This is a genomic window from Koromonas soli (assembly GCF_059726265.1).
In genome coordinates, this window is sequence record NZ_AP040872.1 from 4325384 (window position 1) to 4439733 (window position 114350).

Annotated in this window: 111 protein-coding genes, 1 tRNA gene and 2 pseudogenes (1 of these 114 cut by a window edge); 50 read left to right on the forward strand and 64 right to left on the reverse strand. The window is 55.3% G+C overall.

What is annotated here, in order from left to right:
• Positions 1–11: 11 nt before the first annotated feature.
• Positions 12–338, forward strand: a complete 327-nt coding sequence (locus AC6IY8_RS18830; protein ID WP_497776354.1) for a PilZ domain-containing protein — start codon at positions 12–14, stop codon at positions 336–338.
• Positions 339–1013 (forward strand): response regulator transcription factor, encoded by a 675-nt coding sequence (locus AC6IY8_RS18835; protein ID WP_497776355.1) that lies wholly within the window; start codon positions 339–341, stop codon positions 1011–1013. It begins immediately after the preceding gene.
• Positions 1014–1077: 64 nt separating this feature from the next.
• On the opposite strand, the gene AC6IY8_RS18840 is transcribed toward AC6IY8_RS18835, so the two are convergent.
• Together AC6IY8_RS18840 and pruA are read right to left on the reverse strand one after the other, a co-directional pair.
• Entirely contained in the window at positions 1078–1449 is a 372-nt protein-coding gene (locus AC6IY8_RS18840) for a response regulator (protein ID WP_497776356.1), read from the reverse strand.
• 147 nt (positions 1450–1596) lie between these two features.
• Positions 1597–3195, reverse strand: coding sequence for an L-glutamate gamma-semialdehyde dehydrogenase (gene pruA, locus AC6IY8_RS18845; RefSeq protein ID WP_497776358.1), 1599 nt, complete (start codon positions 3193–3195; stop codon positions 1597–1599).
• Positions 3196–3459: 264 nt separating this feature from the next.
• Here pruA and AC6IY8_RS18850 point away from each other — a divergent pair, with 264 nt between their 5' ends.
• The 4 genes from AC6IY8_RS18850 (at position 3460) to AC6IY8_RS18865 (ending at position 6963) form a co-directional block, all read left to right on the forward strand.
• Positions 3460–4629, forward strand: coding sequence for a flagellin N-terminal helical domain-containing protein (locus AC6IY8_RS18850; RefSeq protein ID WP_497776360.1), 1170 nt, complete (start codon positions 3460–3462; stop codon positions 4627–4629).
• Positions 4630–4691: 62 nt separating this feature from the next.
• Positions 4692–5072 (forward strand): hypothetical protein, encoded by a 381-nt coding sequence (locus tag AC6IY8_RS18855; RefSeq protein WP_497776362.1) that lies wholly within the window; start codon positions 4692–4694, stop codon positions 5070–5072.
• A gap of 6 nt (positions 5073–5078) precedes the next feature.
• The gene (gene fliD / locus AC6IY8_RS18860; protein ID WP_497776363.1) at positions 5079–6500 is read left to right on the forward strand and encodes a flagellar filament capping protein FliD; all 1422 of its coding nucleotides are present in this window, start codon (positions 5079–5081) and stop codon (positions 6498–6500) included.
• 10 nt (positions 6501–6510) lie between these two features.
• Positions 6511–6963 (forward strand): flagellar export chaperone FliS, encoded by a 453-nt coding sequence (locus tag AC6IY8_RS18865; protein WP_497776364.1) that lies wholly within the window; start codon positions 6511–6513, stop codon positions 6961–6963.
• A 59-nt stretch (positions 6964–7022) separates the two neighbouring features.
• On the opposite strand, the gene flgL is transcribed toward AC6IY8_RS18865, so the two are convergent.
• From flgL to AC6IY8_RS19060, 39 genes are all read right to left on the reverse strand, one after another.
• The gene (gene flgL / locus AC6IY8_RS18870) at positions 7023–7916 is read right to left on the reverse strand and encodes a flagellar hook-associated protein FlgL (protein ID WP_497776365.1); all 894 of its coding nucleotides are present in this window, start codon (positions 7914–7916) and stop codon (positions 7023–7025) included.
• A gap of 3 nt (positions 7917–7919) precedes the next feature.
• The gene (flgK, locus tag AC6IY8_RS18875; RefSeq protein WP_497776366.1) at positions 7920–9311 is read right to left on the reverse strand and encodes a flagellar hook-associated protein FlgK; all 1392 of its coding nucleotides are present in this window, start codon (positions 9309–9311) and stop codon (positions 7920–7922) included.
• 3 nt (positions 9312–9314) lie between these two features.
• On the reverse strand, positions 9315–9656 hold the full coding sequence (locus AC6IY8_RS18880; protein ID WP_497776367.1) for a hypothetical protein: 342 nt from the start codon (positions 9654–9656) through the stop codon (positions 9315–9317).
• 24 nt (positions 9657–9680) lie between these two features.
• Entirely contained in the window at positions 9681–9980 is a 300-nt protein-coding gene (gene flgM, locus AC6IY8_RS18885; protein WP_497776368.1) for a flagellar biosynthesis anti-sigma factor FlgM, read from the reverse strand.
• A 77-nt stretch (positions 9981–10057) separates the two neighbouring features.
• Entirely contained in the window at positions 10058–10411 is a 354-nt protein-coding gene (locus tag AC6IY8_RS18890; RefSeq protein ID WP_497776369.1) for a hypothetical protein, read from the reverse strand.
• Positions 10408–11520 (reverse strand): flagellar basal body P-ring protein FlgI, encoded by a 1113-nt coding sequence (locus tag AC6IY8_RS18895; protein WP_497776370.1) that lies wholly within the window; start codon positions 11518–11520, stop codon positions 10408–10410. Before AC6IY8_RS18895 ends, AC6IY8_RS18890 begins: the two co-directional genes overlap by 4 nt.
• Before the next feature lie 10 nt (positions 11521–11530).
• The gene (locus AC6IY8_RS18900; protein ID WP_497776372.1) at positions 11531–12223 is read right to left on the reverse strand and encodes a flagellar basal body L-ring protein FlgH; all 693 of its coding nucleotides are present in this window, start codon (positions 12221–12223) and stop codon (positions 11531–11533) included.
• Between the two features lie 2 nt (positions 12224–12225).
• Positions 12226–12768, reverse strand: coding sequence for a flagella basal body P-ring formation protein FlgA (locus tag AC6IY8_RS18905; RefSeq protein ID WP_497776373.1), 543 nt, complete (start codon positions 12766–12768; stop codon positions 12226–12228).
• A gap of 2 nt (positions 12769–12770) precedes the next feature.
• Positions 12771–13559 carry a flagellar basal-body rod protein FlgG gene (gene flgG, locus AC6IY8_RS18910; RefSeq protein WP_497776374.1) on the reverse strand — a complete coding sequence of 263 codons (789 nt, stop codon included), beginning with the start codon at positions 13557–13559 and terminating at the stop codon, positions 12771–12773.
• Positions 13560–13567: 8 nt separating this feature from the next.
• Positions 13568–14293 carry a flagellar basal-body rod protein FlgF gene (gene flgF, locus AC6IY8_RS18915; protein ID WP_497776375.1) on the reverse strand — a complete coding sequence of 242 codons (726 nt, stop codon included), beginning with the start codon at positions 14291–14293 and terminating at the stop codon, positions 13568–13570.
• Positions 14294–14350: 57 nt separating this feature from the next.
• Positions 14351–14860, reverse strand: a complete 510-nt coding sequence (locus AC6IY8_RS18920; RefSeq protein ID WP_497776376.1) for a chemotaxis protein CheX — start codon at positions 14858–14860, stop codon at positions 14351–14353.
• A 2-nt stretch (positions 14861–14862) separates the two neighbouring features.
• On the reverse strand, positions 14863–15243 hold the full coding sequence (locus tag AC6IY8_RS18925) for a response regulator (RefSeq protein WP_497776377.1): 381 nt from the start codon (positions 15241–15243) through the stop codon (positions 14863–14865).
• The gene (locus AC6IY8_RS18930; RefSeq protein WP_497776378.1) at positions 15240–15614 is read right to left on the reverse strand and encodes an HDOD domain-containing protein; all 375 of its coding nucleotides are present in this window, start codon (positions 15612–15614) and stop codon (positions 15240–15242) included. Before AC6IY8_RS18930 ends, AC6IY8_RS18925 begins: the two co-directional genes overlap by 4 nt.
• A gap of 55 nt (positions 15615–15669) precedes the next feature.
• Positions 15670–16512, reverse strand: a complete 843-nt coding sequence (locus AC6IY8_RS18935) for a cyclic di-GMP-binding domain-containing protein, MshE-related (RefSeq protein ID WP_497776379.1) — start codon at positions 16510–16512, stop codon at positions 15670–15672.
• Positions 16513–16533: 21 nt separating this feature from the next.
• A complete protein-coding gene (gene fliN, locus AC6IY8_RS18940; protein WP_497776381.1) occupies positions 16534–17292 on the reverse strand; it encodes a flagellar motor switch protein FliN in 759 nt (252 codons plus the stop codon).
• A 77-nt stretch (positions 17293–17369) separates the two neighbouring features.
• Positions 17370–18374 (reverse strand): flagellar motor switch protein FliM, encoded by a 1005-nt coding sequence (locus AC6IY8_RS18945; RefSeq protein ID WP_497776383.1) that lies wholly within the window; start codon positions 18372–18374, stop codon positions 17370–17372.
• Positions 18359–19177, reverse strand: a complete 819-nt coding sequence (locus AC6IY8_RS18950) for a FliA/WhiG family RNA polymerase sigma factor (protein ID WP_497776384.1) — start codon at positions 19175–19177, stop codon at positions 18359–18361. Before AC6IY8_RS18950 ends, AC6IY8_RS18945 begins: the two co-directional genes overlap by 16 nt.
• Before the next feature lie 30 nt (positions 19178–19207).
• The gene (gene flhA, locus AC6IY8_RS18955) at positions 19208–21289 is read right to left on the reverse strand and encodes a flagellar biosynthesis protein FlhA (RefSeq protein WP_497776386.1); all 2082 of its coding nucleotides are present in this window, start codon (positions 21287–21289) and stop codon (positions 19208–19210) included.
• Positions 21289–22353: an EscU/YscU/HrcU family type III secretion system export apparatus switch protein gene (locus AC6IY8_RS18960; RefSeq protein WP_497776387.1), complete on the reverse strand. Its 1065-nt coding sequence runs from the start codon at positions 22351–22353 to the stop codon at positions 21289–21291. Before AC6IY8_RS18960 ends, flhA begins: the two co-directional genes overlap by 1 nt.
• Before the next feature lie 12 nt (positions 22354–22365).
• Positions 22366–23118, reverse strand: coding sequence for a flagellar biosynthetic protein FliR (fliR, locus tag AC6IY8_RS18965; RefSeq protein WP_497776389.1), 753 nt, complete (start codon positions 23116–23118; stop codon positions 22366–22368).
• Positions 23119–23132: 14 nt separating this feature from the next.
• The gene (locus AC6IY8_RS18970; RefSeq protein WP_497776391.1) at positions 23133–23447 is read right to left on the reverse strand and encodes a flagellar biosynthetic protein FliQ; all 315 of its coding nucleotides are present in this window, start codon (positions 23445–23447) and stop codon (positions 23133–23135) included.
• Positions 23405–24151, reverse strand: coding sequence for a flagellar type III secretion system pore protein FliP (gene fliP / locus AC6IY8_RS18975; protein WP_497776392.1), 747 nt, complete (start codon positions 24149–24151; stop codon positions 23405–23407). Before fliP ends, AC6IY8_RS18970 begins: the two co-directional genes overlap by 43 nt.
• Positions 24148–24537, reverse strand: coding sequence for a flagellar biosynthetic protein FliO (locus AC6IY8_RS18980; RefSeq protein WP_497776393.1), 390 nt, complete (start codon positions 24535–24537; stop codon positions 24148–24150). Before AC6IY8_RS18980 ends, fliP begins: the two co-directional genes overlap by 4 nt.
• Positions 24534–24830, reverse strand: coding sequence for a FliM/FliN family flagellar motor switch protein (locus AC6IY8_RS18985; protein ID WP_497776395.1), 297 nt, complete (start codon positions 24828–24830; stop codon positions 24534–24536). The genes AC6IY8_RS18980 and AC6IY8_RS18985 overlap by 4 nt, the downstream gene beginning before the upstream one ends.
• A 142-nt stretch (positions 24831–24972) precedes the next feature.
• Positions 24973–26202, reverse strand: coding sequence for a flagellar hook protein FlgE (locus AC6IY8_RS18990; RefSeq protein ID WP_497776396.1), 1230 nt, complete (start codon positions 26200–26202; stop codon positions 24973–24975).
• Positions 26203–26490: a flagellar hook capping FlgD N-terminal domain-containing protein gene (locus tag AC6IY8_RS18995; protein WP_497776397.1), complete on the reverse strand. Its 288-nt coding sequence runs from the start codon at positions 26488–26490 to the stop codon at positions 26203–26205.
• 17 nt (positions 26491–26507) lie between these two features.
• Positions 26508–27188, reverse strand: a complete 681-nt coding sequence (gene fliK / locus AC6IY8_RS19000) for a flagellar hook-length control protein FliK (protein WP_497776399.1) — start codon at positions 27186–27188, stop codon at positions 26508–26510.
• A 930-nt stretch (positions 27189–28118) separates the two neighbouring features.
• Positions 28119–28610 carry a flagellar export protein FliJ gene (locus AC6IY8_RS19005; protein ID WP_497776400.1) on the reverse strand — a complete coding sequence of 164 codons (492 nt, stop codon included), beginning with the start codon at positions 28608–28610 and terminating at the stop codon, positions 28119–28121.
• Positions 28610–29911 (reverse strand): FliI/YscN family ATPase, encoded by a 1302-nt coding sequence (locus tag AC6IY8_RS19010; protein WP_497776402.1) that lies wholly within the window; start codon positions 29909–29911, stop codon positions 28610–28612. Before AC6IY8_RS19010 ends, AC6IY8_RS19005 begins: the two co-directional genes overlap by 1 nt.
• A complete protein-coding gene (locus tag AC6IY8_RS19015; RefSeq protein ID WP_497776403.1) occupies positions 29908–30609 on the reverse strand; it encodes a FliH/SctL family protein in 702 nt (233 codons plus the stop codon). The genes AC6IY8_RS19010 and AC6IY8_RS19015 overlap by 4 nt, the downstream gene beginning before the upstream one ends.
• On the reverse strand, positions 30593–31618 hold the full coding sequence (gene fliG, locus AC6IY8_RS19020) for a flagellar motor switch protein FliG (protein ID WP_497776404.1): 1026 nt from the start codon (positions 31616–31618) through the stop codon (positions 30593–30595). Before fliG ends, AC6IY8_RS19015 begins: the two co-directional genes overlap by 17 nt.
• Complete coding sequence (fliF, locus tag AC6IY8_RS19025) at positions 31615–33216, reverse strand: flagellar basal-body MS-ring/collar protein FliF (RefSeq protein WP_497776405.1); 1602 nt, start codon at positions 33214–33216, stop codon at positions 31615–31617. The genes fliG and fliF overlap by 4 nt, the downstream gene beginning before the upstream one ends.
• 9 nt (positions 33217–33225) lie before the next feature.
• Positions 33226–33519, reverse strand: a complete 294-nt coding sequence (fliE, locus tag AC6IY8_RS19030; RefSeq protein WP_497776406.1) for a flagellar hook-basal body complex protein FliE — start codon at positions 33517–33519, stop codon at positions 33226–33228.
• Positions 33520–33533: 14 nt separating this feature from the next.
• On the reverse strand, positions 33534–33983 hold the full coding sequence (gene flgC, locus AC6IY8_RS19035) for a flagellar basal body rod protein FlgC (protein ID WP_497776407.1): 450 nt from the start codon (positions 33981–33983) through the stop codon (positions 33534–33536).
• Positions 33980–34339: a flagellar basal body rod protein FlgB gene (locus AC6IY8_RS19040; RefSeq protein ID WP_497776408.1), complete on the reverse strand. Its 360-nt coding sequence runs from the start codon at positions 34337–34339 to the stop codon at positions 33980–33982. The genes flgC and AC6IY8_RS19040 overlap by 4 nt, the downstream gene beginning before the upstream one ends.
• Positions 34336–35166, reverse strand: coding sequence for an AAA-type ATPase lid domain-containing protein (locus AC6IY8_RS19045; RefSeq protein ID WP_497776409.1), 831 nt, complete (start codon positions 35164–35166; stop codon positions 34336–34338). Before AC6IY8_RS19045 ends, AC6IY8_RS19040 begins: the two co-directional genes overlap by 4 nt.
• Positions 35167–35242: 76 nt before the next feature.
• Positions 35243–36451, reverse strand: coding sequence for a sigma-54-dependent transcriptional regulator (locus AC6IY8_RS19050; protein WP_497776411.1), 1209 nt, complete (start codon positions 36449–36451; stop codon positions 35243–35245).
• Positions 36452–36472: 21 nt separating this feature from the next.
• Positions 36473–37102, reverse strand: a complete 630-nt coding sequence (locus tag AC6IY8_RS19055; protein WP_497776413.1) for an ATP-binding protein — start codon at positions 37100–37102, stop codon at positions 36473–36475.
• A complete protein-coding gene (locus AC6IY8_RS19060; protein WP_497776414.1) occupies positions 37099–37785 on the reverse strand; it encodes a winged helix-turn-helix domain-containing protein in 687 nt (228 codons plus the stop codon). Before AC6IY8_RS19060 ends, AC6IY8_RS19055 begins: the two co-directional genes overlap by 4 nt.
• Before the next feature lie 427 nt (positions 37786–38212).
• Here AC6IY8_RS19060 and AC6IY8_RS19065 point away from each other — a divergent pair, with 427 nt between their 5' ends.
• The 4 genes from AC6IY8_RS19065 (at position 38213) to AC6IY8_RS19080 (ending at position 42252) form a co-directional block, all read left to right on the forward strand.
• Entirely contained in the window at positions 38213–39976 is a 1764-nt protein-coding gene (locus AC6IY8_RS19065; protein WP_497776416.1) for an ABC transporter ATP-binding protein, read from the forward strand.
• Between the two features lie 42 nt (positions 39977–40018).
• Positions 40019–40720 (forward strand): dipeptidase PepE, encoded by a 702-nt coding sequence (pepE, locus tag AC6IY8_RS19070; protein WP_497776417.1) that lies wholly within the window; start codon positions 40019–40021, stop codon positions 40718–40720.
• Positions 40721–40786: 66 nt separating this feature from the next.
• Complete coding sequence (locus AC6IY8_RS19075; RefSeq protein WP_497776420.1) at positions 40787–42085, forward strand: APC family permease; 1299 nt, start codon at positions 40787–40789, stop codon at positions 42083–42085.
• Positions 42086–42175: 90 nt separating this feature from the next.
• A tRNA-Val gene (locus AC6IY8_RS19080) sits at positions 42176–42252 on the forward strand.
• 66 nt (positions 42253–42318) lie between these two features.
• Here AC6IY8_RS19080 and AC6IY8_RS19085 read toward each other — a convergent pair.
• Both AC6IY8_RS19085 and AC6IY8_RS19090 read right to left on the reverse strand, forming a co-directional pair.
• Entirely contained in the window at positions 42319–43554 is a 1236-nt protein-coding gene (locus AC6IY8_RS19085; RefSeq protein WP_497776421.1) for a tyrosine-type recombinase/integrase, read from the reverse strand.
• Positions 43555–43887 (reverse strand): helix-turn-helix domain-containing protein, encoded by a 333-nt coding sequence (locus AC6IY8_RS19090; protein WP_497776423.1) that lies wholly within the window; start codon positions 43885–43887, stop codon positions 43555–43557.
• A gap of 581 nt (positions 43888–44468) precedes the next feature.
• Here AC6IY8_RS19090 and AC6IY8_RS19095 point away from each other — a divergent pair.
• Both AC6IY8_RS19095 and AC6IY8_RS19100 read left to right on the forward strand, forming a co-directional pair.
• Positions 44469–45416: an ArdC family protein gene (locus tag AC6IY8_RS19095; RefSeq protein WP_497776424.1), complete on the forward strand. Its 948-nt coding sequence runs from the start codon at positions 44469–44471 to the stop codon at positions 45414–45416.
• Positions 45417–45494: 78 nt separating this feature from the next.
• On the forward strand, positions 45495–47081 hold the full coding sequence (locus tag AC6IY8_RS19100; protein WP_497776426.1) for a ParB/RepB/Spo0J family partition protein: 1587 nt from the start codon (positions 45495–45497) through the stop codon (positions 47079–47081).
• A 259-nt stretch (positions 47082–47340) separates the two neighbouring features.
• On the opposite strand, the gene AC6IY8_RS19105 is transcribed toward AC6IY8_RS19100, so the two are convergent.
• Positions 47341–47583 (reverse strand): hypothetical protein, encoded by a 243-nt coding sequence (locus AC6IY8_RS19105; RefSeq protein ID WP_497776427.1) that lies wholly within the window; start codon positions 47581–47583, stop codon positions 47341–47343.
• 373 nt (positions 47584–47956) lie between these two features.
• Between AC6IY8_RS19105 and AC6IY8_RS19110 the strand changes: the two genes are divergently transcribed.
• The 17 genes from AC6IY8_RS19110 (at position 47957) to AC6IY8_RS19190 (ending at position 63582) form a co-directional block, all read left to right on the forward strand.
• Positions 47957–48286, forward strand: a complete 330-nt coding sequence (locus AC6IY8_RS19110) for a TrbC/VirB2 family type IV secretion system protein (RefSeq protein WP_497776429.1) — start codon at positions 47957–47959, stop codon at positions 48284–48286.
• Positions 48287–48314: 28 nt separating this feature from the next.
• Positions 48315–48632, forward strand: coding sequence for a VirB3 family type IV secretion system protein (locus AC6IY8_RS19115; RefSeq protein ID WP_497776430.1), 318 nt, complete (start codon positions 48315–48317; stop codon positions 48630–48632).
• Positions 48625–51093 carry a VirB4 family type IV secretion system protein gene (locus AC6IY8_RS19120; protein ID WP_497776432.1) on the forward strand — a complete coding sequence of 823 codons (2469 nt, stop codon included), beginning with the start codon at positions 48625–48627 and terminating at the stop codon, positions 51091–51093. The genes AC6IY8_RS19115 and AC6IY8_RS19120 overlap by 8 nt, the downstream gene beginning before the upstream one ends.
• Positions 51090–51842: a TrbG/VirB9 family P-type conjugative transfer protein gene (locus AC6IY8_RS19125; RefSeq protein ID WP_497776433.1), complete on the forward strand. Its 753-nt coding sequence runs from the start codon at positions 51090–51092 to the stop codon at positions 51840–51842. Before AC6IY8_RS19120 ends, AC6IY8_RS19125 begins: the two co-directional genes overlap by 4 nt.
• 9 nt (positions 51843–51851) lie before the next feature.
• Positions 51852–53096: a TraB/TrbI/VirB10 family type IV secretion system protein gene (locus AC6IY8_RS19130; protein WP_497776434.1), complete on the forward strand. Its 1245-nt coding sequence runs from the start codon at positions 51852–51854 to the stop codon at positions 53094–53096.
• A gap of 62 nt (positions 53097–53158) precedes the next feature.
• Positions 53159–53989: a hypothetical protein gene (locus tag AC6IY8_RS19135; RefSeq protein WP_497776435.1), complete on the forward strand. Its 831-nt coding sequence runs from the start codon at positions 53159–53161 to the stop codon at positions 53987–53989.
• 3 nt (positions 53990–53992) lie between these two features.
• Positions 53993–54811 (forward strand): type IV secretion system protein, encoded by an 819-nt coding sequence (locus AC6IY8_RS19140; RefSeq protein WP_497776436.1) that lies wholly within the window; start codon positions 53993–53995, stop codon positions 54809–54811.
• 6 nt (positions 54812–54817) lie between these two features.
• On the forward strand, positions 54818–55501 hold the full coding sequence (locus AC6IY8_RS19145) for a VirB8/TrbF family protein (protein ID WP_497776437.1): 684 nt from the start codon (positions 54818–54820) through the stop codon (positions 55499–55501).
• A 492-nt stretch (positions 55502–55993) separates the two neighbouring features.
• Positions 55994–56383, forward strand: a complete 390-nt coding sequence (locus AC6IY8_RS19150) for a single-stranded DNA-binding protein (RefSeq protein WP_497776439.1) — start codon at positions 55994–55996, stop codon at positions 56381–56383.
• An 84-nt stretch (positions 56384–56467) separates the two neighbouring features.
• On the forward strand, positions 56468–56764 hold the full coding sequence (locus tag AC6IY8_RS19155) for a hypothetical protein (protein ID WP_497776440.1): 297 nt from the start codon (positions 56468–56470) through the stop codon (positions 56762–56764).
• 16 nt (positions 56765–56780) lie between these two features.
• Positions 56781–57143 (forward strand): hypothetical protein, encoded by a 363-nt coding sequence (locus tag AC6IY8_RS19160; protein ID WP_497776441.1) that lies wholly within the window; start codon positions 56781–56783, stop codon positions 57141–57143.
• A complete protein-coding gene (locus tag AC6IY8_RS19165; RefSeq protein ID WP_497776442.1) occupies positions 57143–58147 on the forward strand; it encodes a hypothetical protein in 1005 nt (334 codons plus the stop codon). The genes AC6IY8_RS19160 and AC6IY8_RS19165 overlap by 1 nt, the downstream gene beginning before the upstream one ends.
• Positions 58148–58149: 2 nt before the next feature.
• The gene (locus AC6IY8_RS19170) at positions 58150–59058 is read left to right on the forward strand and encodes a hypothetical protein (RefSeq protein ID WP_497776444.1); all 909 of its coding nucleotides are present in this window, start codon (positions 58150–58152) and stop codon (positions 59056–59058) included.
• A 226-nt stretch (positions 59059–59284) separates the two neighbouring features.
• A complete protein-coding gene (locus AC6IY8_RS19175; RefSeq protein WP_497776445.1) occupies positions 59285–59602 on the forward strand; it encodes a hypothetical protein in 318 nt (105 codons plus the stop codon).
• Positions 59603–59614: 12 nt separating this feature from the next.
• A complete protein-coding gene (locus AC6IY8_RS19180) occupies positions 59615–61651 on the forward strand; it encodes a type IV secretory system conjugative DNA transfer family protein (RefSeq protein ID WP_497776446.1) in 2037 nt (678 codons plus the stop codon).
• Positions 61648–62550 carry a TadA family conjugal transfer-associated ATPase gene (locus AC6IY8_RS19185; protein WP_497776447.1) on the forward strand — a complete coding sequence of 301 codons (903 nt, stop codon included), beginning with the start codon at positions 61648–61650 and terminating at the stop codon, positions 62548–62550. Before AC6IY8_RS19180 ends, AC6IY8_RS19185 begins: the two co-directional genes overlap by 4 nt.
• A 240-nt stretch (positions 62551–62790) precedes the next feature.
• On the forward strand, positions 62791–63582 hold the full coding sequence (locus AC6IY8_RS19190) for a hypothetical protein (RefSeq protein WP_497776448.1): 792 nt from the start codon (positions 62791–62793) through the stop codon (positions 63580–63582).
• 358 nt (positions 63583–63940) lie between these two features.
• Here AC6IY8_RS19190 and AC6IY8_RS19195 read toward each other — a convergent pair whose 3' ends face one another.
• From AC6IY8_RS19195 to AC6IY8_RS19215, 5 genes and pseudogenes are all read right to left on the reverse strand, one after another.
• Positions 63941–64882: a LysR family transcriptional regulator gene (locus AC6IY8_RS19195; protein ID WP_497776449.1), complete on the reverse strand. Its 942-nt coding sequence runs from the start codon at positions 64880–64882 to the stop codon at positions 63941–63943.
• 435 nt (positions 64883–65317) lie between these two features.
• A complete protein-coding gene (locus AC6IY8_RS19200) occupies positions 65318–66292 on the reverse strand; it encodes a PAS domain S-box protein (RefSeq protein WP_497778648.1) in 975 nt (324 codons plus the stop codon).
• A 30-nt stretch (positions 66293–66322) separates the two neighbouring features.
• Positions 66323–66922, reverse strand: a pseudogene (locus AC6IY8_RS19205) (PAS domain-containing protein); the annotation flags it as partial.
• 175 nt (positions 66923–67097) lie between these two features.
• The gene (locus tag AC6IY8_RS19210) at positions 67098–67421 is read right to left on the reverse strand and encodes a helix-turn-helix domain-containing protein (RefSeq protein WP_497776451.1); all 324 of its coding nucleotides are present in this window, start codon (positions 67419–67421) and stop codon (positions 67098–67100) included.
• 99 nt (positions 67422–67520) lie between these two features.
• Entirely contained in the window at positions 67521–67898 is a 378-nt protein-coding gene (locus AC6IY8_RS19215; RefSeq protein ID WP_497776452.1) for a helix-turn-helix domain-containing protein, read from the reverse strand.
• Positions 67899–68017: 119 nt separating this feature from the next.
• Here AC6IY8_RS19215 and AC6IY8_RS19220 point away from each other — a divergent pair, with 119 nt between their 5' ends.
• The 4 genes from AC6IY8_RS19220 (at position 68018) to AC6IY8_RS19235 (ending at position 75663) form a co-directional block, all read left to right on the forward strand.
• Positions 68018–68773, forward strand: coding sequence for an RNA polymerase sigma factor (locus tag AC6IY8_RS19220; RefSeq protein WP_497776453.1), 756 nt, complete (start codon positions 68018–68020; stop codon positions 68771–68773).
• Between the two features lie 32 nt (positions 68774–68805).
• Entirely contained in the window at positions 68806–70125 is a 1320-nt protein-coding gene (locus AC6IY8_RS19225) for a zf-HC2 domain-containing protein (protein WP_497776455.1), read from the forward strand.
• A 125-nt stretch (positions 70126–70250) separates the two neighbouring features.
• Positions 70251–73334, forward strand: a complete 3084-nt coding sequence (locus AC6IY8_RS19230) for a TonB-dependent receptor (protein WP_497776457.1) — start codon at positions 70251–70253, stop codon at positions 73332–73334.
• A gap of 139 nt (positions 73335–73473) precedes the next feature.
• A complete protein-coding gene (locus AC6IY8_RS19235) occupies positions 73474–75663 on the forward strand; it encodes a hypothetical protein (RefSeq protein ID WP_497776458.1) in 2190 nt (729 codons plus the stop codon).
• Between the two features lie 91 nt (positions 75664–75754).
• Here AC6IY8_RS19235 and AC6IY8_RS19240 read toward each other — a convergent pair whose 3' ends face one another.
• The 8 genes from AC6IY8_RS19240 to AC6IY8_RS19275 all read right to left on the reverse strand — a co-directional run bounded on the left by AC6IY8_RS19240 (position 75755) and on the right by AC6IY8_RS19275 (position 83957).
• Positions 75755–75895, reverse strand: coding sequence for a hypothetical protein (locus AC6IY8_RS19240; RefSeq protein WP_497776460.1), 141 nt, complete (start codon positions 75893–75895; stop codon positions 75755–75757).
• Between the two features lie 94 nt (positions 75896–75989).
• Positions 75990–76130: a hypothetical protein gene (locus tag AC6IY8_RS19245; RefSeq protein ID WP_497776462.1), complete on the reverse strand. Its 141-nt coding sequence runs from the start codon at positions 76128–76130 to the stop codon at positions 75990–75992.
• Between the two features lie 5 nt (positions 76131–76135).
• Positions 76136–78082, reverse strand: coding sequence for an asparagine synthase-related protein (locus tag AC6IY8_RS19250; RefSeq protein ID WP_497776463.1), 1947 nt, complete (start codon positions 78080–78082; stop codon positions 76136–76138).
• A 27-nt stretch (positions 78083–78109) separates the two neighbouring features.
• Entirely contained in the window at positions 78110–78478 is a 369-nt protein-coding gene (locus AC6IY8_RS19255) for a lasso peptide biosynthesis B2 protein (RefSeq protein WP_497776464.1), read from the reverse strand.
• 50 nt (positions 78479–78528) lie between these two features.
• Positions 78529–79953, reverse strand: coding sequence for a phosphotransferase (locus AC6IY8_RS19260; protein ID WP_497776465.1), 1425 nt, complete (start codon positions 79951–79953; stop codon positions 78529–78531).
• The gene (locus AC6IY8_RS19265) at positions 79950–80225 is read right to left on the reverse strand and encodes a PqqD family protein (protein WP_497776467.1); all 276 of its coding nucleotides are present in this window, start codon (positions 80223–80225) and stop codon (positions 79950–79952) included. The genes AC6IY8_RS19260 and AC6IY8_RS19265 overlap by 4 nt, the downstream gene beginning before the upstream one ends.
• 230 nt (positions 80226–80455) lie before the next feature.
• Complete coding sequence (locus tag AC6IY8_RS19270; protein ID WP_497776469.1) at positions 80456–82213, reverse strand: ABC transporter ATP-binding protein; 1758 nt, start codon at positions 82211–82213, stop codon at positions 80456–80458.
• 193 nt (positions 82214–82406) lie between these two features.
• Entirely contained in the window at positions 82407–83957 is a 1551-nt protein-coding gene (locus AC6IY8_RS19275) for a hypothetical protein (RefSeq protein WP_497776470.1), read from the reverse strand.
• Positions 83958–84442: 485 nt separating this feature from the next.
• Here AC6IY8_RS19275 and AC6IY8_RS19280 point away from each other — a divergent pair, with 485 nt between their 5' ends.
• A complete protein-coding gene (locus AC6IY8_RS19280; protein ID WP_497776472.1) occupies positions 84443–85165 on the forward strand; it encodes a hypothetical protein in 723 nt (240 codons plus the stop codon).
• Between the two features lie 1067 nt (positions 85166–86232).
• On the opposite strand, the gene AC6IY8_RS19285 is transcribed toward AC6IY8_RS19280, so the two are convergent.
• Positions 86233–87552: an RES family NAD+ phosphorylase gene (locus tag AC6IY8_RS19285; protein ID WP_497776473.1), complete on the reverse strand. Its 1320-nt coding sequence runs from the start codon at positions 87550–87552 to the stop codon at positions 86233–86235.
• A 1553-nt stretch (positions 87553–89105) separates the two neighbouring features.
• Between AC6IY8_RS19285 and AC6IY8_RS19290 the strand changes: the two genes are divergently transcribed.
• From AC6IY8_RS19290 to AC6IY8_RS19340, 11 genes are all read left to right on the forward strand, one after another.
• Entirely contained in the window at positions 89106–90431 is a 1326-nt protein-coding gene (locus tag AC6IY8_RS19290; RefSeq protein ID WP_497776474.1) for a hypothetical protein, read from the forward strand.
• Positions 90432–90503: 72 nt separating this feature from the next.
• A protein-coding gene (locus AC6IY8_RS19295) for an IS3 family transposase (RefSeq protein WP_497776476.1) occupies positions 90504–91663 on the forward strand; the annotation gives its coding sequence in 2 pieces (ribosomal slippage) (positions 90504–90756 and positions 90756–91663; 1161 coding nt in all).
• Positions 91664–91683: 20 nt separating this feature from the next.
• Complete coding sequence (locus tag AC6IY8_RS19300; protein ID WP_497776478.1) at positions 91684–96171, forward strand: RHS repeat-associated core domain-containing protein; 4488 nt, start codon at positions 91684–91686, stop codon at positions 96169–96171.
• Positions 96168–96662: a hypothetical protein gene (locus tag AC6IY8_RS19305; protein WP_497776479.1), complete on the forward strand. Its 495-nt coding sequence runs from the start codon at positions 96168–96170 to the stop codon at positions 96660–96662. Before AC6IY8_RS19300 ends, AC6IY8_RS19305 begins: the two co-directional genes overlap by 4 nt.
• Before the next feature lie 894 nt (positions 96663–97556).
• Positions 97557–98165, forward strand: a complete 609-nt coding sequence (locus AC6IY8_RS19310; protein ID WP_497776480.1) for a hypothetical protein — start codon at positions 97557–97559, stop codon at positions 98163–98165.
• Between the two features lie 365 nt (positions 98166–98530).
• A complete protein-coding gene (locus AC6IY8_RS19315) occupies positions 98531–98698 on the forward strand; it encodes an Arm DNA-binding domain-containing protein (RefSeq protein WP_497776481.1) in 168 nt (55 codons plus the stop codon).
• Positions 98699–98712: 14 nt separating this feature from the next.
• Complete coding sequence (locus AC6IY8_RS19320; protein WP_497776483.1) at positions 98713–99123, forward strand: phage integrase central domain-containing protein; 411 nt, start codon at positions 98713–98715, stop codon at positions 99121–99123.
• 56 nt (positions 99124–99179) lie between these two features.
• Positions 99180–99455 carry a tyrosine-type recombinase/integrase gene (locus tag AC6IY8_RS19325; protein ID WP_497776485.1) on the forward strand — a complete coding sequence of 92 codons (276 nt, stop codon included), beginning with the start codon at positions 99180–99182 and terminating at the stop codon, positions 99453–99455.
• A 5-nt stretch (positions 99456–99460) separates the two neighbouring features.
• Positions 99461–99709 carry a tyrosine-type recombinase/integrase gene (locus AC6IY8_RS19330; RefSeq protein WP_497776486.1) on the forward strand — a complete coding sequence of 83 codons (249 nt, stop codon included), beginning with the start codon at positions 99461–99463 and terminating at the stop codon, positions 99707–99709.
• Between the two features lie 171 nt (positions 99710–99880).
• Positions 99881–100633 carry an AAA family ATPase gene (locus AC6IY8_RS19335; RefSeq protein WP_497776487.1) on the forward strand — a complete coding sequence of 251 codons (753 nt, stop codon included), beginning with the start codon at positions 99881–99883 and terminating at the stop codon, positions 100631–100633.
• A gap of 356 nt (positions 100634–100989) precedes the next feature.
• Positions 100990–101505, forward strand: a complete 516-nt coding sequence (locus AC6IY8_RS19340) for a hypothetical protein (RefSeq protein WP_497776488.1) — start codon at positions 100990–100992, stop codon at positions 101503–101505.
• A gap of 459 nt (positions 101506–101964) precedes the next feature.
• Here AC6IY8_RS19340 and AC6IY8_RS19345 read toward each other — a convergent pair whose 3' ends face one another.
• The 6 genes and pseudogenes from AC6IY8_RS19345 to AC6IY8_RS19370 form a co-directional block, all read right to left on the reverse strand.
• A complete protein-coding gene (locus AC6IY8_RS19345; RefSeq protein WP_497776489.1) occupies positions 101965–103563 on the reverse strand; it encodes an asparagine synthase-related protein in 1599 nt (532 codons plus the stop codon).
• Positions 103564–103589: 26 nt separating this feature from the next.
• Positions 103590–103958: a lasso peptide biosynthesis B2 protein gene (locus AC6IY8_RS19350; RefSeq protein ID WP_497776490.1), complete on the reverse strand. Its 369-nt coding sequence runs from the start codon at positions 103956–103958 to the stop codon at positions 103590–103592.
• Between the two features lie 48 nt (positions 103959–104006).
• Positions 104007–105053 (reverse strand): phosphotransferase, encoded by a 1047-nt coding sequence (locus tag AC6IY8_RS19355; RefSeq protein ID WP_497776491.1) that lies wholly within the window; start codon positions 105051–105053, stop codon positions 104007–104009.
• Positions 105054–105427: 374 nt separating this feature from the next.
• Positions 105428–105703 (reverse strand): PqqD family protein, encoded by a 276-nt coding sequence (locus AC6IY8_RS19360; protein WP_497776492.1) that lies wholly within the window; start codon positions 105701–105703, stop codon positions 105428–105430.
• A gap of 487 nt (positions 105704–106190) precedes the next feature.
• A pseudogene (locus tag AC6IY8_RS19365) lies at positions 106191–106427 on the reverse strand (ATP-binding cassette domain-containing protein); the annotation flags it as partial.
• Positions 106428–106733: 306 nt separating this feature from the next.
• On the reverse strand, positions 106734–107021 hold the full coding sequence (locus tag AC6IY8_RS19370; protein WP_497776493.1) for a hypothetical protein: 288 nt from the start codon (positions 107019–107021) through the stop codon (positions 106734–106736).
• A gap of 340 nt (positions 107022–107361) precedes the next feature.
• On the opposite strand from AC6IY8_RS19370, the gene AC6IY8_RS19375 reads away from it, so the two are divergent.
• The 5 genes from AC6IY8_RS19375 to mobF form a co-directional block, all read left to right on the forward strand.
• Positions 107362–108521, forward strand: a protein-coding gene (locus AC6IY8_RS19375) for an IS3 family transposase (RefSeq protein WP_497776476.1) whose coding sequence is annotated in 2 segments (ribosomal slippage) — positions 107362–107614 and positions 107614–108521 — 1161 coding nt in all. Because the reading frame shifts where the segments join, the coding sequence is not laid out codon by codon here.
• Positions 108522–108622: 101 nt separating this feature from the next.
• Positions 108623–109669 (forward strand): hypothetical protein, encoded by a 1047-nt coding sequence (locus AC6IY8_RS19380; protein WP_497776494.1) that lies wholly within the window; start codon positions 108623–108625, stop codon positions 109667–109669.
• Positions 109669–110019, forward strand: a complete 351-nt coding sequence (locus AC6IY8_RS19385) for a plasmid mobilization protein (RefSeq protein ID WP_497776495.1) — start codon at positions 109669–109671, stop codon at positions 110017–110019. The genes AC6IY8_RS19380 and AC6IY8_RS19385 overlap by 1 nt, the downstream gene beginning before the upstream one ends.
• Entirely contained in the window at positions 110016–111959 is a 1944-nt protein-coding gene (locus tag AC6IY8_RS19390; RefSeq protein WP_497776497.1) for a type IV secretion system DNA-binding domain-containing protein, read from the forward strand. The genes AC6IY8_RS19385 and AC6IY8_RS19390 overlap by 4 nt, the downstream gene beginning before the upstream one ends.
• 11 nt (positions 111960–111970) lie before the next feature.
• Positions 111971–114350, forward strand: partial view of a MobF family relaxase gene (mobF, locus tag AC6IY8_RS19395; RefSeq protein ID WP_497776499.1) — the 5' portion only. 377 nt of this gene lie beyond the right edge of the window; the window shows 2380 of its 2757 coding nt (coding positions 1–2380); it begins with the start codon at positions 111971–111973; its stop codon lies beyond the right edge, outside the window.

Below are 114350 nucleotides of genomic sequence, written 5' to 3' on the forward strand. Positions count from 1 at the left end.
GGAGGGCGGACGTGTCCGATATCCGTACGAGTAAACGGTTTCCTGTGCAACTGCCCCTGAAGGTACTCGGGAACCAGAAGACGTCGAGCGGAGAGACCTCAAACATAAGTGCGGCAGGTGTTTATCTGCTGGTGGATGGGGTCATGGCTGTGGACGACTCGATTGAGTTTGAGATCAGGATCCCCGGCGAGACGATAGGGTCCAGCAATGATGTCCGTCTGCACTGCCAAGGACGTGTAGTGCGGCGCGACTTGGATCAGGAGTCCGGACGAACAGGCGTGGCCTGTGTCATTGAAGGTTATGAATTAGTGCGCGATGCGGAAGTTGGGAGCGAATGAATGCTTAAAGTGATTCTGGCTGACAATCAAGCGATCTTTCGGGCGGGGATTGCCAAGGTTCTGGCCGTTGAGGACGATGTTCGCATAGTCGCCCAGGCCCAGACTGTGGAACAGGCCCGAGTGGCAATCGAAAAGTTCCGCGGGTCGGTCATGATCTACGCGTCTGGATTCCTGCCAGATACTGCCAGCCTGGTTGCACAGGCTCGGGAGTCCGGAATCCAGTTGGTTGTGATTGCCGAGGCCAACGAAATGCCAGAACGCTATCTGAACGCGGGCGTTCTAGGGTTGATCTTCCGCTCTGTGGATGGCGCCGAACTACTCCGATGCGTCCGGAAAGTGAGCGCGGGTGAAGTTTACGTTCAGGATCTGCGAACGGTTGCCAATAACGCGGATTCGGATGACTACGTTGGAGCACGTGTCCGCGATCGCCTGACACCAAAAGAATTGAAGATCGTCGCGCTCATCGTTCAAGGTTTTAAGAATAAGGAAATCGCGAATCTGCTTGGGACGACCGAGCAGGTGGTGAAGAACTATCTTCGAAACGTTTACGACAAGATCGGCGTTTCGGATCGCTTAGAATTGGCGTTGTTCACGATCCACCATCGTATTCTTGCGGAAGCAGCGGCCGCAAGCGCGGCAGGAATGTGCACTGCTCCTCCGGTGGACGCTAACTAGTTCGGCATTCTATACACAAAAACGCGGCTCAGATGAGCCGCGTTTGCCATAGCAAAGACTGAGCTTAGTGACGGGAAGCCCGCTCGCTCGCTTTTAGCAACTCATTCACAATTGTCACGAGCTCTTCGGGATTCACTGGTTTTTCAAGATACAGGTCGGCAAGCGGTTCGGCTGATTGGTAAGCCTCTGCGACGTAACCGGACACAACCACAACCGGCATGGTGGAGTGGTTCTTGGCAGCCTGCACCACACCTCTTCCATTGCCGTCGCCAAGTCGCCAATCGGTAACGACAGCGTCGTACTCATTAGACGTCATCAACTCGATCGCGTCGTGTGCCGATGTGGCAGGTGTCACTTCGTGTCCTGCTTGTTCGAGAATCGCGCACTTCAGCTTTACGACGTGCGGTTCATCATCAATGCATAGAATTCGCGCCATGAAATCCTTTAGATGCTGCGGGCTCAATGCGATTACGCCATCGGAAGGCGTAATACTGAAGTAATTGTCTGCAGGGGATGCCTGCTTGTCAAATAAAAGCCTCACTTTCAACAGCCGAAAATAGCTTAGAAAGTGAGGCCTCCAACTTTACATTTTGCGTGCGATCGACTTGGCCTGAGTGAACAGCAGCAGGTAGTCCGGGCCGCCAGCTTTGGAGTCGGTTCCAGACATGTTGAATCCGCCGAATGGATGCGCTCCCACCATGGCTCCCGTGCACTTTCTGTTGAAGTAGAGATTGCCTACGTGGAACTCCTGTTTTGCCTGAGCGATTCTGTCCTCCGAGTTTGTGTAAACCGCGCCTGTGAGGCCGAACTCAGTATCGTTCACGATGCGTAGTCCGTCGTCGAAGTTCTTGCAGCGAATGACGGCCAGTACTGGGCCAAAAATTTCCTGCTGCTCAATGGTGTCGCCTGGCTTCACTTCGGAGATGATCGTTGGCTCGAGGAAGTAGCCGTTTTTGCCCTCCACCGCATGTCCACCGGTAATGAGGCGTCCACCTTCCGCAATCGCCTTCTCAATGAACTTCAGCATGGAGTTCCGGGCTCCTTCATTGATGACCGGACCCATGTTGGGGTTCTCTTCCGCAGGGCCAACCGTGAGTTTTTCAGCTTTGTCCTTCAGGCGCTCCACAAATTTGTCGTACACGCGCTCATCAACGATGGCGCGGGAGCAAGCAGAACACTTCTGGCCGCTGAAGCCGAAGGCCGAAGCCATCACGCCGTTAATAGCTGCATCCAGATCCGAATCGGCATCGACAAGAATTGCGTCTTTTCCACCCATTTCGAGGATGGTGCGCTTGATCCAAATCTGGCCAGGCTGTGCTTTCGCGGCGAGTTCATTGATATGCAGCCCGACTTCTTTAGATCCAGTGAAGGCGACGAAGCGAGTCTTGGGATGTTTGACCAATTCGTTGCCGAAGCTGCTTCCGCTGCCAGTGACGAAGTTCACGACACCTGCGGGCATACCACACTGTTCCAGCACCTCAAAGAACTTCGCTGCGATGGTCATGGCATCGCCGCTGGGCTTTAACACCACCGTGTTGCCCGTGACAATGGCAGCCATGGTCATGCCAGCCATGATGGCCGAGGGGAAGTTCCAAGGTGGAATCACCGCGCCAGCACCGAGCGGAATGTAACGCAGTTCGTCCTGCTCACCGGGGAGCTGAATCGGAGTCTGAGCCTTGTCGAGGCGCAGAGCTTCACGTGCGTAGAACTCGGCGAAATCGATAGTTTCGCCCACGTCGGCATCTGCTTCGGCCCAGTTCTTGCCAACTTCGTACACCATCCAGGCAGCCCACTCGAACTTGCGTTCCCGGATTGTGTGAGCGACGCGGAACAGCAACTCGGCGCGCTCCTGGACCGGGGTGCGGCTCCAGGTCTCAAATGCCTTGAGCGCGGCGTCGATGGCCGTGGGGACCTGCTCGGCTCCGGCTTTCTGGAACACGCCTACGACTTGTTCAGGGTGAGACGGATTGATGGACTGAATCTTGGCTTCGGTGCGCATTCGATGCCCGCCGATCACATTCTCGTACTCGCGTCCGAGTTGCCGATGCACTTTGTCGAGCGCCTCACGCATGGCTCGAACGTTCTCCATTCGAGTGAAATCCAGGAAAGGTTCGTTCTTAAACGGCGTGACTGCGGCGGTTTCAACGGTAGTTGGTGCAACAGTGCTTTGTACGGTGGCCATGCATTCCTCTCAGATCCTGCGCTGCGGACCATGATGATCCGCACGGTTGGTGTAACGGACGATTCTAGCATTTCAGAATGAGGTAGGTAGGTTTTGCCCGAAAGAGAGTAGTTGAAGAGATTTTCTGACTTCAGGTTCAAAAACATTCAATCAGGCTAAAGCCAATCGAAAAGCAGCCGATAACTCTGGTGTATGTAGCAATGGCCTCGGCGGAAAGATTCGGCAATAGGGCCGGCGTCGCACGGAGGCAAGAAGGAGATCACCATGTCACTAGGCGTCCTGAATAATGTTTCGTCCCTCTCTGCTCAGAATCAGTTGTCGATGACCAATGCCTCGTTGCAGAAGACTTTGTACCGCCTGTCCTCTGGTTCAAAGCTGAATTCTGGTGCAGATGATGCCGCTGGTCTGTCGATCGCGAATGGATTGTCTGCCAACATCACTGCTCTGACGCAGTCGTCGGCAAACGCGACCAACGGTGTCGGAAAGCTGCAGGTCGCCGATGGTGCCCTCTCACAGATCACGAGCCTTCTGAATCGCGCCGTGACCCTGGCAACCGAATCGGCCAACGGCACCGTAACTGATGGCCAGCGCACCGCGTTGAATACCGAATTCAAGGCAATCAAGAACGAAATCGACAACATCGGCTCGCAGACCACGTACAACGGTTCGGCCGTGTTCTCCGGCACCGGAGCGAACTACTCTCAGGTGAAGTTCACAGCAACGAACGCATCCGGCATGGCGACGGCGATTACTGCCGGTCAGGTCAAATTGAAGTGGGGCGCGTCGGGCGCATCGACCTTCACTTCATCGGCTTCGGATGCCACTGTCGGTGATTTGATCAACGACATCAACACCAACAGCAATGGCGCTTTGGTCGCCTCGCTGGACGGCCAGGGCAATCTGCAGGTCGCCGTCACGGATGGCACGGCGAAGGACAGCACCACCAATCTTCAGGACAACACGAGCACGCTCAAAATCGGCTCTGATTCGTCGGCTGAAACCGCTGCGCAGGTCAACAATTCGAGCACGTTCAGCGTTTATCTGAGTGACGCGACCAGCACTGGCAGCGGCAGTATCAGCGTAGATATGAACTCTCTGAGCTCGAGCAATATGAACGGCGTGAGCATTGCGAGCAACGACCTCACCTCGGCCGCGAACGCGCAAACCGCACTAACCTCCATCAACACGGCAATCGCCCAGGTTGCTGCGCTGCGCGGCAACATCGGCGCCGGCATCAACCAGCTCAATGCGGCGGTAAACGTCGAAAACGCCCAGATCCAGAACCTCACCTCGGCACAGGACAGCATCAGTTCCGCCGACATCTCGACCGAAGTGAGCAACATGACCAAGTACAACGTTTTGACCCAGACCGGTATCTCGGCTCTTTCGCAGTCGAACCAAATGCAGCAGGCACTGTTGAAGCTGTTGCAGTAAGCTAGCCACGAAACTGGGTGAAGCCTTGGATGGGCTTCACCCTTTTTCGTTAGGAGAGACTGTTGGCCATCGATTCCGTCAACCCGGTGTGTCGCGAGATCCCGCCAGCCAGCGCCGTTCCTCAGCATTCTCTAACCAAAAGGGATCGAGAATTGCTCACCGAAGAAGGACGTCCTCCGATGGAAGTTGCTTCGGCAGAGCAGGAAGCTTTGCGCTGGCGAAAGCGAGAGGACTTCGAAGAGAAGTGGAAGAGGAGGCGTGGCGCGCAACTTCGGAGTACTTCAGCCGATGCCGATGATGACGACCTCAAAGTAGTCAACGAGGTAATTGGCGGTTCCCGGACATGCGTGCAGGAATTAGAAGCCCGAGAACCCAAGGTTGGCGTTGACGATCAAGAATCAGAGGAAAATTCGACCGGAACCTTATTTGACGAGCGTTCCTGAATAGGCATGAGCACAATGTCAACCAGCGGCACAGCACTGATACAGGGAACAAGCTATACGAGCGGCGCGGGCATTGACGTCACTTCCACCGTTGAAGCAATCATCGAGAGTAAGCAGACTCCCGAGACGACGTGGAAGAATGACCAGACCACCATCACCAATCAAGAAGCAGCGCTGGCGACGTTGCAGACAGAAGTTGCCGCCATTCAAAATTCGTTCCAGAGTTTGACTGAGTTCGACGGTGTGTTTGCCACCTTGAGTGCCTCGTCCTCCAACAGCTCAGTAATGTCAGCAACCACGGCCAGCAACGCTGCGGCAGGAAGCCACAGAATCACGATCTCAAACGTGGCCACGACCGGCGTGAGCTATTCGAATGCACTCCAATCCTCCAGTTCACCCATCACCGCCGGGGATCTTGTGTTTACCGTAGCAGGAAAACAGCAAACACTCAGCATTCCGGGCGACAGCGTGACCGACGCGGATGGCAACATTACGACCTCTTCAACCACTACGCTGTCGGCAGCTGCCGATTACATCAACAAGCAGAATGCTGGTGTTACAGCTTCCATCATTGCGGATGCGACTGGATCGCGCTTGGCTTTGATGTCCACTGCATCGGGCGCGGCGGCAAGCGTCACGGTTACCTCGGCTCCTCAGGAGCTCAGCTTTACAAATATGGCAGGAGTGGATGCCAGCCTCACGATTGACGGAGTGCCGGTTACGTCATCGACTAACAAAATCACGTCTGCGATTCCAGATGTCACGCTCGATTTGACAGGGACGTCGGCGCAGGAAATCACACTCGACATAGCGCCGGATAAAGACAAGATCACGGCCGCAGTGAACAGTTTCATCTCCGCCTTTAACGCGGCGGTCACCGACCTGAATAATCAATTTCAGTATGCCGCTGGCACATCCACCGCCTCGGCGTCTTCTACCTCGGGCGTGTTGGAAACTGATTCCGCGGCGCGCGATGTCCAGTCGTTGTTGCTTTCTGCCGTTTCGGTTGTCACCAGCGCCAATGCGAGCTTCAAGACCCTAGGCTCGCTCGGAATCACGATGGCGAATGACGGCACGCTCTCACTCAATAGCACGATTTTGGCAAGCGCGCTCGACAACAACTATGACGATGTGAAGGACTTCTTTCAGAACGCCGATACATCCAGCTTCGCACAGCGATTTTCATCCACTCTGACGGACTTGACTGATCCAATGGACAGCCCGATCGTTCTGGACATCAACAGCCTGAAAAACAACTATCAGCAGGATCAGGACAGCATCGACCATCTCGAAGCGAACCTGGTCACTATGCGACAGACGCTCATAGCAAAGTACAGCGCACTAGATGCATTACTGAAAACCTTTCCGTCGACGATGGACCAGATCAATACCGAGTTGGGGTTCAAGAACACGAACAGCAATAGCTAGGAAGAATGGAATGACACAGTCGGAAGTCAGCAGGAGCTATCGAGAGGCAGCCATTCGCGGCGCCAGCAGCGTGGAGTGCACCATTATGCTTTACGACATCGTCATCGGCGACATCCGTAAGGCGATTCATCACCTCGGAGCCGGCGAAATCGAAGCGCGTTCGAATGCGCTCATGCATGCACTGAGCGCATTGGAGCAATTGCAGGGAACATTGCAGATGGAGACGGGTGGAGATGCTGCGCAACACCTCTATCGCTTTTACTCGCTTGCACGCGCCAAGATACTCGAGGCGCAGATCAAGCGTCGCGCACGATTGTTCGAAGAAATTCTCGAATCGATGCAGCAGGTGAGAGAGCTGTGGGTTAAGGTAAAAGAACAGTCGCAGCCTTCCGAAGCTGTCCCGGAGCCGTGGGCAATAGGGACGGGCGAAACAGGCATTCAGAGCGGAGCCTGGAGCGCGTAGCAATTCAGTAATCAAATTGAAAAGGCCGCCATCAAGGCGGCCTTCACAGTTTGCGGAGTTTATCGAAGGTAATCGAGAAGACTGACCTGATTCATCTTGGCCGCTGCGGCAACCGTGGCGTTCCGCGCATACTCGGCTTGCGTCACATTGGTGGTTGCAGTGGCAACATCGCTTGCCACCAGAGTGTTCTGATAACCCGCAATGTTAACCTTCTCCTGGTTCAGGAATGATTCGTTCGACGTCAGCTCGTTGACCGTGTTGCCGTAGAAAACACGCGATGTGTTCACAGCGTTCAGCGCCGTGCTGATGGCCGTTCCAGCGGAGGCGATGTTATCTGAATCGCCTGATTGTAAAGCGTCGACCATCGATTGCAAGGCATCGAAGACATTTGCGTTCTGCTGTGAAAAGATGCTGCTGCCAGGTAGATTCGCGGCGATCGAAAGCCCGGTGCTGATCTGAACCCTATTCTGTTGATCGTTGCCGACATAGCTGATCTGATCGGGATTGTTCGCATCCTTAAGATAAGGAGGGGTGCCGGTAGCGGTGCCGCCGAAGACATATTGCCCAGCATACGCCGTATTCGCGAGCGATAGCATTTGGTCTTTGATGCCCGAAATCTCGGAAGCAATGGCAGTGAGATTCGTCTGGTTCATCGTTCCGTTCGCTCCCTCAACCCCGAGGGTGACAGCGCGTTGCAGCATCGTGATCGCTGAACTTAGAGTACTGTCCGCTGTGTTGAGTACTTGCTTTAGCGACTCGGAGTTTGCTGTGTACTGATCGGCGGCAGAGGACTTGGAGACCTCGTTAATCATCGAAGCCTCAGCGGCGGGGCCATCGGAGGGCTTGTTCACTCGACGCCCAGTGCTTAGCGCCTGCAGGGCAGTGGTTTCGTCCTGCTGTGACCTGTTAAGCAGGGACACCATATCGGCGGTGTAGTTCGGATTGACTCTCATTGATTAATATCCCGGATTATTGACACCCATATCGAGCAGATTGCCCATTAGAGTGTCAATGGTCGTAATGATCTTGGCTGCCGCCTGGAAGCTGCGCTGGTACATAAGCAGGTTGGCGGATTCTTCGTCGAGCGACACGCCCGAGATCGCTCCTTGCTGATTCTGCAGTTGCAAGACAATGTTGCCCATGGCGGTTGCGTCGGTGTTCGCCTGTGAGATCGTGTTGCCAATCGTGAAAGCCATGTTGGCGTACGTCGTGCCCGGGGTGCTTCCGTTGATGATGCCCTGGTTTTGCAGATCGAGCATCTTGGCCAAATTGGAGTTGTCTCCTGACGCGCCGCCCGAAGCCGCTGCCGCGAGCTGCGAGGCATTCGAGAGTGCAACTTTGATGGAAGATGCTGCGCCGTTCGCGTTTCCGCTCGTGGTGTCAGGAGGGTTGAACATCCCCACACCCGCGTTGCCGCTGAGATCGGACCCAGATGCTTGCACATCGTTTACAGCTTGAGCGAACTGAAATGCGAACTGATCGAGTTCGCTCGCCATGGAGGCAAGCGTCTGATCGCGACTCTGAAGATAGCCGCCCACGTTGCCGCCGTGAATCGAATCAGTGATATCCACCCCTCCGGAGTAGATGTTGTTCATGCCAGCGGCGTTGAGCGAATTGGAAAGCGCGTAAGCCCTACTTCCTACAACCAATGGTGTTCCATCTGCGGTCGTCAAAGTGAGACCGTCATCGCTGTTGACGGTCTTGAAATCTATCAACTGCGAGAGTTGTGACAGGAGAGCGGAGCGCTGGTCCTCGGCCGTGTTCGAACTCTGACCTGTATTTTGCGCCGTGGCGATGGAATGATTGGTGACGGAGATCTGCTGAAGCAGGGAATTGATGTCGTCGACACCCTGCACCACCGATCGATCCAGCTGATGCTGCGACTCGCTGATCACCGATGCTGTGCTCTGAAATGCGGAGGCAAGATTGCCGGCGGCTGTCAGTACGTTCGAACGGAGTGAAGTGCTCGTCGGGGAGGTGGATAGCGACTGGAGAGAATTGAAAAAAGCATCCAGAGTCGATCCGATGGAGCCCGACGCTGAATCGGTGAAACAGAGTTCGATTGTTGACAGTGACGCGGAAACACTGCTGCTCAGGTTCTGTTGTGAAGTAGCGGAGTTGATCCGTAGCTCCAGCACGTTGTCGCGTAGGCTCTCGATGCCTTTGACATCCACTCCGGTCGTGGCCCCATCGGTGCCGGTTGGACTTGACTCCTCAAGAATCACACGACGACGCGCATACCCTGGCGTGTTCATGTTGGAGATGTTCGTTGTAGTTACATCCATCGACTCGGTGGCGGCAAGAAGGGATGACATGGAGACGGACAGATCAGCGCTGAGACCAGACATGTTTCAACCTCGGAAATGGACGGAAGCATGGGTGCGCAGCGCGCCTCCGGATTGCAGAATTGATTGCTGCGTATGCGTCCAGGAGAGAGACTGCTGCACGAGTCGTTCGTACACGCGATTGAGTAGGAGTACCTTTCGCACAATCTCGGACGATTTCCAGCGCGACAGTTCTCGATTCCGTGCGGGAGAGGATGACAATCTGCCGCACAACTCGCGCTGGCGCTCGACAGCTGCTTCGAACATCGCAAGGTCCCACGAAACCAGCGCCTCTGTTGCATCCGATATGGCAGATGAGAGCGAAAGCAGGGTGTTTGCTACCTCGTGATTTTCAGGTGCGCAGGTCATTGCTGTCGTCCGCGATAGCATGCTTTAGCTACGGAATAGATTCTGGAACATGGCATTGGCAACGGCATGCGCGTTCACCTTGTACGTTCCGCCCTCGATCTGCGCGCGCAAAGCATCGACGCGATCCTGACGGATGGGGATATCGCCAGAGAGTTGAACAGTGGCGCCGCTGATGGATGCCTTATCCTGGGCGGTCTCGACCGGATGAAGACTCGAATCGCACTGCCCGGTGCCATGTGCGGGAATTGCCTGCGAGTTCGCGCCCTTAAGATTGGTGGCCGGTTCGATATCGGGTTGAACTTGACTTTGAATTCGGAGATCCATGGTACTGTTTTGCTCCTTCTGAAGAACCTATCGACAAATCAACTGGAAACTTCAGTCTCTTAAGTGCGAAAGCTGATTTATTTCTGTTTCGCGCTCAACTTGGTCCGCTGTTCCGTTACGGGAGTGCCGGGAGAATCAGTGATGCTGAGTGAGCGCTCGATCATGTCTGCGATTCCAAGCATGTGGCGCTGTGCGAGACATTGAGAAATGGCTTGAACACCCATTGCTGCCCAGGTGTCGTGTCCGGCATCATTGTTCTCCTCGTCTTCAATCGAGAGACTCTTCTCCATCTTTTCGAGAACCGAGCTGAATAGCGACGCTTCAAACTCCTGAGCTCCCTTAGTAGCGCGCTCGTTCCGTAGCTGAATTTGCAACTGCTTTGGATCGCGCAACAGTGACGTGGGTATCGGGAGACCTTGTGGCGAACTCATAGCACCTCCAAATCAGCTTGCAGGGCTCCGGCAGCCTTGAGCGCCTGCAAGATCGAAACGACGTCGCGCGCACTAGCACCGATGGCCTGCAATCCATTCACGAGTTGCTCGACCGTCGCTCCCTCGTTCAGTTCAATCCTTTTTGCCGGAGCGTCTTTAGCATTCACTGTTGTTTGCGGAACTACGGTTGTTTCACCGTTTTTGCTAAGCGGATTGGGTTGAGACACTTGATAGGTTGTGGCGATCTCAATCGAGAGAGAGCCCTGCAAGATCGAGACAGCGCTGAGCCGCGCGTCGTGCCCCATGACAATGGTTCCGGTTTTCTCGTTGACGACCACGCGAGTGGGTGCAAGCACCTCAACGGAAAGTGACTGGATGCGAGCCACGAGAGCGGGAACATCCTGGCCCGCAGACGCAATTTCGATTCGCCGGCTATCGATCACAGAAGCTACTTTGCGATTGAACTCCGCATTGATGCTGTTTGCTACAAGCTGGGCATTTGTGAAATCAGCCTCGCGTAAGAGCAGGGCCACCGAGAATACGTTGCTTAGATCCGGCGCTGCATCGCGCTCGGCAACTCCTCCATTGGCGATGCGTCCGACTGTTGGATGATTTACTTGCTTGCTGACACTGCCTCCGCCCGCACTGTAGCCGCCGATCGTGATCGGACCCTGCGCAGTCGCATAGATCGTGCCATCGGACGCATGCAATGACGTGAAAAGCAATGTTCCACCCTCAAGCGACTTAGCATCACCGATGGAAGAGACGACCACATCCATCTGCGTGCCCGGTCGTGCGAAGGGTGGGAGCGATGAAGTGACGAATACTGCGGCCACGTTCTTAACTGTGATTGCAGTTGGTGGAACCTGCATACCCATGCGTAACATTACATTGCTCAACATCTGAGTAGTGAAGACTGTTTGTTTCTGATCGCCCGTGCCGCGCAACCCGACAACAAGGCCATAGCCCATCAGAGAATTCTCGCGAACACCTTCCACGCTCGTGATCTCGCGTATGCGAACTTTCCGCGAGGGAGAAACGTCTGACGTGAACGCTAGCGCAGCGAATGCGGGGACGAGAACTAAGCAGAGCAGGAATGTTCGTCTCATACGTGAACCGTTAAAAACCGATCACCCGCAACAGGGTGCGCATGACGATATTGGGCTGGCGGACAGAGTCGCTGATCACGCCTTTGCCTTTCACCTCGAGTTGCAGGTTTGAGAGCTGGTAAGAGTACACGGAGTTATTCGGAGCGATGTCAGCGGTGCGCACCACGCCTCGTAACACCAGGCTCTCATGCTGCTGATTGGCGAGCACCTGGCGTCGAGCCTCGATAACAAGGGATCCGTTCGGAAGCAGGGCCACCACTTGCGCGGTGAGCACGGTGTTCAAGGAACTCTTCGAGTCGGAGGATCCAGCTCCGGTCAGTTTGGTGTTTGAGTTCGCCGTGAGCAATGGATTGAGAAATGAGGGTGCCTGGCCCCCTACGCCAGTCACCGCGCTTGAATGATCAAAGGTTCTTTGGCTGGCGAGGGTTCCACTTTGCGAGATCGTTGTGGACTCCACGATGTGTATGGAAATCGTGTCGCCAATCGCATGTGCCTTTACGTCTGCATATGGTTGGGAAAGCACTCCAGTATTTGTGAAGAGGCTTCCGCGAGTGCTTGTGGGCTGCACGGGGATCGATGAGGGCAGAGTCTTGAGGTACCCATCGAGCGAATTGAGCTGTTTTTCCTTTTTGTTTCCGGCGCTAACCGGAGACGAGCATATCGCTATCATTAGGAGGGCGGCGAAAACATCGACGGGTCTCATCGTTAGCTCTCTCCTCTGCGTCTCTCATCCACCACGACAACCGTGTGCGCGTCGACGACCCGCGCATGAAGAATTCGGTTGCTTTGGCTAATGCGTACTCGAATCTCGGCACCGACTGCTCCTGCCTCAAGGGCGATCACAGTAAGCTTCGCTCGCATGTTATTCGTGTGCCAGTCAGCACGGAGCAACGAACCCGGGTGCACTACCGCAGGCGTTTTTGCCGGCAAAACATCTGTTTGGACCGCGGGTCTCCCTGTTGTAGTAGTTGCGGCAAGGAGAACTATCGCGGGGATGCGATTTGGGCAATGTACCGAGAGAGATGTTGCTCTGGTGCTAGTTGTTCGGATGCGCACGACGCGACAGCCATCCAGCGACTCTGAAAGAGAGGAAGAGATGATCTGCGAGGCTTCGATTTGCTCCCCCAATTCGCGCGAAAGCCAGCGTGCAGTGATCTGCCGCTCACCGCCCCCTTCAGAGGCGTGCGCCGCAACGCTGGCCATCAGCAACGCGCATGTGATCCTAGGAACTTGTCGCGTGGAGTTCATCGTTACTTCCCTAACTGATTCACTTCCTGGAACATCTGGTCGGCAGCTTTTGCTACCTGAGAGTTCGCCTCATAGGAGCGCTGGGCAAGAATCATCTGAATGAACTCTTCGACCGTATTCACATTCGATTGCTCCAGCGATCCCTGTACGAGAGTGCCGATTCCTTCCGAGCCGCCAGGATTGCCGACAATTGGATCGCCCGAAGAACTGGTCGGCATCAGCAGGTTTCCGCCAATGCTGTTCAGGCCACCCGGATTCGGAAACGTGGCCAATTGGATCTGCCCAATCTGTTGCGATTGCGTTTGTCCGGGCTGTGTTACGGACACGGTTCCGTCCGAGCCGATCGTGATCGCCGTGGCATCGGCGGGGATCGTGATGGCCGGTTGCAGGGCGTCCCCATCCGCGGTGATGATGTTGCCTTGTGAGTCGAGATGGAGGCTGCCGCTGCGCGTGTACGCGATCTGCCCCGATGGCGTGAGCACCTGAAAGTATCCAAGGCCCTGAATCCCCAAATCCAAGGGGTTTCCGGTCTGCTGGAAATCACCCTGAGATTGCAAGATCTCTGTAGCCGCGGCGCGAGTGCCGAGCCCAATCTGCAATCCCGCGGAAACAGTTTGTTGCGTCGCAGCCGCGCCGGGCGTGACCATGTTCTGATACATCATGTCCTGGAACTGAACTCGACGTTTGCGGAAGCCCGCCGTGTTGGCGTTCGACAGATTATTCGCAATGTTATCCAGATTGGTCTGCTGTGCAGTCATTCCGCTGGCAGCGGTGTAGAGCGAACGAAACATGGATACTCCTAAACTTTCGGCAGCTCTTCGGCTGCGATTCGATTGAACTCGGTATGGAAGGTGCTCAGAGCGCGTTGCATCATCTCAGCGTTACGCTGAATTTCAATGAGGCCGACCGCCGAAGCAACGGCACTTACATTTGAATTCTCAAGAGCGCCCTGCCGCACCGTCAGCTGGGCGGGTGCGGTGGCTGCAGCAGTCGGCGCGGAGTAGTAGGAATCACCAAGCGATGTGAGTGGAACGCTCGTGTCGAAGTCCACGAGTCTCAGTTGTCCGGCGATCTCGCCATGGATTGAGAGAACGCCATTTGCGCTAACTTCGGCATCCCCGGATGGCAACGTGATAGGGCCATTCTCCCCGAGCACCAGGAAGCCTTGTGACGTTACCAGCGCGCCAGTGCGCGTGATATGGAAAGTCCCGTTTCGCGTGTACTGAATGCCCGTAGGCGCTTGCACTGCAAAATAGCCGGAGCCTTCAAGTGCGAGGTCGAGTGGATTGCCCGTCTGCTCGATCGTGCCCTGAGAGATGTCCGTGCGGCGCGAGCCGAGCACTCCAAATGAGTTGACGGCCCGCGCCGACGCACTCATAGACGCAGTCATCATTTGCGTCTTGAAACTGACACGTTCTCCGCGAAAGCCGCTGGTGTTTGCGTTGGCGAGATTGTTAGCAGCCAGGTCGAGTTCCTGTGTGCGTGCAAGGAGCCCGGAGCTGGCAGTATAGATGCCGTTGTTCATGGGCAAAACTCCGCCCAAGAACACAGCAAGCGAAGTGCCACGTGTGTTGAAGAATTCTTAGGAATGGCTTAAGGGGCTGTCGTGAATCTCCAGTGTGACGGATACGGGCAAGTTTTGAAACATGCACAGCACTTCGATCCTCTCGCCGGCAGCCAGCGAATGAGCCGTGTAGTCACGACCGACAATGATCGTGGGAACTGAGAGCATGCAGAGATTTCCGATTCCGGTAAGCTTGGCCTTGAAGTTGCCCGCAACCATATTGGCGATCTCGCCAAGCGCATCGAGGCTGTCATCATCAACCTCATCCGCAGCGACGTCGAGCATCTTGCTCGCCATGTAGCGGGCGGCGGCATCGCAGCAAGTAATGCTGAGTACGCCGCGCAAACTTCCGGCTAGCCCGATCAACGCGGTGAAGTCGCCGCTGCTATTTGCCGTATGCGCGTCTCCGCACGTGCGCAATGAAGTGCCAAGCATGATCTCGAAGACCTCATGCAACGAAAGTTCCAGCAGGGACCTCCATTCACTCCTGTCCGCACGAAAGAGCGACTGATTTGCCGTCATAGTCATGGTCATAATCCCAGCACTGGGAGGACGTGCTCTTTCACTTGGTCCGGTGTGAATGGTTTGCGAATATAGCCTTTTGCCCCATACGAGAGGGCCTGCATCACATTCGTCTCGCTTCCTTCCGTCGTGATCATGACCACGGGAATGCCGCGAAGTGTTTCGACTGCTTGCAACTGCCGGACAAATTCCAGTCCGTCCATTACAGGCATGTTGATGTCACTTAAGATCAGATCGACGGATTGTGAAGCGAGCAGCGCCAAAGCGTCTGCGCCATTTCCGGCCTCTACGACGGGTGCCAAATCAACTCCAGCCTGGCGCAGAGAGCGCTCTACGATCTTACGCATGACGGAAGAATCATCCACGATTAAAGCTCTAATCTGACTCATGATGTAACCTCTGTAGAACTGTCGAACAGGAGTGGTCGAGGGAGAGATAGGGCGGAGCGCTTTCTGCGGTTGCGCACTTGCTTGTTGCGAAAGGGAACTGGGGAGGAGAGCAGTGAACGCAAGCGCTTGCTGCCAAGCAGCACAACCGCGTCCTCAAGCCGCGAGCAAGGTCGCCGGAATTCGTTGGCGACGCTACGCATGATCCTGGCTGCCAGCGCTCCATTGTTTCGGATTGCGCAGGATAACACGGTCAAGTCAATCGCACCCGAATGCGGAGCGATGAGTTCCGCACCGAATCGCGTACCTCTGAAGCCGGTGGCGGATGTGATAGGGATGACATTGTGCTTTCGAGTTTTCCGGGGTTCAATCATCTGTGCCGCTCAACACATATATCGGCTTCGAGAGCGGTGCACTTGAGCAAGACGATCAGGAAGCTTCAAACACCAGATCGAGATGCAGACGACGCCACAGAAAGCGTACCCAGATATTTCCGTCGATGGCGCATGTCCTGAGTGCCTGTGTGCCGGTCTGCTGCGCGTAGCTGCAGACTATGCGCGCGGTTTCGGCAGCGGTCTTAGGTCGAGACACGAAAACCTCGCCGGTGGTATCGCGTTTGCGATATTCGAGCACCTGGGCAAGCTTGGCTTCGGAAATGACGCAGGCTTCAGTGTTGCAACGCAGTATATGCTCCGCTGAGATGAGCACAGTATGGTTGACCTCGTCGCAGAAGCCCATGAACAGGCGATTTCCCTGGGCGACCAGGTGAACGGGCAGCACGCGATAACGTTCGATAAGACTGAGCGGAAGCAGCATTGAAAACGCGGGCTGAACTCTCTCCGATGGAAATACGGGACATCCCCATTGCGTAGCCACAACGGATGCGATGTCGTCGAATGTGATTGCACCGAATTGTTGCAGGCAGGCACCCATCTTTTCGCCGGAATGGCGCTGCTTTGCCAAAGCTTCGTGCAGTTGCGCGTCGGAGATCACGCCACGGGCAAGCATCATCAGTCCCATCGGCATGTTGGTGCGAACGGGGGCGGGGCGATGGTCCTCAAAGAAGCAGTGCAGCAGGCGCTCCTCCATTGCTCGTTCAAGACAACGAGAGCTGCACAGCCAATCCTGGTCGTTAACCCAGAATCCACTGGGACGATGCAGTACGCCGATCCAACTCGCTCCGGTGTTGCACTCAGGACGACTGCACCGCGGAAGGATCTGCCGCAACGTATTCTGGATGTTCCATTTCTTTCCAACAACCCCGTACATCATTTCCTCCTTGATTGCAGAGTCTTAGGAAAGGCAGGCGATTTTCTCGCCGGCGGTAGCCACTTGCAATATGCGAAGACCGTAATTTCCGTCCACGACTACAACCTCGCCTCGCGCAATCACACGCCCGTCGATAAGAAGTTCCACAGGATCCTGCACATGGCGGTCGAGTTCGACTACTGATCCGGAACAAAGCTCCATGATGTCTTTGAGCAGCATTTCGCGGGTGCCAAACCGCAAGGTGGCGGTTAATTCGATATCCAGCAGCAGGTCAAGATTCTGATTGCCAGTATGCGTTGAGAGCAACGGCGCGGATGAAAGTGAGTGCGCGTGCTGAGTCGTCTCGCTTTCCGCGGCATGCTCCGTTGCAGGGGAGCTCTGCCCAGTGAGATGAACAATGTGCAGTTCCAACTCGATCGCGCCTGCATCAAGTGGCAGCTTGATCATGTGACATTCGCCACCTTCTTCTGCGCGACTCGTGAGTTGGGCCTTCAATTCCAATGGCCCGAAATTTCGTCGAAGGCGGTCCGCCGCGTTACCACAGATTTGCTGGAGGAGTTCGACAGCCGCTTCCCGTACCTCGCTGGAAATCTTCGACGCGGACTTGACCGTATCACCAGTGAGCAGCGCGGCCAATGCCGCACACGCGGGTGCAGCAACTGAAATCTCACATAACCCAGTGAGTGCACCGGTGACATCAAGCCGCAGTGTGAGATCCGCGTCAGTAACTCGATCGACTGATGTCGATGCAGCAACCGTCGCGGCTGCTGTAATCTGTGACACTACCTCGGAGCTGGCTTCCACGAAACACTGAACCATCGTGGAACGTGTGGGCAATACTTCTGGGCAAAGGGTGTTGGTCATGACGGATTCAGGATTTGCTCAGTAGAATGGCTGGGCTGAGTTTGCGACGGAGTTGGCAGCATTTGCACAAGTTTGGCAGCACGTAGATTTCCACTGCGGATTGGAAATGCTTCATACAAGGAGTTTCCTGCTACAGTCGCCTGAATTGGCGCGTCGGTTCGACGTGGAAATGGAATCACATCCCCCGGACATAACGTGCTCAGCGCACGGATTGAGAGCCTTGCCGGTTCCATCCGCAGTGCGAATTCAAAGGGAAAACTGAGTGCGTGACGCATCATGCGCTCGCGCGTAGCGCTGGGACCGCGATGTCGGCTGTATCCACCTTCCTGATCGAGTCTTCGCAGCAGGGCATTGGATGCGACCGCCGGAAATGCCACATTCATCACGCCGTGCGACTCCGGCATATGTATTTCAAAGCTGAGGCAAAGGGTTTTATCACCGGGAGGCATCAGTCTTTGTAACTGTGTAGGCTGCAGGCGCTCATCGAATTCAAAGGTGCATTCCAGCGATGACCACGCCCGTTGGAGCTCTCCGCACAGGATGCGCACGATCCCTTCCATGATGCCTTCTTCGATTTCCGTGATCTCGCGCTCCTGCTCGTTCATTCTCCCCACTCCGCCGAGCAGTAAATCGATGATAGGAAACACGAGCGAAGGTTCAAGGTTCATGGTGGCTGTAGCGCCCATTGGCTTCACCTGGAAGGTCGCAAGATATGCATGGTCGGGAATCCGCTGGAGAAATTCGCGGTAGGTGAGTTGCTCGACCGAAACCAGATTGACCTCAAAAATGACGCGAAGGTATGCGCCTAGTGCATTTGTAAGGTTACGCGCAAAACCTTCGTGGAGATTGCTGATCGCGCGCACCTGGTCCTTCTTAATCTGGCCAGCACGTTTGAAATCGCATGCCTGGTACGTCGGCGCTGGTGCAGATGAGGCTGATCCTCGTCCGAGTGCTGCCCGAAACATTGCATCGATTTCGTCCTGATTCAGTACCTTCTCCATGCTCCCTCCATCGCATTCCGGATGGCGTTCTCCGCGAGATTTGGTGATATTTGCTTACCTGAGAGCAGGCTTTGGAGCTGACTGCGCAAACGAAGAAGTGCAAGGGAATGAATTTGAGAGATTCGAGACTCGCCGACGCCCAGTGTCACACCGATCTCCTTCATCGTGAGTTCTTCGTAGTAGTACAGAGACAACACTTGTTGCTCTTTCTCACTGAGTTCTTTAATGGCGCGGGCCAGTAACTGCCGCAGCTCCGATTTCATGGTGAGAAAGTAAGGGCTCTCCTCAGGATTGCCGGGCAGGTACTCGCATATGTCTTCACCTGACTCCCGTTCGCCGCTCTCGACGTGGAAGCTGCCTAGATCCAATCCCTCCAGGTCGCCAAGAAGGTGATGAAAAGACTCAAGCGTTAGCCCCAGTTCGGTTGCAATCTCCTGCTCTGTAGGTGCGCGGCCCAGTTGGTGGCTGAGTTGCGCGGTCGTGGACTCGATCAGGCGGGCTTTGCGACGCAGATCGCGAGGACTCCAATCGAGTTCGCGCAGGCTGTCGAGGATTGCGCCCCGTATGCGGAATTTCGCGTAGGTCTTGAACTGCACCTGGCGCGCTTCGTCATACTTGGAAAGAGCATCGATCAATCCGAGCACACCGGCATGAATAAGATCTTCGATCGGTACGTGCTGCGGCAAGCGGTCGTGTATATGGCGCGCGATATAGCGAACCTGTGGCATCTGTTCCATCAGGACGCGGTTTCGCTCATGTTCATCGAGCGGCGGCGGAGCATATTGGTTATGCGGGCTGGTCATGGTGGACCTCGGTAAGTGATGTGATCAGGGTCATGCGTTCAGGCTTCCAATGGATTGCACGGGAGTGAGAGCGGGAATCTCGCCGTGAGAAATGACAACGATCTTCGGAAGAAACGGCTCGAGCAATCGGCGCAGATGAAATCGGGTGTTTGCCGAGCAGAGGATTACGGGCGTGGCAACATCGACGTTCTCTCCTACGAGCTTTCGGAGACCTTCGAGCAATCGCCGGATAAACGTAGGCTGCAGCGCGAGCGATCCGCTCCCGGGGAGTTGTGGTGTGAATGCCTGAGTGAGTTCCTCTTCGGTGCGCGGATCAAGCGTGACAACGCGCAACGCGCCGCTTTCGTTGAGCAGAGGCTTGATAAGCGATCGACCAAGCGCCTGACGGCAGGCTTCCACGAGTGCGACAGGATTCTTCTGTGAAGCAGCGGTTTCGACGAGGGTCTCGAGTATCGTGCCGAGATCGCGGATCGATACCTGCTCGCGCAACAATTGCTGGAGAACCTTTTGGACCTCACCGAGCGTCATGAGTTTCGGCACGAGCTCGTCGAGCAGCTTGGGATGCGAATCATTGAGTCGCTCGAGCAGGCGCTTGGTTTCAGCTCTGGTAAGCAATTCGTACGCGTACTGGCGAATCAGTTCCGAAATATGCGTTGCCAGGACAGACGTCTGATCGACGACCGAGTAGCCGGCAGCAATCGCCTGTTCCTGTAGCGACGGCGAGATCCAGCGCGCCGGAACGCCAAACGCTGGTTCTTTTGTTTCGATCCCCGGCAGTCGCGGCGGTTGAGGATCGGAACTGATGGCCAGCATCTGTCCCTCCAGCATTTCCCAACGGGCAATCTCAACGCCACGCAGTGATACCGTGTATTCGCGCGGTTTCAGCCTGAGGTTGTCAGTGATGTGAACGCTTGGGATGATGAACCCGAGCTGAGTTGCCAGGTGCTTTCGCAGCGCGCGCACGCGCGGCAGGAGTTGCCCTCCCTGATTGGCATCCACCAGCGACACTAGCGCGTAACCGACTTGGAGTGACAAATCGTCGAGCGCTAGCAATGCTTCGAGGGAATCTGCTTGGATAGTGCCAGGCTTATTTCCTGTGGGAGCACCTGTCTTGTCCGCCGCCTTTGCACCTGTCGGAGGCAGTTTTTGCAAGCGCCACGCCATTGCCCAAAGCACGGCAACCATAAGCAGGAAGCTGAACTTCGGCATGCCCGGAATCATGGCCATGGCCAACATGGCGCCGCCTGCGATCCAGAGGACTCGTGGTTGTGCAAACAGTTGGGAGCCTAGATCGCCACCAAGAGATTTGTTCGAAGATGCGCGAGTGACGACTAAGCCCCCAGCGATGGAAACCAGTAAGGAGGGAATCATCGTGACAAGGCCATCGCCAACGGTGAGGACCGTGTAGGTCTTAAGCGCATCGCGGAACGGAATGTCGAGTTGAAACACGCCGATCAGAAATCCGGCAACTATGTTGATGGCCGTAAGTAGGATGGTGGCGAGTGAATCCCGCTGACTGAAGCGTGCCGCGCCATCCATCGCTCCGTAAAATTCGGCTTCTTGTGCGACGGATTCACGTCGCGCCCTAGCTTGATGTTCATCGATGAGACCGGCGTTTAGATCGGCATCAATTGCCATCTGCTTGCCGGGCATTGCATCAAGCGTGAATCGCGCGGTGACCTCCGCAGTGCGAACCGCTCCATGGCTGACGACGAGAAACTGTATCGCTATGAGCGCGATGAACAGAACGAAGCCCACAACGTAATTTCCGCCGACTACAAACTGACCAAATGCTGCGATCACGCTGCCGGCGGCCGCCGTGCCCTCATTTCCGTGGAGCAGGATGCGCCGCGAACTGGCGATGTTTAGTGAAAGTCGAAAGAGCGTGAGCAACAGTAACAGACTGGGGAAAACAGAGAACTGCACTGGACGCAAGATATAGACAGCAGACAACAGCACGATTACCGAACCCGTGATGCTGATTGCCAGCAGCAGATCGAGCAGGAAGCCCGGAAGCGGCACCATCATTACAAACACAACAGCGACAGCCGCTGCAGGCACGATCCAATCGAAATTGACGTTCTTAAAGAATGGCTTCTTTGCTTCCGCCATCAGGATCTCCTTCGGGCTTGTTGCTGTGCGTTCATGCGGAAGATGTAGGCAAGAATCTCGGCCACAGCGGCGTAGAGTTTTTCAGGTATGGCCTGCCCGACTTCAACCGTGCGATACAGGCTTTGCGCGAGTGGCGGGTTCTCGATAACGGGAATTCCTTCCCAGCGCGCAATTTCCTTGATGTGCTGCGCAAGCAGGTTCTGCCCCTTCGCGACTACGGTGGGAGCGGCCATGTCATCGCGATACTCGAGCGCCACGGCATAGTGGGTCGGGTTTGTGACGACCACGGTTGCTTTCTTTGCCGCCTGAATCATGCGAGTCCGTCGTACCTGTCGCTGCAGGCGCCGAATGCGCCCCTTGGTCGCCGGATTGCCGTCCATCTGTTTCGCTTCTTCGCGGATTTCTTCTTTGCTCATGCGAAGATCACCTTCAAACTTCTGGCGCATGGCAATGTAATCGACCACGGCCCACGCGAGTAACACGAGTGCGCACTTCCAGAAGATTTCGAAGAGTACGTTAAACAGGTGGGCCGAGAGTTGGCGCGGGGAGGCCCACAATCCAAGCCCTAGGCCAGTCCACTCGCGTCGAAGAATATCCACAGCGATATAGACAATTGCGGTCGTGGGGACCAGCGCTTTAAGGAGTTGGACCAGCGTCGTAATCCCAAACAGCTGCCCCAACCTCTTTGCCGGATTGAGTTTGCCAATGTCGGGCGCAAGAAGCTTCGGAGCGAATACGAGGCCCCCCTGAGCGAGTGAAACGAGCGTGGCCACACCCCACGCTGCGGCAAGGGGCTTCCAAGACCAGTTCAGTACGAGCTGTGCTGTCCACAGGATTAGTGGCGAGACAATTGTGAGATCTCGCGTAACGCTCTGTTCGAGTACAGCGTTGCAATACTGTCTCCAATGCAGCATGTCGCTAGACCCTTGCGCAACCAGGACCGAAATGCCGGCAAGCATTGCCGCCGCTGAACTTAACTCACGCGAGCGTACAACCTGGCCTTCTTCGCGAGCTTTCTGCCTGCGGTGCTCTGTTGCTTTTTCGGTCTTGTTGTCTTTTGCCAACGTAAATTCCTGCTACGTCAAATGAAGTACTTGCTCGGTCCAGCGGATTGCGTTCGCAAACTGCAGTGAGAAGTACCGGGGCCAAGCGCCCATGGTCGCGATTAACACCAGCATTCCTAAAACCGACTTAATGGAAATGCCGACAAAAAGCACTGGAAGTTGCGGCGAAGCTTTCCCAATAAAGGCGAGTACAAAATCTGCAATCACGGTTGCGATCAGGGCAGGGCCAGCGATCTGTAACCCGAGAATCCAAATGGCGGAAGCTGTATGAAGAACTGCATTCACGCGTCCCCACGTAAGCACACTTTGTCCGGCGGGGAGATAGTAGAAACTTGAAACAAGCGCGCGAAGAATCCAATGATGAACATCAAGAGCGAAGAAGATGAACAGCACGATCGTCTGATAGAAGACCGACAGCACGGGTGAGTCGGCCTGCGATTGTGGATCTATCATCGTCGCGAGCGAAAACCCCATCTGCATGCCCAGCACCTGACCTGCAAATTGCGCAGCGTCAAAGATGAAGCTGAGAAGCAAGCCAAGGATGACGCCAAGAAGTAACTCGCTGACCACGACGGTTGACCATTGCATCGGCGATAAGCGCAACACTGGAATCGGGACCACGGGCCAGAGCAGAAAGACAACAGTCATTACAAACATGGCTTTCGTGCGCGCCGGCAGGGCAGTGTTGCTGAACCCGGGAGCGAAAAGCATCAGTCCCGACACACGCAGGCCAACGAACACGGCTGCGGCCAACAAACTTTGCATATCTGGCAGCCGGTTCATTGCAACAGGGGACGGAAGTCGGAAAAAAGGTGAATAGTAAAGGCAGCCAGGTGACGCAACATCCATGGCAGGAGAAACATTGCACTGATCGCCGTTGCCAGAAGACGGGGAACGGTTGAAACGGTCTGGTCCTGAATACTGGTGAGAACCTGCAGGATGTTAATCACCACCGAGACGATGGTTGCGACAGCAAGCATTGGCAGCGCAGCGAGGATCGCGTATTGCAACGTCATTCGGCCGAGTTGGATCACCTGTTCTAACGGCATAGTCAATTGAAGCTGCGCATGAGCGAGCCGATAAGTAGATTCCATCCATCCACCATGACAAAGAGCAGAAGCTTAAGGGGTGTGGAGATGACCACCGGCGGCAACTGCATCATGCCAACCGATGTGGTGATGGAAGCCACGACCATGTCGATAACAAGAAAGGGCAGAAACAACACAGCCCCAATCTGAAACCCCGCGCGCAACTCAGAGAGAATGTAGGAGGGCATTACTACCCGCATCGAGAGCTCTTCCGAACTCTTCGGCCGCGCTTCCTTTGCAAGCTCGAGGAATAGCGCGACATCCTTCTGACGCACGTAGTGGAGCATGAAGGCTTTCACAGGCCGAGCGCCCAGTTCGATGGCGGCCAACGGAGTAATTCGACCCTGTTCGAGTGGAACAATCGCCTGTTGTTGAATAGCCACGCCAACAGGTTGCATCAGAAAGAACGTGAGCACGAGAGCCAAGCCGATCAAGGTTTGATTTGTCGGCGTGGTCTGCGTTCCCAGTGCCTGCCGCAAGAAGTGAAACACGATGAGCAATCTTACAAATGGCGTCATCGATAGCAGCAGAGCCGGAATCAGACTTAGAAATGTAAGTACAACAACGATGGTCCATGGTGTTTGTCCGCTGCCAAGATTGATCAGCGGAGCGCCGCTCGTAACCGGCACAGAAGATGCTGGGACGGGGCCCGCGAATGCCGCGCACGAGGCGAACAGTATCCCCCCGAGCAAAAAGCGTCCTCGCTTCATGCAGTTTCCTGTGTGAATGGACGTGGAGCAATTGCCGTGGTTCGTTGAGAGTGCACCTCGGCCAACAGCGAGATGGAACTTGGCGCGCCACCAATCAAGAACTTCTGTTTTCCGACCCGCACGACTGCAACAAAACGCTTCTCTCCAAGTTGCTGCATCTCGAGCAATGCAAGGTTGCGTCGATGGGATCCATGTTTGCGAACTGCTTTTAAGAACGATCGAAGAGAGCCGAGAACAACACGCTGTATCTCACTGAGGAGCGCGAAATGAATTCCAGATTTAAGAACCGCGGCGCCCTTGAGGTGATCTGTGAACGCGATGGCGTCTTTGTTGGTGGCCTTACATCCGCTGGAATGTTGTGCTTTGAATGTCCGGTTACGTTTCATGCAATCTGTGTCAGGCGCGCGGCCAGTCCTTCATCAATCACTTCAAATTCTGTCCAGCCGATCAATTGACCATTCACACGCAGTGGTACGTCCGATCCTTGCAGCCAGTGCGTATCGATGACGTCATTCGGCGAGAGTTTCAGGAGACGGAGGACGGTAAATCGCGGAACAGGAATCTCCAAGGAAAGTTGGCAGGACAGGAACTGAAAGGCCTCCCAGTTTTTCGGCTCTGGATGTGTCGCAGTGGCGCTGACGAGGGCAAGTGTAGTCGTGTTTTGCAATGCTTCATTCATGACGGTCGCTGATTGAGATGGTGCATCACCTAGCAGTGCAATCTGCTGACCGAATTGGGATGAAGATGGTGAGAAACTTCTCAGAATCGAAGATTGAGAAGCGGGCCTGCACCACAACAATGCGGCCCGCATGGGGGGAGGACTAGCGGATAAGGTTGATTGTGTCCTGGGTTATCTGATCAAAGGTAGTTACAGATTTGGCGTTGGCCTGGAAGCCTCGTTCGGCGATGATGAGATTGGAAAACTCCTGTGACATATCGACGTTCGACAGCTCAAGGGACTTACCCGTGAGCGTTCCAAGAGAGCTTGCTCCAGGAGTTCCAATCACGGCTCCGCCCGAGGAGATTGTTGATGCGTAGTTGTTGCTGCCTTGCTTGATCAGACCTTCCATGTTTCCGAAGTTCGCCAGCACAATTTGGCCAAGCACCTTTGTCCCGTTGGTAAACGATCCTGTGATGGTGCCATCGGCGCCTATTGAGAAGTCGGTCAGGGTTCCTGTGCTGTAACCGTCCTGATGAGCGGACGCGGTGCTGCTTTCGCCGGAAACTTGCGTGAGCAGACCTTGACCCGATGCATCAGTAAGATTCCATTTGAATTGTAAGGCGCTGGCACCATCGGCGAAGTTGCTGATGTTGAAGGTAATAGGTGTTGTATTGATAAGCTTTCCATTCGTGTCGAAGTTGAGGCTACCGCTTTGTACCGTAGTATTCGTGCCTGTTGCGCCGGTGATTTCGCCGCTGGGCAGGGTCGCATTGTAGTCCCATCCCGTATTAGTGCGGGTGAACGCAATACCTAATACGTGCGATGCGCCAAGAGAATCGTAGATCGTCACGCTGGTGTTGTATGTGCCTCCAACAGCAGCATCGGCACTCAGATTTGTTTGCATGGACATGCTTGAAGTCGGATTTGGAGGATTGATCAATCCATCTCGAAGCTGGATCGGGCTCAGACCATTGTTTGTGTTTACTACGCCATTCGCCGCTGGGTATCCCATGACTTGGTATCCATCGACCGTGGTGAGATAGCCACTGGAGTTTCGCGTGAAGTCACCTGCGCGCGTGTAAAGTGTGTTGTTTCCATCCTGCACAACAAAGAAGCCGTTGCCGGTAATGGCAACGTTAGTATTGACTCCGGTCGATTGCGTGCTGCCGCCCGTGAAATTCGTATTGATGGATCCAACCGCGGCTCCAGCTCCGACTTGCATCTGGTCGCCGGAACCGCTCGTCCCGAGTGACTGGTAGAACATGTCGCGGAAATTCACCGTTGCGCCCTTGTAACCGGTAGTGTTCAAGTTTGCAAGGTTGTTGGAAATCGTGGACAGCGCAGTGGAACTGGCGGTCAGTCCTGACAGAGGTATCGAAAAGTTTGGCATCTACTTGATCCCTTCCATGGCCGTATGTGCACCGTCGGGCGAGGCACCGCTAGCGCTCGCTTGATTCTGCAGAAGCGAATAGATACCAGCCACATCGTTCAGTTGATTGATCTGCACCATTTGCGAAACCATCGTCGTAGGATCCATGGTTTGAGTCGGGTCCTGCGACTGAAGTTCAGTGGTCAGTAATTTCATAAACATGCTCGTCGTGTCCGTAGCACTCTTTGTGCCACCGGCATTGCCATCCGATGAGTTGGTGGTTGCGGCAGATAACGGATTGATGTTCATACGATTCTCCTTGATCTCTATGCTCGAAGGCTGATGCGCGAATACTCGGGAAGATCGGTCGCAATACCAGAACCTTCCGGAGTCATGACCGTTGAACCGGTGCCGACTGGCATTGGCGAAAGCGGTGCGTTGTAAGTTCTATGTTCGTGCTGACCCGGTGAGTGTTCCTGAGACTGAGCCTGCGATTGGGAATTCAGCGAACCTAAAATCACATCATGTGAACGCAGCGCCTGCTCAAGGTCGTGGCGTTCAGCAGTAAGTGTCTGCAGCACGTCCTGACGCGATGTCGTCAAGTGCGCTGTGGTGGTGTCGTGGGAGCTGACTGCGCGCACATCGACTTTACCCAATTCAGTAAGCTGCACGCTGATCGTGAGTTCTGTGCTCTTGCTTCCAATATGAAGTTCACCGGCCTTCACCAACTGTGGCGGGTCAGCAATCGGGTACGCCTCGAGCTTGTGCCGCGCAGGAGTCTCAGAAGAGGCAGTGAATTGCGCGTGCAGTGTCTGCGACGAGAGCTCAGCGTTGGAAGCGGGCAGAACGTTTGCAGTCTTTCCAGCGAGATCCTCGCGAGCGGCCGCAGACTTCTCATCAACAACTGATGTGCCCAGATTCGAATTGGCGCTGCGCTGGACACTTGTCGTGTTTTCAGATAATGAAGACGTGCGCTCTGTCGCAGTGACCTTCCCGCGATCCGACATCTTCCATGTAGGAGTTGTTGTATTCCGTTTTTCGCGTGGAGTTGAACTCTGCTTAACACTGCCATCAGTCGCGGCGATCTGACCGACACTTTCAATGTTCAGAGTAGTGTCAGAGACGGTTGAGCCCTGGCTTCCTTGTCTCGTGGCGACCTCATCGGGCCTCTTCTTGTCGGAGATGTCCCGGGTGGCCGAGAGCAGCTCGTCACGATTGAGTTCGGAGGTTGCAATCGGTGCAGCTCCGGACCCAAATATCTCAGATGGGAGTGTCGCTGAAGGGATGTTGCGTTGAATGACGTCTGAATTTACGTTCGGTAAATTGTAGATTGCATCAGGCGACCCAGTCGGTGACGTGGGGAGCTCGGGTGCGCTCTCTGTCTTTTTGATTGTATCTGCGATATCTTGCGTCTGCTGCACTCCTGACGTCGTTCCTGCACTGAGCGCGGGATCGCAGAGGATTACTGTGGGTTGGGTAGAAATTAACAACGAGGATAGGAGCGGTACTTCGCTGCATTCCGAATGTTTGTCGGACATACGCTCAGACTTGGCTGGCGCCTCACGTGTCTTCTGACTCTTGCTTGCTCGTTCTTTCGAAGCAGTAGGCGTAGGTTCGCATTCAGCATGGGCGAGTGCATCGGCGTCGCGCTGGTCAGTGAGGGTGAAAACGCCGGAATTCTTTATTACGAGCGGGAGATCTGCTTTCGTAGGCACTGGGGGATTTGGGGCTTGCGACACGGATGTTGCGCTAATGCCGGTTGTTGCTGCTTCCGCGCCGGCGTCCTGCAACATTAGTCGGAAGTCGCATCCATCCGCGCCGGCCGGCTGCGCGTTTTCCGGGGTTCCAAGTGCATTTCCTGCTGAGAGTGTCGCGCGGATTGGTGAGGTACTCATGCGTTGTGTGTGGATGCACGTCGGAGGCCAGTTCTGGCGCCGTTAGGTTAGATTATTGTCATCGATCCGCTCACGTCTTAATCCCTCCATGCTTGAGAGATTCTTGGAATGGCTGATCTTCGCAAGAAAAATCTCGTCCAATCTTGATTGTTCGCTGCGCGCCTGCTCGCAAGTGAACTGGGCGAGCGCACGCTCCCTCAGAGTGTGTAATGTTTCGCAATCGCGACGGCTACGCAGGTAAGCAGCTTTTAATTGTGAGACAGTAAGTTCGTGCGCATGTTTCTGGCATTCGCATTCAGCTATTGCTTTTCGGGACTGATGCAGAACGGATTGAACGAATTGGAGCTCTGCGGCGGGCATCTCTCCAGTCGGCGAGGACGTTTTCAAAGTCTCTCGTGCCCAATTCTCTGCGGCGGCTAACTGTTGTTCAAGGTTTCTCATTTGCAAGAGGGCTCGCTCGAGCCGCTGACGGGCCTGGTGCTCTAGCAGTCGACGTACCCTTAGCACGCCGTCGAGTTCGAACTCGAATCGCATCAGTCCTCCAGCGCAAGCAAGGCGTCGATTGTCGCTTGCAATTCTGGACGTTCTGCCGAGCCCTGACGCGCGAATGCTCGCAGCTTAGGGACAACGTTCATCGCGCGATCAAGATCGGGATCGGATCCTTTCTGATATGCACCAATACGGATGAGATCCTCCGACCGCGCGTAGTGCGCAAGCAGTCGTCGCAGTCGCTGCGCCTTCGCGAGGTGATCGCGGGAGCACACCGCCGGCATCAGACGACTGAGACTGTCGAGTAGCTGGATGGGAGGATACTGTCCGGCAGAAGTTAACTTACGGTCAAGCAGGATGTGACCGTCCAGAAGGGAGCGAACGGCATCGACGACCGGGTCCATCTGATCGTCTCCCTCCATCAGCACTGTGTAGAACGCTGTGATGGAACCGCTGTGGAAGTTCCCGGCTCGCTCCACCATCCGCGACAGCATTGCAAATACTGAGGGCGTGTAGCCCTTTGCCGTTGGCGGTTCGCCTGCAGCCAGCCCAATCTCGCGCTGCGCCATAGCGAAACGGGTGACAGAGTCGAGCACGAGTAAAACATGCTTGCCGCTATTCGCAAAATGTTCAGCAATCGAGTGAGCTGATTGTGCAGCGCGGAGACGCAGCAGCGGAGACTGGTCAGAAGTTGAAACGATGACAATCGAGCGCTTGCGTCCTTCCTCTCCTAACGCGTCTTCCAGAAACTCTCGAACCTCGCGTCCGCGTTCGCCAATCATTGCAACTACTGTGAGATCGGCCGAAGTACCACGCGCCATCATTCCCATCAGCGTGCTCTTGCCGACGCCGCTGCCGCCAAATATTCCAATTCGCTGTCCTCTCCCGCAGGTTAGAAATGCATCGATGGCCCGAACACCTGTGCCCAGGGCAGAGGCAATCGGTTCGCGGTCAAATGGGTCCGGCGCATCGCGGGATATTTCCATCTCCTCGCCGCCGAGTAAAGGCCCGCCGCCATCGAGGGCCCGCCCGCGCGCATCCACCACTCTTCCGATCATCTGCTCGGAAACGCGAATGCTGGGTCGCGCTTCCCGGGTGGAAATCGGATCTCCAAACCTTACGCCATTCGCGGGCTCAAGCGGCATCGAGAGGACCGTGTGTCCGTGGAATCCAATGACCTCTCCTTCCACTATGTTTCCGTCGTGATCGCGAATCATGCAGCAGTCTCCCAATGCACAATGCGGCCCGTTGGATTCGATCACACCAGCAATGGCTTTTGAAACTCGTCCGCTCCACCTGCGCAAAGGGAGAGTTGCAAGTGCCTGATGATAGTTGTCGAGAATCATTGCACGCGAGCCGAAATGGGTTCACCCGAAGCAGGCCGTCGCGATAGCAAGTCAAAGAATCCGCGCTCGATTTCCTTTATCTCGGCGTCAAAGTCGAGAGTTGTTGATCCGAGATCAGTCTCTATACGGACGGCGCCTGCAGGCATGAGTTTGTCGGCTTCGACCGTGACGTTACGAGCCATTGCAACTGCGGCATTCTGCCAATAACCAAGGCTTTCGATTGACACTCGAAGGCGCACGTTGGTTGCCGCGTCAAGCCTTTCAAGCTGGTAGTGAACCAACCCGGCGAGTAGCTGAGGATCGACCTGTACTTCGCGGTGCAGGAGTCTCTTTGCAATCGCTAGAGCCAGGCCTACCACTTCCGATTCTGCTTGGCGGAAATATTCATCACGCCTCTTCGCGAACTGCTCGATGGCCTGTGTAACTTCCGCGCGCACACGTTGAAGTTGTTGAGTTGCCTCAAGCTCCACCTGCGCGTTGATCGCGCGACGTTCCTCCTCGAGTCGCTGCGCATACGCAGCCGCCTCTCTTGCTGCACTTTCGTTTGCGCTTGATTCGGCGCTGCCGAGGTCCTCGCACAATTCGTGTTCTGAGGGCTCTGGGATTGAAGCGCCTTCCTCTTGATAGATGAGTGCAGGATAGGAGCTTCGAGTGACATCGATGGAAGTGGACGGAAACAGATCAGACGACGAGTTCATCTTCGCTCTCCTGTTTTAGTTGCATCTTCCCTTGGGCCTCCAGCTTGCGTGCGATCGACACGCACTCCTGTTGTGCCTTGAGTACGTCTTTGGCGCGTACTGGGCCAAGCGTATCCATGTCCTCCTTCAGCATCTCGACCGCACGAGAGGACATCGATTTGAAGAGATGATCGCGAAGCTGAGTGGATGCTCCCTTCAAAGCCTGCGCTAGAGTCTTCTTGTCCAGTTGAGACAGGAGTTCGCGGATACCGACCTCGGGCACCCCCAACAGGTCGTCGAAGGTGAACATCAGATTGCGAATGCTCATTGCCAGCTTGGCGTCATCATGTTCAATCACTTCCAGTATCCCTTTTGCCGAAGCCGGATCCATGCGGTTCAGCAGGTCGGCCACTCCCTTGAAGCCAGCGTACGCGCGGCGGCTCTGCTCGCCGAGAGCTTGTAGCCGGCGATGAAGAACGACGGAAACCTTTTGCGCCATTTCGGGTGAGAACTGGCGCAATTCGGCGAGGCGCTTCACGGCTGCTGCTCGCGTTTCCTCCGTGAGCTTCATTAGCAAGGCGGACGCCTGCTTGGGATCGAGGTGTGCCATGATGAGCGCAATTGTCTGCGGGTGCTCGCCTTGCAAAAACTTTGCGAGTTGTTGCGGATCGGCTTTCTGCAACGAATCAAGTTGACTGGCACTAAGTTCCTGCGCACGACTCACCGCCTCGAGCATTGCCCGCGCACCTTCTTCACCCAAGGTTTTTATCAGCAATCTTTCCGCGTATTCCGTGCCGCCCTGGGCAATGTATTCCTGCGTGATTGCAATGTTGTGATACTCGTTGAGAATCGCGGTGGCTTCTTCGGGATTGATGGTTCCCATCTCCGAGATTTCCTGAGTCACTTTCTGTAACTCAGTCTCATTCAGATTTCTGAAAATCAGGCTCGCCACCTCTTCGCCGAGCAGCACCAGGAGAATTGCGGCCTTGCGAATTCCCGAGTTTGAAGCAGGGAGTGATGGAGCTATCATCGCCGCTCACCATCGCGAATCCAGCTTTGGATCAAGCGTGAAGCTGACGCTGGCTCTTTCTTCACTCGGGTGGCAATCTCATCTTTCAGACGCGTCAGCTTAGGACGCTCGCCGCCTTCAAGTTCCTCGCCTCTTGCGCCTGAGTCCAGTGTAGAGACAGAGCCTGATGTCGCAGAGAACTGCGCACGCGCGTTCTGTTGGCCGATACTGAGTGACCGGATCACTTGTTTCTTCACCGGCCTGAGAATGACCACATACGTTAGCAAGAGAATCAGCAGCAATGCTGCAATCCGCACATAACTGCTCCATCCGATCAAAGTGGTGCGAATCCTTTCGACCCTGCCCGGAGCAGAGGAAACATCCGCTGGTGAAACTTGGAAGCTGAGGTTTTGAACCGTCAGGATGTCGCCCCGCGTGCTGTCGAACCCTACCGAGGCTTTCGCGATGTCCTCAATGCTCTTTAATTCTTCTGGAGAACGCTTCTGGCGCATGATGGCTTTGTTGCTCGGGTTGTAGTTGTCGTCCACGAGCACGGCAACTGCGAGCCGTTTCAGGCGCCCCGCCGGCTGTGTCGAGTGCCTCACTATTTTGTTCACCCCGTAGGTGCCGTTCTCAGATTTCGAGAGGGATACGTTCTCTCCAGAAGCTGTTTTGGCTGCCGTGCCGCCACCAGGTACATTAGAGGCCGTTCCCGCCGCGCCGCCCGGTTGTGGCATGCCGTTCGACTCCGCGGTGCGCTGCATTGTGAGTGCGACCGTCTTCTCCGGGTCGTAGCTCTCTTCCTGTTCTTCGACTGTGCTTGGATCGAACTCGGCATGAACCGTGGCTCGTACGTGGTCGGGGCCGACGACCGACGCGAGAGTCTCTATGAGTCGGGCGGCCAGAACCTCTTCCGCCGAGCGCTCCTCGCTGGTCAGTTGGGCAGTTGCATCGTTCGACCGCTCGCCGGTTTCGGCATCCACGACGGTGACGTTTTGCGGTTCAAGCTTGTCCACGGCGCTTGCCACCAATCGTTGCACTGCGATTCGCATGGAGGCGGAGAGATGATGATCTTTGAGCTTCAAAGTCACGCCGGCTTTTGCCTGCCGCTCCTGTCCGGAGTAGATTGAGTCTGGCGGCATCACAATGTGAACTCGTGCCGCTGCCACGCCGCTCATGCTCTGAATTGTTCGTTCCAGTTCGCCCTCAATCGCACGCTGATAATTCACCTTGTCATCGAAGTCGCTTGTGGCCCAGTTTGTCTTATCGAATATCTCAAATCCCAGGCGTCCGCTGTGAGGTGCGCCTTGCGAAGCAATCTCGAGACGAGCCGTGTCCAGTTGGTCGGTAGGTACGAGCACCGATCTGCCATCTGGCGAAAGCTGGTAACGAATGTTCTTTGCAGCAAGCCGCTGTCCTAGAGATTGGGCATCTGCGGGTTCCATGTTTGAGTACAGCGAGGTCATCTCTGGTGCAGAAAGCAGGTGTACGAACGTAAACAGCACAACAGCCACGAGCAGCGCTCCGCCGCCCAGCAACATGCGTTGTCGCGGTGTGAGACTCGATACAAAGTCGCGCAATTGTGCGACGACTTGCCCGAAGCTTTTCGATTCACTCATAGCACTCGCTTAGAACTGTAGGCGTGATATTTCCTGGTAAGCATTCACTACTTTGTTGCGGACTTGAAGCAGAAGATCAAATGCGAGCGTAGCCCGTTCTACTGCTAGCGTCGCCGAGTGAACGTCCTGACCGTTTCCTGCGATCAGGCTTGAAACCTTCTGTTCGGCGGATGCCTGTAGATCATTCACCTGGTCGACTGCTGAGCCGAGCGTAGTCGCAAAATCGCCGCCTCCTGCCGGGGCGATGCCTGTTGTTACTGCGGCTGGTGAAATGCTGCCCAGTGATGCCGGGGTGATGCCCATGAATGCGCTCCTCTTTATTTCAGTAGTTCGATTGATTGCTGAATCATCTGCTTTACGGCCTGTATTGCCGAGGCATTCATCTGGTACGCGCGTGCGGCTCCCATGAGATCGGTCATTTCAAGCACAGGGTTGATATTCGGATAAGCCACAAAGCCATTACTGTCTGCATCGGGATGGGATGGCTCATAACGCATCACGGGCGCAGCATCGTCGGAAACGATCGAGCGCACTCTGACTCCGCCCGGTTTGCCAGCTGATGTAATCGACTGCCCGGCACCTGCCAACTGCATGCGAAAGCTTGACGGAGCCGTACTTTGGAACACGACTTCTTTACGCTTGTACGGCCCGCCCTCCGCCGTATGCGTGCTCTCGGCGTTCGCCATGTTGCTGGCCACTACTTCCGCTCGCGTCCTTTCCGCACTCAGACCTGAAGCGCTGATTTCCATCACGCCAAACAGATTCATTGCGAAGCTCCTTCATGAATGGCCGCGCTCAGGCGATGAATTTCTGACTTCATCAACGCCACTCCGGTCTGAAACTGCAACTGAGTTTGCGCGAGTGCAAGGCCCTCGCGATCCATGTTCACGTTATTGCCGTCAGGGCGCTCGGTGAGTCCATTCACTTCCGCTACCCGTGGCTTTGCGGCTTGGGTGTCGTCGCTCATTAACGCAGCGAGCTGACTTTTGAAGTCGATGTCGCGTGCGCGGTAGCCAGGAGTATCGATATTGGCGATATTCTCGGCGATGACTCCGCCACGGTATGCGGTCATGTCAAGAAGATGGCTCAATTTCCCCATCATCGGCGTGTCGATCAGATTCATTGCAAGCTCCAGTTCTCCATTGCCGGTTGGAATAGCGCGCTATCGAGCTGCCCCGCGTCGGTATAGTGGAGGTCTTGCAACAATGCAAGACAGGTCTCATCGCGGCACATCAGGTGCGACAGATGATGTACATCAAGCAGACCGTCATGCGCCTGCAGCAGCAAGCGTCGCAGAACCGACCGAAGCTCAGTCACGTTCCCCGGCCACTCGTATCGGCAAAACCTGTCTATCAGCGCCTGGGAACAGCGAATGCGTTCGAATGGTGATGCATTGCGGAGAAATGCATCGGCGATTGCGCGAATATCTTCTGCGCGCTCGCGTAGGGCCGGTACTCGTACACGGAGCAGCAAGGCCGCCAGATCCGGCTGCAGTGGAAGCGCGTTGCTGAACGACGGCGCACAGGTCATCAGCAACTGGATCGCGTTGTGTCGTCCGCTGGCTCTGTATTGATCGAGTGCTTCTGCCAGTCTTTTCTGTGTTTGCAGCGGCAGCAGTTCGGCATGCAGCAGCAATAGCCCGCCTCCGGCAGCGAGGTTCAACTTGCCAATCTGAATCGTGTTCTGGGCTACGCGGGAAGCTTGCTTTCCAAAGAGCAAAGACTCCGCTCCATCAGCTCGGAACATCCGGCAATCCATCGTGAACAGCGACCGGCATCCGGGCCGACGCCTATTCCAAGCGCTTCGCGCCAGCATCCGTCTTCCGGTTCCAGACTCGCCTTCAACCACGAAATGACGCCCCATCTCTACGGCGTCAATCGCTTGAATTGCGGCCATCCGCAGTGATGCATTGCAGCCAACAATTTCAGGAATGACTTGCCAGTCGTTCATCGAATGACCTCAACAGAATTTCTACGTTGGTTCCCAAACCCATGTGCACGAGCAGTGCCACGCTCTCCGTAAATAGCTAAGAAGTTTTTGATAAATTGCGAATCGAACCTATGGGTTTGCGCAGCATTATGTGCGCAGGGGTAATCACCGGCTGTCCATCCGAGAGCACAAACGCCCGCTCGATTACATTGCGCAGTTCGCGAACATTTCCGGGCCACTCATGGGTCTTGAGCTTTTCCTCCGCATCAGCACTGAGTTCGAATTCGGTGTTTCCTGAAAAGCGGGAAAGAAAGTGGCGGGCCAGCAAAGGTATATCCTCCGCTCGGTCGCGTAGCGGCGGAAGCTCGACCGGAAATACAGAGAGGCGGTAGTACAAGTCTTCACGGAATAGCCCTTCTTCGACGCGCTTTTCAAGATCGACATTCGTTGCTGCAACAACCCGGACGTCGAGCTTGAATACATCGCTGGTTCCCAGTCGCTGCACCTCGCCGCATTCGAGAAAGCGCAGCAGTTTCGATTGGCTGGCGAGCGGTAGCTCTCCAATTTCGTCGAAGAAGATAGTTCCTCCGTGCGCGGCGTGAATCTTTCCAAGCCGTGCCTGCACTGCTCCGGTGAACGCTCCGCGAGTGTGGCCGAATAGCTCAGCCTCGACTAATGCTTCCGGGATCGCAGCGCAATTCACCGTGACGAACGGCTTGTCGGCCCGTGCGCTCAGTTTGTGAATCGCCTCGGCAACCAGTTCTTTCCCCACGCCGGTCTCTCCTGTTACGAGCACAGCCGTTTCATGGCGCGCCACTTTACGAACGTTCGAGGCCAGTTGCCGCATGAGGCTCGTCGTGCCTATCATCCCGGGCAGCGGCATAGAGTCCGCACTCGAAACCGCCCTGCTGGATGGAGCTGGTAAAAAGCCCTGTCCCTGGCGGTTGAATTCGCTAAACCACTCATAGGCTGCCGCCGCACGGAAGTCCTCAGCGATCTCGATTTGTTCACTTTCACTATCGAGTAGCACGACGTCCGTTCCCGGAAATTGCTGCTCCACAACACCAATGAGCTCTTCGCTATTCAGGTCCGGCAGATCGCGATCGAGTATCACGATACGTGCCCCCCGCTTTTCCATCAGGTATAGTGCCTCCGCTCCTGACGTTGCTTCCATCGCGCAGGTGAACTGGCTCAGGTGAGTTGTGAGCCGACTGCGTGTATGCGTATTCGGCGTAGCAATCAGAATCGAAGGGGTGGATCGAGGTAAGGGAAGCATGTTCGGTGCGGCGGTCATCGGATCGTTCACAGCCTCATTCTTTGAAAGAGATTAGTGCGACGTTAAGATCTGCTTATCTATGTAAGTGATTGCCTGATACTGCCGATACGAATGCTCGCGAAACGCAACCGAAGTCTGGCCGTGCTCCAGGCGAATGTCGCTTCCTCCGGCGAATTGCAGCAACTTCAGGCATAGTTTCTTTCGTTGCCCTTGCGGCATGCCGGGCCGTATCTGAAGAATGGCACCGTCTTCACAGCTTCGCAGGTCGATGCAGATCTCGTTGCCCGGCACGGCGGCTGCGAGCATTTCATCTAAGATCACAAACATAGCCCGCCTGAAACTTGGCTCATTGCATTGGATCTTTGAGGCTTCGGCCAGAATGGAGACTCGCACGTCCAGCGCCTCGGCGACGATGTTCATTTCTTCCACGCAGCTCTGCAATATTGTGTGGCCTTCGCGTGAGGCAAGCGGCGGAGCATCTTCGAGATTCGACAGTTCGCGGAATACAGCGAGATCCTGCATGAGCCTGTCTATTAGGTCGAGGCAATCCTCCAGCGCACGTTGTGCCGTTTCCTTATCCGGATCCTTGCTCAATGCAAATTCCACAGTGCCGCGCAGTGCAGTGATCGGCTGAGCCAGCATGTGAAACGTTTCGCTAATGAACTCGCGCTCGCGGCTCATGCGACCTCGCTTGGCCTGTCACTTAGTTCATATCCGACGCCACGCACGGTATGTATGAGTCGTGAGATTGCTCCATCGTCGATCTTCTTGCGCAGATAATTGATGTACACGTCAACGACGTTCGTGCTTGTGTCGAAGCTGACGTTCCAGACGTGCTCGATGATCATCGAACGGGTGATGCGCCTTCCAGCATTCCGCATCAGGTATTCGAGCAGCGAGAATTCTTTAGCCGTGAGTTCGATACTCCGTCCAGCGCGTACTACCTTGCGCTCGACGCGATCAAGATGAAGATCCGCAACCTGTAGCACCGATTCCACGGTTGGACGCCCGCGCCGCAGTAGCGCGCGTACCCGGGCGGAGAGCTCCGAGTACGAGAAAGGTTTGTTGATGCAATCGTCGGCACCACTATCAAGGGCCTGGATCCGGTCTTCGACTCGAGGACGGGCGGTAAGTACAAGCACAGGAACCTGCGGCTTGTTCGGGCGCAGACTCCTTAATGCTGATATGCCATCCATTTTGGGGAGATTCAAGTCAAGCACCAGCAGGTCGTAATCAATTTCATTGGCCATCAGTGACCCCTGCTCGCCATCCAGGGCAACTTCCACGGCGTAATGTTCGGCTTCGAGACCCTTGCGAATGTAGGAAGCAAGCGCCGCGTCGTCTTCTATCACGAGGATTCGCATTACTGAGAACTCCGAGTGTCTTGCTGACTGCCTAAGGATTACGCGGGGGCGCGGCAGTTGTTTAGGAAACAATGAGTTTTTCGAGGCTTACCAATGAGTGTTACTTCCCGTTCCGGTCTCATTTCCCAATGCGAGCGGTTAGGGATGGCATGTACCTCTTTGGGGTGGAGTGGCAGCGAGCAACAAACCTTCCGCAACAATTTGCGACCTTAGGCCTGAGAGGGATTAAGGGCAAAAACGTGTGACCTAGTAGCTCAACCCGATTGTGAGCGATTGTATTGAAAACTATGCTGATTCCATCCCGCAGTGTGAGGCGTTTCCGGCATTCATGGATTCAACGAGTTCAAAGCATCGCGCACACCCGTCCCTGCTCCGGCAGGTATTGAAGGTATCGCGCCCCTGCTGGCCACACTTGGTCGGAATCAGTTTGCTATGTTTACTCTCGGCCCCGGCAACTCTGCTTGCGCCGCTTCCGCTCAAAATCGCGGTGGACAGCGTTCTCGGGACGCGGACATTGCCGGTGTGGCTGCAAAGGCTCCCGTGGCCCCACCGCTGGCTCACGGTTCCCAATGGCGGACTTGCCATCTGCGCGATATTGCTGTTGAGCATTGCATTGCTGAACTGTTTTCAATCGTTGCTAAGCTGGCTGCTTTCCACTTACACGGGTGAAAAACTCGTCCACGATTTCCGTGGACAATTGCTCTTCCACACGCAACGGCTAAGTTTGTCAGTACACGAGCGACGCGGCTCAAATGACATTGCTTATCGCATCCAGTACGACGCTCCGGCTATACAGAATGTGTTCTTACAGGGCATGGTGCCGATGCTGTCGTCGGCCTTCACGTTCGTTGCCATGTTGTTGGTCACGATGCGTATCAGTTGGCACATAGCGTCCATTGCTGCCGTACTCTCGCCTGTACTGTTTGTTCTCGCCCGCAATTCAAGCCGCAAAGTTCGTGAGGGTTATGACGAAGTTCGCGAACTAGATAGCTCCGCCATGCTGGTGCTGCACGAAGCTCTGAGTTGTCTGCGGGCGGTGAAAGCATTCGGGCAGGAGGCATACGAAGACGAACTCTTCCGTCGTAAATCGCGTCAGCGCATGAGCGAGCAGGTGAAACTCGCGTCGATACAGGCAGGCTTCCATGTGCTCATCGGTTTCTGCGTCGCGCTCGCGGCCGCGGTTGCACTTGTCATGGGCGTGACCGAGGTGCGGCAGCACATGATGACCGTCGGCGAGTTCTTGCTCGTAATGGCCTACATGGCGCAACTCTACGAGCCGCTTCGCACTATGAGCACCAAAATTCCGGAACTGCAGTCGTCAATCTCAAGCCTGCATCGCGCATTCGCGCTGCTAGAAGAAACGCCCGAACTGCAGGATGTGCCCCCAGCCAAGGCCCCCATTCGCGTTGAAGGTGAAGTAGAGTTCCGCAACGTTTCCTTCCAGTACACCACGGCAGGCCGCACGGTGCTCAATGACATCTCATTTCACATCCGTCCCGGCATGCGCGTAGGAATTGTCGGCCCGAGCGGTTCGGGCAAAAGCACGCTGGTTAATTTGCTAACTCGCTTCTACGATCCTACGGACGGCGCCATTCTCGTTGATAGCAAGGATCTGCGCGAGTACAGTCTCTCCGAACTGCGCCAGCAGTTCTCTATCGTGCTGCAGGAACCCATGTTGTTCTCCACCACCGTGGCTGGGAACATCGCATATGCCAATCCGCAAGCCTCGCGCGCCGAAGTGATCGAAGCCTCGAAACTGGCGAATGCCCACGAGTTTATCGAGCGCCTACCCAAAGGCTACGACACCTTGATTGGCGACGGCGGCACACGACTTTCCGGCGGCGAGCGTCAGCGGTTAGCGATTGCGCGCGCATTTCTCAAGAACTCGCCCATGCTGCTCCTCGACGAGCCCACCAGCGCCGTAGATATTCGTACTGAGCAACTCATCATTGAAGCGCTCGAAAAACTGATGAGCGGACGTACCACGTTCATGATTGCCCACCGTCTCAGCACGCTTGAAAGCTGCGATGCTGTACTCGTACTTCAGAATGGATCGTTGCTCAAGATCACGAATACGGTCGATGAAGCCAGAACTCATGTGCTAGCCTGCATGGCGCCGCGCTCGACCGAGATTTCCACGCCTGGACCGGTGCTCGTGCGTTACAAGAATGAAGGTCCTGCGCCCGCCTAGTTCTTTGTAGATGGCTCACCGACTCTGATACTTTCTTTAGTTATGAGTCAGCCGCCGAATCTGCTTCTTCTCAGCAGTTCCACCGTTTTTGGCACTGGATACCTCGACCACGCCGAGCAAGAGATTCGCAACACGCTGGGCGCCCGCAGCCGCGTGGTCTTCATTCCGTATGCTCTGGCCGATCGAGTTGCCTACGCGCAGAAAGCGATCACGCGTTTTGGTGCGATGGGCTTCGACTGCAAGTCTATCGAGGACCACGCTGATCCGGTGCGCGCGCTGGATGCCGCCGATGCTGTATTCGTCGGGGGAGGGAACACCTTCCGCCTTCTTAAGGCCTTGCACGAGCGGGAACTCATTGACGCCATCCGCAGTCGTGTCCATGACGGAATGATCTACATGGGCGCCAGTGCAGGATCGAATGTTGCAGGCCCGACGATGCGGACTACGAACGACATGCCCATCGTTGAGCCGCCCACGCTCGACGCTCTCAACCTGTTCCCATATCAGATCAATCCCCATTACATCGATCCCGAACCTGACTCCACTCACATGGGAGAGACGCGTGAAGAGCGCCTGCTGCAATATCTCGAGGAAAACGAGACACCGGTTGTTGCTCTGCGCGAGGGTTCGTATCTGCGCGTGAACGACGGGAAGATACATCTCAAAGGCAGCCGGGGCGCTCGCATCTTTAAGCGGGGTGGCGAGCCCTTCGAGATCACGCCTCCCGCGGAGATCGTCATCTAAACTTCACTCGTTTGCTGAATTTCACCTTGCTAGGAGCGCAATCTGAAGAGTGTACGCAAGATTGGCGTGATCGCGCTTGCCGCGGCGACTTATTCCATGGTCGCCGGAGGCCCGTTCGGGCTGGAAGAAATCGTAGGCAGCAACGGATACTCACGCGCCATTCTGATCCTTTGCCTTACGCCTGTGCTTTGGGCTCTGCCCGTGGCGCTCATGGTGAGCGAACTTGCGTCCGCGCTGCCGGAAACAGGAGGCTCCTACATCTGGGTACGCCGTGCCATGGGGCCTTTCTGGGGATTTCAGGAGTCCTGGCTCACCTTCGCCGGAAGCATCTTCGACATGGCGATTTATCCTCTTCTTTTCTCCGCCTACCTATCTCACCTCCTGCCAGCACTTGGCAAAGGTGGCACACCGTACGTGATGGGCATCTTCATGATTGCCGTCTGCGTAATCATGAACCTATTTGGTACGGACTTCGTCGGACAGGGATCAATCGCATTCGTCCTGCTTTTGCTTTCGCCTTTCGCACTGCTGCTCTGGCGTGGAGCCGTCTCTCCTCACCTTGCTGCTGCCGCACCTGTCGCGACGAAGTCAGACATGCTGGGTGGCGTTCTCATCGCAATGTGGAACTACATGGGTTTCGACAATGCCTCAACCATCGCCGGCGATGTTAAGAACGCCACAAAGACGTACAGCCGCTCCATGCTGTTTTCTCTTACTGCGATCGTTGTCACCTACATTGCGCCGATTCTCGCCCTATCGCATACGGGCCTTCCACTCTCGGCCTGGGAAACGGGCTCCTGGGTCAACATCGCAAATCTGTTTGGCGGCCAGCGCCTTGGCCTTTTCATGACTGCCGCCGGAGTCATCGCCGCGCTGAGCACGTTCAACGCCCTTGTCCTCTCGCTCTCACGACTACCGTATGCAATGGCGCGCGACGGCTTCCTGCCGCAAACGTTCGCAGTAGAAAATCGGTTCGGCGCCCCGTGGGTGGCGATCATTATCTGTTCCGCGCTTTGGGGGCTTGCCATGACGTTGGGCTTCGAAAAGACAGTGATGCTTGACGTCTTACTCACCGGCTTGAGCATCCTCCTGGAGTTCTCCGCGCTCGTCGCGTTGCGATGGAAAGAGCCGCAACTTCCGCGTCCGTTCCGTGTGCCGGGCGGCTTTCTCGGTTTGGTGACCTTGTGCACGCCTCCAGTGATCCTGATTGCCCTGTCCTGCGCGCGCAACCATGCGGAACGAATCGGCTCGGTGAACGCGCTGATCGTGGGAGTAGCGATCGTACTCCTTGGGGCCGTCCTGTACTGGTGCAGCAGGTTTGCCGTGGCTCGTTCCCGGCAAACTCAGGACGAGCCCTCGGTTTGACTCGTCGACTTCAGCCCATGTTTCAGTGTGTTTCAACGCCAGTTGCGTCTGAGCCACCTCGCCTGATAATCTACAGTCAATCAGTGATGTAGGCGCGTAGCTCAGTTGGTTAGAGCGCTACCTTGACACGGTAGAGGTCAGGAGTTCGAGTCTCCTCGTGCCTACCATTTCTTTTCTACAACTTGCGGTAAGCCAAGCACAAAAGCCGCACCCGTTTCTGCACCCGTTTATCATCATTGGATTGCCTCGGTAGCGACTTTGATCGCCTGCAGAAACTTTCCCTGTGCCGCAATCTGGCTGTTCTGGACATGATGCGTGTAGATCTCCAGCGTCGTACTCAGCTTCTTATGACGCAGGGTCTTCATCGTGACCGCCGGGTCCACGCCATTATCGGCGAAAAACTCGGCTAGGCTGTGTCGGAGCGAATGCCATCCGAAACGGGTGGATTTGTCGCCCTTGGCCAAGACGCCAGCCTGCACCCCAGCTGGACGCAAATAATCCCGTGCCACGATGCTCGCGCATCGCGGAATGCGGCCTCCGCATTTGCTGGACGCGAACAGCCAATCCGAGTTCTTGGCGTAGGATGTCTGCCGCCGCCATTCCTGCAGGAAGCCAGCCAGTACCGGATGCAATGCAACCGATGACATTGAATGTACATTCTTGCCGTCGGTCACCCGGCCCTTGGACCATGCCCGACGAACGAGAATGCGATTGCCCACATAGTCAATGTCGTGCCACTGGAGGCCGAATGCTTCCTCTCCGCGTAGCCCCGTCGCGGCACAGGTGAGCGAAAGCGTCCATTCCAGTTGTGTCTCCGGCGTGTCCAGATAATGGAGAATGCCGATCATCTGTTGCGGAGACACGGTTACCGTGTTGCTTGCAGCGCCCGACTTGCAGCGGACATGCGTCATAGGATTGGCATCCGCATTTCGCGGAATGAGTCCGTGACGCTGCGAGTGCCGGTACACCTGATTCATGACCGATTTGATCTTGCTGATTGCCGTCCAGGACAAGCGCACCTTCTGTTTCCCGCGTTTGCCGCACAAAGTGGACGCCAACGTCTCAAACCACATTTCAACAGTCAGTGGACTGATGTCAGTGGCCACTTCCGCACCCCATCTCGGGATAATATGGGAGCGAAGGTTGTGGAGATCACGAGCTGCCGTCTCCCTTGCCTTCCTGCCGATCACACCATCTTTCCTCTTCAGTTCATTTTCGATGTAATGCTCGGCAAGCACATCAAAGGTCGATACTGCGGTTGGCATCTTCACCAGATTTGAGAGACCGAGGCGCTCGACTTCCACCCACGCGGCTTTTTCGCTTCGTCCAATGTCCCGGACGAGGCCGATGGCGCGGGACTGCTCAACCCGCCTTGCATCCGAAGCCCGCGTTATGTTCCATCGATACACCCAGGTCGCTCCCTGCGCATATTGCTTGATTGAAAGAAACCCTCGCTGAATTCGCGACATTTACCTTTGTCCCTTCTGTCGCGTTCGCAAAGGACTGCCGGAAACAATTTTACCTTGAGCGGCAGTCGCCTGATTTGTCATATGCGCAGAGAGTTCTGAGCGGAGAAAGCGCCACTGGTTGCGCGATCCACGTCGCAGAGGATGCGCCGGGATCTCCCTGGCGCGGGCCATACGAAGCAAGTAACGGGGAGTGCAGGACAGAAAAGACGCCGCTTCGTCAGGACCAATAAAGGGCTCGAATGACAAAATGTTGGCTACATTATCCATGTGCCACCAAGCCCTTCTTGGAACTCGCCTTGAAAAACCGGATATCCTCTCCGTTGTGGCGCCCATAGACAAAACGACTGGTTGACCGAATGCCAATGGCGTAGCGCGGAAGGAATGCCTCTATCTGCACCACATCACCGAACAGGTCAAGGGTTTTCCAAGAAGCTGAAACTAAATTCTGCACAAAGCACCTCAAACGCACGGTCGATGGGAGGAAATTCGCACCGCTATTACCGGACGCCCCCTAAGGTATGCGAGAAATCCGACCTCGATTTATAACTCTTGGACCCCATTTATTCGAATTCCATATAAATCTTTGACCACACTCTATTGTCAAAGAACCACACTCGCAGAAAACTGGATGACTGAGAAGAGGACGAAATCCATCTCGGTGTGCGCTGCGCGCGACGTTCTTTCACTTCCGCGGGGCGAGTGTGATCCCTGCGCTGCGCTCCGGGCCGGCCCTTCGGGATAGCGCGCCCGCGCGCCAAACGATAAAGCCGTTTCGCACTTGTCGTGCCCACCCGCTCGGTCCTTCAACCTCGCCCTCCGTCGTTCCTCTTTGTCTCCCGGTGGTTCGTTTTTTCCTTCGCTTCGCTCCTGGGTGAAAGAAAAAAACGCCCCACCGGGCAGACAAAGGAAAAACAATGGAATATCAGGGCAACAACAACAGCAACAATGGCGTAGCCGCCGTCCATGCGGCTTCCGACAGTAATAATCGGAAGCCAGCCAGCGCCCAGCAACTCATCCGTGAGAACGTCCAGTATCTCATCACACAGCTTGAAGCCGGACACAGCGAAGCCCTCACCGCATTTCTCGATGCGATGGCTCACTTTCACAACTACTCTTTCGGAAACGTGCTCTTGATCGCGAGACAACGGCCCACGGCAACCAAAGTTGCAGGGATGCGGACGTGGAATGAGCTTGGCCGCCGCGTCAAACGTGGCGAAAAAGGTATCGCGATTCTTGCACCAATGATCGCGAAGAATCGAAAGAAGGACAGCCAGAAATCCGCCACGGAAGCCCTCGATGCGAACAAGTCTGCGCTTCTCGGCTTTCGCCGTGTGTACGTATGGGATGAAGCCCAAACAGACGGTGTATCACTGCCGACGCTTGGTGAGACGACCGGAGAAGTTGGCGAATACCTCGACCGCTTGCGGGAGTTTGTTTCTTCACGCGGAATTACTTTGGAGTACAGCGAAGACATTGCACCCGCGCTCGGAGTTTCCTATGGTGGCAAAATCGCTCTGCTGCCGGGACAGACGAAGCCCGAGGAGTTCATCGCTCTGGTTCACGAGGCGAGCCATGAACTTTTGCATAAATCCGAACGGCGCACGGCAACCACCAAGACAGTGCGCGAGACGGAAGCCGAAGCAGTCGCCTTTGTTATCGCAAAAGCCATCGGCTTGAGCGCAAACACCAGCGCCGCATACATCCAGCTTTACCACGGCAACGCAGAGTTGCTGATGGAAAGCCTTGAAGTCGTTCAACAGACGGCCTCTGTGATCCTCGCGGCGATCCAGACAGAAGAATCCATTTCGCAGGACGTGCCGGAATCCCAGTTTTCAAACGCGGAAGCACGAACCGCCGCGTAACCGCCGTTGATCCACGCGGACAGGCGAGGTGTGTCTGTCCGCTCGGTTTCCACCTTCAACCGAAAGGAGACACCAGTCATGTCCACCGCAGTTCGCAGCAACAACGAATATCGGAATCTGCCCGTTGAGCAGTTGCAGGAATCGCCCACCAATCCACGCCGCCGCTTCGATGAGCACAGCTTGGCGGAACTGGCATCCAGTTTCAAATCGCAAGGTGTATTGCAGCCTTTGCTTGTCCGCACCATCGAGGATGACAAATTCGAGGTCGTTGCAGGAGCACGCAGATTGCGTGCCGCCAAACTCGCCGCACTCGAAGAAGTCCCGGCGCGCATCGTCGCACTCTCCGACATCGAAGTTCTCGAATGTCAGCTAATCGAGAACGGACAACGCGAAGGCGTGCATCCATTGGAGGAGGCATCGGCCTATAAAGCAATGATTAAAGCCGATGGAGCGCACTACGATGTTGCGCGTATCTCAGCCAAGATTGGCCGGAGTCAAGTGTATGTTGCAACCCGTCTTCGCTTGACGGAACTGATTCCGTCCATTGCCGAGGCATTTCTTGCAGACCAGATCGGCATCGGTCATGCGCTGGAAATCGCCAAGCTACCGCCGTCCGAACAGCAACGCGCATTCGATGCGGCATTCCGCACCGTCTGGAATGGCGGCAAAGAAAGCCGCGTGTTGATGCCTGTACGAGAGGTGACGGCATGGATTGAGCAGAACATCCTGCTCTCGCTCGAAACCGTGCCGTTCGACAAAAGCGATGAAACGCTTGTACCCGAGGCAGGAAGTTGCGCAAACTGCCCCAAACGCACTGGCTACAACACCCTGCTTTTCGATGCAGCATTGAAGGACTCGTGCACCGATGGAAACTGCTACAACAACAAACTCGGCAAGTTTGTTGAGAAGGAGATTGCAGAGAAACCCAAGCTGGTACAGATTACAACCGCCTATGGAACTCGCGGCAACGATACCGTGCTCGGGCGCAACCGTTACGTCGCTTTGAATCTTTCCGCAAAGAACGGAAAATCCAAAGCTCCGCTCTCGCCCTATCAGAAGCCGTGCAAGCAAATGAGCGAGGCAATCGTAGTGGATGGAGCGGAACGCGGGCACGTTGTCAAAGTGTGCGCCGATCCGAACTGTGCCGTTCACTTTGCCGACCGTCACACCCCCAACCCTGAGCAAGTAGCAAAGGAGCGGGAACAGAGACGAAAGGAACTGGAACGGCAGAAACTCGAAATCACAGTGCGGCATCGCACGCTGGCTGAAATACTGAAACGAATTGCAGCGCCATTGGGCCGCATTGATCTCGCGCTGGTTGCGAGTGGGCTTCTGAGCAAGCTTGAACCCATGCGGAAAGAAGTATTGGCACGGCGGCATAAGCTGATCGAAAAGACTAGCGACAAGGTCACCTACCCGCAGGTGCAGCAGGCTATGTCAAAGCTACTAAGGCAAGCCGATGAGGCGGCATTGTCAAAGCTTCTGATAGAAGTCACCCTTTTGGAGGGCGACGCGGACGTGTTGACGGCAACGGCCAAGCGGCTCCGCGTGGATGTTGCGAAGGTGCATAAAGCGGTTGAAGATGAGTTTGCCGCCAAGCGAGCCAAGCGGGATGGTAAGCAGAATAGCGTCGCGAAAAAGAGCACGGCGAAAACCGCAGCGTAACCAATTTCACTCAACAATTCAGGCACTCGGAAACCCTCCGGGTGCCTTTTCCTTTGTTCTCCAAGCCCGTGATCCCACCCGGCTAAGGACTCCTGCTATCGCAGGATGCGTCTTCCTCCCACCCCACGGGCATGGCACAGATTGAGAGCACCAAATTCTCGTTTCGTGACGCGGAAAAGGCCTGTCGGAAACGCTCCGGCGCGGTGGTACTGCCAGATGCCAGTGGATTATTGCTTTGGCGAGCGAAATGAAGCAGCCACTAGTCATCGATTTCAAGGTCGTTTTGTTTCACTTGATTTCTTGGCCCGTGGGCTTCGTGACAGGCGTGTCTTTGCTTAACCGTTTTCTCCACAACCGGCTGCTGCTCGTGGCGAAGTTGCTCCTCCAACCTTTCGACGCGCGCGACGAGCAATTCCAGTTGCTGAGTAATGGTCTTCGTCTCGTTTTCGATCAAACCTGCAGCTGGTGCATTGAACGCCAGCCTCTCGTTGAAGACAATCAATAAGGTGTCGGTACTCTTCGTAGAAGCCTATATTGTCGCGGAACTTCAGCGATACGATTTGTTCAGGCTCGACGCCTAAGGATTCTGCCGCGCTCTTGAACTTACGTCTGAATGCATCCTCCCGGTAATCCATCAGGAATCTCCCTTTTCAACATAAGATCGATTCCATTCTACAGGCCTGAGTCGGCTTGGAATGTTGCAGTTGACGCGGGGCAGAACATCTCCGCGAGATCTGCTGAGCAGAATTCACGGATCTATATCCAAAAGATATAAGTCGGCTCAAAAAGATATAAATCAACTTCACATTTCTGGCTTAGCTTCTCCCAAGCGCAACCCGCAACGGTTGCGAATTCAATGGAGGAGTTTTCGCACGATGCCGCCAGATCACGCCGCACCCATCCACCGCCGTTTCACATGGACACGGCTCCGAACGCTTGCCCCTCTCCTGATACTGGATCTTCTGATCCCGTCCGCCGCCCACGCCCAGAGCACCGGCAGTTCTCCGTGGGAAAACGCCGTCAACGCCCTGAAAACTTCATTCACCGGTCCCATCGCCACGGGGCTGTCACTTGTTGCCATCGTCGTTGGTGGCCTCATGTTCGCCTATGGCGAGGGCCAGTCGAAACGGATGCTCGCCGGAATTGTCTTCGGCGTCGGCATGGCCATCGGAGCCGTGAACTTCATGGCCTGGCTGTTCCCATAAACCCCAGAAGAAAAGGAGGTGATGCGCGATGGCACAGGGCGGTTCGCAGCAAGAGTACCGGCACAACAAGGTGTTCAAGGCGATGAATCGCCCGTTGACCATCCTTGGAGCGGAGCGGCGATTATTCTTCGTCGCCCTGATCTCGGGAGGCGCAGTCTTCTCTCTCATGCACTCGTTGTTAGGAGGAATCCTGCTGTTCGTAGTGGGAGTGATCGCCGCACAGCGAGCGACCAAGTATGACGTGGAAATTCTGCGCGTGCTGATGAATTCGGCGAAGTTCTGCAGGCGGTATGACCCGATGAAGTGGCAACCGACAGAAATACGGATTGCGAGGCGCGATGTTTAAGGTTGAGCAAATCACGAGAGATTGGAAAGAAGCCGGATCGTTGCAGGCGCATATCAACCTGTACGGTTTCTGGGACGAGAATGCCTTCTTCACTAAATCCGGCGATCTTGGCGCGGTGCTCAAAATCGGAGGAATTGATTACGAGAGCCTCGACCACGCCGGGCGCGATTATGCGGCGAAGCGTTTGGAGGCCGCCTTCCGGAGCTTGGACGACCGAACGCGGCTGTACCAAATTCTGTTTAAGCACAACCGACCGGCAATTAGGCACGAGGACTACCAGAACCCGCTGGTGAGTGCAGCCGTCGAACAGCGAGCGGCATTCCTCCAGTCGAAGGCGGACCGGCTATACGGGATCGAGATCTTTTGGGTGGTGATGATCGATGGGAACTACACCAAGAGCGGGCTGCTCCATGCCCTGTCCCAACTCGCCAAAGGTCCGCGCCGCGCGGTCAGAGAACTGAATGCAATGCTTGCGGGGAATCGACAGCGAACACTGCTGTTCGAGCAGATCAACCGCGATCGTATGCACCTGGAACAAAAGATTCAAAGTTTGAGAGGGCAGCTCAATGACCTCATGCAGGTCGAGCTGCTAGGGGCGGAGAAGACCTTCCGGCTTGTCCGGCGTCTCGTGAACTTCCGCCCCTTCAAAACTCAGGAGGCGCGGCTGCAAGGGCCGCGCTTCCTCGATTGGCAATTGTGCGATTCGGAGTTGGAGGCCCATCGAGGCTATCTCCGGATGGACGACGACTACCTGCGAGTCCTGACAGTGAAGGAGATGCCAGCTACAACGCATCCGCTATTGCTGAATGGGCTGCTCGACATTTCCGCCAACTTCCACGTGGTGAGCGAATGGCATCCGGTCGATGGCGCGGCGGCTCGCAAGGAGATCAATAAGCGCCGCCGCCACTACCACAATTCCAAAACCAGTTTTCTCTCGAACTTACAGGACCAACAGAATGCAGGTCTGCGAGATGAGTTGGTCGATGACTCGAAAGAAGCCGCTGTTGCCGAGTTGGGCGATGCTTTAACGGCTATCGGCATGGAAGGTAAGTCCTTCGGCGAGTTCACGTTTTCCGTCGTGATCTATGACGAGGACAGCGCAAAGGTGGAGCACGCCATTGCCGAATTCCAGAAACTCTTCACCACGCATGACGGTCTCCTGTATGAAGAGCGTTACAACCTGCTGAATGCTTTTTTTGCCACAGTTCCCGGCAACCGGCAGTTCAATCTGCGCAGGCAGTGGGCGTTGAACTCAAACTATGCCGACCTATCGTTTCTCTTCACCGTCGATTCCGGCAAACAGCGGAATGCGCATCTGGAGAAGGAATACCTCGCAGCATTGGAAACCGCGCATGCAACACCGTACTACCTGAACCTGCATTCGGGCGATGTGGCGCACACGCTGGTGTTGGGCGCGACCGGCTCCGGCAAGAGCTTCACGTTGAACTTCCTGATCCAGTCGTTGCAGAAGTACGAACCGCTGACCTTCATCTTCGATCTTGGCGGCAGCTACGAAACACTCACGCGCGGTTTCGGTGGCACATATCTCAATGTCGGACTGAAGAATCCCGGCTTCACCATCAACCCATTTTCGTTGGGGTTGACGCACGAGAACCTGAATTTCCTGTACCTGTTCACCAAGGTCCTGATAGAGGCAAATGGACGCTACGAACTGACGCCAGAAGACGACAAGGCGCTCTTTGCCGCCATCGAGCGCATGTACAAGCTTCCGCTTGATATCCGTACGCTTTCAAATTTTGCGTCCATCCTCGGACCGCTCGGAGAGCGCCTCCATCGATGGACTCAGGCCGGGCAGTTCGGATACCTGTTCGACAATCCCGAAGATACGCTCAGCTTCTCGCACTTCCAGACCTTCAACTTCGATGGTTGGTCGGACTACCCGGACATCCTAGAACCGCTGCTGTTTTACGTTTTGGAGCGGGCATCCTCGGAGATCGAAAAAGCGGAGAACGCCGCAACCTTCAAAGCATTTGTGATCGACGAGGCGTGGATATTCCTGAAGAACCGCACCATTCGCGACTGGATCACACGTGCCGAAAAAACGTGGCGCAAAAAGAATGCCGCGATGATTCTTGCCACGCAGTCGGTCGTCGAGTTGCAGGCGTCGGAGATGCTGCATGTTGTCAACGAGTCCTGCCCAACGAAGGTATTTCTCGCCAACCCAAACATCGATCGCAAGCTGTATGCAGAAATTTTCCAGTTCAATGACACGCAGCTTGAGCTGCTGGAAAGCCTTGTCCCTAAACGCGACCTGTTGCTGATTCAGCCCGGCAGCACCAAGAAGCTGGTACTTGAAGTCGATGCCCTCAGCTACTGGGTCGCTACCAATAACGCCCGCGACAACCTTCGCAAACAGGAGTACTTCGCCCGATACGGCGCAGAGGACGGATTGCTGCGCCTTGCCCATGACTATCCCAACCCAATGAAAGGTGACAAATGAAGATTAAATTTGTTCTCGCTCTCTCGCTGGTGCTGGCCACCAGCGCCGGCTTTGCTCAGCAGACCGCCCGCGTGGTGAAGTACCACGCCAACGACATCATCAGTGTGCGCGCCAAGATGCGCTACACGACGCTCATTCAGATTCCGGCGACGGAGAAAATCCTGGAAGTTGCCACCGGCGACAAGGACTTCTGGATCATCGACGCCACTGGCAACTACTGCTTCCTGCATCCGGCTAAAGCTGCGATCCATTCGAACCTTAATCTGATTACCGATAAGGGCAGCGTGTATTCATTCACGTTGGACGAGGTAGAGAACGCCGATCCAGATCTCAAGGTCGTGATCGAACCGTCCGATGCATCGGTGTTGGCCTCAGCCAACTCGGTGCCCAAGCTGGTTCCGGCATCGGAGGTTGCATCGGCGCAGGCTCAGGCGCTGGCAGCACAGAGCCGTGCCACGCGGGCCATCGAGCAGTTCCGCACGGAGTTCCCGACCAAAGCGCTGAAGTTTGACTACGGCTACAAGGACCAAAAGCCCTTCAACGTTTCGGCAATCTACCATGATGCGCAGTTCACTTACATCAAATCGTCGGCAACGGAGAAGTTCTCCATCTATGAGTTGAAGGACGGAAAGCCCGACCTCATCAACTTCCAGCTGCTGGACGGAACCTATGTGATTCCCAAGGTGGTCGATCACGGCTACCTCGAAATCGGCAAGCACCGGCTCGCTTTCGAGCGGGCGGGGCAGTAGGAGACGGCGATGCCAGAGCAGAAACAGACTCCCGAAATTCCATCCGATCCGCAGCCCTCTCCACCATCGGCGGAATTGCGCGACCGCCGCCAGAATCCGGAGGGTGTAGTCCCGAAGCAGAGTCAGGCGTATGTCATGGCCGGATTGGCCGTAGTGATTTTGCTCGCGGTGCTGTTCTCAAACAACCGCACCAAACCAACGGCGAAGCCCAGTGCTGCAACTCCGGCAGTGTTCTCGAATGACGCCAATCAACGCAACATCGAGGAGCTGAAACACGATCTCTCGGAAGAGCAGCGCAAGGCTGAACTGCAGGCACACTCTCAGAGAACTGCCGGTGTCGGAGCCACGTCAGCACCAGCTGGTGCTGTACAGCCAAGCACGCCTCCGAACAGCACTGTTCAGGCGCAGGCGGAGCCGCCGCATGACCCGGTAAAAGACGCCGAACGAGCACTGGCATTCAAGGCGCGTTTTGCGTCGAACCTCGTGCTGCCCGGTGATTCTGCTACGCACGCGGAAGCCACTCAAACGTTCAGTGCCCCTGCACGTCTTTCTGAAGATGAACCTGTTGCGTCCAGTTCTACTGCGTCCGCGCAGAGTACGCACGCGACGCAATCGGCCGGAGCGGCAGCCAAGCGAGCCCCTGAAGTCAACGTCAACTCCGCCTTTGGCCAGCCCTATGTGCTCTTCGAGGGAACGACCATCGATACCGCACTGGTAAACCGCTTGGATGGTGAGTTCTCAGGACCTCTCAAGGTCATGGTGACCAACCCGGTTTATAGCCAGGACCGCCAGCATGTGCTGATTCCGGAAGGAACATTCCTTCTGGGTGAAGTGCAGAAGGTTTCCGGCGTTGGCCAGAAGCGTTTGGCAGTCGTCTTCCACCGGATGCTCATGCCGGACGGTTACTCGGTGGACCTTGACCAGTTTCACGGCCTTAACCAGGTTGGCGAGACCGGACTGAAGGACAAGGTGAACAACCACTATGTAGCAATCTTCGGAGCCTCAATTGCGTTGGGCGTTATCTCTGGCGCGGCAGAAGCTACCACCACCAGCGGATCCAGCCAGAGCGGCTCGGACATGTACCGGCAGGGCGTGGCTTCGAGCTTGTCGCAGGAGAGTGTCCACGTTCTCGACCGCTTTATCAACTTGCCACCAACGATCACGATCCGCGAAGGCCTTCGGATCAAGGTCTACATGACCCAAGACCTGCTTCTGCCAGCGTATGAAAACCACACGGTTCCGCCCAATATTTGAGCCGTGATGCACAACCACCACCGATAACAGCGCCAGTCACGACTGGCCGAATGGAGGTTCCAATGAATATAGGGAGATTTTGCTGTCTCATTTTCGCATTCGCGGCACTGCTCGTGCCTTCGGCACATGCGCAGTGGGCGGTATTCGATGCCAGCAACTACGCCAATGCCGTCCAAGAGTTTAAGCAGTTGCAGCAGATGTACACGACTGCCAACCAGACCCGCGACCAGATCATTCAGTCGTACAACCTCGCCTATCAGATGTCACGGATGCCGCAGAATCTCGGCGCTCGCTACCAGTCCAGCTTCTCACAATGGACCAACGTTTCCTCGCCGAATACCTACGGCAACACGCCGGCATGGAACGATGTATTGAACCTCGGTAGTCCGAGCCGCGCCACGGCGGCTTACAACTCGGCGGTGATTCAGCCGCAGAGCTATCCCGGCACAAGTCTTGCATCGCAGGATGCGCTGACCCAGGCGGCGATCAAAAACCAGTATGCCACCTCCGAGTTAGGTCAGGGGACGATCACCAGCACACTCTCCACTTTGGGCACAGTACGATCCAACTCCCAAGTCTTCTCGCAGAAGCTCGCCAACCTCGAATCCGACACCTACTCCACCGACCCGAACCAGCAGACCTCAAACGCTCTGCTGGGAAAAATCAACACTGCCACGCTGCTACAGATTCACTCGCAGCAGGATACCAACCAGATCCTTGCCGCCTCCGTTGCTCAGCAGGCTCTCGCCGATAAGCAACGCATGGATGAGCAGAACCGGCTCATCAACCAGTCGATTTACTTCCAACAGAACTTCCCTACGACCATGCAGCGCACCACGGGCGGGGTGAGCACTTCCATGCAGTCGATTTCACTGAGCACCTCCGGAAGGTAAGCGATGGGACAGAATCCATTCACGTTTCTAAGCCAGGCCATCGGCCAGTTGCTCACTACCAAGAGCGCAGCCATTCAGTCCATGGGCCTGAATATGTTTCGAGGCTTGGCGGTGATCCTGATCGTATGGTTCGGGGTGAAGGCTGCCTTGTCCGCCGCACACGGACATGGCGGCTTCAACTTCGCCCGTTTCGCTGACCTGATTCTCTTGATCTCCTTCGGCCTCGGAATGCTGACCTACTACTCGACGCCCCTTCCGGGCGTCGGGTACAGCTTCAGCGACCTGATTACCCAAGAGGCATTGCAGCTCTCCTATCAGATCGAGTCGGACCAGACGCAGCAGATCGCCGATGCCGTTGTGACTGCCGAGGACCAGCTCGGTAGTCCGCCGGGCGTCTTCAGCTTGCACGAGTCGATGACGTTCATCGTGATGGCCATCGCGCTCGCGGCGATGCAGGCAACGGCGTTTGCCATCATCGCCTACGGTTATGTGGCATCCGCCGTCTGCGTGTTACTGGGGCCGATCTTCATTCCGTTCTTCATTCTGCCGAAGATGGATTGGCTCTTCTGGGGATGGCTCAAGGCGTTTATCGGTTTCAGCTTCTACCAGGTGGTTGCCGCAGCTTTCATCTTCGTTTTCTCGAAGGTGTTGCTTGGGATGCTGGCGGTCATCGGCCCGCTCTCACTCTCGAATGCCTTCACCATCCTGCCTGCTCTGCTGGTCACGCTGCTTGTCTGCATCTACGGGCTGATCAAAATCCCGGAGCTGACGGCGTCGATCTTCGGAGGCCGTTCCGGCTCGTGGGTGAACCCACTGGGATAAATCAATATGACAAAGACAAAAAATGCACTTCCCGTTACCGAAGCTGGCCAGAAGTTTCTGGAACTCTATGCCGAACCGGTCGTGACCAACACGTACCTGAAGATTGCGATTCTCGTGCTGGCCGCCGTCGCCGCGGTTTCTCTCTATCTTTTATATAGGGCGCAGACGGCGGCGCTCCAACTCAAACCGCTTATCATCTCTGTCACCGACTCCGGACGCGGGCAGGTAATGCGCTATGACGACTTCCACTCGATTCCCATCGAGCGCGTCAGCAAGTATTACCTGTCCCGCTGGGCAGGGATGTACTACGGACGTAATCACGCAACTCTGCATCGTGATTTTGCTGAGTCGTTGAACTTCTTTTCCAACAACCTGCAAGGGGCAACGCTCGCTGAGGTGCGCAAGGCCAACACGCTCGACGCATTTCTGCTCGACCCAAGTCAGCCAAACGTAGACATCGAGATCAAGGCTGTAGTGCTTGAGGACACACGGCGGTCGCCGTTCCGCGCTCATGTTGAGTTTGAGAAGGTCTTCCGCTCGATTGGCGATCAGCAGGAACAACGCCGCGAGCGCTGGACGGCCAATGTGGTTTATGGCTTCCGCGACGAGGTTCCCAACCAGATGCTGCTGTCGAATCCGCTTGGACTCGTCATTAGTTACCGCCGCGAAGACCAGGCATTCGAGAAATGACGATGGCTGGCAGAACCCATCTCGGACACAGTGTGCTTTCTTGGGATGGCTTCGGGCTCTCTGAGCTGATCGCCGACATTGCGACTTCGTGTTTTTCTGAGAGCGTCGGCGCGAAGCTGGCTACCGAACGATGCAGGGTGTGCGGGGCGCGGACGCTGACTTTCCTTGCTGGACAGCCGAACGAGAACGGACATGCCGTTAGCAAAAGGTCCCGAGTTGCGCCCTTCATTGACACTTGGCTGGAGTGTTTGGCGTACAGAGCGCCATTCCTCCAGGCATTGTCCTCCCACTCTCTCGGCCACCCGCTCGGTGCCGATCCCTCGCCCGGCGGACTGCGGTTCTTGCATTTGCCGGACTCCTCCCCCGAGGCGAGCTCGGGTCCCCACTCCAGAAAATGCGCCCCTTGCCTTGGGAGCGGGGCACACTCCCGGCGCTTCGCGCAAAGGATGTCCCGAGTGAGATTCGGGCCAAACCAATTCGGAGGAAAAGACAATGGCACTTTACGAGAACAACATCCAGATCAAAGGCTTCGTCGGTAAGAACGCCGAAACCAAATCGACCGCAACGGGCAACACGTTCACCGTCTTCTCGCTCGCCACCAAATCCAGCTACAAGGACAAGCAGTCGGGCGAGTGGGTTTCGCACACCGAATGGCACCGCATTGTTTGCTTCGGCAAGTCCGCCGAGTTCGCACAAGCGCTCAAGAAGGGCGACTACGCCGAGATCGAAGGCGAGTTGCGCAGCTCGGAGTACGAGGCCGAAGCCAGCAACGGCAACAAGAGCGCCAAGCGCCGCAGTTGGGAGATTCGCGCCAGCCGCGTTCGCAAACTCGAACGCCCGACGGATTCCGCCGAACCGGCCCCGGAAGCCGACGCAGCCTAAGCGGTCTCGCTCGACATCAGGCGGGGAGCCTCCGGACTCCTCGCCTTTATCATTGCCGCCCTTGCGGCGGCAGAAAGGAACATCGTGATTGCCAACGCCGTTTTTGTCGCAACGTTGATCGTCCTCGCACTAATCGTCTCGCTAAGCGATCAGCTGCGCTTCCTCACGCCCTGGCGCGGCCTGCTCGTTCATCACTACCTAGCGGAGATTACCACGTACTGTGCGCTGCTGTTCGCCAATATCCTCGGCACGGCCATCTGGATTGAACGCAAATTCTTCCTCCGTGACACGGGCCGCAAACTAAAACACCTCGACCAGGAGATTCACAGTGGGCACAACGAACTCTCCGAAGAAATTACCGAGCAATTCCATGAAGAGTGAAAGGAGCAAACCAAAGATGCCTCGCTCACACGATAACAATCTCGATCATGACTACGAACAGGAACATTCCTTCGATCTTGTCGCGCGCGTCCGCGCTGCCCGCGAGGCAGCCGAACGCGAGATGCGCAAGTTCGGCAAGGTCTCGGAGTACGAGGTCCGCAAGGTCTATGGCCAGCACTCGGACTTGAACTACGACGATGATTCCGTCCCGGGTCTACCAGATCATCCGGCACAGGAACGCGATGGAGGCAGTGAGATCACGCCGGAGCGCAAGCACTCCCGCGAGCAAAGAAGTGAACAGGAGACTAACAAACCGCAAGCGTCGCTCGACTTTGAACGCCACGACGACCGGCAGATTGTGCCGGATGAGGAGAGTTAATGCGTTTCGATCTCCCTCATGACCTTCCCCGTCCACGCCGCAACGAAGCGGTGCCACTGACGCCTTCTCCGCTTGAACAGCGGCGCGAGCGGCTTATGGAACGCGCCACGGAGAATCGCGGTCCGAAGGCACCTCTGCCTCGCACTCCAAAGTTGGAACATGATCACCCTCGGGTGGACCAGGAGCGCTCTGTTTCACCGAGCCGTCCGCTGGACCGTCGGCCACAAAGACCAACCTTGCCATTACAGACCATCGGTCTTGCGCTGCGTGCAGAAGAACAAAAACTTCTCTCTGAGGTTGGAAGGTTTCGGGTGGTAGCGACGCGTGATCTCGCCGAAAGTGTCTATGCCAATCGCCCTGCGCGCATGGAGCGCGATCTTGCATACCTGCGCCAGCAAGGGCTAGTCAGCATAAATTCCGTGAACGCTCGCCGCGATGGCCGTGGCGGGCGCGTTGAACATCTCGAAGTTGTCACCCTCACCAAGCAGGGCAGGGATCTGGCCCTGCGTATTGCCGGACTGCCCATGGACCAGAAGCTTTATGCAGGACTAGTCAAACCGCGCGAGGTCGAGCATGACTCGCAAATCTATCGTGCCTATCGGAAGGAAGCTCTAAAGATCGAGCAAGCCGGAGGTAGCAACTTTCGGGTGCGCCTCGACTTCGAGTTGAAGTCGCAGATTCAGAAAGCTATCTACGCCGCGCGCAAGGCTAATCCCGAGCGGGAGATGAATGAGATCAAGCAACAGGTCGCCCAGCAGTTTGACCTTCCATTCGTCAACGGCGGGATTCAGATTCCCGACGCGCGTATCGAGTACGACCTCGACCAAGGCTCACGCACCGGACATGAGGACATCGAGGTACTCACTGCGGCGTATCGTCCTGGTCATCTTCGCAACAAGGCCCAGGCTGGATTTCATGTGTACGCATCCGCCTCCGACCGGGCCACGCTGACTGCTCGCGCCGAAAACGATCGCCACTTGCTCGACCAGATTTTGGAGCTCTAGCCATGACCGTCGATCCCATCCTCGCACTCCAGTCACTCGGATACACCGAACGCGAAGCCTCGTTCCTGTATCTCGTCGGCGTACACTCCGGCTACTTTCTTCGCCGCCAGTTCAGTTGCTTCGCCGAGCGGCAGAGAGGATATCTTGTCCACCACTTCATCGAAAAGGCCCGCATTGCTGGCCACATCGAAGTGATCGACTACGGCCAGGGTCGATTTATTTATCACCTCATTGCCAAACCAATCTACCGGCTGCTCGGCAACGCGGAGTCGCAGAATCGCCGACGTAAGGGCGACGGCTCAATTCGCGCCCGACTGATGCTGCTCGACTACATTCTCGAAAACAACGACGACCACTATCTTGAAACACCCAGATCCAAGGTTCATTTCTTTACCAAGGTTCGCAGCATCCCGGAAGTCTATCTTGCCGGTGAAGCGGGGCGGGTGTCGGAGTTCATTGAAGCGTTCCCTGTTGCGTTGGATGACCGGGAGCATCCCGCCTCTTCTCTGGTTCGCTTCGTCTTTCTTGACGAGGGGCTGCTCTCGACCGTCAAGTTCGCCCGCTATCTCGACGAACTGACGCCACTCTTCTATGCCGTCAGAGTCTTTGAGGTGATCTACGTTGCGACCGCCGACCATAACTTCTCCGAAGCTGGTGCGATATTCCAACGGCGATTTGTGCGGCCTCAGCAACAGCGGCAGCAGGCCTTCGATGGTTTCCGTGAAAGTTCCCCGGGACAGCGCGCGACGCCAGCAGCAGGAATCCATCCGAGTTTTGTGACATTGCTGTTCCATTACCGCTATCCCAAACTCCTGAGGAGTGAAGTTCAGGGGTCTGCATACCGGTCAGGAGGTGGGTCTGATCAAACAGTCTCACCCACTTACAAACAAAGGACTTCGCAAGATGGCTAAACGACTGTGGGGTGAATCGGGGGCGGGAGCGACCCGGCTTTACAGCCTGCCGCTAACGCTGGTCGCTCCCGCCCACAGATTGGCTTTGTAACAAATCGGTATCCACGGCGGATACACAACCGATCCGGTTTGTATCGCTGGACGGATACGCAATGGAACATCGCTGGATCGCTGAAAGTCCGGCGCCCGATCAAATTCAAGCAGCAGGACAAGGAGGAGATACAAAGTGAGCAAACTGAAAATCGAGCACGGTGTCAGCCGCATTAAGCGCGCGAAACTTCAAACGTACATCGACCAGACGGCCTCTGAGGACATTGAGTTAATGGCCGAGTGGTCCGACAACGAAACCCATTACATCGTCAACGAACTGCTGCGCTTCGCTCTGACTCAGGACGAGGACTTCCAGAAGTACAAGGCAGAGCAGCACGCGAAGCCGAAGAACGCACCCAGCCCGAAGGCGGCACTGTCGCAGGTCAAGCCCTCGTCGGACACAGCCGCCAATCCAGCTACGCCATCGACCGTTCCTGCGGCTCGCCAACAGTAAGGAGATGCGACAGTGGAATCACCCAACGCCATTCAGAAACTCTTACGTCACGCTATCGAAAACCGTTTGCCGATTTCGCTCGGACTGAGCGCAGCCTGCGGAATCGTGCTGCGCAGCCTGTACCCCGCCCAGACTGCGAACCCGATGTTGCAGATGATCGCCATCGTCAAGCCAGAGATCTTTCACGGCTTCGTCTGGAGCTACACACTCTTTCTCTTCAGCACGCCTTTCCTTGTGCTCTCGATCCTGTTCTCTCTGGCCTATGTTCACTTCTATGTGCCGGAGCTCGATCGAACCGCAGGCGCTCTTCCCTGGTATCCCGATCCGCGAACCCGCCGCGACCTCTATATGGTTGTTGGCGAGGTCCATCAGCCGTTGAAGCCGGTACCATCTCCGGCTCCGCATTGGTTCGCGATTCCCGAGTCCGGTCTCTATACGGGCATCGCGGTCGTCGGCGCCATCGGATCAGGTAAGACACAGGCCCTGATCCTGCCCGCCATGCGCCAGCTCTTCGCCTACCAGGCCAACAATCCGGAGCGAAGGTTGTCGGGATTCGTTCTGGAGGTCAAAGGCGATCTCTGCCGGCAACTGCGCAAAATTCTCAAGAGCTGCGGGCGGGAGGAAGATTACGTTGAAGTCTCGCTCGACGGAGACATTCGTTACAACCCGCTCAACAATGACCTTGATGCTTATGCGCAGGCGTTCAACATTGCTTCCATCATCACCGCCATCTGGGGCAAGGGGAAAGAACCGTTCTGGCAGCAGTCATACACCGACCTCGTGCGGTACGTGATCTTGCTCCACCGGGTCAAGAATGGGTATGTCACGCTGCTCGATGTCTTCCGCACCGTCATCAGCTCCGAAGCTTTGGAGAAAATGCTGATCGAGGTGGGCAGAAGGTTTTACGGTCCAACGTTCATAGGGATCAGCAACAAAGCCTTCCTTAAACTCCGGCCGGCATTGCTCGATTACAAATTCGATTGGGATGCTGAGGTTGGGCTTTGCATGGCTCCATGGAGCGAAGAGCTTGAGGCTTTCCTTGTGACATGCACGGGCATCGCCTTCTCCATCTACCATGCTCCATCTGCTGGTCCCATTGCTCAGGAAAATTTCAAGAGCATCAGCTACTGGTACTGGGAACACTGGAAGTTCTTCCGTTCCGAGGTCAAGACCTCGATCATTCAGGGCATCGCCGTCTTCCTTTCGTTATTCGAGACCGATCCCGACGTGCGCCGTGTCTTCTGCCCACCGAAGGAACTCTATGACGGCAATCCGTGCGCCGAGGACCCCAAGGGCCACGTTCTTCCTCCGTTCGATGAACTCATCGAGTCCGGCAAGGTCGTTGGCCTGAATTTTCCCGTGGCCCTCAATCCGGCGTTGGCCAAGGTCATCGGCACAATGATGAAGGTCGACTATCAGCGGGCCGTACAGTTGCGCATTCCCAAGATGGACGCTGAGCCGGAGCGTCATTTCAGGCCCACCGTCTTCATCTGCGACGAGTATCAGAACTACGCCACGGTGGGCGGGGACAATCCGACGGGAGATGAGCGTTTCCTCTCCATCTCCCGACAGCCGAAGTGCATTCCCATCGTTGCCACGCAGAGTATCTCGTCGTTGAAAGAGGCTTTACCAAACGAAGGCGTGAAGACCCTGTTACAAGCCTTCCGCACGAAGGTCTTCTTGTCCACTTCCGACCCGGACACGGCGCGCTTTGCGTCAGAGATTTGCGGCAAGACCGACCGCACCAGGATCAGCTATACCGTTTCCGAATCCAGCTCGAATGCCAATGTTGGTTGGCTCAGCGGACGCACATCTTCCAACAAAGGATCAGTCTCGGCCTCGAAGCAGTACCAGAAACAGAAGGAGCCGCTGTTCGACGAGAGAGTGTTCTTTGAATTGAAGAATGCCCAAGCCATCGTCTCCGCATTCGACGGTATCAGTCCGCAGACCGCGACCTATTGTTACCTGAAACCCGACTTCCTTCCCATCGACATGACTTGGTTCGAGCAGGAACGTATCGACTTCGATCCCCGGAGGGTGCAGCGATGAACTTCGACGTGATCCTGCCATTTCTCAAACCCATCCGGCACCTGCTGGAAGCCGAGACTGTCTCCGAGATCATGGTCAATCCCGATGCTTCCGTCTGGATCGAAGAAGATGGCAGGATACAGGCCTTGCCAGGAATTCATTTCGAAGAAGGAGCACTGCTGACCAGCCTTGAGGTAATCGCCAACCGCTTTGGCAAGAAGCTCGATGCAGATTCTCCCATCATGAATCTGCGCCTGCCCGATGGCAGCCGCATGGCGGCCCTGATCCCTCCGGTGGTCAATCCGCGCCCGATGATGACCATCCGCCGGTTCACATCGCGTGGTTTCACCATGCTGGATCTGATTCAACGCCGGATGCTGACCGAAGAGCAAGGCCGAGCATTGGCCGAAGCCGTTGAGCGCGGTGACAATGTTCTGATCTCGGGGGGTACCGGTTCCGGCAAAACCACACTGCTCAATGTCCTTGCTCAGTTCATTCCGGAGGAACACCGCATCCTGATTCTTGAAGACACGGCGGAGCTCTATATAAAGAAGCCGCACATCATTTCTGCCGAAGCACAGCTCGATACTCACAAGAGCCAGGTCAACTTTGCCGACCTACTCAAAGCCGCGCTACGCCATCGGCCCGACCGCATTATTGTTGGCGAGATTCGTGGGGCAGAGGCACGAGTGCTGCTGGATGCACTGAACACCGGACACAGTGGATCATTGACAACCATTCACGCCAACGGTGCTGCAGACGCAATCCGGCGGCTGGCCCATCTTACGATGCGTGGCTCCGGCAACGTCCAACTCTGGGATGTCGAAGACGAATGCCGGCGCTCGATTCAAGTCGTGGTGCACATTGCGAGGGAGAGCGGTATAAGAGCCGTACGAACAGTATTGCGGCTTCACGTCTAAGACCTGCGAAGCGTCTGAGGAGCCTACGGCGTTTAGCAGGACCTATCCTGTTGTCGGCACCTACAACATCCTCAACGAGCGCATTGCCCTGAATGCATCAATCTAGATGAGAGAATAAGCCAAACGATGGGTATGCTGGATAGCGATAGTACTACTACAGACATAAACCCGCACTTGGAGTCAATAAATCACGATTCACGGAATAGGAATGCAAAATAGTCAGGGAACGATAGGAGCACGATGAGTGACCAAGTAACGCATGAAGGCATCATTAAGAGCCTGAAGAGTATCGTCACGATCGAAATAACAATCCTGCTATTGAGTTTCGTTTGCGCCGCGAACATTTTCCTCAATCGTGGCTGTCAATTGCCTGCAACCACGGCGACACTGGCGGACATTCAAAGCCATGTAAAGCCAGCAACCGGAATTCTATTTCTGTGCGCGTTCGGGCTGTTCATGAATGCGGGTATGGGATTAATTCATTGGGCATTGTGGAAGGCAGGTTCGTGGAAACTGTTGCCCTCACAAGAAAATCCTGGAATCAACGTGCACTGGGCATCTGATGTGCTGGAGGCCGCAAACAGGGAACAAAATGATTATTTGTTGCGAGCGTATAAAGAGCATCGCGATGAAAATCGTGAATTGGCATCGCTTTCACGACTTGCTCAATCATGTATCGTGCTCATCGCGAGTGACGGCATTCTTTCCTGGAAATACTCAATAATCTTTGTGAGTTGGTCCGCAATTGCATCCACGTTTGGTAATACCTGCGCCCGGATAATCGTATTGACCATTTTGGTATTTCTTGGCTTCCTTGCGGGTCAATCATTCTTTCAAAAGAATCCGGACCATATTCATCTTTCGGGCCTGAAGAACAAGGTCGAGATTGAAAGAGAAATGAGGCCCATTTCACCTCCGCCGCCGAGCCGCCCTCTAGAGAGTGTGCCGCCTTTGGATGTGCAGCCCCCGTCGGTTCATCATCACACGGGCAACTCGTCGTTGTACGTGCCGCCGCCTTCAGACCATCAATAAGACGAGCCCCGTGCTTGACGGAATGCGAGCCTGCACGGAATCAGGTATGCCTCGGGATCAAGATCACGCTGACCAGCGCTCGACCGAGAATCTCGACGTTGGTGCTGACTCCGGATGGCGCGGGCGTGTTTTGCTCTGGTGCCGCCTTGCGATGACTCCTCGTCGCTCACCGACAAAACCCTGGCCAGGGCCGCAGGGTCTGGGTTTATGCCAAATCGCTGAGTCACTCATTGAGGGAGGATAGGTCTTCTGAAGTCGGCTCAGATTCACGTAACTTTCGGAGTATCGGACGCTCGCGGGCAATCGACAGACAGCAGGGAAGTTATTTCTCGGCCCGTTTTAGAATGCTGGAATGATCTCATAGACGGATCAACCTCAGGCTCTGCAGTCGCGCAGCCAGGAAGAGTACAAAATCCTGGAGATTACCACGCAGCAGATCTCGTCGAGAGAATATTGCTGTCTCGATTTGCAGAAAGCGATCGGTGATCGGCTTAAATACGACTCCACTGCGGGATAGCCGTGATGCGCCGCTTGGCAACAGAGCTAGACCGACGCCACGGGCCACCGTGTCGATTGCGTGAATTGTAGAGGCCGTTTCACGGAGTGCCGGCTGCGCTCCTGTGCCGTGGATATATTCAAGAGTTTGATCATAGAAAGAGGAATGCAGTTTTCGAGAAACCCAGTACAGAGGCTGACCGTCCAGATCGCGCACAGGGATTGAGGCGCGTTGTGCGAATCCATGGTTCTTCGGAACACAAACGCAGAATCCCTCCCGTGCGACTGGCTGCACCCAAAGACTCGGGTCCTGTATCGGCTGAATGCCCAATCCCACTTGGAGTTGTCCTCGCAGGATTTGGTTGATTAAATCTGGAGTGTTGCTGCTCACCAATTCTGGCAGAGGCTCAGGGAATCCCACTGTCTCAACTCGCTTCGCCTCAAATTCCGAAACGTTCAATTCGTAGAGCGTTGGCAGAAGATCGCTACTGATGTATGGAGAATATCCAATGCAAATTGGCCCCATTGCGACTCGCGCGGAATAACGGGCAAGGTCCCAACCCCGTTCAGCGTGACGTAACGAAAGCTGAATCTCCGGGAGGAGGAGACGTCCTGCCGCAGTAAGTTCAAGCCGCCGGGTGGTGCGCTCGAAGATTCGTATGCCGAGCGTCTTCTCAAGAGCTGCAATTCTGTTCGTCACGATGGGCTGCGAGACTCGTAAGTGGCGAGCCGCTTTGGAGAAGCTGCCTTCCTCGGCCACAATGGCAACATATAGCTGGGCTTGCAGGAACGCATAGTCAACCATGACGAATGCTCCTTGCGGCCTTCGCAAGTCTTGCTTCAGCCGTTGAACAGCATCGTTCTTACCGAGGAGATGTTGGCGCTAGCAGTAAACTTCTGCGGAATGCCCACGTCCACCCGGAGGACATGAGGAGCAATATCCTGTCCTGTATTTGCAATTGGCTACATCTCTCTCTTTGGAGTGGTCGGAATCCCGACCAGAGACATACGAAGTAGAGAAAGAGACGGAAGAGCCTGGACTGTCCACGGCAGAGTCAATGCGATATCGAGTCGCAGCATTCTATGCGAGTTACTTGCAATGGTGCTGAATCGCGACAGGGGCTTTTTGAGACTACAACATCCCGGACTTCTAACAATCAAGAATCACGGAATAAAACAAGCTCTGGCCGAAAGCCCAACCACTGCACTCGCTCCGCGCCAATTGGCTGACTCTGGAAATTTAGTTGTACTGTTGTGGGGTGCGCCCTGCAAGATCATCTGACACGATGAGGAGGCATGACTTCCCATCCAGTTGAATGGTTTCCGCGGAGTATTGAGAGACAATGCATTCGCCTGATTTAGTACGGAGCCGAGTGATGGCGTTTCGAACTGAACTGCCGCCCCTCAGCTTTGCGACCAACTCGTCACGCTCTGCTGGGTCCTCCCAGAAGCGAATCTCGCCAGATGTACGGCCAAGAAGTTCTGCTCTGGTGTAGCCAAAACGGCGCTCGAATGCTTCGTTGACTTCCACATACCGGCCTTCGGCCAGAGTGGTGACGGAGAACGCAATCGGGCTCGAACGGAACAATTTTTGGAATCTGTCTTCAGAGGCTAGGTTCTCTTCCTCTGCCTCCTGAAGTGCTCGCTTTGCTCTTTCAAGATCGGCAATTTGCCTTTCTAGCTCTTCCCCATAGATCGCAGCCCGCTCAAACAGCCGGGAGTTTTGAATTGCTACGGCGGCAGGAATCGCAAGGCTATTGGCCAGGCGAAGATGCTCCGTCGTAAATATCTCTGGAGAGGAGTGGACGAGCGACAACAGCCCCAGCGCTTGATCTCCCGCAACAAGCGGAACGCACAGCCATGATCGGAATTCGCATCGACCATGGAAGGAATGCCATTCACCTTCAGTTCTTGTGTCCCGCAGTAGAATTCCGCCCTGGGTGTGCATTGCTCTCCCAAGCAACGGATACTCGGAAGTATTGAAGGTCATCTGGCATGAAAGCGATCTCTTCGCTATGGCGGGAGCCAGTACCTCGCGTGCCAGAAAGAGCCGCGTTTCCGTTTCTGCAAGCAACACTTGTGCAGACTCGAATGGCACCAATTGCTGAAGCGAGAGCAGCAATTTTTCGAGAACAAAGTCCATGCGAAGGTCCTGCGTGATCGCTAGCGTAGCTTTGCGCAGCGCGTCCGCCTCAGACCATGCAGACTGTGCCAACGCCAAATTTCCCCGAACTTCTTCCTCCGCGCGGCGCCGTTGCGTGATATCCCGAAGAATCATCAGGTGCAATCCCGGTAAGAAACCAGCTCGTGCGGTGTATTCCACAAACACCGCAGAACCATTGCCCAACAGAAACTCAGCATTGCCATGATCCCGTTTCTGTTCCCGAATGCGGGACCAGGTCGCGTCGAATTCTTCGGTGTGCCGGAAAAAGCTTGCCTGAGTCTGGCCGATCAATTCGGATCGGGAAACACGCAGAAGCTGCAGTGCTGCGGGGTTCACCTCCCGGCAAACGCCGCTGTTATCTAGGATCAAGATCGCGTCGAGAGCATTTTCGAAAACAGATTGAAACTCCCGTTCGGATCTCTGGAGCGCAGTTGTGACCTGCCGTTGTTGCTTATGAGCGGCCGTCAAGAAACGTGTGTGAAACAAGAAAACGGAGCCCAGCGCTGCCAGGATGAGTAGAAATACGATTTCGGAAACGCGCTGAGTTTGAATTTTCGCCGTGTAGGAAGCCACCAGCAAGATCAACGCAACGCAACAGGTGAGAGCAGAGCCAATTCTCCAGCCGAGGCCGGCCGACGAATTGAGCAGCGGTTCACGTCGCGGAGGACCAGATTGATCCATAACTTCGTCATACGTAACAAGAAAATTGACACCACACCTGTGGTAGGGCGAAATATTATGCGAATCTGTCTCGCGAGGTCAAGACAGGGAATTTTCTCTGTCAACGTCTGAATCGCTGCACAAAAGGAACCTTGAAACGGGGTACGCGAATTCAGTTGCGAGGTCTCCAAAGACCTCAGAGCAGAAACATCGCTTTTACAATCCGGAGGACTTGTTGGAGTTGTTCGGTATTTCTTGCTTCAAGGATGCTATGAAGCTGGGATTGAAGAATCTTGGGATCAACCTCTTCAGCCTCGTACGAGAAGAGAGTCGACGGGGAAACACCGAGCGCACTGGCCACCGATGAGATCACTTCAATCGATGGCCACTTCTCTCCGCGCTCGATCTCACCGAGGTAGTTTGCAGTGATCGAGGCATTTTCGGCTACAGATTCTCTCGACAGTCCGCTTGATTCCCGAACCGAACGAATCCTCTTGCCGAAAAGTATCAGTTTCTCCATGCCTTCTCTGAACTTACAAGGGGTCTTCGGCTTACAACACACGCCAATAGCCTGTATTTACATTGACTTTGTTGGCGTTCAGCGTTATGGTGACTGCGTCTAGTCGTCTGATCCATTATTTGGGAACTCGAAGTGGGGCGATTCTTCAGTCTTGCGGATCAAAGTGCATGGCTGCACTCCGAGGCCCCGTGCCACTCGAAACACTGTTCTAAGACTGGGGCATTGAATTCCCCGTTCTAAGTCACTTATGAATGTTCGATCCAATCCCGTGTTGGAATGCAACGCCATCTGCGATATGTCGCGTTCATCTCGAAGTGAACGCACCGCATCTCCAAACGCCTTCTCCAATCCCGACAGAGGTTGAATTTGTTTTCGACGTTTGGCCATTACGGAGAACATCGTCTTCTTTTGTCGGTAATAGGCCAACGGGCAGTTACCGACAATCGACAATATGTTCGACCTGCGGCTAAGGAGCATCAGTGGTTGGAGCCATTGACAATAACGGAGTGGGGCCACAATGTTACGCGGCCTGTTTCGCTCCCGCGTTCGACATCAACGTCAGCAAAGCCACATGAAGAGCACCGTGCGGAGGCAGCATGAGTTCAGAGGCTGCCCGCTATTTTCCACGGATTATTGGTGACGGCACCGAGGAGAGCCGCACCCGGAACGAAGAGGAACCAAGTCCGCTACCCGGAGCTGAAAGCGCGCGAAATCCTACCGATTCTCCATCCATATCCAGCGAAGCTGGGAGCGCGGCTTGTGTTGCAGAGCCTTCCGATGAAATCTTGCTGAGTCGAGTCTCCCTCGGTGACCGGGAGGCTCTCGCACTTCTTTTCCGGCGATTTGCCAGAGTGGTGCGATCCGTAGCCCTTCGTATCCTGCGTGATGAGGCAGAAGCAGACGATCTGCTGCAAGATCTGTTTTTGTTCATTTACCGGAAGTGCGGAATTTTCGACAACGCGAAGGGGTCTGCACGCTCCTGGATCGTCCAGATGACCTACCAGCGTGCGATTGACCGTCGCCGCTACCTGATCTCCCGCCACTTCTATACCCACGTGAACCTCGACGGCTCCGCGATGGAGATATCCGACCCACAAGGGGAAACTCTCGCGTTCGACCAGTCTCTGGAGGCGGTGCTGGGCAAGACACGGCTTGAGGAAATCGACGAACTGCTTACGGATGACCAGCGAAAGACGATCCAACTTTTCTTCTTTGAAGGCTACACTCTGGAAGAGATTGCTGAAAACCTGAAGCAGCCAATCGGGAACGTCAGGCACCATTACTACCGCGGGCTGGAGAGAATGCGGAAACACATCCTCAGGAAGAAATTGCGCAACAATCAGGCGATATGATACAAGGTAGCTCCGAACCAGGAGCAGAGGCAGTGCCGCAACCTGAATCCCATGACGAGTTTCTCGAACTCTGCGCTCTTGCCACCTCGGGCTCATTGACCGGGGAGGAGAGAAAGCGGTTGGAGGAGCATCTGGCGATCTGTCCTTCCTGCCGGGAGTCCATGCGGCAGTATGAAGAGACGATCGCTACAGTAATCCCCGCCCTGGCACCAGGAGATTTCCCCAAAAATCTTGAAATCGACCACACCTGGTCGCAGGAGCGCGCGGAGGCGTTGTTCTTCGCTCGCCTGGAGGAGGAAGAGCCCACGAACACATCAGATGCGGAAGGTGCGAAGACGGTTTACGAGTCTGCCCCTCCCAGTTCCTTCAGTGCAGATAGTGCGAATTTGGGAGAGGATATTTGGCGTCACGTGTGGCTCCAATACGCTGCAGGCGTCCTGCTCGTCATCGCTCTTGGCCTTTGTGCCTATCGAATCGGAATTCGCCATGGCACCGAGAGTGCAAACATTGTTGCCGTCCCTTCTCCGAACACCGCAGCGCTGGCCCAAAACCAACTCAATGGGGCCGGACAGCAATCTTCCCTCAGCACCGTGGATAGCCAACAACATGATGCGACGATCACCGGTCTCCGTCAGCAGCTTGCGCAACAGACTTTGGAACTGACACGGTTAAAAACGGCACAAGCAAAGCTAGAGGCTGAATCGCAGAACCGGGGAGCGGATCGTGACCGCTTGGCTCAGGAACGCGAGGCTCTGGCGCAGCAACTAAGCACCGCACAGGCAAGGACGCAGAACATTGAGCAACAACTCGAAGCTTCGACGCGCCAGACCTCTCAGGATGCTGCGCGCGTAGCCAGCTTGACGGCAACGGTGAACGAACTGACACACACAGCCCATGACCGTGAGCAGGAAAACGAACAGCAACGCGAATTACTCGCTCATGACCGCGACATTCGGGAGCTCATCGGAGCGCGGGACCTCTACATAGCGGAAGTGTATGACGTGGCCCGCACAGGCGCGACGCAGAAGCCGTATGGGCGTGTGTTTTATACGAAAGGAAAATCATTGATTTTCTACGCCTATGATCTGAACCAGCAAAACGGCATAAAGAATGCCAGCACCTTCCAGGCGTGGGGCCGACGCGGAACTGATCCGCAGCAATCGGTCAGTTTGGGGATGTTCTACGAAGACAATGCCACCAAGAAGCGGTGGATCATGCGCGCGAACGATCCGAAGACGCTTGCCCAAATCGATGCTGTCTTTGTGACTGTTGAACCAAACGGCGGAAGCCACCGGCCAAGTGGAAAGCCATTTCTGTTTGCCTATTTACGAATCGATCCCAACCATCAGTAACCTCGGCTGTTCACCTGCTTAGCCTCTCACTGGCAAAGTTGTGCAAGAATTATTGGTACTACTGCGAAGAGCCTTTCGTAAGCCGGATTGAAGAACATATATCCGTGCGTTAAAGGAGTCTTCCCGTGCGCCTGTCCACCCTTCTTCGATTGCTACTTCTCTTGCTCTCTGGGGCAATCATCGCGGTTGCGCAATCTCCCAATGGCACAATCAGCGGCATTGTGCTGGACATATCCAGCAGGGCCATCAGCGGCGCCGATATTCAACTTGTGAACGACGCAACAGGCGTGAAATATCCCGGTGCGACCAATAACGAAGGCATCTATGCAGTCCGCAATCTTCCCCCAGGTGCCTACCGGCTTCAGGTATCGAAGATTGGATTCAAGACTCTGATCAAGCCCGACATCGTGCTGAATACGCAGGATGCACTGGCGATCAACTTCACACTGCCAGTTGGCGCGGCATCGGAGACGATCACAGTTGAAGCGGGCGCTCCGCTCGTGAACACGGAATCGGGCGCCGTCGGTACAGTCATCGACCACGACCTTATTGAGAACCTCCCTCTGAATGGCCGGAGCTTTAACTCACTCCTGCAGTTGACCCCGGGTGTCACGATTGCTCCGTCCGGCTCCAGCAACCAAGGCCAGTTCAGCATTTCTGGCCAGCGAACCAGTTCCAACAATTTTCTCGTCGATGGTGTCTCGGCGAACTTCGGAGTCGCTGCGACGTTTGGATTGGGAACCTCCGGCACTGGCTCCGCTCAGGCATTCAGTGCTCTCGGCGGAACAAGCAGTTTGGTGTCTGTTGAAGCCTTGCAGGAGTTCCGCATAGAAACGTCATCGTTTGCTCCCGAGTTTGGCCGTTCCGCCGGTGGTCAGGTTCTTCTTACGACCCGCTCGGGCACTAACGCTTTGCACGGCGGAGTCTATGAGTACTTCCGCAACGACGTTTTGGACGCGAATGATTGGTTCGCCAATCATGCGCACCAGCCGCGTGCTGCGGAGCGCCACAATGATTTCGGCGCATTCCTGGGCGGTCCAATTCTGCGCGACAAAACTTTCTTCTTTGCCTCCTATGAAGGTGTTCGCCTGAAACAACCAAACACAACGATTGTCCAGGTTCCCTCAGCGTATGCTCGGTCAATTGCGTCATCCGCGCTGGCTCCATTCCTGAACGCCTATCCGCTACCGGATAACAAAACGATCGTCACCGGGGTCTACACCGGAAGTTTCACGGGTAACTATTCCAATCCATCGACGCTCAATGCCGGAAGCATTCGGCTCGACCACAACTTCACAGACCGCATCTCGACATTTGCTCGCTATAACGAAGCGCCTTCGGACAATGCAAGCCGCAACAATGCTTTGAGTGAAATGGATACGACTTCAATCAATACGAGGACCGTCACGGTGGGCGCAACCTTTACGCCGAGTCCGCGCATGTCGAATGCATTTCGCGCGAACTACTCGCTGCAGAGATCTACCTATGTGTTGACGCTGGACTCATTCGGCGGCGCGGTTCCCCCATCTACGGCACTGCTCGGATCCGGCCTCGGTAGTGCTTCGCAAAATACACTGCTTCAGTTCTATACGAGTGATACGGCGTTCTATGCTACTGGGCCTTCCGCAAAGAACCGAAACGTTCAGTGGAATCCGGCTGACGATTTCTCGATAACGCTCGGTCAACATATGGTCAAGGTGGGAGTGGACTACCGCCAAACCCATCTTGACCTGCACCCCTTCCAGGATTCCATCGAGTACATTGGCAATTCTGTCTCCGGACTGCTCTCCACCGGCCAAGCGACTATTTACACATCCGCGGCCCGTCCTTCCAGTTTCCTCACCCGAGCAACCGGCTTATACGCTCAAGACACATGGAAAATGACGCCGAGATTCACTCTGACATATGGGCTCCGGTGGGAGATCAATCCAGCCCCCGAAGCTGCGAACGGAACGCAACTGGCAGCCCTGAGCACGCTTTCCGACCTATCCGCACTCACTATCGCCCCGACAGGCACACCGCTCTGGAAAACCGGCTACCGCAACTTCGGGCCGAGAGTTGGAGCAGCCTACAGTCTCACACCCAAAGGGGATCTGGTTGTTCGCGCTGGCTGGGGCATTTTCTACGATTTGGCGTCGGACGCAGTCGGTATGCTTGGTGCCAGCTTCCCCAACACTGCGATCAATTGCTGCTCCACTGTCAGCCTTCCCCTGAGCGATGTCAGTCCATACCTGGCATCCCTTTCCTCAAAGCCGCCCTATCCAAGCGGACTGCGGGCATATAGCCCCGACGTGACACTTCCTCGCTCCTATCAGTGGAACTTTGCAGTTGAAAAATCATTTGCAGGGTCTCAGGCGCTCTCGCTCACTTATGTCGGTCAGGCTGGACGGAAGATATTGAAGCAAATAGGAATTCCACAACCAAATACCAACTTCGCGGGAGTTCTTCTGCTCACGGAGAATGACGCAAAATCCAACTATCACGCGCTGCAGGTGCAGTACCGGAAACCCATGTCCAGCCGCATTCAGGTTCTTCTGAACTATAGCTGGGCACATACTCTGGACAATGCCTCCAACGACACGCTTACTACGGTCTCCCCAACTGTGGTCCTGGCTGCGAATGACTATGCTTCATCGAGCTTTGACGTGCGGCACACTTTCTCGGGAGCAGTCATCTATGCTGTTCCGAATCTCCACGGCCGCAATGTGGTCGCTCTTCTCGCGAGAGATTGGTCGCTCAACGGAATGATTGTTGCCCGAAGTGGCTTTCCGTTCAATGCAAGCGTCCTCACCAGTACCATTGCCGGAGCCTCTCCACGTCCCGACCGTGTTTCAGGCCAGCCGCTTTGGATTTCCGATTCGAGCGCCGGAGGTGGCAAGAGATTGAATCCGGAGGCATTCTCAATTCCATCGTCCGGTCAACAAGGTACAGAACCGCGCAATGACATTCCCGGATTTGGTCTGACTCAGGTCGATGTTTCGCTTGTCCGCAAGATTGCCATTCGGGATCGCGTCAATGTGCAATTCAGGACCGACGCCTTCAACATCCTGAATCATCCGAACTTCCAAAATCCATATGCGTACGTTGGCGTCGGGAATACCTATCTGCAGTCCACTTCCATGCTGAACAAAGGACTTGGTGGGCTCAATCCACTGTTCCAGCAGGGCGGTCCAAGATCATTGCAACTTTCGCTTCGCGTCAGTTTCTGATCCATCCACACAGAAGCGAGAACCTATAGCTCATCCTCGGAGGAATGTCTCTGTGCACACAGGTAGCCCGTTCTGCGTCTTTACGCGGTCATTGGCCTGGCTTATGCTTTCGGTGTGTCTCTGTCACGCTCAGGAGCCATTGTCCCCCAAGAGAATCACAGTTGCAGACGTGATTCAGATGACCCGCTGGGCCGACGATGGATACTTCCTCGGCGGCCCAGGAACTCAGCCAGTTGCTGTGTTTTCGCCTGACCGAAAACACTTTGCGATCATCGCGAAGAAAGGAAATATAGCGCAGAATACCAACGACTATTCACTGCTGCTCTACGAGACGCAAAGTGCCTTGGGCCGTCCCGTGCCGAAGGTTCTCGTGACAATGGCTTCGGCGTCCAATGGTGATGGAATCAAGGATTTGCACTGGCTCTCGGACAACCGAACCATCGCGTATGTTGGAGAAAACCGGGATATTCTCGCATCCGTCTTTACCATCGATATTGTCTCGAAGCAGATCAAGAAATTAACCAGTCACGACACGGCGATCATCGCATTCGACATCACTAGCGACGGCAATACACTTATCTACGAAGCCTTTGAGCCGCTCCGGAAAACACTGGACACGGAAGAGACGCGAAGGCATGGTATTTTGGTCACCACGCAATATCCCTCAGAGCTGTTGACCAACGATCTCGCTCGCGATGGCGAAAGTGGAACAGGTCTGGAACTCTTTGTGAAATCAGGTCAGGAGCCCGCTGTAAAGATTCCATCCAAAGGCGTTCTCGCACAATACCTTCCCCTCTCGCTTTCTCCCGATGGCCAATACGCAGTATTGCCGGTTTACGCCATCGAGATTCCAGACCGCTGGGCGGAATACGACAATAGCAGCCTTCACCCGTACATCGTCGAGCACCGGAGACCCGGACAGAAGTCGAACGTTCAGGAATACATGCTGGTCAACCTGCGTACGCAAACGATGCGGCCACTCGTAGATGCGCCGAAGAACTGGCGTAATCAGGCGATAATTTGGCTGCCGGACAGCGCATCTGTCGTAGTTGCCGACACCTACCTTCCGCTGGACGAAACGGCGAAAACATCCGAAGGCCAAATGCGCCGCAAGAAAGCATTCGTCGCTGAGATCGAAGTGCCTAATTGTATTGTGCGAAAGATTAGTAACGAAAATCTCCTGATCGACCACTGGGAGTCCGCAACCAAAGAGCTCTACTTAAAGCTGGATAACCCTTCGTTATCTGGACAGACTATGCAGGCTTATCGGAAGAAAGGAGGAGGCTGGGAAAAAGTCGCCACAACACACGAAGCGATATCCATCGGAGCATTGCAAGTCACCTTGGAAGAGGATCTGAACACTCCGCCCAAGGTGTACGCCTATGATCCGCAGACTCGCCAGAAAGCACTGCTTTTGGATCTGAATCCCCAGCTTTCGAACTTCAAGTTAGGCAAAGTTGAGGAAGTGAAATGGCTCGCTTCCGATGGGCATGAGGTCTATGGTGGCCTGTATCTTCCGCCGGATTACAAGAGTGGCATTCGCTATCCGCTCGTGATCCAGACGCACGGCTTCGACAAAGCACGATTCTGGATCGATGGCCCATGGACGAGTGCGTTTGCAGCCCAACCACTGGCGGCCAAGGACATCGTTGTTCTGCAAATCGGCGGCTCCACGGAGCGGGGTGCCGATGGCCGTAATGGAAACAGTTCGCGTGAGGCCCCGCGACAGATGGCAGCGTATGAAGGAGCAATCGACTACCTTGACCAGAGAGGGCTTATCGACAGGTCAAAGGTAGGCATCATCGGGTTCAGCCGCACGGTATTTCACACCGAATACACCTTGACGCATTCCAAGTACACCATCGCAGCGGCAGATCTCGCGGATGGTTTCGACGGGGGCTATATCAACTATCTCCTGTTTCCCGCGACCGATTACGTAAAGGTGAATGGTGGCCCCCCGATTGGTGAGACTGCGGCGCTGTGGCTGCAAAACTCTCCGGGATTTCTGGTCGACAAAGTCAAGACTCCGGTACGCATGGAGTACTATGGTTTCGCTGGCGCGCTGGGAGCCTGGCAGTGGTATTCCGGATTGTCGCAGTTAGATAAACCAGTCGAGTTCGTCTGGATTCCGTTTGGCACACATCTCCTCAAGAAGCCATGGGATCGCCTCGTCTCTCAACAAGGCAGCCTCGATTGGTTTACCTTCTGGCTGAAAGACGAAATCGATCCCGACCCCGCGAAGCAGGAACAGTTCCAACGTTGGGAGAAAATGCGGAAGTCCTATGAGGGAGCAAATGGAGGTTCGCAGAACACCGTTCCCCCGAAGTAACCCGCTTGCGAATTCAATTCCGTTGCGTCACCCTTATGTGAAGCAGGCGAAGCCGGGGCGCTAGATAGTCTTGAACGCCCCGGCCCAGCAGCTACTCATCCGCTTCATAGGCTGAGCCGCTGCGTTGTGGATCGTTTGGGTTGATGCTATCGACCATCAAGCCCGGCTTGGCCGCCTGAATTGCCTGAACGGCATCATTCAACAACGTGATTTCCGGTTTCTGGTATTCCATAAATTTCACCTCCTTTCTGTAGTGAGAATTCCCCGGTCGGATTCGCGCAAACCAATCCAGCCAGGAGTTAAGAGCGATTGCGGCTCGGCAATGGCTACTCGTCTGCCTCATAGGTAGCGATGCTGTGTTCGGTGCTGGTGGGGTTGACGCTGTCGAACGGTGCGCCGAGCTTCGCTCCCTGAATCGCTTCGGCAGCATCCGCCAAGGCAGCAATTACGGGTTTCTCGTATGTCATGAATTTCACCTCCTCTCTGCTTGAATTGTGTTCATTGGCAGACTCTCCTGAGGCTGGAATGGCAAGGTTCCCGCTGAGCCTCGCGCCATAACGCGCCCATCCCAAACGCCCGACGCCCGCAGGGAATGCAGCCACGCATCCAGCGCAAACGTGCGCGCAAGAGAAAGAATTGGGATTGTCTGGTCTTGAACTGCACGCTCCAATGCCGCGCGCAGTCTCCCGCAATCGATCAACTGCTGCGATAGTGCGTCCATGGTTTCGGTCCTCGCCAACAGAACGGGTATATTGCGGAGAAGATCGGCCATCGGTTGCCGAATGACATACGCCTTGCGTCTCCGATTTAGAACGCCCTCGGGAACGATCCCTCTCAACGAACGCCGCATGAGGGAACGGCGCTGGTTGGGCCTCAAGAGCTGGTCAGGAGGTATCGCAAACAAAAACTCCATGAGATCGCGGTCAAGATACGGATAGCGCTTTTCATAAAGCGCGTCGGACGCGGTGCCGTTGAAGGCAAACTGCCTTCGGAGAGCCTCAAGCGTATGCATGTTGTCCTGAAAGCTTGGCAGCGCTCCCCGCAGTTGGACTCGGCGCCGATTGCAAAGTTCGCTCGGATATCTTCTGAGAAGAGCCAGATGTACCCAAGACGGTGGAGCACCGTGTAAAGGAAGTTTCGCGAGACGCATCGGAAGAAAAGCCTGAACAGTGTCGAAAAGCAATGATGCTATGGGCCTCTTCTGAGCAAGCGCCCAGGCAATCATCTGATTGAACCATGTGTGGAATCTTCCCCGAGTGAGGAGATCGGCTAACCCGGGGATCGGATCGGGAGCGGCGCCAAGCACTTCATCGCCGCCGATGCCGGAGAGTAGGACTCGGAACCCATTTGAGGAGAGTATCTCTTGGATCTTCCGGCCACTATTACTCTCCCGTCGCGCGGCAGCGCCGGGGTGACAGGTGAATTCGCAATCTCGCGTGAGCCAGAGTGCGCTCTCACCGCTCACGTCCACATGAAAGCCAGCCCTGCCACGCTGCTCTTCGACCTGCAGGAAATAGGGCTGTTCGTCCCAGTTAGGCTCGTCGTCACAGTAATAGGAAATCGTATCTACGCGCGGGCCGGCAGCGTGCTTTAGAAGATGGTCCGCCATGCAGACGATTCCCGAAGAGTCCATTCCTCCACTCAGCTCAGCGAGGATGGACGAATCGGAGCGAAGCCGATGGCGCACTGAATTGCCAAAGACGGTGCGAAAATGTTCTTCGTATTCACCATCGCTGCGATGCCGGATTTGCTTGGCAGGATCGAAATTCCAATACTCTGTTACTGTGCGCCGGCTGTCGCAGATCTGAACGACATTTGCAGGCGGAACAGAAAAGATTGTGTCGTACGGAGTGAGATCAGTGGCAGGGAAATACCCAAGCCATCCGGCAAGGTATTCCCCCTGTAAGGCGAAGGTGCGGTCAGAGAGGAGGACCAGAGGTTCAAGCAACGAACTCCATACAACTGTGGAGTCGTTCGCACAATAATAGAGTGGGAGCGTTCCCAGAAAGTCTTTCGCCAGAATCAAACTGCGTTCAGCCGGATTCCATACGGACAGAGTCCAGTCCCCAATGATCTTCGGCAGACAATCGACACCGACGTGCTCGTATGCCGCAGCCACAATCGCAACGTCGGAGGAATCGCCAGCCAGGTCGGCACCCGATGCTCTGCGCAGTTCTTCGCGATTATCGAGACGTCCATTCCACATCAATAGCGCGCCGGACTGCAGGGAATAAGGTTGTACGGTTTGACGAGGCACTGAGCTTGTGCATAGCGTATGAAACAGAAGTATGCCGCCGCTCAATTCATGACGAACTGTACCGCCACGGCCCTTCGGAACCAGGCATTCCGAGACGCTCTGCACATAATGGGGATCAATGGCTCTGCCGTCGAGATTGCATCTGCCGAACATCACACTCATGACCTGAGTCCCTCCCTGATATGAAGTTCAGCAGCGATCCAAAACCTGATAGATTTCGTGCATATAGGGCTTGTCATTTACCACCGCACCGTCCACTTCTACCCAGGCATGTGCTCGGAATGGAAGAAGCTGTGCGCCGAGCACCATCTCCGCTGCTATTCCTGAGCGCCGGAGAAGCCGTGTTGCCGCCGACGATCTTTGCAAACAGAGGACGTGCTTCGGGTACCAGATGCACGCCATGTCGAGCGCCTGACAGACTTGCTCCGTTGAGTACCGCGGTGCAGTGCTCGTCCTGCATGCGCGGACACGCTCATGAAGCGTGGCGAAGTCTTTCCGCCGCAGGAAGTGCCCGCACAACAGAAGTTCTCGATAGGCAAGAAAAATCAGCAATGGCATGAGCGGCCCCCTGTAACTGAATAACGCAGTGGCGACGCGGATCGTCGTTTTCAACGAGTCGTTTTGAAATCTGGTAATGAAGCTTCCTTCTGCATCCGCCGTGCGAGACTCCGAAGGTATCCAGCAGAAACTTCGCCGTCATCGAAAGCGTTTCGCCAAATTCCGCTGCCAACTGCAAACGCAAATACAGCGAGACACCGTGCAAGAGTCATCGCTTCGTGAACGTCCTCGTGTGGAATGAACCGCTCCCAGCTCTTGCGGTAGGCGTCAACGAGTTGCATCTCTCCATCAGTCGTATAGCAGTTGCTCTGTAGAAAGTGGCAGCGCAGATACTCAAAGGTGAAAAACGGAACTCCTATTGCAGCCTCTGCCCAGTCCAGAAAGACGCACCCATCTTCATCCCCAACGATGTTGCCGGGATTGAAATCGAGGTGATTCAACGCATCGGGAATCGTGAGGGCATCCAGCCGGTCGATGGCATCACCGAGTTGAAAACGCAGAGCTGTGAGCTGATCGCTGCTCATCGGCGACGGAGAAATTCGTTTCTGCCGTTTCATCAGCTCATTGACGACATCGAAGAACGGTCCGAGCTGTTTGCGGAGACTGTCGATGCGCACGTCCTTGCAACCTGCCCTGATAAGCGGCTGAAGCTCGCCAAGAGAACGAATCTGCAATTCTGCGAGTCGCTGCGCCGCCGTTTCCCAGGAATGCAGATCGCTTCTTGACTCAAGCAGTTCACCTTGTGCTTCCAGCGACAACCATCCATTCCACTCTTCGCGAGTGGCGATGACCTGCGGCACATATCCGGGAAACAGATGCGCCAACGCTGTCGAGATGGGATACTCCTGCCGATTTGGATCGCCGGTTGCTTTGAACCACAACGCACTGCCGGTGGTCTCGATGCGAAGCAAACAGAAGTGTGGGCCTGAGTTGAACTGACGGATGCTTCCGTTCAGGCACAGCCCCAAAGCGCTTGCTTCCTTTGCCACCCAGGCAAGCAATTCTTCCAACCAGCCAGGAGAACCGAATGGTGCAAGGGTGGCTCGATTCCGATATTCAGCGATGTTGTTCTTGGCCGCCAGCAGCGCGGCACCATCGCTCTTCTCCGCGAACGCCTCCTCGCTCAGTGACGATAACGAAAGCCACACCTGGTTCTGCAGATCGGGCGCAGCAGGACCGGCTATTTCCATCACCTGATAAAAAGTGTCAGGCGATTTGGTCGCCACATCGAAAACGCGCGGACGGAACAAGCAATAGGCGGCGATCCCACACTCTGCTTTCACGCCGTCGTTTACTTCCTCCGTGATTCGATTCCCCGGACGAATTGCTACTGAGGGCAGCCCGAGGCCCCCTTCTTCACGCTTTGCCAGTAGTAATTCCGCACCGTGATTTCTGAGAAGCAGAATTCGGCAAGTCGCGAAATTGCCCGGCTGCTGACGGCGAGTTGAGGCGATATTTTCTACGGAGATACTCATGCAAACCTCCCGCCAGAATCACGTTGAACAAGCCCACGATTCTCAAGATCTTCGAGGAACGCATGGATGTCGGATTGGATTGTCTCCATGCCGATGTGGCAAGTCTCTGCAATCTCTTTTGCAATTTCGGTCTCATTGCGTCCGGCACCCAGAGCCTCCACGATCAGTGCGCCAATGGGATTCACGCGAAACATCTGTCCGAGATGAATGTCGAGCAGGATTCCGCCGTCTTGATTGCGGGTGCTGCGAACCTCCGATGAAAGCCGAAACATGATTCACTCCCTCCCCCAGCGATGAGGCAATATCTCACGGCACGAAGCCGCCGACGAGAACTCGGCATATATGTTCGCTAGAAGCGCAACGCTGGCGCGAATCGGTGTTTTCTCAACAACATCGCATTACATGGCCACGCACTGGAAAGTTGTCCGACTGTTCGCTTATTCGGCATCTCTCCGAGCTGGGTTGTGGTGCTGACCCGATCAGCCGGACTGCAAGGCGGCTATCATTCAGCAGGATTGGCGCGGGTTCTGGTGTGATCACGGAATAGATAGGAACAGGCGTTCTCGTTCGCAAGTAACACCGAGGGCTTCCCATCTTCAACGATTCTCCCCTTTTCAAACACCAGCACTCGTTCCATGCAGGAGATTGTTGAAAGACGGTGGGATACAACGATGACAGTAGCGCCAGGAAGCAAGCCTCGTAATTTTAGAAGCAGTGATTGCTCCGATACCGCATCGAGGCACGATGCTGCCTCGTCCAGTATGAGAATCCTCGGGCCCATCAGAAGTGCTCTGGCGATGCTGAGCCGCTGCCGTTGTCCGCCCGAAAGGTGTGCTCCGCCGGGCGCAATCCAGTAGTTCAGCCCCAAAGGAAGCGTTCGAATCCATTCACCGAGTCCGACGCACTCCAGTGCGTCTTTCATCTCAATCGGTGAAGCCGCGGGCCTGGCAAACCGCAGGTTATCGGATAACGTCCCATCGAAGAGGGCTGGATACTGCGGTAAGTAGCAGAGATGTTTCCGGAGACTCGTGAGGTGTATATGCCGAACATCTTCACCGCCAAGTTTAATCTGCCCGGAGGTTGGGTCGTAAAGGCGCGCTAGAAGTTTTACGAAAGTGCTCTTGCCAGCGCCATTCGCTCCGGCAATCGCGATTTGCTCTGCCTCTCCAATCTGCAATCTTGAGATAACAAGGCCAGGCTCTTGTTCGGGATATGCAAAGCGGAGGTCCAGGACGCTGATACTGAAAGGCCTTCCGGGGAGAATAGGAAGGGCATGAGGTTCATCCATTATGCTCGGATATTTTGCCAGTGAGAATTGGACCTGACGAATACTGCCAAATGTCTTCTGCGCGCGCACGTAGAGTTCGGCGACACCACTCAGCGGTTCGAAGAGCTGTGTGACATAGCTGAAGAACGCCACCAATCCGCCGATGGTCAGCGTCCCTTGCAGAACACTCCATCCGCCAAATCCGATAACTGCAGACATGCCCATTACAACAGCCATGCTCGTGAAGAAGGCGAACCAAACGCTGATTCGGAAGACCTGTTCCTGCGAGCGGTTGCATCGCGCCAAGAAAAGAAATGCCTTGCGTTCCTGGCGGTGCTCCTGCCGCAGCAATTGAATTGAAACGACTGCGGCCAAGTGTTCCTGGAGGAAGCTATTCCACGCAACCCGGTCGCATTGCATCCGGTCCGCACCGCTTCCAAGCTCCCGCCTGAAATGATTGCGCGTCAGAATGAACACCGGGATGAGCGGCAACAGAGCGACTGTCATCCTGACGCTCAACAGGAACATTGCCGCCAGCGTCAGAGTGGTAGCCAGCAATGTGCGCAAGATTGACGGGAGCAAGTCGGAACCAAAGTATGCGATTTCATCGATGGGCTGATTGAGTGGATATGCGGCAGTGCCCACCGGTGTACTTTCATGGTAATCGGCTGAGAGCATATCCAGATGCCGGAGCACCCTCATCCGCAAATCGATAGCCAGTTTTTGGGAGGCGCGCAGCGTAAGGTAGTTTCCAATGCCAGCGAGCAGAGTTCTGCCCTGGCTGGTCAGAAAAATCAGCACTACGGCCAACAGGAGATACTTCGTTTGATGAGCCGGCAGAACGTGGTCAATCAGCCATTTAAGAATGAGCGGCGTTGAAAGCGCCAAAACACTGCTTCCCGCGATGCAGATGAAACTCGCGATGTGCCATGCCAGCAGAGGGCGAATACGACGGAATAACCAGCTGGCTTCAGACCGAAGATGGAAGGGCATGAGGTCGAGGGCTTCAGGATCTCAATTGCAGGTGCATGAAGCGCGTATTGAGAATAGGAAAACAACAAGCACCGCGATAGTTCCATGAGCGGACTGTTCGCAATAGTGTCGGGACTTGCCTATTTCTTGGACAATTGGGTGCACAGGTCATCTGCGAGATAAGTGAATTCGTTCGCAAAATAGACAATTGACATCAAAGCTTTCGCACGATTGTGACAACCTCACCAACGACCTCCACGTCCTGACGATTCTGAACACCCGGAGGATGATAGGAATCTATCGGGCAAGGATGAACCGACAACTGGCCGCCGTCCCTGCTGCAGCACGCACAGAAATACCCGCCATCGCGCCGCAGCAGCACATAGAGCGGCTGCTGGCAGAGCGGCTTCGAGCGAAAATTAAAGGGAGTCTTCTTGCATCGATTCACGACCACCAGCAAACTGCCCCGGAGGTATGGATGCAGGGGATTCTTTTCGGCGCCCGTCCAGAAGAAGTCCCGGAGGGAAATGTCTCTTATGCCGGTCATTTCTTTTAACGATCCTCGAAGGAAAAGAGGGAGGCCTTCAAATTCTCGTATCAAGGCACGCAGCAGTGAATCATTGGCTTGCGCGTTCGATGCCCGAACAACGCCATCTTTTGCGTTGAAGTCGGGCCGGGTTAGAAGGTGCGATGGAATCCTCTCCTTTCCCAATGCAGCCCCATTGATCCCCGCCGCTTCAAGAAACTCAGGGAGTTGCAGAGCATAAAGTAGACATAGAGTCATAACCTTGTGGACGTGCCGAGGAGGTGCGTCCTGAGCTTCATAATCCGAGAGAGAACCCGGTGCTGCAAAGAACCGGTCATCTCCCAACTCGTCGGCGACCTGCCGACTCAAAACCGAAGCGTCCCTGAGAGACAGTCCAGCCCGGACTCGGGCTCGCCGGAGTAGCCGTCCAAGCCCAATATTGATGCGGCTTGCATTTTCCATCTTCCAACTGTCTACCCGGTCTGCTGGAACCGTAGGTTGCTCAACACTTCCGAGGCGGCGAATCTCCATATCGGCTGTACCAATGATTTGCGCGTCATCGGGGATGCTCAACTCGGCAGTAGGGAAAGGCAATGCTTCGCTGATGGGCAAGATTCGGTTCTTCCCCAGGAAGTTCAGGCGGCTGCACCACAATCTCTTCCCATGTGCGATCAGGAATATCTTCTTTGACTGGCAGCTATATCCGGCAATTGGAGTTCTTTCTTTCACAGCAGTATCGACGCGAACGATGCTGCCAGGAAGCAGAGTTGGGAAGGCTAATGCATCGTGACGACCAATCTTCACATAGAGAAAATGTTCTCCTTCTGCTTTCCAAATCGATTGCAGACTTCGCGGCGAAGAACGCGCGATGAGTTGGCCCAGCGGAACAATTCCTTCGTGCGGAACGTTTTCGCTGGCATCACGAAACCAAGGAATCAATGACTCAGGCCGGTCAAGCGAGGAGTCAAGCAGCACGGTCCGTTTCGCCGGAAGGAGTATCTGGAGACGCGGTATGTCCTCCAGATCGAAGCCAAAGACACGCAGCCAATCGGCCAGTTCATATCCGGATAGTCTGCTCAGAGCACATAACTGATAGAGGCTTGGGCTAAAGAATCCACGCCGCAGATCGTTGTAGAGATGGTGAGGAATGTAATAAGGCGCGGATCTTCCATATACGGAAGCTGATTTCTGGGAAATGGAATGAAGGGTTAGATGCTTGCTCTCCAGAACAGCTTTCAAGCAATCCGCTTGAGCTGAAGGTTTGGCATTGGAATGCACAGGACCACCTCTCCGCCGCTGCATTCCGATCCCTGGACCCTGACAAAATGTGAGATCCCATCGACTCGTCTATCACAACAGACTGCCGCAGCGACCCGTCCTGTATAGCGTTCAATCTTCACTTTAGAGACAAATGGGAAATTGCTGTTCGGACTTGCGACCGGCCAGACTTAAATGAGTCGGTCCGACAAATACATACGTCCGTTTCCAGAAAAAATATAGGCCGCCGTTTTGGTCGGGACTACGACCATCTGCGAACGTGGCTTTGTACCTTTGCGCAAGATCGCCCCTGTCCGCACAGAAAACTGCGGTGCTCATATCCATAAAATCTCGTGCTGGCTAGACAGTGCATCCCTTTTCCGCTTAGAATTTGGCCCCCGATGTTTGCTTCGACACCGAGCCCGGAATCAGGACAACGGCTCAGAGCGGAGCGTTTGCGTGTACGATTGTCCACGCGTGACGTTGAGCGCCTGAGTCAAGCAATCGCGCGCGAAAAAGGAAATCAGGAGTACTACATCTCGCACGCCTGGCTCACTGAAATCGAGCACGGCAAATTCAAGCCCAACATCTACAAACTCTATTCACTCAGTGCCATTTACAAGCGCGCCTACCATGAGATTCTTGCCTTCTTTGATATCTATATTAAGGATATTGGCCGGGAACAGATTACGGTGGGTCTGCCGCACACTCATCTTGTAAATTCCGTGACCGACGGGGACGAAATGGCGATCCATGCCCCGCTGGAGTTGCGCCAAAGAGTTCAACTTGAGAAGACGAACCTGGTCTCGCAAATGTTCGCGCGGTGGGGAGAAGTTCCGGTCGAGCTGCTCCAGCGGATGAACTTGCAGAACTCTCTATACGGGTACATCGGGATCAACGATTACACGCTCTATCCGATGATTCGTCCGGGATCGTTTGTGCAGATCGATGCGCGGCAAAGAAAGCTCAGCGCAGGAACTTGGAAAGACGAATTTGACCGCCCCATCTACTTCGTTGAACTTCGTGACGAGTATGTCTGTTCGTGGTGCGAGCTCCGTGGTAAGAATCTGTTGCTGATCCCTTCGCCCCAATCACGGGAGTCAGTGCGACAGCTTCGTTTCCCAATGGATGCAGAGATTGTTGGCCGAGTAACTGCCGTCACAATGAACATCACGGAAGTTGCAAAGTGAACCACACCCTGAACCACACCCCCTCGTGCTGATATTGAGCGCTTTGCCAGACCACGTTGTTTCCGCTCTGGTAAGTCAAGGTCAGAATAATAAATCCAGAAATAATCGATTTGTTTGCTTGTATTTACCTTGCGCGCTTACTTTTCACGCTGTTGACAACCTCGAATCGAGATTGCAGCCGACATGTAGTCGTAGCTCCGCATCGCGTGCATCATCAACGTAGCGGCCAAGAAGATTTTGTCCTCGAACGACTGGAGATCACCCAGCTTTACTGTCCGCATCCAGGTATCGTAGTGCCGAAGCGATTCAACTCCAGTGAGAATATCGCCGATAGCTTCCTGTTTGCCGTCCTTTATACCCCTCCAATCAGATAGACGTTTCCAAATTGCTCTTAATTGAGGGAGCTGCTGGGGTAATCAGCAGCTCCTGAGCCTATCCTTTAACATTCGGGCCGATTCCAGTCAGCCCCGAAACATCGTAGCAAAAGTCTTCCTATAAAATTCGAACAGTTTCTACCACCATGACGGCGCCGTAGAGCACCGTTCTAAGCAGAGGCACTATCTGGGATATCGATCATTAGGTCTGGGGCATGCCCACGAGTAATGGCCACCATCGGATTACGACTGGAAGCAAACAAGATTCATGTTCGCTAGGTTTTCCGAGTCGTAGTTGCTCCGGTGAAGTGCCATGCGGATCAGTTCTCGGCTTTCATCACGTACAGTGTCAATCGAACTAAGCGGTGGAAGAACTTGAGTAGCTGCCGTGAATTCGTCAGTTTCTATCCATGCCGCATCTTTGAACCTACCCTCAAATCCTCGCTGAGAACATTAAATGTCAGGTTGAAAGAATCATTCTGTAATTCGCAGCGATACACGCGAGGCGGAGATGTTCTGAATCGGGTCCCTTGCTTTATACCACGCGAACAATCTTCGCCGACTATCGGTGTCGCTGATCTTGGCTCCACCATTCGAAGCGCAGCGGTTTGTTGTGCACGAATCGTCCGCGAGGTGACGTAGCGAGGTAAACGGCCCCCAGGTGACGCCCACGGTTCTCTTCGATGTTGATTCTCATAGATCTCGGGGCTGGTTACTCTTCACGGAGGCTGGTGCATCGGAGCTGGCTCTGTCAACAAGTAGCGGACCGAAGTGGAGCCTATACTCGACCTTGTTGAGGGTCACTCTATTGATGCACTGTACTGCAACCGAACCGTCGGCAACGGGTCTGCCGAAGAGGGCAAGATTTGAGATTGTGTTCTTGCGAGCGTGTTCACGGATTCCCGGGAGTCTACGATGCGAGATGCCAAATGTTGTCTCGAACGGCGTTGCACCAGTACGGAGTAAAGTGAAGTATGAAGGGTATACGAGCCCATCGAATCCACGCTTCTGCGCCGCACTGGCGATCTCCCGGCTTATCTCGTATGAGTGGCGACCCGCGAGGAATAGCATGTGCAGCGCCATGTCCAGGCTCTCAAATTCAGTGACATGTTCTTCCCAAAGTGCTTCAGCCAAGTTGAGCAGTCTGAGCCTTCTTCGTGGCTTGAGTGTTGCAATATAGAGCTCGTCCTCAGCGGCAACACGACATTCGTGCAAGCATACTTCGAGGTCCTGAGAGCCGTAAAGAATGGGGAGTTCGGCCGTGTCAAACCGACCCTCCCCCAACTTTTCCTCCGGGGGAGGGTCGTACTCGTGGAAGTCGCTTGGATGCGCTGGAGCTTTTCGCAGCCGGTAGAAGCATTCGTCAGTATCTAGAATTCGCCCCGGATATTCGTTGAGGATACGTGATATTACACCCGCCCTCGTGTTGAGTTCTTGCAGCGCCTTCAGGGGCTCTACCTCTCCTACCATCCAAAGTCGTGGGCCGTAGTGGAAGAACCCGACTTGAAGAGTTCTCTCAATAAGTCGAAGATCCGGTTCGAGCCAGGGCGCCACATTGATCGATGTTGGCCGGCGCTTATTGAACTGCACTACCGGAGAACCCCCGTATTTCAATCTCTGTATGGTTCCCCACACAAAAAACTGTTGAGTTAGCATTGCAGCAGACTTCCTACTCAGCTTCATGCCATCTTGGGAGCCACAGTTCGGGCACTTGGACATATCCTTTTGCCCGATGCGCGCGGAACTCAAGCGCAAGCCTTCGTCAAGAAAGCAATCAGAACAAAGAAGCGGTGCTCCTGAATCGTCGTCGGCGATGAGCTCTTGAATATTGCCTCCCTGCCCCTGGAGCACGTACTCAAGGGCGTGCTCGAAGCGCTCGTCACGTGCAGCACGTCGCGGCTTTTGAGAGCTGGCAGCCAAATCCTCCCGAAGCAGACCCTGCAGGTCGGCGTCGGCCCAGAGTATGAAGTCGCGGGCGAGATCGACCGCAGTAGCCATATATCCCTTATCCACATCGTTCTCTTCTCCTCTACCTCGATTGCTGACTCCAATGCGGCGATACGATAGCGGGGAGACATCGGCATGAGACGAAATAAACCGGAGATAGGCGCGCCCGTTCTGATCGAGTATTCCCATTCGGTCTAGAATTTGGTCCTCGGTTAGGATGCTCGTCCTATCCCCTTTAATGAGCGTCTTCTGAAACTGATCTGGTAAGCGCGCGAAGTACGAGTTAGACGAGAGTTCCGTACGAATTTCGTCGGCTGCTACCAAAGTCATCGGTCTTATGCACGGCGCCGAAATTCTGAAATAGCTGCTGACGTTCCTTGCATTCTCGCAGCCGCATGACAAGTATCCGCGCGCGAAACTCATCCTCACCAACACTCTCTGTGCCCAAATAGAACATCATTAAGCCGGATTGAACATTAATAGGGAGGCGTAATGCGGATCTCCATTCCCGACGACTCCGAGGACCTCCGAAGCATACGCAGGGAACGCCCGCCGGAACCCGCACGACAGCCAGAGCCATTGCTAGAGCCCGGACCGCTCGATCAGAGATTCCAATGGGGCGATCAGGCAGTGCCAGTAGCGACGCCAGTCAAGATACCTAACGGCCATGTGCGCTGCTAAAAAGTAACAAGGCGCATTACGAATTTGCTTGCTCCGCATTGAGAAACTCTGTTAATTCTTAGCCTCCCCCAAATGATTCTGAATTGCGCTTGAACGCCGGTGCAAGATGCTCGATCTCCGGAGCCAATCAGTGATCGCATTTGCACGAGAAGCGTTCGCACTCCAGTCACCACTCGTGGCGTACTGACGGATACTCTCGGCAAAATACCCAATATTTCGACGGAGAAGCACCATGTTTTCTTGGTACGCCAGAAGTGTTGCCACAGGTTTACCGTTTGGATCGTCAGTCTTCCATCGTCTGTCCTCTTTCTCGGTGTTCATACTGTTGCTTCTCTGCCCTGCAATTCTCAGCGCGCAGTCCGATCCAAACAATGGTGCGCCAAGTCCATTCACCCCTGTGTCGGCCTCGGGGGTCGACACGGTGAGTCTTATTAACAATCAACTGCAAGTACATATTCCGCTTTGGTCCTTCAAGCAGCGCGGCAATCTAAAATTGGATTTCACTCTCCGTTATTCGACCCCTACCTACGAAGTTGGCAAGGAATGTGACGTTCCGAATCAGCCTTGCTGGTATACATTCCACGGTGATTTCTATGGGGGTGTTACCGTAGCGAGCAATCTCGACGTCAGTGTGCAAAAGGTGGTTCACGTAATCACGCAGGGAGGAAATAGCGGGACCACAACGGATGGATATTACTGGACGGTGACAACCGCGGACGGCGCGACGCACGAAATGGCCAACGTGGGGGGGCGGGATTTACCGGTCAACGGATGGAACAGGATGGAAATACGACGAAACATGGGGAAAACTGTACGACGCGGACGGGATTCAGTACGGATTCTACAATGGATCACTGAGAGGGGTATACGACACCAGCGGCAATGCCATCACGCTACAGTATGATTCCCTGGGAAGGTTTACCGGCTGGGTGGATACATTGGGCCGAAACATTCCTGCGCCTCCAGGCCGAAACCCCGCGCAGCTGTTCGGTACTGATCCATTTTCCGCTTCCGACGTGGATGCGAGTGGATGCATTGGTTCACTTCCCACCGCAGCCAGCTATGGTTGGACAATCCCAGGTTATGAAGGTCCGGTCACGATCAAAATGTGCGTCGCAAACGTCCACGTTGCATCCGGCTTTAGTCTGCCGTTTACAACGAATCCTGTGGGAAATCAGCAAGATATTCGCGATGTCGGGATGTTGCAAAGTGTAGTTCTGCCTGCGCCGGATGCGAATGGCCAGAAAGAAGCGTGGACATTTCAGTACACTCCACTGGACGGTTCTGCGGCGAACTTTGGCGAGTTGACAAAAGTGACACTGCCGACTGGAGGCACGCTCTCCTATGTATGGGACAACTCCGGATACAAGTACTGTGGGAAGTTCCTTCCGTCTTACATATTGAATGCATATCCGAAGCAGTATCTTATGGCACTTGTTGGGCGTTCTGTTTCCCCCGACGGCGTGACTCAGAACACGTGGAGTTATGCTGGAGCACCGCAAAGCACGCAGACAGGTTCTCCAAATTGGACAAACAACGTCTACGACCCCACAGGGGCACATGTATCCCATGCCTTCACAGGCCTATTAGATGCGTGTTCTCTTTACGAAACCCAGGCGGACTACTACGATGCATCAGGCACTCTCCTGCGCACCGATAAGACGAACTACTCGGCACAAGCTGATTTCCAGGATTTTCCCGATGCAATTACGCACGCCATGGGTGTACTTCCGACTAGCAGGACTACGATTTGGTCAAATGGGGCGACGAGGCAAAACAATTATTCGTACGATTCAGGCGGAGGTTTTTCTGCTGCCTCATACAATGGCGGGGCGACCGCGACGATTCCTTTTGGGCTGATATCCCAGCAGACCGATTCAGACTACGGGATGGGTTCTCCTGGCCCTACTCTGAGGACGATCAATTCGAACTATCTTGCTCTTTCTGATGCAACAACATTGACGAACAATCTTCTCAATCTCAAGACGAGCACATCTGTAATCGATGGCGTAACCGGAAAAGTTAGCACGACGAATTACGGATATGATGAGGCGGCTCTTGTCTCCGGAAATGCCGCAATCTCAACCACGGGTGGCTGGATAGGAACCACGCCAGTTCTTAACGGAAAGAGTGGAAACCTGACCAGCATAAAGCGGTACTGGGACACAAGCGGGGCTTACGTTACCACCAACAAGACTTACACAGACACGGGCGAGGTCGCGTCAATTACCGATCCGCTCGGTCATAAGACCACTTTCGGCTGACCTGCTCCCCTAAATCCGCACACAACCGAGTATGATTTCGGATTCTGAGTTGATCCGGGAAAGGGCGGATTTATGTCGAGGGGCAAGCACACGGAAGCGCAGATGATCGGGGCGCTGAAGCAGCTAGAGGCCGGACGCAAGGCGGAGGACGTAGCCAGAGAAGTCGGCGTTTCGAAGCACACGATCTATGCCTGGAAAGCGAAGTACGGCGGCATGGATGTGAGCGAAGCGCAGGAAGCCAAGCATTTGCGCGACGAGAACACGAAGCTGCGGAAACTGGTCGCCGATCTCAGCCTGGACAAGGAAGCGTTGCAGTCGGTGATCCGAAAAAACGGATGGAGCTCGTAGCCATGAAGGCGGCTGTCGAGCAAGTCCGGCAGGAGTATGCCTTCAGTCAGCGCCGAGCGTGCGCCTTGTTGCGCGTGGCAGTATCGAGTTTCCGCTACCAAACGCGACGCTCAGATGAGTCGTTGCGAACGCAACTGGTCGAGCTGGCGCGGGAGAAGCCTCGCTTTGGTTATCGTCGGCTGCACGTGCTGCTGAGTCGCACCGGTGAAACGGTGAACCATAAGAGAGTGCATCGGGTGTATCGCGAGGCTGGGTTGTGCTTGCGGAGAAAGAAGCGTAAACACTGCACGCGCATATCGCGTCCATTGCTTCAGTGCACGGCAGCGAACCAGGAGTGGGCGCTGGATTTTGTGCACGACGCGGTCGCGGCTGGCCGCACGATCAGGGTGCTGAGCATCGTCGATGGCTACACGCGCGAATGTCTGGCACTGGAAGTCGATACGAGCTTTGCGAGCCGGCGCGTGACCCGCGTGTTGGACGACATCCTCCAGAGGCGCGGCTTGCCTCAATCGATTCGTTGCGACAACGGACCGGAGCTGACCAGTCGACACTTTCTCGCCTGGTGTCTTGAACGGAAGATCGAGTTGGTACACATCCAGCCCGGCAAGCCAATGCAGAATGGACGCTGTGAGAGCTTCAACGGTCGTCTGCGTGAAGAGTGTTTGCGAGTCAGTTGGTTCGAGAACTTGTTTGACGCACGGCGGAAGATCGCCAACTGGAAGAAGGACTACAACGAGCAGCGCCCGCATAGCTCACTAGGCTACAAAACGCCTATGGAGTTTGCGGCAACAGCAGGTAGCCGTGGAAAAGATGCGGGCTGCGCCCGCTTGGAAAACGGACAGCACGTTTCCCACTTTCCCACCGCTACGACGGCGGTAAGTTAAGTTGTAAGATCGTGCGGAGAATGGGGGCAGGTCACGGCTACAGTGGAAGCTATGACGGAGCCTACTTGACGTCGGCTACCGACCCGATGAACCACCTCACCCAGTACACGTACGATCTCAATTCAGGATTGAAGACAAGCAGGACAGACGCGAACAATCAGGTCACCACGTATGGATATGATTCGTCAAATCGACTTACGTCCATAACTCATCCTGGGGGAAGCCATAATCTCGCGAGTTCCACTGCTTACAGTTATCTTGACTCTAATAATATTCAGACCACAGAGCTCTTGAATGGCAGCATTTCTCTCACGGACACCGCGACATACGATGGGCTGGGAAAAGTGGTTCGAACACGCCACGGCGACCCGGAAGGCGACACCTTCGTCGACACTTTGTATGACCCGTTGGATAGAAAGCAGTCTGAGTCAACTTCCTACAGAAGCACGTCAGATCCGACCTACGGCGTAACGACCTACGAGTACGACGGTCTCGGACGTACAACAAAGGTGAAACACCCTGACCAGACGTTTGCGACAACGCAATATGCTGGAGCGACGGTTCTGTCGACGAGTGAAAGCAACGGGACGACTACGCCTCAGAAGTTGACCAGAGTAGACGGGCTGGGCAGGCTGATACGAGTTTGCGAGGTTATCACCTCCGCAACGCCACCGCAGCAGGCTGGCGATACCGCCTCTGACTGCGGGATGGAGATTGCCGGAAATGGATTTGTTACCCAGTACACGCAGGGCATCTTCGGGCTCTCCCATGTGACGCAGGGAGTGCAAACGCGCTCTATTTCCTATGATTCACTCGGTCAAGTTACGGATTCAACCAACCCAGAGTCGGGCCATATTCATTACACCTATTACAGCGACGGCACGGTTCAGTCGAAGACGATGCCTGCACCGAACAGCAGGCAGCCTAGCACTGACACGGTGACCACATCCTATCAATATGATGCCGATCATCATTTGACGCAGAAATCATACTCCGGAACAGCGGGTGCGAGCGCGGTTGTGAATGCCATGCCAATCGCCAACTACAACTACGGCGAGTCGTCCGTCGATGGAAAGGGAATTGAAAATCCGGCGGATCGTCTTACCTCCGAATCCACAATCTTAAATGGCACAACACTGACGAAGTCGATCTATTCCTACGATACGGTTGGCCACGTTGGGAGTCACTATCAGTGCGTTACGGGCAGCGGCGGAAATTATCAGGACGTGGAGTATTTCTACGACGGCGGAGGAAATTCCACGCTGATCTCCTCCGCTCAGAATGGCTATTCCATCGACTATAACGGAGCCGGGCGAATCAAGAAGGTGTCGCCGATGTGGCTCCCAGATTCGAGCCACCCCCAATATATACTCAGCGATGCCACCTACGCGCCAAACGGGGGGTGGAGTACCGCAGTATTCGGAAACGCCACCACGGAGGACTATAGTTATTCGCCACGGTGGCTAACGGGTATGCAAGTCAGCGGGCAAGAAGTTACTGCTGCAGCACAAGCTGCCTCTGCCACAATCTCGATTGGAGGGACGGAATCGTCAAGGCAGGTGCAAACCAGCTCTGCAACACCGGCGGCTGGTTCTATCGCCGTCTCTGGCTCGGAGCACAATGTGCCAGGTCAAAGTGCCACCGCAATCCTTGCAATCACTGGAGTGGAGCAATCCACTCAGGTCGTTAATGTAAGTGCTAAGCCGGGAATAGGTACGGCGACGATCAGCGGAACCGAAGTGCAGTACGACTACAACTGTCACTGGGTCGGTAGACCAGTTTATGACCTGGTATGTAGCACGGCGTGGGATAGCGGCACCGTGGCTGTGACGGTGAATGGATTTGTGGGTTCTACCGCTTTTGGTTCAGGGAGTACTTCGGCCTCAATAGCCACTAACCTGGCGGCGGCATTGTCAGTTTCGGGTTCGCCAGTAACCGCCACATCCAGCGGATCGACTATTACGATCACATCTAAACAGACTGGATCTGCAACGAATTATTCCACGTCCGTCAGTGTCACCAGTCACACGGTAAGCTTTTCAGCAAGCACCGGATCGTCACTCACGGGCGGAGCAGATGCAACTTACACGACGGTGTACGACACAGGCTCAATCACCGCATCCGTCAACGGATTTGCCCGCTCGGTGCCATACGGTCAGGGCACCACAGCTTCGGCGTTGGCGTCGGCTCTTGCAGGTAACTTTAGTTGTGCCGGCGGCGCCCCGGCGAGTGGTACGCCTTCCGGTTCTTCAATCGTTTTTACTGCGTGCGCTCCGGGAACCTCGGTGAACGGTTACCCAGTGTTGTACAGCTCATCTTTTGATTCCGCACACTTTAGCTCACCTTCGTTCACGGCTCCCGCAACCACAATGGCTGGAGGGATTAACCAAGTCTGGGATACCGGATCAATCAGCGTCACGGTGCCAGGCGGATTCGTGGCCACAGCCAACTATGGACAAAACGATTCAGCAAGCTCGGTTGCCGCGAATTTGCTGACTGCCCTCAACGGCGCGGGCTCAACAGTCTCGGCGACACTTGCTGGTAGCACGCTGACTATGACTACAAAAGCCACCGGCATTTCGACAAATGGTTCCATTGTTGTCTCAGGTACCGGCAACTACCCGAACGACTTCACCGCCTCAGCCACGGCATTGTCGGGAGGAAACGATACGGGATTGAGCACGGAGTACGATCAAGGGCAAGCGACCGTGACCGTAAATAGCAATTCGGTATCGGTTGCCTATGGCCAAGCGGATACGGCACAGACTATTGCGCAGAGACTTGTTTCCGCAATCAATTCCGGAGGGCTGGGAGTGACAGCCGTTAGCCCACCACAGGGATCAACGAACATCACTCTTGTTGCGACTACATCCGGGATCTCAGAAAATGGCCTCGAAGTCCGGACGGCCATAACGACCTCAAAGCCGGGCGATTTCCCTGTATCGTTCACGGCAACGCCAAGCGATACTTTCTTGACTAGTGGCGCCGATCCGGTTGTTAGCTCTCAGACAATCTACAGCTTTGGTCTGGGGCATGCCGACAACGGTCAGATTACTAGCGTCGCAGACACAGCAAACGGAAACTGGAATTACAAGTTTGACGATTTCAACCGCCTTATCACGGCGAATCAAGTGGATCAGAATGGCCAGACCGTGAATGGTTATGCATGGGACTACGACCGCTATGGTAACCGATGGCACCAGAACGTCACAGCCGGGAACGGATATTCTGCGATCGTGCCAATCGACGTGAATACCAATCGCGGGAGCTCGACCATGCAGCACGATATTGGCGGCAACGTGGTTTTTGATAGCAGTCACAATTACACCTTCGATGCCGAGAACCGGATCGTGCAGGTTGACAGCGGCATTCAATACATCTACGACGCCGAAGGCCGCCGGGTGGGTAAGTCGGATGGGACGGTTTACGTAGTTACCGCTTCGGGAGATGTGCTGGATGAACTCAGGGGGAGTTCCTGGGTGAGGAGCGAGATCGCTCTAGGCAGCCACCACATTGCCACGCTCACAAATAACGGGGTATTCTTCACCCATGCCGACTGGCTTGGCACCGAGCGGGCGCGTAGTACTGCCAACGGAGTTCTTTGCCAAACGATCAGCAGTCTACCGTTTGGCGACGAGCAGACGAAGTCGGCCCCTTCGGGCTCGCCTGCATGCGATCCAACTCCGAACTTCTTTAGCGGCAAGCAGCGCGATACCGAATCCAATCTGGATGATTTCGGAGCGCGGTACTTCAGTTCGCAGTGGGGACGCTGGATGAGTCCGGATTGGTCGGCTTCCCCCACAGGTGTGCCGTATTCCATATTGGAGAACCCGCAATCGCTGAATCTCTATGCTTACGTTGGCAATGATCCGATCAACGGGCAGGATCCAACGGGACACGCAGATTATTGCGGAGCCAAGGGAATTATGTGCAATTTCGTTAATTGGGCCATAAACAAAATGGTGGGACCACCGCCTCCGCCTCCCCCTCCGCCAGCGGCGCAACAGCATAACTCAGTTCAAGGCTCTGCATCAGGTAGTCTTGCAAAAACCACAAACGTTGATGTCAAGAGCGGAACAACTACAAAAGTGAGCGTGGTGGGCGGTGAGGTCAAGGGTTCGGTTGATAACAAAGGCGGCAATGCCAGCGCCAATGTTCATGGTCTAAACGCCACTATCACGACGGGACTCGATGTCACGGGTAAGCCGCTTCCTGTGAATGGTCAAGTTGCTGTTCAGTCCTTTACGGCGTCGGGATCAGCTCAAGCGAGTACGTCTGGTGTGGGGGCGAGTGGTGAAGCCACCGTGTTCCACGCCCAGGGAACGCTGAATTTTGGATCTTTTCAAATAACGGGTGGCATGAACCTTGTCGGCGTTGGCGGACAGGCAAAAGCAACCTGGGGAGAAGGCAACAAATCGTTAACGTTTGGACTGACCGCGATCGTGGGTGGAAATTTTTCAATCTCTTACAAGAATGTGAATGCCTCTGTATCGGGAACTCAACAATGAAGAAAATACTTGCGATTGCTGTAACTGTGATATTCGTTGCGTCTCTTTCTTTCGCCCAAAACAGCCAGGGTGAAATTAAGGACTTGATTCAGTCATTCCAAGAGACGGTGCAAAAGGGCAAGTCTCCAGCTCCGATGCTCAGTCCAGGTAGTCCCAATCCTGATGCCCAGATCAAGCGGCTGAGAGAACCATTTAAGACTTTTTCGATCAGGTATGACGTGAGCGAACTCTCCCTAAAAGGAGCAGACCGCGCTTCGCTTCCGGCAACCGTCGAGTGGAGCCGTGAGGATTCCAACCTCACGCGACACGCCACGCTGGAATTTAATCGGGTGAACGGGCGCTGGTACTTTGCTGATTTCAACTTCGTCAAGTTTCCTTATGCTCTGTTCATTTCAATTGCTGTGGCAGGCTTCGTTGTTGGAATGCTGATACTTGTCGTGTATCTCAGGTTACGAAAGAGGGCGAGTACTGCGATCGTTTCCGGCAAGTAGAATGCGCCCTGAAGGCATTTAGAGTCTAATGTCCAGCCCTCCCGGAGTGAATCGCTGAATCTATATGCTTACGTCGGCAATGAGCCGATCAACGGGCAGGACCCGACGGGGCATGCGGATTTTCGCCGAGCCACGGGATTTGCGTGCAATTTCATTAATTGGGCTCACTGCTGTCCAAATTAGCCGGATTTGAGGTGCGGGGGCGAGGAATGTCGCGGCATTTTCAGGCTTCTGGGGCAGGTTGGCGGTTCTGCTGTCCAAGTTGCTTGACTAAGGGAGTGGCATCTGCCGTGCGGCGGGCGCGAGCAGCGGAGGTGGCTGAAAAGGCTGATCGATCCAGTCGAATAAGTCGCGGTAGACGAACAACTGCTGGCGCAGCAGAGCGGCCAGATTGGACAGACGGGTTTACAGCCATTCGAAATGCGTATCGACTACGCAAGAACGGCTCAAGTTGGTCGGCGGATGAAGGCAATGGAGGAATGGCCAGCTATCGAGCAATGAGCAAATTGGCGGGGCGACTAGCTTATACCTCGGACTATTTCGTAGCCCTTACTCCCGGAGGCACAGGATGCAATCATGATCCAGCCCGGTTTTAGCAGAGGAGCACCGACTATTGGAAGTAGTGCAAATGCCGTGATTGGGAGTGCGATGGAACGTGTTTTCTTTAGGCCACGGTTGGGTGCGCTGCGAACATTCCAAATACCGATTTCTGAATTACCGAATTCGAAACCTTTTAGAAGAAGGACGTTGAAGGGTACGTTGGATCTTGATCTTCTGTAGCTTAGGGGACGCTATACGGCCACCGAGGACGTCTAAGTTACTGAAAGCCTGCACTATGTTTTTGACACGGAAGTAGAGGGCATCAAGGCGGCGCGTATTCTCGCTTAAGGAATCATGGATTATAAGGTCAATGCACGTGAGAGCCTTAAGGCTCTTGACGACGGATTAGTCGACTTCCCAACACTGCGTGGCTGGAAGGCGATGTGCGGATCTTACACTTTAGATCTTCTTGACGCCGTACTTGCCACTGCTAGTACAGGTTCGAAACAATTCGAGCGAATCGAGACCATAGACCCAAGGTTTGTGCTCGCTGAGGCATGGAGCTCAGAACGCCTCATTGCAGCACAGGACCGACTGACCCAAGGCATTGAAGACGGGCCGATTAGAGTCAATGCTGTCGAATTCTCTGGATTACCAAGATACTTTTTCGTGACAGATGGAATGCACCGCACAGTGGCAGCTAGACTCGGCGGCAGATGTACCATCCAAGCCCTTGTACGAGGAGCGTGGATTTGTAATCCTCAGCATATTCGAATCGTCAGGAAGTTTGCGTACTACTATCGGGTTGGACGTTGGGAGCGCGCGGCCCACCAAGAATGCGACGCGGTGATCAATTTGCTCGAACTTCTTGGGGTCTCGGTGGAACGCTCGGTTCGTGATAACGCGCTCCATCTCCTAAAGGCTGCAGTGCGACCGTTTAGCAAGATATTGAATGTGCGTTGAATGGCATCGCTGGATCTCCTCCGCGGCTCTTTGCAATGTTGAGTGAAAAACCGGGGCCCATTTCGGAGCCCATTGCGCGCCGAACGAACTCCAATTACAACGTTGCGCTTCGCACAAGTCTTTGATTCCTTGGCTACTCCAGAGTGGAAGCCGCCCCTGTTAACCGAAGGGTTGTAGGTTCGAGTCCTACCTGAGGAGCCATTTTATGTCCAGACCTGTCCATAGCCGTCCAAATTCCTAATAAAATCAATAACTTAACAAAAGAGGCTGTCCAGCCTTGTCCAGTCCAGAGCAGTTGAATCCAAGGCTCCACCGGGTATATACCAGAACTACAAAACCCGGTGTACTGGGACTGGGGGGCGAGAATGGCCTTCAACAGACTTAACGATCTTCGCGTGAAGAAGGCGGTGGCGAAGGCGAAGCCGTACAAAATGACCGATGGACACGGGCTCCATCCGAATGTCACACCAGCTGGAAGGAAGTACTGGCGTGGAGTGTTTATCGCAGAGACCACGAGACCGTGGTGTCGATAGGCGAGTACCCCGCAATGTCGTTGAGTCAGGCCCGGGAAGAGCATCAACGGCGAATGCAGATTGTGCGTGCCGGGGGCAGTCCAACCACCAGAGCGTCAGACGGACCCCTCAGGCATGTCACAGCTACATTCGGTCAGGTGCAGATCGAGTGGCTAAAGGTTTGGCGGGAAGGATTGGACCCCGACTACGTGGCGCAGGTGGAGGGCCGCCTGGAGGCCGATGTGCTGCCGAAGCTCGGGTCACGTCCGATTGCTGACATTCAGGCCCCGGAGATCGCCGCTGTCGTTTCCGCGATTGACGACCGAGGCGCAAATGAACTGGCCCGTAAGGCACTTCGGACCATGATGTCCGACGCAACCCAGCTGCCGACATCCGCCCGGGAGACTTCCTACGCAAAGTTGTCACGAAGAATCATGCTCGCGTAGAAGATTCCAAGATACCGAAGCTGCTACACGACATCGAGCACTACACCGGACGCGAAGTGACAAAGTCGGCTATGCGAATCATGGCCCGGACGTTCACTCGAACAAGTGAGCTGGTGCAGGCACCTTGGAGTGAGATTGACCTCGACAATGCTAGGTGGGTGATACCGGCTGAGAGGATGAAGATGCCTACGCCTCACATCATCCCATTGTCGCGTCAGGTAGTGGCCGAGATGCGGAAGCTGAAGGATCTGACCAAGAATGAAAGATGGCTGCTACCGAGCGACTGGCATCCAGAGGAGTGTAGTCCACTGGTGCAATCTTGGGAGCCTTGAGGCGAATGGGTTACAAGGGTATTATGACCGGCCACGGATTCCGAGGGGTTGCGTCCACTGTCCTGCACGAGCTGGGGTACGACGAGGCCCACATCGAGGTCCAGCTCGCACACCTTAAGAGGAGCAAGAATAGGACGAGTGCAGCGTATGACCACTCGAAGTATCTGGAGCCGCGCACGAAGATGATGCAGGACTGGTCCGACTACCTCGATATGCTGATGCGACTCGCGAAACACAAAGACCCCGATTACTGAACGTTTCGCATTCCTCTGAACTGCCCAGGAATTCAATGCAGCGCGTGAACAGTCTGGTTACCGGCAGAGTTCGACGGTATTGCTGATTGCACTTTCAGGAGTTAAATTCAGGAACATTGCTATAGCTGTTTCTGAGAGATCGGTCGTTCGCAATGCCAAGGAGAACACCGCATGTATCTTGCGAGTCTCGCAATACAGAACTTCAGATGCCTGCAAAACGTGACAGTTGCTTTTCAGCCCGGCTTGAATGTCGTGCTGGGCGAGAATAATACCGGCAAGACGGCACTCCTCGATGCCATTCGCATAGTACTTGGTCTCGGAGCAGACAGACGGGAGATCTATCTATCTGAGGACGACCTTTTTCATGATGCATCGGGACAACGAGCGTCCTGCTGCCTAATTACAGCTACATTACGAAATCTTTCTGAAGAGGAGCGCGGCGGATTTAGCGCTTGTCTTGCTCCGTCTCTGGGCGGAGACGTTGCCGTTATTCATGTCCGTGGCGACGTGGTTATGCAAGGACAGAAGCGCCGGTTTCGGTTCAGGGCGTGGGGAGGTGAAATGCAGGGTGAAGCCATCCCTCCCGAGACGTTCGAAGGCTTGCGTTCCGTATACCTTGAAGCATTGCGAGATCCGCGCACCGGACTCCGTCCGGGGCGTATGAGCAGGCTGGCTAGATTGGTTCAGGCTCTCACCTCTGGTGATGAGGACGAGCAGCGGCTGATCGAGATAGTCAAGTCCGCCAACAACAAAGTCGAAACTGATCAGCTTGTTCAAACCGCCGTGAAAGCAGGCATCCGCAAACGGGTAACGCCGCACACCCTGCGTCACAGCTGGGCCACGCATCTGCTGGAAGCTGGAACGGACCTGCGCACGATCCAGCTCCTGCTCGGCCATGGCGACCACAGAGACACGTCGCCATGAACATCCGATCGCCACTCATCAACGCACATCAGTCCGCCGAATGCCGATTCCAGCCAGTTTACAGGCCTCGATGCCGAATCAACTGACGATCATGCCAGCTCCAAACCGATTCAAACCCCATAGCCTCCGATAGCCCACCGCGTCCACCGCGCCAGCGGCTTCCTTCTCGTCTCCTTATCGAAAACGCCTCGGGAGCAAAGGCACGTCTACACACAAGTCTGCCGCCGAGGCGTTTCCGATCAAGGCTAGCGACCAACCGTCAGGAAGCGATTGCAGCCCAGCTATCCCCGGAAGGACTCTTCCGACACCTCGACGCGGATTGGCAGAGCTACGCGCGTCAGGTTGAGCAGGACGGTTTGGGTCTTCTTTTAACGCCTGTGCTTGGAATTGTGCTCACCCGTTGCGCACGGCGTGACGCGATACCGACCGTGATTCGGGATCTGCGCGAAGAGTGGTCCGACGCTCGCCGAAAGGTTTGGGACTTGTTGGATAGCCTGCGCAGAAGCACCACGTTGCGCGACGCATTGGAAGTACGCAAGGCACTCTCGGATGCGTCCCGGTTGTTTTCACCCATCAGTACGGACGTGGGCACCCGCCCGATTCGTATTTTCTGGGAGATTGTGTCCGCAGCGTCCGCGGGGGCGGCAATTGCCCAAGTGTCCGGCGGTAAGCCGTTAGTTGCTGCAACAACGGGCATAATCGGCAAAGTCGGACAGTCACTTCCGAAGCTGCCCGAATTTGGCGCTACGCTCTTCGGCCGTGGCGCGTTCGATCTTGCACAAAGGGTTCGGAGGGGAGCAGCGAGTGTTGAGCTGGGTGCTCTGTCTGCTCTCCTCAGCGCTCCCGAAAAAGAGGAACTCGGGCTGCATTAAAGGATGCTGTCATTCGTCCGTGTTTTGCCTAGCCGTCTTCGCTTCGACCGCATAACGAGGAACCTAAGCCCGGGGGCAGATCTGAATTCTCATATTGCGTCTCGTTACGAATCGAGCTTCGTACTATTATGGTTCAACTCACTTTGTTGCAGCTTTAGATCCTCTCTGGCCACGGGTCTACCCCCAACCTTCGGCAAGAGCTGATTGCGCTTTGCTGGAGGCCCAACGTGTCCAACAACCTCAAGAACGTACTGAGAGGAGCTCGAAATCCGCATGCTGTACTGTCGCGCTTACGAGACGAGATTTCACCCGAAAAGCTACCGCCAACTATTTGCTTGGCTGCCGAGTCTAGCTGGTAAAAGGTCGCTACGGCCACTAAATCCCGCGTTCCCAAGCTCCTACGATTATCTGATGCCGCAGTCGGCTGCTTTGGGTCCTATCCCGTTGGGTCTAGAGTTTCTAGACTCCCCTCAGCGAACGCCGCATGAGAGAACGACGCTGGTTGGGCCTCAAGAGCTGGTCGGGAGGAATAGCAAACAGGAATTCCATGAAATCACGGTCGAGATACGGAAAGCGCTTTTCATAAAGCGCATCGGCCGCGGCACCATTGAATGAAAACTGTCGTCGGAGAGACTCAAGCGTATGCATATTGTCCTGAAAGCTCGGCAGAGGTCCCCACACTCGAAGTCGCCGCCGATTGCAAAGTTCGCGTGGATATCTTCTGAGGAGAGCCGGAGATATCCAGGACGGTGGAGCTCTGTGCAAAGGAAGGTTTGCAAGACGCATCGGAAGAAAGGTCTGAACCATCTCGAAAAGCAATGACGAAATGGGTTTCCTGTGAGCAAATGCCCACGCAACCATCTGCTTGGACCATATGTGAAGTTTTCCTCGCGTGAGAAGATCGGCTAACCCCGGAACCGGATCGGGAACGGCACCAAGCACCTCATCGCCGCCGATGCCGGAGAGTAGGCCCCGGAATCCATTTGAGAAAAGTATTTCTCGGATCTTCTGCCCACTAAGGCTCTCACGGAATGCGGCGCCGGGATGCCAGGTAAACTCGCACGCTCGCGTAAATGAGAGTGAGCCCTCACCGCTCACGTCTACATGGAAGCCAGCCCTACCTCGCTGTTCTTCAACCTGGACAAAGAAAGCCCGTTCGTCCCAGTTCGGTTCGTCGTCACAGTAGTAGGAAATCGTATCTACTCGCGGAGTAACGCCGACAGTGTGCTGCTGGACGTAGTCCGCCATGCATACAATTCCGGAAGAGTCCATTCCACCACTTAACTCGGCGAGAATGGGCGTATCGGATTGCAGCCTGCGGCGGACAGATTCGCCAAAGGCAGTACGGAAATGTTCTTCGTATTCGCCGTCGGAACGATACCGTATTCGTTTGGCTGGATTGAAACTCCAATACTCCCGTACTACGACCCGCCCATCGCGAATCTGGACGGCACTCGCCGGTGGAACAGAAAAGATTGCGTCGTATGGAGTGAGATGAGTGGCAGGAAAATATCCAAGCCATCCAGCGAGGTATTTCTCCTGTAAGGCAAAGGACCGGCCAGAGAAACGGACCAGAGGCTCAAGCAACGAACTCCAAACCACCACAGAGTCGTTCGATAAATAATACAATGGGAGCGTTCCCAGAAAGTCCTTGGCCAGAACCAAACTGCGTTCAGCTTGGTTCCATACAGACAACGTCCAGTCCCCAATGATTTTTGGCAGACAATCGGCACCGAAACGCTCGTATACCGCAGTTACAATCGCGACGTCGGAGGAATCGCCCACGAGATCGCCACCGGATGCTCTGCAAAGTTCTTCGCGATTATCGAGACGCCCACTCCACATCAATAGTGCGCCGCATGGCAAGGAATAAGGCTGCACGGTTTGGCGAGGTCCTGAACTTGTGCATAGCGTATGGAACAGAATTATGCCGCTGCTCAATTCACGGCGGCCTGTACCCTCAGGTTCCTTCGGGGCCATGCATTCCGAGATACTCCGTACATATTGAGGATCGATGGCTCTGCCGTCGAGATTGAATCTACCGAACATCGCACCCATGGCTTATGTCCTCCCTTGAGACAAGTTCAGCAGCGATCCAAAACCTGATAAATTTCGTGCATATAGGGCTTGTCATTTACCACTGTGCCATCCACCTCTACCCAGGCATGTGCCCGGAATGGAAGAAGCTGAGCACCGACGACCATCTCGGCGGCTACTCCTGAGCGCCGGAGAAGCCGCGTAGTTGCGGCCGACCTTTGCAAACAGAGAACGTGTTTCGGGTACCAGACGCACGCCATGTCGAGCGCTTGGCAGACTTGTTCACTTGAGTAACGCCGTAGCGTGTTTGTCTCACATGTGCGGACACGTTCATGGAGCATGGCAAAGTCTCTCCGCCGCAGGAAGTGCCCGCACAACAGAAGTTCGCGATAAGCAAGCAAAATCAGAAACGACATGAACGGTCTCCCTGTCACTGAAGAACAAAAATAGTGTGAATCGCAGTTTCACCGCTTTGTCTTGAGTCCCGTCAGCGAAGCTTCCTTTTGCATGCGCCGCGCGAGACTCCGAAGGTATCCTGCAGAGATTTCGTCATCATGGAGAGCGTTTCGCCAAATCCCACTCTCAACCGCAAACGCGAATACAGCGAGACACCTGGCAAAATTCATTGCGTCACGAAGGTTCTTGTGCGACATGAACCGCTCCCAGCTGTTGCGATAAGCGTCAACGAGTTGCATTTCTCCAGCGGTCGTGTAGCAGTTGCTCTGGAGAAAATGGCAGCGCAGATACTCGAAAGTGAAAAACGGAACTCCTATTGCGGCTTCTGCCCAGTCCAGGAAGACACATCCGGGTTCATCGACGACGATGTTGCTGGGATTGAAATCGAGGTGATTCAATGAATCGGGAATCGTGAGTGCGGCCAACTGAGATATGGCGTCATTGAGCTGACAACACAGCGTCGTGAGCTGATCACTGCTCATGGGCGGCGGAGAGATTCGGCTCTGCCGCTTCATGAGCTCATTGATTACATCGAAGAACGGTCCAAGCTGTTTGCGGAGACTGTCGATGCGCACATCCTTACAGCCTGCTCTGATAATTGGCTTAAGCTCGCCAAGAGAACGAATCTGCAACTCTGAGAGTCGCAGCGCTGCCGTTTTCCAGGAATTTAGATCGCTCGTTGTGTGAAGCAGTTCACCGTTTGCTTCCAACGACAACCATCCATTCCATTCTTCGCGAGCTGCGATAATCTTTGGCACATATCCGGGAAACACACGTGCCAACGCCGCCGAGATAGGATATTCCTGCCGATTCGGATCGCCGGTTGCCTTGAACCATAGCGCGTTACCGGTGGTCTCAATGCGAAGTAAACTGAAGTGTGGGCCTGAGTTGAACTGACGGATGTTTCCGGTCAGGCGTAACCCCAAGGCTCGCGCTTCATTCGCCACCCAAGTACGCAATTCTTCCAACCAGCCAGGACAACCGAATGGAGCAAGGGAAGCTCGATTCCAGTATTCATCGATGCTGTTCTTGGCCCGCCGATAGCGCGACACCATCACCCTTCTCCATGAAAGCCTCTTCGCTCAGTGACGATAACGGGAGCCAAACACGGTCTCGCAGGTCGGGCGCGGCGGAACCGGCTATTTCTAAAACCTGATAGAAAGTATCGGTGACATGGCTGCTACACTGGAAACGTACGGACGGAACAGGCAATAGGCGGCGATACCATACTGTGCTTTCACTACATCGTTTACTTCCTCCGTGATTCGATTTCTTGGACAAATTACTACTGAGGGCAGCCCGAGTCCCCCTCCTTCACGCTTTGCCAGTAGTAAATCCGTACCTTGATTTCTGAGGAGCAGAATTCGGCAGATCGCGGAGTCGTTCGGTTCCTGGGGGCGAGTTGAGGGGCCATTTGGTACAGAGGTACTCATGCAACACTCTCGCCAGAATCACGTCGGACGAGCCCACGATTCTCAAGATCTTCGAGAAACGCACGGATGTCGGATTGGATTGTCTCCCTCCCAATGTGGCAAGCCTCAGCAATCTCGTTTGCAATTTCAGTCTCACTCCGTCCGGCACCTAGAGCTTCCACAATCAGTGAGCCAATGAGATTCACTCGGAACATCTGTCCAAAACGGATATCGAGCAGGATTCCGCCGTCTTGATTGCGGGTGCTGCGAACCTCAGATGAAAGCTGAAACATGATTTCCGCCCCTCGCTAGCGATGACGCAATGTCTCACGCCTTGACCCCATCAGCGAGGGCGCAGCATATATGTTCGCTGGACGCGCGACGCTGGCGCGAATCGGTGTCTTCTCAACAACATCGCATTCCATCGCATGCACGGGAAAGTTGTCCGGCTGTTCGCTTATCCGTCATCTCTCAGAGGTGGATTGATCGGGCAGGACCTGCCGGACTATGAGACGGCTATCATTCGAGAGAATTGGCGTTGGTTCTTACGGGAAGAGAATAGGCATTCTTGTTGGTTCGTAGCTCCGAGGGGGCCGCGTCTTCAATGATTCTTCCGTTTTCAAACACCAGCACTCGCTGCATGCAGGAAACGGTTGAAAGCCGGTGGGATACAACGACGATCGTAGCGCCTGAAAGCAGGCTTCGTGATTTAGAAGCAATGATTGTTCCGATACCGCATCAAGGCACGATGCTGCCTCGTCCAGGATGAAAATCTTTGGTTTACATCAGAAGCGCTCTGGCGATGCTGAGCCGCTGTCGTTGCCCGCCTGAAAGGTGCGCTCCGCCGGGCGCAATGCAATAATCCAGGCCCAGCGGACGCATTCGAATCCACTTGTCGAGTCCGACGCACTCCAATGCTTCTTCCATCTCCGTCGCTGAAGCAGTGGGTCTCGCAAAACGTAGGTTGTCGGCTAACGACCCGTCAAAGAGAGCTGGATACTGCGGCAAGTAGCAGAGATCTTTCCGGAGACTCTACAAAAAGGCTGCTTCCTGCAATGCAGATAAACTCGTGATGTGCATACCAGCAGAGGGCGAATACGACGGAGTAGCCAGCTGGCTTCAGACCGAAGATGGAAGGGACATGATATTGAAGGCTTCAGTGTCTCAGTTGCACGTGGATAAAGTGCGCCTTCAGGATAGGGAAAACAACGAGCACCGGAATAGTTCCATGTGCGGACTGTTCGAAATAGCGTCAGGACGGGCCGATTTCTTGGAAAGCATCTGAGAAATGCGAGCATTCGTTCACGAAATGGACAATTGTCATCAAAGCCTGCGCACGATGGTGACAACCTCTCCAACCACCTCAATGTCCTGATGTTTCTGAAGATCCGGTGGATAGGAACCCGTCGGGTAAGGATGAATCGACAACCGGCCGCCGTTCCTGCTGCAACACGCACAGCGATACCCACCATCGCGCTGCACAAGTGCATAGAGTGGTTGCTGACAGAGCGGCTTCGAGCGAAAGTAAGAGGGAGTCTTCTTGCGTCGATTTACGACCACCAACAGACTGTCCTGAAGGTACGGATGCATGGCCTTCTTTTCGGCTCCCATCCACAAGAAATCCCGGAGGGAAATGTCTTTTATGCCGGTTATTTCTTTCAAAGACCCTCGAAGAAAAATAGGGAGGCCCTCAAATTCTCGTATCAAGTCCCGAAGCAGTAGATCATTGGCTTGCATCTTTGACTCACCAACGGCGCCATCTTTTGTATTAAAGTTGGGATTATTTAGAAGGCGCCCCGGAATCCTCTCCTTTCCCAATGCAACGCCATTGATTCCAGCTGCTTCAAGAACCTCGCTGAGTTGCACCGCATAAAGTTGACCTGCTCCCCTAAATCCGCACACAACCGAGTATGATTTCGGATTCTGAGTTGATCCGGGAAAGGGCGGATTTATGTCGAGGGGCAAGCACACGGAAGCGCAGATGATCGGGGCGCTGAAGCAGCTAGAGGCCGGACGCAAGGCGGAGGACGTAGCCAGAGAAGTCGGCGTTTCGAAGCACACGATCTATGCCTGGAAAGCGAAGTACGGCGGCATGGATGTGAGCGAAGCGCAGGAAGCCAAGCATTTGCGCGACGAGAACACGAAGCTGCGGAAACTGGTCGCCGATCTCAGCCTGGACAAGGAAGCGTTGCAGTCGGTGATCCGAAAAAACGGATGGAGCTCGTAGCCATGAAGGCGGCTGTCGAGCAAGTCCGGCAGGAGTATGCCTTCAGTCAGCGCCGAGCGTGCGCCTTGTTGCGCGTGGCAGTATCGAGTTTCCGCTACCAAACGCGACGCTCAGATGAGTCGTTGCGAACGCAACTGGTCGAGCTGGCGCGGGAGAAGCCTCGCTTTGGTTATCGTCGGCTGCACGTGCTGCTGAGTCGCACCGGTGAAACGGTGAACCATAAGAGAGTGCATCGGGTGTATCGCGAGGCTGGGTTGTGCTTGCGGAGAAAGAAGCGTAAACACTGCACGCGCATATCGCGTCCATTGCTTCAGTGCACGGCAGCGAACCAGGAGTGGGCGCTGGATTTTGTGCACGACGCGGTCGCGGCTGGCCGCACGATCAGGGTGCTGAGCATCGTCGATGGCTACACGCGCGAATGTCTGGCACTGGAAGTCGATACGAGCTTTGCGAGCCGGCGCGTGACCCGCGTGTTGGACGACATCCTCCAGAGGCGCGGCTTGCCTCAATCGATTCGTTGCGACAACGGACCGGAGCTGACCAGTCGACACTTTCTCGCCTGGTGTCTTGAACGGAAGATCGAGTTGGTACACATCCAGCCCGGCAAGCCAATGCAGAATGGACGCTGTGAGAGCTTCAACGGTCGTCTGCGTGAAGAGTGTTTGCGAGTCAGTTGGTTCGAGAACTTGTTTGACGCACGGCGGAAGATCGCCAACTGGAAGAAGGACTACAACGAGCAGCGCCCGCATAGCTCACTAGGCTACAAAACGCCTATGGAGTTTGCGGCAACAGCAGGTAGCCGTGGAAAAGATGCGGGCTGCGCCCGCTTGGAAAACGGACAGCACGTTTCCCACTTTCCCACCGCTACGACGGCGGTAAGTTAAGTTGTAAGATCGTGCGGAGAATGGGGGCAGGTCAGCAACAGACGTTGTCGGTCCGAATCTCGGATGCCTTCCGTGCCCGGCTTGAGGAGGTACGTAAGGCGATGTCGCGGAAGAAGGGCAAGGATGTCACTCTCTCGGAAGCGGCGATGCAGATGCTGGAGTCTGGGCGTGACAACCGGTTCGACGTGGTTGATCTGCTATCGAGTCCAACGGAAGCGATGCTGGAGATTAAGCGTAAGGGCGAGGCCGGACATCCGCTTTCGCTGGCGGAATGGACGGTGCTAGCGCACTTCGTGCAGCAGGGGGCAGAGGCGCAATCGCAAAATCGCCTTTCGCGGGACACGCTCGTTGAAGTCCTGAAGGCGTTCGGGGCAATTTACGAACTGCGAACCACGGATGTCTCCAGTTGGGACGGCTACTACGTGGGCAATATGCCGTCCAGACCGAACAGGGCTGACGGCCTCAGCGATCCGGTAACGCCGGATGTGGTACGGCGGGCCATTGCCGAGACAGTGAAGGTGAGCGCAGCGAACGACAACTGGACGCCGGTGTTTGCGGGCCGAAATCTCTATGTTCTGTTGGACCAGGAAAAGCTCTCCAGCGTTCATGCGATCAACGATGCGCTTCGTTCCTACTGGCCGTTGCTGTGGCGGGTTGCGGCGCGTGGTCACTACGCCGTCAAACAGCAGCCCGTGCGCGACCAATCCATGCGGCGGGAGTACGCCTATCAACCGCAGGTGCCATCGATCCAAGAGGGTAAATACACGCTCTCCTTCTCCTTTAGCCGCGAAAAAGAACTGAATCTGCTGCTGGGCTTTCCAGGTCCGCGCGGGGCGATGTATCCCATCTGCCGCTATCCGGAAATCGCGGAGTTCCGCGCGATGTTGGCTAACCTGCACCCGAAGAGCGCGGAGTTAAGCGGCAGGCTAATCCAGTGCGGGCAATGGGATGGAGTGCGCTATTACGGCTACCTCACCGAACGCGGGAAGGAGCACGAGTACTGGTTCCGAGCCTGCGGCAACGGGATCACGTTTGGCTTTACCGAGGCGGAGTGGGAGCAAGTGCGGGTGTTGTTTCAGAAGGCGTGGGAAATCCCTGAGATCAAGCTGGCATGGGACACGCTGAGTCTCGAATACGGTGAACTCTGATGGTGAGGCCGATTCTGCGCACGAAATCAATCACCACGAAGCTAACCGAGGAAGAGTATGCGCGGCTGGAGTCGCGGGCTGCTGCGAGCGGGCAGAACATGAGCGAGTGGGTGCGGGATGCGCTGCTGGAGCAGGCGCAGCCCGCCAATGAAATCCTGCTCGCCGAGGTGCTGGGGCTGCGAACCATCGTGCTGAATCTGCTGTTTGCTATCGCCAAGGGCGAGCCGATGACAGCGGAGCAGATGCAGGAGCTGATCCAGCAGGCGGACATGAAAAAGACCGAGCGGGCGCGGAAGCTGCTGGCGCCCGCCGATGCTGTGAAGGGGAAAGAATCCGAGGTGCGGGCATGAGTACATGGGGGCGAAAAGAGTATCAGGGTTGGCCGAGCCGTCAGCCAGTGCATGCGTGGGGTGCGTTGTTGGCGGCGGTTGCGTTCTTCGCTCTGTTGATGGCGGTGCAGGTTGTGCGGGAGTGGTCGTTCGTCGAGAAATTTTATCTACCTATTTACGCCAAGACCGCTGTGCGCAGTTTGCGGGACCCGAAATCGCAGGCCCGCTATCGGCTCATCGATGTGGTGAATGCGAAGAAGCAACAGCGGCTTGCCATCGCGGGCGAGGTCGAATCGAAGCGGAAGGAGAACGGCGAAGCCGTGTACGTGCTGACCGACGAAGCCAAAAACAAAGGCTTGGTTCATCTGGCTTGGGACGATGAGATGTTCAACGACAAGCCATTGCATGAGTATCTGGCGCACTACATCTACCAGGACATGACGGTGTGGGACTATGTACAAAAGCCGGTGTATGGAGCAGGGCTGATGTTCGTGTTCCTGCTGTTCTTCGCTCTGCCGAAGGACCGGAAGAACGCGCTGGAGCGGAAGAACGGGCGACGGTTGCGCGGGCCGGAACTGGTGAGGACTGCCGAGTTCAACGCGCGTGACAAAGCCGATGGCATGGCGTTTATCAATGAAGAACAGACGCGCATGGAGCGGTTGTTCAACAACAACGCGAGCCGCTGGGTGCGGATACCACGCCAGCGCGAGGCGATGCACTTCCTGGTGATGGGCGATTCGGGATCGGGCAAAAGCGCGGCGATCCGTCAAATCCTGTTCCAGATACAGGAGCGCGGAGAGAGCGCCATCGTGTACGATCCGGCACTCGAATACCTGCCGCAGTTTTATAACCCGCTGCGTGGCGACGTGATCTTAAATCCGCTGGATGCGCGTTGCCCGTTCTGGACTCCGGGCGATGAAGTGCCGCACGAGGCCGAGGCGCTCACGTTGGCGGCTTCGTTGTTCCCGGAGCAGGGCCGCGACAACCGTTTCTTCGTTGAAGCTCCCAGAAAAATCTTTGCTCACTTGCTGACGCTGAAGCCGACGCCGGAGGAGCTGACGTACTGGATGTGCCATCCGGAGGAGATCGACCGCCGAGTGAAGGGCACGGAAATGGAGGCGATGATCGATCCACGCGCCGCGCAGCAGCGTAGCGGTGTGCTGGGTTCGTTGAACATGGTGGCCGATGCCTTCAAGATGTTGCCGCGTGAGCGGGATGCGCAGCAACGCTGGAGCACGGTTGAATGGGCGAAGGAGCGCAAAGGCTGGGTGTTTCTCACATCGCGGCCCACGATGCGGGAACGGGTGCGCCCGCTGCTGAGCTTGTGGCTGGACCTGCTGGTGCTGCGGTTGATGAACGAGGGGCACAGCGGCACAAAGCCCACATGGTTCGTGTTGGATGAACTGGCCAGCTTGCAGCGGTTGCCGCAGCTACTGACGGCCATCACCGAGAATCGCAAGTCGAATAATCCGATGGTGCTTGGCTTCCAGGGCAAGGCACAACCGGAGGTGCTATACGGCCACATCGCCGAGGTGATGCTGTCGCAACCGGCAACGAAGGTCTTCCATAAAACCAGCGAGCCTAACGCAGCCGAGTGGATCTCAAAAGCCATCGGGCAGGTGGAGATCGAGCGCTATCGCGAGACACGTACGCATGGGCAGTTTCCGCAATCGCGCAACTCGGAGAGCGAGCAGCGGGACATCCACACCGAGCCGCTGGTGATGCCCGAGGAGATCAGCGGGCTTGATCCGTTGCATGCCTACCTGAAGTACGGGAATCTCGTAGTGCGGATGAAGATGCCCTATATCGAGCTGAAGAATGTGCAGCCTGCGTTCGTTGAACGTGACGTGCGAGGACCGGAGGAGCCGCCAGCCGCGCCGTTGCCGGAGCCGAAACCGAATCCGCAGCCGGATCGTGGGCGGGGTGCAGCAGCGAACGATCAATCGTTGTTCTTCGAGTAGGCGGATAAATCATGCTAACGATATCGAAGCCGATCAGTGCGAGCCAGGCGCAGGCGTACCACAAGGAAGAGTTCCAAAACGCCCGCGAAAACTACTACACGGAGAACGACAAAATACGCGGCGAGTGGCACGGACAGCTTGCCGAGAAATGGGGCTTGCGGGGCGAAGTGAACGAAGAGCACTTCGCCCGCTTGTCGGAAGGTCAGCATCCAGAGAGCGGCGAGCAACTGGTGCGCTATCAGACGCCGCGAGAATACGTGAACGAGCGAGGCGGCACGGTGAAGGCGATGGAGCACCGCGCCGGATGGGATGCGACGTTCAGTGCTCCGAAGAGTGTCTCGCTAACGGCGCTGGTTGGCCACGATGAACGGGTGCGGGATGCTCATCGGGCCGCAGTGAATACGGCTCTTGATGAACTGGAAAAATATGTTCAGGCCCGCATGGGCGGCAACATCCCGGCAGTGACCACGGGCGAGTGGGCGGCAGCCAAGTTCGAGCACGACAGCAGCCGTCCCGTGGACGGCTACGCCGCGCCGCAGTTACACACGCATGTCGTGTTCTTCAATATCACGGAGCTGGAGAACGGAGAGACACGGGCACTGCAACCGCAGGAGCTGTATCGAACCCAGCAATATGCGACCGCCGTTTATCGTTCGGAGCTGGCACTGCGTTTAAAAGAGCTGGGCTATGAGATCGAGCAAGGCAAGAGCGGCCAGCCGGAGATACGCGGCTACTCTCAGGAGTACATCGAGGCCAGCAGTCCGCGCAGTCAGCAGATCAAAGAGCATCTTGCCGAGCAGGGCGTCAGCGGCGCGGAGGCGGCGCAGATCGCGGCCCACCGTACACGCGATGCCAAGCTCGATCTATCGCACGATGAAGTGCGAGCGCAGCACCAGCAGATGGCCGAGAGGTTCGGCAATCAGCCCGTGCGCGTTGTCAATCAGGCACAGCAGCGGCAGATCGAGGAGCACCAGCCGGAGCGCAAGCCGCAGAGCATCGAATCGGCGATCACATACTCTCGGGAACGCAATCTGGAACGGCAGGCCGTGGCCGATGAACGCGAGCTTATGCGCGATGCCCTGAAACGTTCGATGGGCGAGGCATCGTTCTCCGAGGTTCGAACGCAGTTCGAAAAGCGCGTGGAGTCAGGAGAGCTGATCGAGGTGAAAGCGGCCGTCGGCCGGTCCTTCACTACCGATGAGATGATCCGTTCCGAGCAGGAAAATATCGCCCGGATGCGTGCGGGGCAGAATCGGCACGAGGCGTTGGTGAGCTTCGATACTCGGCGTGAGATCGAGCGCGAGCACGCGCACCTGAATGCGGGCCAGCGGGCAGCGGTGGAACAAGTGCTCAGCAGCCGCGATCAAATCACGGCGCTCGAAGGCGCAGCGGGTACGGGGAAAACTACTTCTTTAGCTGCTATCCGGCAGGCCGCAGAGCGGGAGGGCTATCACGTGGAGGGCTTTGCGCCCACGTCGCGGGCCGCACAGAAGCTAGCCGAGGCAGGCATCGAGACTGAGACGTTACAGCGCCATCTTGCAAAATCGGAGACGGTGCACAACGGCGCGAGGCGCTTGTACATCGTGGACGAATCGAGTCTGGCGAGCACGAAACAGGTGAATGAGTTCTTTGCGCGGCTCCAGGAGCGTGAGCGTGTTCTGCTGGTGGGCGATGTTCGCCAGCATCAGGCCGTAGATGCCGGAGCGCCGTACCAGCAGCTTCAGGAAGCGGGGATGCAGACGGCACGGTTAGAGGAAATCGTGCGCCAGAAAGACCCGGCGCTGAAAGAAGCCGTGGAACAGCTCGCCCGCGGCGAAGTGAAAGAGGCAATCGGGAATCTCGAACGCCAGGGCCGCGTGCATCAGATCGAGGACCGCGACGAGCGGCTAAAGGAAATCTCACGCGAGTATGTGCGGCAACCGGAAAAGACGCTGGTAGTCTCGCCGGACAATGAATCGCGCCGCGAAATCAATACGCTGGTTCGTCATGAAATGCAGGAGAGCGGGCAGATCGAACAGACGGAGCAGAAACTGCGGGTGCTGATATCTCGCCAGGAAATGACCGGCGCAGACCGGGCATGGGCGACGCAGTACGAGCGCGGCGATGTGGTGCGCTATGCGAAAGGCAGCAAGAGTCTGGGCATCGAGAAAGGCGAATATGCGCGGGTGGAAGAGGTGGACCAGAAGCAGAACCTGATCACCATCGAGCGGGAGAATGGGGAGCGGCTGAGCTACGATCCGCGCCGCCTGCAGGGTGTGACGACTTACCAGGAATCGGAGCGTGCCATCAGCCAGGGCGAGCGCGTACAGTTTACCGCGCCATCGAAAGAGCTAAAGGTTGCCAACCGCGATCTGGGGACCGTTGAAGAGATCGACGGAAACGGCAACATGC

What these genes read in the sequence shown, in the direction of transcription:
- AC6IY8_RS18835 (WP_497776355.1), top strand. Translation starts at nt 339, where the DNA reads ATGCTTAAAGTGATTCTGGCTGACAATCAAGCGATCTTTCGGGCGGGG.
- AC6IY8_RS18840 (WP_497776356.1), bottom strand. Translation starts at nt 1,449, where the DNA reads ATGGCGCGAATTCTATGCATTGATGATGAACCGCACGTCGTAAAGCTG.
- pruA (WP_497776358.1), bottom strand. Translation starts at nt 3,195, where the DNA reads ATGGCCACCGTACAAAGCACTGTTGCACCAACTACCGTTGAAACCGCC.
- AC6IY8_RS18850 (WP_497776360.1), top strand. Translation starts at nt 3,460, where the DNA reads ATGTCACTAGGCGTCCTGAATAATGTTTCGTCCCTCTCTGCTCAGAAT.
- fliD (WP_497776363.1), top strand. Translation starts at nt 5,079, where the DNA reads ATGAGCACAATGTCAACCAGCGGCACAGCACTGATACAGGGAACAAGC.
- AC6IY8_RS18865 (WP_497776364.1), top strand. Translation starts at nt 6,511, where the DNA reads ATGACACAGTCGGAAGTCAGCAGGAGCTATCGAGAGGCAGCCATTCGC.
- flgL (WP_497776365.1), bottom strand. Translation starts at nt 7,916, where the DNA reads ATGAGAGTCAATCCGAACTACACCGCCGATATGGTGTCCCTGCTTAAC.
- flgK (WP_497776366.1), bottom strand. Translation starts at nt 9,311, where the DNA reads ATGTCTGGTCTCAGCGCTGATCTGTCCGTCTCCATGTCATCCCTTCTT.
- AC6IY8_RS18880 (WP_497776367.1), bottom strand. Translation starts at nt 9,656, where the DNA reads ATGACCTGCGCACCTGAAAATCACGAGGTAGCAAACACCCTGCTTTCG.
- flgM (WP_497776368.1), bottom strand. Translation starts at nt 9,980, where the DNA reads ATGGATCTCCGAATTCAAAGTCAAGTTCAACCCGATATCGAACCGGCC.
- AC6IY8_RS18890 (WP_497776369.1), bottom strand. Translation starts at nt 10,411, where the DNA reads ATGAGTTCGCCACAAGGTCTCCCGATACCCACGTCACTGTTGCGCGAT.
- AC6IY8_RS18895 (WP_497776370.1), bottom strand. Translation starts at nt 11,520, where the DNA reads ATGAGACGAACATTCCTGCTCTGCTTAGTTCTCGTCCCCGCATTCGCT.
- AC6IY8_RS18900 (WP_497776372.1), bottom strand. Translation starts at nt 12,223, where the DNA reads ATGAGACCCGTCGATGTTTTCGCCGCCCTCCTAATGATAGCGATATGC.
- AC6IY8_RS18905 (WP_497776373.1), bottom strand. Translation starts at nt 12,768, where the DNA reads ATGAACTCCACGCGACAAGTTCCTAGGATCACATGCGCGTTGCTGATG.
- flgG (WP_497776374.1), bottom strand. Translation starts at nt 13,559, where the DNA reads ATGTTTCGTTCGCTCTACACCGCTGCCAGCGGAATGACTGCACAGCAG.
- flgF (WP_497776375.1), bottom strand. Translation starts at nt 14,293, where the DNA reads ATGAACAACGGCATCTATACTGCCAGCTCCGGGCTCCTTGCACGCACA.
- AC6IY8_RS18920 (WP_497776376.1), bottom strand. Translation starts at nt 14,860, where the DNA reads ATGACTATGACGGCAAATCAGTCGCTCTTTCGTGCGGACAGGAGTGAA.
- AC6IY8_RS18925 (WP_497776377.1), bottom strand. Translation starts at nt 15,243, where the DNA reads ATGAGTCAGATTAGAGCTTTAATCGTGGATGATTCTTCCGTCATGCGT.
- AC6IY8_RS18930 (WP_497776378.1), bottom strand. Translation starts at nt 15,614, where the DNA reads ATGATTGAACCCCGGAAAACTCGAAAGCACAATGTCATCCCTATCACA.
- AC6IY8_RS18935 (WP_497776379.1), bottom strand. Translation starts at nt 16,512, where the DNA reads ATGATGTACGGGGTTGTTGGAAAGAAATGGAACATCCAGAATACGTTG.
- AC6IY8_RS18945 (WP_497776383.1), bottom strand. Translation starts at nt 18,374, where the DNA reads ATGGAGAAGGTACTGAATCAGGACGAAATCGATGCAATGTTTCGGGCA.
- AC6IY8_RS18950 (WP_497776384.1), bottom strand. Translation starts at nt 19,177, where the DNA reads ATGACCAGCCCGCATAACCAATATGCTCCGCCGCCGCTCGATGAACAT.
- flhA (WP_497776386.1), bottom strand. Translation starts at nt 21,289, where the DNA reads ATGGCGGAAGCAAAGAAGCCATTCTTTAAGAACGTCAATTTCGATTGG.
- fliR (WP_497776389.1), bottom strand. Translation starts at nt 23,118, where the DNA reads ATGCAAAGTTTGTTGGCCGCAGCCGTGTTCGTTGGCCTGCGTGTGTCG.
- AC6IY8_RS18970 (WP_497776391.1), bottom strand. Translation starts at nt 23,447, where the DNA reads ATGGAATCTACTTATCGGCTCGCTCATGCGCAGCTTCAATTGACTATG.
- fliP (WP_497776392.1), bottom strand. Translation starts at nt 24,151, where the DNA reads ATGAAGCGAGGACGCTTTTTGCTCGGGGGGATACTGTTCGCCTCGTGC.
- AC6IY8_RS18980 (WP_497776393.1), bottom strand. Translation starts at nt 24,537, where the DNA reads ATGAAACGTAACCGGACATTCAAAGCACAACATTCCAGCGGATGTAAG.
- AC6IY8_RS18985 (WP_497776395.1), bottom strand. Translation starts at nt 24,830, where the DNA reads ATGAATGAAGCATTGCAAAACACGACTACACTTGCCCTCGTCAGCGCC.
- AC6IY8_RS18990 (WP_497776396.1), bottom strand. Translation starts at nt 26,202, where the DNA reads ATGCCAAACTTTTCGATACCTCTGTCAGGACTGACCGCCAGTTCCACT.
- AC6IY8_RS18995 (WP_497776397.1), bottom strand. Translation starts at nt 26,490, where the DNA reads ATGAACATCAATCCGTTATCTGCCGCAACCACCAACTCATCGGATGGC.
- fliK (WP_497776399.1), bottom strand. Translation starts at nt 27,188, where the DNA reads ATGTCGGATCGCGGGAAGGTCACTGCGACAGAGCGCACGTCTTCATTA.
- AC6IY8_RS19005 (WP_497776400.1), bottom strand. Translation starts at nt 28,610, where the DNA reads ATGCGATTCGAGTTCGAACTCGACGGCGTGCTAAGGGTACGTCGACTG.
- AC6IY8_RS19010 (WP_497776402.1), bottom strand. Translation starts at nt 29,911, where the DNA reads ATGATTCTCGACAACTATCATCAGGCACTTGCAACTCTCCCTTTGCGC.
- AC6IY8_RS19015 (WP_497776403.1), bottom strand. Translation starts at nt 30,609, where the DNA reads ATGAACTCGTCGTCTGATCTGTTTCCGTCCACTTCCATCGATGTCACT.
- fliG (WP_497776404.1), bottom strand. Translation starts at nt 31,618, where the DNA reads ATGATAGCTCCATCACTCCCTGCTTCAAACTCGGGAATTCGCAAGGCC.
- fliF (WP_497776405.1), bottom strand. Translation starts at nt 33,216, where the DNA reads ATGAGTGAATCGAAAAGCTTCGGGCAAGTCGTCGCACAATTGCGCGAC.
- fliE (WP_497776406.1), bottom strand. Translation starts at nt 33,519, where the DNA reads ATGGGCATCACCCCGGCATCACTGGGCAGCATTTCACCAGCCGCAGTA.
- flgC (WP_497776407.1), bottom strand. Translation starts at nt 33,983, where the DNA reads ATGAATCTGTTTGGCGTGATGGAAATCAGCGCTTCAGGTCTGAGTGCG.
- AC6IY8_RS19040 (WP_497776408.1), bottom strand. Translation starts at nt 34,339, where the DNA reads ATGAATCTGATCGACACGCCGATGATGGGGAAATTGAGCCATCTTCTT.
- AC6IY8_RS19045 (WP_497776409.1), bottom strand. Translation starts at nt 35,166, where the DNA reads ATGAACGACTGGCAAGTCATTCCTGAAATTGTTGGCTGCAATGCATCA.
- AC6IY8_RS19055 (WP_497776413.1), bottom strand. Translation starts at nt 37,102, where the DNA reads ATGAGCCGCGAGCGCGAGTTCATTAGCGAAACGTTTCACATGCTGGCT.
- AC6IY8_RS19060 (WP_497776414.1), bottom strand. Translation starts at nt 37,785, where the DNA reads ATGCGAATCCTCGTGATAGAAGACGACGCGGCGCTTGCTTCCTACATT.
- pepE (WP_497776417.1), top strand. Translation starts at nt 40,019, where the DNA reads ATGAGTCAGCCGCCGAATCTGCTTCTTCTCAGCAGTTCCACCGTTTTT.
- AC6IY8_RS19085 (WP_497776421.1), bottom strand. Translation starts at nt 43,554, where the DNA reads ATGTCGCGAATTCAGCGAGGGTTTCTTTCAATCAAGCAATATGCGCAG.
- AC6IY8_RS19090 (WP_497776423.1), bottom strand. Translation starts at nt 43,887, where the DNA reads ATGGGCGCCACAACGGAGAGGATATCCGGTTTTTCAAGGCGAGTTCCA.
- AC6IY8_RS19095 (WP_497776424.1), top strand. Translation starts at nt 44,469, where the DNA reads ATGGAATATCAGGGCAACAACAACAGCAACAATGGCGTAGCCGCCGTC.
- AC6IY8_RS19100 (WP_497776426.1), top strand. Translation starts at nt 45,495, where the DNA reads ATGTCCACCGCAGTTCGCAGCAACAACGAATATCGGAATCTGCCCGTT.
- AC6IY8_RS19110 (WP_497776429.1), top strand. Translation starts at nt 47,957, where the DNA reads ATGCCGCCAGATCACGCCGCACCCATCCACCGCCGTTTCACATGGACA.
- AC6IY8_RS19115 (WP_497776430.1), top strand. Translation starts at nt 48,315, where the DNA reads ATGGCACAGGGCGGTTCGCAGCAAGAGTACCGGCACAACAAGGTGTTC.
- AC6IY8_RS19120 (WP_497776432.1), top strand. Translation starts at nt 48,625, where the DNA reads ATGTTTAAGGTTGAGCAAATCACGAGAGATTGGAAAGAAGCCGGATCG.
- AC6IY8_RS19125 (WP_497776433.1), top strand. Translation starts at nt 51,090, where the DNA reads ATGAAGATTAAATTTGTTCTCGCTCTCTCGCTGGTGCTGGCCACCAGC.
- AC6IY8_RS19130 (WP_497776434.1), top strand. Translation starts at nt 51,852, where the DNA reads ATGCCAGAGCAGAAACAGACTCCCGAAATTCCATCCGATCCGCAGCCC.
- AC6IY8_RS19135 (WP_497776435.1), top strand. Translation starts at nt 53,159, where the DNA reads ATGAATATAGGGAGATTTTGCTGTCTCATTTTCGCATTCGCGGCACTG.
- AC6IY8_RS19140 (WP_497776436.1), top strand. Translation starts at nt 53,993, where the DNA reads ATGGGACAGAATCCATTCACGTTTCTAAGCCAGGCCATCGGCCAGTTG.
- AC6IY8_RS19145 (WP_497776437.1), top strand. Translation starts at nt 54,818, where the DNA reads ATGACAAAGACAAAAAATGCACTTCCCGTTACCGAAGCTGGCCAGAAG.
- AC6IY8_RS19150 (WP_497776439.1), top strand. Translation starts at nt 55,994, where the DNA reads ATGGCACTTTACGAGAACAACATCCAGATCAAAGGCTTCGTCGGTAAG.
- AC6IY8_RS19160 (WP_497776441.1), top strand. Translation starts at nt 56,781, where the DNA reads ATGCCTCGCTCACACGATAACAATCTCGATCATGACTACGAACAGGAA.
- AC6IY8_RS19165 (WP_497776442.1), top strand. Translation starts at nt 57,143, where the DNA reads ATGCGTTTCGATCTCCCTCATGACCTTCCCCGTCCACGCCGCAACGAA.
- AC6IY8_RS19170 (WP_497776444.1), top strand. Translation starts at nt 58,150, where the DNA reads ATGACCGTCGATCCCATCCTCGCACTCCAGTCACTCGGATACACCGAA.
- AC6IY8_RS19185 (WP_497776447.1), top strand. Translation starts at nt 61,648, where the DNA reads ATGAACTTCGACGTGATCCTGCCATTTCTCAAACCCATCCGGCACCTG.
- AC6IY8_RS19190 (WP_497776448.1), top strand. Translation starts at nt 62,791, where the DNA reads ATGAGTGACCAAGTAACGCATGAAGGCATCATTAAGAGCCTGAAGAGT.
- AC6IY8_RS19195 (WP_497776449.1), bottom strand. Translation starts at nt 64,882, where the DNA reads ATGGTTGACTATGCGTTCCTGCAAGCCCAGCTATATGTTGCCATTGTG.
- AC6IY8_RS19210 (WP_497776451.1), bottom strand. Translation starts at nt 67,421, where the DNA reads ATGGAGAAACTGATACTTTTCGGCAAGAGGATTCGTTCGGTTCGGGAA.
- AC6IY8_RS19215 (WP_497776452.1), bottom strand. Translation starts at nt 67,898, where the DNA reads ATGCTCCTTAGCCGCAGGTCGAACATATTGTCGATTGTCGGTAACTGC.
- AC6IY8_RS19220 (WP_497776453.1), top strand. Translation starts at nt 68,018, where the DNA reads ATGAGTTCAGAGGCTGCCCGCTATTTTCCACGGATTATTGGTGACGGC.
- AC6IY8_RS19240 (WP_497776460.1), bottom strand. Translation starts at nt 75,895, where the DNA reads ATGGAATACCAGAAACCGGAAATCACGTTGTTGAATGATGCCGTTCAG.
- AC6IY8_RS19245 (WP_497776462.1), bottom strand. Translation starts at nt 76,130, where the DNA reads ATGACATACGAGAAACCCGTAATTGCTGCCTTGGCGGATGCTGCCGAA.
- AC6IY8_RS19250 (WP_497776463.1), bottom strand. Translation starts at nt 78,082, where the DNA reads ATGAGTGTGATGTTCGGCAGATGCAATCTCGACGGCAGAGCCATTGAT.
- AC6IY8_RS19255 (WP_497776464.1), bottom strand. Translation starts at nt 78,478, where the DNA reads ATGCCATTGCTGATTTTTCTTGCCTATCGAGAACTTCTGTTGTGCGGG.
- AC6IY8_RS19260 (WP_497776465.1), bottom strand. Translation starts at nt 79,953, where the DNA reads ATGAGTATCTCCGTAGAAAATATCGCCTCAACTCGCCGTCAGCAGCCG.
- AC6IY8_RS19265 (WP_497776467.1), bottom strand. Translation starts at nt 80,225, where the DNA reads ATGTTTCGGCTTTCATCGGAGGTTCGCAGCACCCGCAATCAAGACGGC.
- AC6IY8_RS19270 (WP_497776469.1), bottom strand. Translation starts at nt 82,213, where the DNA reads ATGCCCTTCCATCTTCGGTCTGAAGCCAGCTGGTTATTCCGTCGTATT.
- AC6IY8_RS19300 (WP_497776478.1), top strand. Translation starts at nt 91,684, where the DNA reads ATGGGGGCAGGTCACGGCTACAGTGGAAGCTATGACGGAGCCTACTTG.
- AC6IY8_RS19305 (WP_497776479.1), top strand. Translation starts at nt 96,168, where the DNA reads ATGAAGAAAATACTTGCGATTGCTGTAACTGTGATATTCGTTGCGTCT.
- AC6IY8_RS19310 (WP_497776480.1), top strand. Translation starts at nt 97,557, where the DNA reads ATGGATTATAAGGTCAATGCACGTGAGAGCCTTAAGGCTCTTGACGAC.
- AC6IY8_RS19315 (WP_497776481.1), top strand. Translation starts at nt 98,531, where the DNA reads ATGGCCTTCAACAGACTTAACGATCTTCGCGTGAAGAAGGCGGTGGCG.
- AC6IY8_RS19320 (WP_497776483.1), top strand. Translation starts at nt 98,713, where the DNA reads ATGTCGTTGAGTCAGGCCCGGGAAGAGCATCAACGGCGAATGCAGATT.
- AC6IY8_RS19330 (WP_497776486.1), top strand. Translation starts at nt 99,461, where the DNA reads ATGGGTTACAAGGGTATTATGACCGGCCACGGATTCCGAGGGGTTGCG.
- AC6IY8_RS19335 (WP_497776487.1), top strand. Translation starts at nt 99,881, where the DNA reads ATGTATCTTGCGAGTCTCGCAATACAGAACTTCAGATGCCTGCAAAAC.
- AC6IY8_RS19345 (WP_497776489.1), bottom strand. Translation starts at nt 103,563, where the DNA reads ATGGGTGCGATGTTCGGTAGATTCAATCTCGACGGCAGAGCCATCGAT.
- AC6IY8_RS19350 (WP_497776490.1), bottom strand. Translation starts at nt 103,958, where the DNA reads ATGTCGTTTCTGATTTTGCTTGCTTATCGCGAACTTCTGTTGTGCGGG.
- AC6IY8_RS19355 (WP_497776491.1), bottom strand. Translation starts at nt 105,053, where the DNA reads ATGGTGTCGCGCTATCGGCGGGCCAAGAACAGCATCGATGAATACTGG.
- AC6IY8_RS19360 (WP_497776492.1), bottom strand. Translation starts at nt 105,703, where the DNA reads ATGTTTCAGCTTTCATCTGAGGTTCGCAGCACCCGCAATCAAGACGGC.
- AC6IY8_RS19370 (WP_497776493.1), bottom strand. Translation starts at nt 107,021, where the DNA reads ATGGGAGCCGAAAAGAAGGCCATGCATCCGTACCTTCAGGACAGTCTG.
- AC6IY8_RS19380 (WP_497776494.1), top strand. Translation starts at nt 108,623, where the DNA reads ATGTCGCGGAAGAAGGGCAAGGATGTCACTCTCTCGGAAGCGGCGATG.
- AC6IY8_RS19385 (WP_497776495.1), top strand. Translation starts at nt 109,669, where the DNA reads ATGGTGAGGCCGATTCTGCGCACGAAATCAATCACCACGAAGCTAACC.
- AC6IY8_RS19390 (WP_497776497.1), top strand. Translation starts at nt 110,016, where the DNA reads ATGAGTACATGGGGGCGAAAAGAGTATCAGGGTTGGCCGAGCCGTCAG.